97 protein-coding genes, 3 tRNA genes and 4 pseudogenes (2 of these 104 cut by a window edge) are annotated in these 114,987 nt (G+C 64.8%); 47 read left to right on the top strand and 57 right to left on the bottom strand.

Annotated features, from left to right (window positions below; translation table 11 throughout):
• The 10 genes and pseudogenes from ilvD to AABA84_RS15830 form a co-directional block, all read left to right on the top strand.
• On the top strand, positions 1-54 hold the end of the coding sequence (gene ilvD, locus AABA84_RS15875; protein ID WP_212249436.1) for a dihydroxy-acid dehydratase. Its footprint begins 1,797 nt before the window's first position; 54 of the gene's 1,851 nt are visible here — the last part of the coding sequence; its start codon lies off the left edge, out of view; it ends in the stop codon at positions 52-54.
• A 391-nt stretch (positions 55-445) separates the two neighbouring features.
• The gene (locus tag AABA84_RS15870) at positions 446-763 is read left to right on the top strand and encodes a hypothetical protein (protein ID WP_212249435.1); all 318 of its coding nucleotides are present in this window, start codon (positions 446-448) and stop codon (positions 761-763) included.
• A gap of 241 nt (positions 764-1,004) precedes the next feature.
• Complete coding sequence (locus AABA84_RS15865; RefSeq protein WP_212249705.1) at positions 1,005-1,328, top strand: hypothetical protein; 324 nt, start codon at positions 1,005-1,007, stop codon at positions 1,326-1,328.
• 378 nt (positions 1,329-1,706) lie between these two features.
• Positions 1,707-2,531, top strand: a pseudogene (locus AABA84_RS15860) (IS5 family transposase).
• A 122-nt stretch (positions 2,532-2,653) separates the two neighbouring features.
• Positions 2,654-2,836, top strand: a complete 183-nt coding sequence (locus AABA84_RS15855; protein ID WP_338312472.1) for a hypothetical protein — start codon at positions 2,654-2,656, stop codon at positions 2,834-2,836.
• A gap of 104 nt (positions 2,837-2,940) precedes the next feature.
• Positions 2,941-3,207, top strand: coding sequence for a DUF3892 domain-containing protein (locus tag AABA84_RS15850; RefSeq protein WP_338312471.1), 267 nt, complete (start codon positions 2,941-2,943; stop codon positions 3,205-3,207).
• Between the two features lie 350 nt (positions 3,208-3,557).
• Positions 3,558-4,976 (top strand): pentapeptide repeat-containing protein, encoded by a 1,419-nt coding sequence (locus AABA84_RS15845; protein ID WP_338312470.1) that lies wholly within the window; start codon positions 3,558-3,560, stop codon positions 4,974-4,976.
• A gap of 170 nt (positions 4,977-5,146) precedes the next feature.
• Positions 5,147-5,236 (top strand) — tRNA-Ser (locus tag AABA84_RS15840).
• A 34-nt stretch (positions 5,237-5,270) separates the two neighbouring features.
• The gene (locus AABA84_RS15835) at positions 5,271-6,014 is read left to right on the top strand and encodes a DUF7168 domain-containing protein (protein ID WP_338312469.1); all 744 of its coding nucleotides are present in this window, start codon (positions 5,271-5,273) and stop codon (positions 6,012-6,014) included.
• Between the two features lie 228 nt (positions 6,015-6,242).
• Complete coding sequence (locus AABA84_RS15830; protein ID WP_212249430.1) at positions 6,243-6,986, top strand: cation transporter; 744 nt, start codon at positions 6,243-6,245, stop codon at positions 6,984-6,986.
• Positions 6,987-7,186: 200 nt separating this feature from the next.
• Here AABA84_RS15830 and AABA84_RS15825 read toward each other — a convergent pair whose 3' ends face one another.
• Positions 7,187-7,795, bottom strand: coding sequence for a hypothetical protein (locus AABA84_RS15825; RefSeq protein ID WP_212249429.1), 609 nt, complete (start codon positions 7,793-7,795; stop codon positions 7,187-7,189).
• 326 nt (positions 7,796-8,121) lie between these two features.
• Between AABA84_RS15825 and AABA84_RS15820 the strand changes: the two genes are divergently transcribed.
• On the top strand, positions 8,122-8,322 hold the full coding sequence (locus AABA84_RS15820) for a hypothetical protein (protein ID WP_212249428.1): 201 nt from the start codon (positions 8,122-8,124) through the stop codon (positions 8,320-8,322).
• 58 nt (positions 8,323-8,380) lie between these two features.
• On the opposite strand, the gene AABA84_RS15815 is transcribed toward AABA84_RS15820, so the two are convergent.
• Positions 8,381-8,605, bottom strand: a complete 225-nt coding sequence (locus AABA84_RS15815; RefSeq protein ID WP_212249427.1) for a hypothetical protein — start codon at positions 8,603-8,605, stop codon at positions 8,381-8,383.
• A gap of 258 nt (positions 8,606-8,863) precedes the next feature.
• Here AABA84_RS15815 and AABA84_RS15810 point away from each other — a divergent pair, with 258 nt between their 5' ends.
• Positions 8,864-9,181 carry a DUF1476 domain-containing protein gene (locus AABA84_RS15810; protein WP_212249426.1) on the top strand — a complete coding sequence of 106 codons (318 nt, stop codon included), beginning with the start codon at positions 8,864-8,866 and terminating at the stop codon, positions 9,179-9,181.
• Between the two features lie 13 nt (positions 9,182-9,194).
• Here AABA84_RS15810 and AABA84_RS15805 read toward each other — a convergent pair.
• Positions 9,195-9,779 (bottom strand): annotated as a pseudogene (locus AABA84_RS15805) (TIGR00645 family protein); the annotation flags it as partial.
• A 162-nt stretch (positions 9,780-9,941) separates the two neighbouring features.
• On the opposite strand from AABA84_RS15805, the gene AABA84_RS15800 reads away from it, so the two are divergent.
• Complete coding sequence (locus AABA84_RS15800; protein ID WP_212249424.1) at positions 9,942-10,232, top strand: hypothetical protein; 291 nt, start codon at positions 9,942-9,944, stop codon at positions 10,230-10,232.
• Between the two features lie 17 nt (positions 10,233-10,249).
• Here AABA84_RS15800 and AABA84_RS15795 read toward each other — a convergent pair whose 3' ends face one another.
• A complete protein-coding gene (locus tag AABA84_RS15795; RefSeq protein WP_018320480.1) occupies positions 10,250-10,378 on the bottom strand; it encodes a hypothetical protein in 129 nt (42 codons plus the stop codon).
• A gap of 784 nt (positions 10,379-11,162) precedes the next feature.
• Between AABA84_RS15795 and AABA84_RS15790 the strand changes: the two genes are divergently transcribed.
• On the top strand, positions 11,163-12,098 hold the full coding sequence (locus AABA84_RS15790) for a septal ring lytic transglycosylase RlpA family protein (protein ID WP_212249423.1): 936 nt from the start codon (positions 11,163-11,165) through the stop codon (positions 12,096-12,098).
• A gap of 67 nt (positions 12,099-12,165) precedes the next feature.
• On the opposite strand, the pseudogene AABA84_RS15785 reads toward AABA84_RS15790, so the two are convergent.
• A pseudogene (locus tag AABA84_RS15785) lies at positions 12,166-12,753 on the bottom strand (autotransporter outer membrane beta-barrel domain-containing protein); the annotation flags it as partial.
• A gap of 115 nt (positions 12,754-12,868) precedes the next feature.
• On the opposite strand from AABA84_RS15785, the gene AABA84_RS15780 reads away from it, so the two are divergent.
• Positions 12,869-13,411: a phage tail protein gene (locus AABA84_RS15780; protein ID WP_212249422.1), complete on the top strand. Its 543-nt coding sequence runs from the start codon at positions 12,869-12,871 to the stop codon at positions 13,409-13,411.
• A gap of 9 nt (positions 13,412-13,420) precedes the next feature.
• Positions 13,421-13,939 carry a GNAT family N-acetyltransferase gene (locus AABA84_RS15775; RefSeq protein ID WP_338312468.1) on the top strand — a complete coding sequence of 173 codons (519 nt, stop codon included), beginning with the start codon at positions 13,421-13,423 and terminating at the stop codon, positions 13,937-13,939.
• On the opposite strand, the gene AABA84_RS15770 is transcribed toward AABA84_RS15775, so the two are convergent.
• Positions 13,936-14,892 carry an alpha/beta fold hydrolase gene (locus AABA84_RS15770; RefSeq protein ID WP_338312467.1) on the bottom strand — a complete coding sequence of 319 codons (957 nt, stop codon included), beginning with the start codon at positions 14,890-14,892 and terminating at the stop codon, positions 13,936-13,938. The two genes, AABA84_RS15775 and AABA84_RS15770, sit on opposite strands and share 4 nt — an antisense overlap.
• Before the next feature lie 154 nt (positions 14,893-15,046).
• Between AABA84_RS15770 and AABA84_RS15765 the strand changes: the two genes are divergently transcribed.
• From AABA84_RS15765 to AABA84_RS15740, 6 genes are all read left to right on the top strand, one after another.
• A complete protein-coding gene (locus AABA84_RS15765) occupies positions 15,047-16,309 on the top strand; it encodes a D-alanyl-D-alanine carboxypeptidase family protein (RefSeq protein ID WP_212249420.1) in 1,263 nt (420 codons plus the stop codon).
• A 2-nt stretch (positions 16,310-16,311) separates the two neighbouring features.
• Positions 16,312-16,998, top strand: coding sequence for a dTMP kinase (gene tmk, locus AABA84_RS15760; protein WP_212249419.1), 687 nt, complete (start codon positions 16,312-16,314; stop codon positions 16,996-16,998).
• Positions 16,995-18,041, top strand: coding sequence for a DNA polymerase III subunit delta' (locus AABA84_RS15755; protein WP_338312466.1), 1,047 nt, complete (start codon positions 16,995-16,997; stop codon positions 18,039-18,041). Before tmk ends, AABA84_RS15755 begins: the two co-directional genes overlap by 4 nt.
• A 107-nt stretch (positions 18,042-18,148) precedes the next feature.
• The gene (gene metG, locus AABA84_RS15750; RefSeq protein WP_338312465.1) at positions 18,149-20,167 is read left to right on the top strand and encodes a methionine--tRNA ligase; all 2,019 of its coding nucleotides are present in this window, start codon (positions 18,149-18,151) and stop codon (positions 20,165-20,167) included.
• 12 nt (positions 20,168-20,179) lie between these two features.
• Positions 20,180-20,956: a TatD family hydrolase gene (locus AABA84_RS15745; RefSeq protein ID WP_338312464.1), complete on the top strand. Its 777-nt coding sequence runs from the start codon at positions 20,180-20,182 to the stop codon at positions 20,954-20,956.
• 13 nt (positions 20,957-20,969) lie between these two features.
• Complete coding sequence (locus AABA84_RS15740; protein ID WP_028144641.1) at positions 20,970-21,767, top strand: MBL fold metallo-hydrolase; 798 nt, start codon at positions 20,970-20,972, stop codon at positions 21,765-21,767.
• Positions 21,768-21,880: 113 nt separating this feature from the next.
• Here the strand turns inward: AABA84_RS15740 and AABA84_RS15735 are convergent, their stop codons facing one another.
• The 4 genes from AABA84_RS15735 to AABA84_RS15720 form a co-directional block, all read right to left on the bottom strand.
• On the bottom strand, positions 21,881-23,530 hold the full coding sequence (locus AABA84_RS15735) for an acyl-CoA synthetase (RefSeq protein WP_338312463.1): 1,650 nt from the start codon (positions 23,528-23,530) through the stop codon (positions 21,881-21,883).
• A gap of 23 nt (positions 23,531-23,553) precedes the next feature.
• Positions 23,554-25,443 carry a TRAP transporter large permease gene (locus AABA84_RS15730; protein ID WP_338312462.1) on the bottom strand — a complete coding sequence of 630 codons (1,890 nt, stop codon included), beginning with the start codon at positions 25,441-25,443 and terminating at the stop codon, positions 23,554-23,556.
• Between the two features lie 17 nt (positions 25,444-25,460).
• Complete coding sequence (locus tag AABA84_RS15725; protein WP_338309216.1) at positions 25,461-26,492, bottom strand: TRAP transporter substrate-binding protein; 1,032 nt, start codon at positions 26,490-26,492, stop codon at positions 25,461-25,463.
• A gap of 483 nt (positions 26,493-26,975) precedes the next feature.
• Positions 26,976-27,851 carry a ferritin-like domain-containing protein gene (locus AABA84_RS15720; protein ID WP_338312546.1) on the bottom strand — a complete coding sequence of 292 codons (876 nt, stop codon included), beginning with the start codon at positions 27,849-27,851 and terminating at the stop codon, positions 26,976-26,978.
• 250 nt (positions 27,852-28,101) lie between these two features.
• On the opposite strand from AABA84_RS15720, the gene AABA84_RS15715 reads away from it, so the two are divergent.
• From AABA84_RS15715 to AABA84_RS15685, 7 genes are read left to right on the top strand one after another with little or no spacing between them, the layout of a single operon-like run.
• Positions 28,102-30,324 carry a 4Fe-4S binding protein gene (locus AABA84_RS15715; protein WP_338312461.1) on the top strand — a complete coding sequence of 741 codons (2,223 nt, stop codon included), beginning with the start codon at positions 28,102-28,104 and terminating at the stop codon, positions 30,322-30,324.
• Between the two features lie 22 nt (positions 30,325-30,346).
• Positions 30,347-32,293 (top strand): TAT-dependent nitrous-oxide reductase, encoded by a 1,947-nt coding sequence (gene nosZ, locus AABA84_RS15710; protein WP_338309218.1) that lies wholly within the window; start codon positions 30,347-30,349, stop codon positions 32,291-32,293.
• A 24-nt stretch (positions 32,294-32,317) separates the two neighbouring features.
• A complete protein-coding gene (locus AABA84_RS15705; RefSeq protein WP_338312460.1) occupies positions 32,318-33,673 on the top strand; it encodes a nitrous oxide reductase family maturation protein NosD in 1,356 nt (451 codons plus the stop codon).
• On the top strand, positions 33,670-34,590 hold the full coding sequence (locus AABA84_RS15700; protein WP_028144649.1) for an ABC transporter ATP-binding protein: 921 nt from the start codon (positions 33,670-33,672) through the stop codon (positions 34,588-34,590). Before AABA84_RS15705 ends, AABA84_RS15700 begins: the two co-directional genes overlap by 4 nt.
• Positions 34,587-35,414: an ABC transporter permease gene (locus AABA84_RS15695; protein WP_338309220.1), complete on the top strand. Its 828-nt coding sequence runs from the start codon at positions 34,587-34,589 to the stop codon at positions 35,412-35,414. The genes AABA84_RS15700 and AABA84_RS15695 overlap by 4 nt, the downstream gene beginning before the upstream one ends.
• Complete coding sequence (locus AABA84_RS15690) at positions 35,411-35,983, top strand: nitrous oxide reductase accessory protein NosL (protein WP_338312459.1); 573 nt, start codon at positions 35,411-35,413, stop codon at positions 35,981-35,983. The genes AABA84_RS15695 and AABA84_RS15690 overlap by 4 nt, the downstream gene beginning before the upstream one ends.
• Positions 35,980-36,975 carry an FAD:protein FMN transferase gene (locus tag AABA84_RS15685; RefSeq protein WP_212249405.1) on the top strand — a complete coding sequence of 332 codons (996 nt, stop codon included), beginning with the start codon at positions 35,980-35,982 and terminating at the stop codon, positions 36,973-36,975. The genes AABA84_RS15690 and AABA84_RS15685 overlap by 4 nt, the downstream gene beginning before the upstream one ends.
• Positions 36,976-36,983: 8 nt before the next feature.
• Here AABA84_RS15685 and AABA84_RS15680 read toward each other — a convergent pair whose 3' ends face one another.
• The 5 genes from AABA84_RS15680 to AABA84_RS15660 all read right to left on the bottom strand — a co-directional run bounded on the left by AABA84_RS15680 (position 36,984) and on the right by AABA84_RS15660 (position 45,020).
• Positions 36,984-37,811: a hypothetical protein gene (locus tag AABA84_RS15680; protein WP_338312458.1), complete on the bottom strand. Its 828-nt coding sequence runs from the start codon at positions 37,809-37,811 to the stop codon at positions 36,984-36,986.
• Positions 37,812-37,896: 85 nt separating this feature from the next.
• Positions 37,897-39,186, bottom strand: a complete 1,290-nt coding sequence (fsrB, locus tag AABA84_RS15675) for a siderophore utilization protein FsrB (RefSeq protein WP_338312457.1) — start codon at positions 39,184-39,186, stop codon at positions 37,897-37,899.
• Between the two features lie 61 nt (positions 39,187-39,247).
• Positions 39,248-41,236, bottom strand: a complete 1,989-nt coding sequence (locus AABA84_RS15670; RefSeq protein WP_338312456.1) for a TonB-dependent siderophore receptor — start codon at positions 41,234-41,236, stop codon at positions 39,248-39,250.
• 583 nt (positions 41,237-41,819) lie between these two features.
• Entirely contained in the window at positions 41,820-43,814 is a 1,995-nt protein-coding gene (locus AABA84_RS15665; RefSeq protein WP_338312455.1) for a primary-amine oxidase, read from the bottom strand.
• A 15-nt stretch (positions 43,815-43,829) separates the two neighbouring features.
• Positions 43,830-45,020, bottom strand: coding sequence for a serine hydrolase domain-containing protein (locus tag AABA84_RS15660; protein ID WP_212249400.1), 1,191 nt, complete (start codon positions 45,018-45,020; stop codon positions 43,830-43,832).
• A gap of 183 nt (positions 45,021-45,203) precedes the next feature.
• Here AABA84_RS15660 and AABA84_RS15655 point away from each other — a divergent pair, with 183 nt between their 5' ends.
• Complete coding sequence (locus AABA84_RS15655) at positions 45,204-46,193, top strand: helix-turn-helix domain-containing protein (protein WP_212249399.1); 990 nt, start codon at positions 45,204-45,206, stop codon at positions 46,191-46,193.
• 14 nt (positions 46,194-46,207) lie between these two features.
• Here AABA84_RS15655 and AABA84_RS15650 read toward each other — a convergent pair whose 3' ends face one another.
• The 6 genes from AABA84_RS15650 to AABA84_RS15625 form a co-directional block, all read right to left on the bottom strand.
• Positions 46,208-46,981 (bottom strand): MetQ/NlpA family ABC transporter substrate-binding protein, encoded by a 774-nt coding sequence (locus tag AABA84_RS15650; protein WP_212249398.1) that lies wholly within the window; start codon positions 46,979-46,981, stop codon positions 46,208-46,210.
• A 28-nt stretch (positions 46,982-47,009) separates the two neighbouring features.
• Positions 47,010-47,675: a methionine ABC transporter permease gene (locus AABA84_RS15645; protein ID WP_212249397.1), complete on the bottom strand. Its 666-nt coding sequence runs from the start codon at positions 47,673-47,675 to the stop codon at positions 47,010-47,012.
• Positions 47,665-48,804, bottom strand: a complete 1,140-nt coding sequence (locus AABA84_RS15640) for a methionine ABC transporter ATP-binding protein (protein WP_338312454.1) — start codon at positions 48,802-48,804, stop codon at positions 47,665-47,667. Before AABA84_RS15640 ends, AABA84_RS15645 begins: the two co-directional genes overlap by 11 nt.
• Positions 48,805-49,042: 238 nt before the next feature.
• Complete coding sequence (locus AABA84_RS15635; RefSeq protein ID WP_212249395.1) at positions 49,043-50,515, bottom strand: DASS family sodium-coupled anion symporter; 1,473 nt, start codon at positions 50,513-50,515, stop codon at positions 49,043-49,045.
• Positions 50,516-50,626: 111 nt separating this feature from the next.
• A complete protein-coding gene (locus tag AABA84_RS15630) occupies positions 50,627-51,433 on the bottom strand; it encodes an enoyl-CoA hydratase/isomerase family protein (RefSeq protein ID WP_212249394.1) in 807 nt (268 codons plus the stop codon).
• A 30-nt stretch (positions 51,434-51,463) separates the two neighbouring features.
• On the bottom strand, positions 51,464-52,222 hold the full coding sequence (locus tag AABA84_RS15625; protein ID WP_338312453.1) for a hypothetical protein: 759 nt from the start codon (positions 52,220-52,222) through the stop codon (positions 51,464-51,466).
• Between the two features lie 62 nt (positions 52,223-52,284).
• On the opposite strand from AABA84_RS15625, the gene nthA reads away from it, so the two are divergent.
• The 3 genes from nthA to AABA84_RS15610 are packed head-to-tail and all read left to right on the top strand — an operon-like array spanning position 52,285 to position 53,944.
• A complete protein-coding gene (gene nthA / locus AABA84_RS15620) occupies positions 52,285-52,911 on the top strand; it encodes a nitrile hydratase subunit alpha (RefSeq protein WP_338312452.1) in 627 nt (208 codons plus the stop codon).
• Positions 52,908-53,570: a nitrile hydratase subunit beta gene (gene nthB / locus AABA84_RS15615; protein ID WP_338312451.1), complete on the top strand. Its 663-nt coding sequence runs from the start codon at positions 52,908-52,910 to the stop codon at positions 53,568-53,570. Before nthA ends, nthB begins: the two co-directional genes overlap by 4 nt.
• Positions 53,567-53,944: a nitrile hydratase accessory protein gene (locus AABA84_RS15610; RefSeq protein ID WP_338309234.1), complete on the top strand. Its 378-nt coding sequence runs from the start codon at positions 53,567-53,569 to the stop codon at positions 53,942-53,944. The genes nthB and AABA84_RS15610 overlap by 4 nt, the downstream gene beginning before the upstream one ends.
• A gap of 185 nt (positions 53,945-54,129) precedes the next feature.
• Here the strand turns inward: AABA84_RS15610 and queC are convergent, their stop codons facing one another.
• The gene (gene queC, locus AABA84_RS15605) at positions 54,130-54,843 is read right to left on the bottom strand and encodes a 7-cyano-7-deazaguanine synthase QueC (protein WP_338312450.1); all 714 of its coding nucleotides are present in this window, start codon (positions 54,841-54,843) and stop codon (positions 54,130-54,132) included.
• Positions 54,844-54,969: 126 nt separating this feature from the next.
• Here queC and mazG point away from each other — a divergent pair, with 126 nt between their 5' ends.
• Both mazG and AABA84_RS15595 read left to right on the top strand, forming a co-directional pair.
• Positions 54,970-55,788 (top strand): nucleoside triphosphate pyrophosphohydrolase, encoded by an 819-nt coding sequence (gene mazG / locus AABA84_RS15600; protein ID WP_338312449.1) that lies wholly within the window; start codon positions 54,970-54,972, stop codon positions 55,786-55,788.
• A gap of 14 nt (positions 55,789-55,802) precedes the next feature.
• Positions 55,803-56,261: a GNAT family N-acetyltransferase gene (locus AABA84_RS15595; RefSeq protein ID WP_338312448.1), complete on the top strand. Its 459-nt coding sequence runs from the start codon at positions 55,803-55,805 to the stop codon at positions 56,259-56,261.
• Positions 56,262-56,280: 19 nt separating this feature from the next.
• Here the strand turns inward: AABA84_RS15595 and hflX are convergent, their stop codons facing one another.
• The 4 genes from hflX to AABA84_RS15575 form a co-directional block, all read right to left on the bottom strand.
• Positions 56,281-57,663, bottom strand: coding sequence for a GTPase HflX (hflX, locus tag AABA84_RS15590; RefSeq protein WP_338312447.1), 1,383 nt, complete (start codon positions 57,661-57,663; stop codon positions 56,281-56,283).
• A gap of 11 nt (positions 57,664-57,674) precedes the next feature.
• A complete protein-coding gene (hfq, locus tag AABA84_RS15585; protein WP_007591126.1) occupies positions 57,675-57,923 on the bottom strand; it encodes an RNA chaperone Hfq in 249 nt (82 codons plus the stop codon).
• 293 nt (positions 57,924-58,216) lie between these two features.
• Complete coding sequence (ntrX, locus tag AABA84_RS15580; RefSeq protein WP_338309239.1) at positions 58,217-59,587, bottom strand: nitrogen assimilation response regulator NtrX; 1,371 nt, start codon at positions 59,585-59,587, stop codon at positions 58,217-58,219.
• 17 nt (positions 59,588-59,604) lie between these two features.
• A complete protein-coding gene (locus AABA84_RS15575; protein ID WP_338312446.1) occupies positions 59,605-62,001 on the bottom strand; it encodes a sensor histidine kinase in 2,397 nt (798 codons plus the stop codon).
• A gap of 196 nt (positions 62,002-62,197) precedes the next feature.
• On the opposite strand from AABA84_RS15575, the gene AABA84_RS15570 reads away from it, so the two are divergent.
• A complete protein-coding gene (locus AABA84_RS15570; protein ID WP_338309241.1) occupies positions 62,198-62,344 on the top strand; it encodes a hypothetical protein in 147 nt (48 codons plus the stop codon).
• Positions 62,345-62,534: 190 nt separating this feature from the next.
• Here the strand turns inward: AABA84_RS15570 and ntrC are convergent, their stop codons facing one another.
• Genes ntrC through dusB form a run of 3 tightly spaced genes read right to left on the bottom strand, consistent with a single transcriptional unit; the run spans position 62,535 to position 66,154 of the window.
• Positions 62,535-63,977: a nitrogen regulation protein NR(I) gene (ntrC, locus tag AABA84_RS15565; RefSeq protein ID WP_212249383.1), complete on the bottom strand. Its 1,443-nt coding sequence runs from the start codon at positions 63,975-63,977 to the stop codon at positions 62,535-62,537.
• Between the two features lie 9 nt (positions 63,978-63,986).
• Entirely contained in the window at positions 63,987-65,156 is a 1,170-nt protein-coding gene (locus AABA84_RS15560) for a two-component system sensor histidine kinase NtrB (protein ID WP_212249382.1), read from the bottom strand.
• Complete coding sequence (gene dusB / locus AABA84_RS15555) at positions 65,153-66,154, bottom strand: tRNA dihydrouridine synthase DusB (protein WP_338312545.1); 1,002 nt, start codon at positions 66,152-66,154, stop codon at positions 65,153-65,155. The genes AABA84_RS15560 and dusB overlap by 4 nt, the downstream gene beginning before the upstream one ends.
• A 280-nt stretch (positions 66,155-66,434) precedes the next feature.
• On the opposite strand from dusB, the gene AABA84_RS15550 reads away from it, so the two are divergent.
• Both AABA84_RS15550 and AABA84_RS15545 read left to right on the top strand, forming a co-directional pair.
• Positions 66,435-67,616 (top strand): bifunctional 2-C-methyl-D-erythritol 4-phosphate cytidylyltransferase/2-C-methyl-D-erythritol 2,4-cyclodiphosphate synthase, encoded by a 1,182-nt coding sequence (locus tag AABA84_RS15550; RefSeq protein ID WP_338312445.1) that lies wholly within the window; start codon positions 66,435-66,437, stop codon positions 67,614-67,616.
• A 4-nt stretch (positions 67,617-67,620) separates the two neighbouring features.
• Positions 67,621-68,232 carry a CinA family protein gene (locus AABA84_RS15545; RefSeq protein ID WP_212249380.1) on the top strand — a complete coding sequence of 204 codons (612 nt, stop codon included), beginning with the start codon at positions 67,621-67,623 and terminating at the stop codon, positions 68,230-68,232.
• Positions 68,233-68,241: 9 nt separating this feature from the next.
• On the opposite strand, the gene AABA84_RS15540 is transcribed toward AABA84_RS15545, so the two are convergent.
• Together AABA84_RS15540 and AABA84_RS15535 are read right to left on the bottom strand one after the other, a co-directional pair.
• Positions 68,242-69,060, bottom strand: a complete 819-nt coding sequence (locus AABA84_RS15540; RefSeq protein ID WP_338312444.1) for a class I SAM-dependent methyltransferase — start codon at positions 69,058-69,060, stop codon at positions 68,242-68,244.
• 18 nt (positions 69,061-69,078) lie between these two features.
• Entirely contained in the window at positions 69,079-71,454 is a 2,376-nt protein-coding gene (locus AABA84_RS15535; protein WP_338312443.1) for a TonB-dependent receptor family protein, read from the bottom strand.
• A 1,046-nt stretch (positions 71,455-72,500) separates the two neighbouring features.
• Here AABA84_RS15535 and AABA84_RS15530 point away from each other — a divergent pair.
• Genes AABA84_RS15530 through AABA84_RS15505 form a run of 6 tightly spaced genes read left to right on the top strand, consistent with a single transcriptional unit; the run spans position 72,501 to position 77,657 of the window.
• A complete protein-coding gene (locus tag AABA84_RS15530) occupies positions 72,501-73,223 on the top strand; it encodes a c-type cytochrome (RefSeq protein WP_338312442.1) in 723 nt (240 codons plus the stop codon).
• 11 nt (positions 73,224-73,234) lie between these two features.
• Complete coding sequence (locus AABA84_RS15525) at positions 73,235-74,485, top strand: cytochrome c (RefSeq protein ID WP_212253855.1); 1,251 nt, start codon at positions 73,235-73,237, stop codon at positions 74,483-74,485.
• A gap of 8 nt (positions 74,486-74,493) precedes the next feature.
• The gene (locus AABA84_RS15520) at positions 74,494-74,670 is read left to right on the top strand and encodes a hypothetical protein (protein WP_212253854.1); all 177 of its coding nucleotides are present in this window, start codon (positions 74,494-74,496) and stop codon (positions 74,668-74,670) included.
• A complete protein-coding gene (locus AABA84_RS15515; protein ID WP_338312441.1) occupies positions 74,667-75,233 on the top strand; it encodes a cytochrome C oxidase subunit II in 567 nt (188 codons plus the stop codon). Before AABA84_RS15520 ends, AABA84_RS15515 begins: the two co-directional genes overlap by 4 nt.
• Positions 75,220-76,842 carry a b(o/a)3-type cytochrome-c oxidase subunit 1 gene (locus AABA84_RS15510; protein WP_338312440.1) on the top strand — a complete coding sequence of 541 codons (1,623 nt, stop codon included), beginning with the start codon at positions 75,220-75,222 and terminating at the stop codon, positions 76,840-76,842. The genes AABA84_RS15515 and AABA84_RS15510 overlap by 14 nt, the downstream gene beginning before the upstream one ends.
• A complete protein-coding gene (locus AABA84_RS15505; RefSeq protein ID WP_338312439.1) occupies positions 76,842-77,657 on the top strand; it encodes a c-type cytochrome in 816 nt (271 codons plus the stop codon). Before AABA84_RS15510 ends, AABA84_RS15505 begins: the two co-directional genes overlap by 1 nt.
• Positions 77,658-77,811: 154 nt before the next feature.
• Here the strand turns inward: AABA84_RS15505 and AABA84_RS15500 are convergent, their stop codons facing one another.
• On the bottom strand, positions 77,812-78,282 hold the full coding sequence (locus tag AABA84_RS15500) for a type II toxin-antitoxin system RatA family toxin (RefSeq protein WP_212253850.1): 471 nt from the start codon (positions 78,280-78,282) through the stop codon (positions 77,812-77,814).
• Positions 78,283-78,300: 18 nt separating this feature from the next.
• Positions 78,301-79,257 (bottom strand): lipoyl synthase, encoded by a 957-nt coding sequence (gene lipA / locus AABA84_RS15495; RefSeq protein WP_338312438.1) that lies wholly within the window; start codon positions 79,255-79,257, stop codon positions 78,301-78,303.
• Between the two features lie 130 nt (positions 79,258-79,387).
• Here lipA and AABA84_RS15490 point away from each other — a divergent pair, with 130 nt between their 5' ends.
• Positions 79,388-79,990, top strand: a complete 603-nt coding sequence (locus tag AABA84_RS15490) for a DNA-3-methyladenine glycosylase (protein ID WP_338312437.1) — start codon at positions 79,388-79,390, stop codon at positions 79,988-79,990.
• A gap of 5 nt (positions 79,991-79,995) precedes the next feature.
• Here the strand turns inward: AABA84_RS15490 and AABA84_RS15485 are convergent, their stop codons facing one another.
• The 11 genes from AABA84_RS15485 to AABA84_RS15435 all read right to left on the bottom strand — a co-directional run bounded on the left by AABA84_RS15485 (position 79,996) and on the right by AABA84_RS15435 (position 92,647).
• On the bottom strand, positions 79,996-82,872 hold the full coding sequence (locus AABA84_RS15485; RefSeq protein ID WP_338312436.1) for a valine--tRNA ligase: 2,877 nt from the start codon (positions 82,870-82,872) through the stop codon (positions 79,996-79,998).
• 126 nt (positions 82,873-82,998) lie between these two features.
• Positions 82,999-83,766, bottom strand: a complete 768-nt coding sequence (locus AABA84_RS15480; RefSeq protein WP_212253846.1) for a PopZ family protein — start codon at positions 83,764-83,766, stop codon at positions 82,999-83,001.
• 303 nt (positions 83,767-84,069) lie between these two features.
• Positions 84,070-85,455, bottom strand: a complete 1,386-nt coding sequence (locus AABA84_RS15475; RefSeq protein ID WP_212253858.1) for a TolC family outer membrane protein — start codon at positions 85,453-85,455, stop codon at positions 84,070-84,072.
• A 205-nt stretch (positions 85,456-85,660) separates the two neighbouring features.
• A complete protein-coding gene (locus AABA84_RS15470; RefSeq protein WP_212253845.1) occupies positions 85,661-86,323 on the bottom strand; it encodes a protein-L-isoaspartate O-methyltransferase family protein in 663 nt (220 codons plus the stop codon).
• A 154-nt stretch (positions 86,324-86,477) separates the two neighbouring features.
• Positions 86,478-86,651, bottom strand: a complete 174-nt coding sequence (locus AABA84_RS15465; protein WP_212253844.1) for a hypothetical protein — start codon at positions 86,649-86,651, stop codon at positions 86,478-86,480.
• Positions 86,652-86,865: 214 nt separating this feature from the next.
• Positions 86,866-86,940, bottom strand: a tRNA-Asn gene (locus AABA84_RS15460).
• Between the two features lie 135 nt (positions 86,941-87,075).
• Positions 87,076-87,444, bottom strand: a complete 369-nt coding sequence (locus AABA84_RS15455) for a hypothetical protein (protein WP_212253843.1) — start codon at positions 87,442-87,444, stop codon at positions 87,076-87,078.
• 207 nt (positions 87,445-87,651) lie between these two features.
• Positions 87,652-89,340, bottom strand: a complete 1,689-nt coding sequence (locus AABA84_RS15450) for a flotillin family protein (protein WP_212253842.1) — start codon at positions 89,338-89,340, stop codon at positions 87,652-87,654.
• Between the two features lie 22 nt (positions 89,341-89,362).
• Positions 89,363-90,022 carry an OB-fold-containig protein gene (locus AABA84_RS15445; RefSeq protein ID WP_338312435.1) on the bottom strand — a complete coding sequence of 220 codons (660 nt, stop codon included), beginning with the start codon at positions 90,020-90,022 and terminating at the stop codon, positions 89,363-89,365.
• 10 nt (positions 90,023-90,032) lie between these two features.
• Positions 90,033-91,196 carry a PspA/IM30 family protein gene (locus AABA84_RS15440; protein WP_338312434.1) on the bottom strand — a complete coding sequence of 388 codons (1,164 nt, stop codon included), beginning with the start codon at positions 91,194-91,196 and terminating at the stop codon, positions 90,033-90,035.
• 1,190 nt (positions 91,197-92,386) lie between these two features.
• On the bottom strand, positions 92,387-92,647 hold the full coding sequence (locus AABA84_RS15435) for a hypothetical protein (RefSeq protein ID WP_015686208.1): 261 nt from the start codon (positions 92,645-92,647) through the stop codon (positions 92,387-92,389).
• Positions 92,648-92,908: 261 nt separating this feature from the next.
• On the opposite strand from AABA84_RS15435, the gene AABA84_RS15430 reads away from it, so the two are divergent.
• Positions 92,909-93,106 (top strand): hypothetical protein, encoded by a 198-nt coding sequence (locus AABA84_RS15430; protein WP_028144701.1) that lies wholly within the window; start codon positions 92,909-92,911, stop codon positions 93,104-93,106.
• Between the two features lie 76 nt (positions 93,107-93,182).
• Here AABA84_RS15430 and AABA84_RS15425 read toward each other — a convergent pair whose 3' ends face one another.
• The 9 genes and pseudogenes from AABA84_RS15425 to AABA84_RS15385 all read right to left on the bottom strand — a co-directional run bounded on the left by AABA84_RS15425 (position 93,183) and on the right by AABA84_RS15385 (position 105,346).
• A complete protein-coding gene (locus tag AABA84_RS15425) occupies positions 93,183-93,329 on the bottom strand; it encodes a hypothetical protein (protein WP_212244143.1) in 147 nt (48 codons plus the stop codon).
• A 202-nt stretch (positions 93,330-93,531) separates the two neighbouring features.
• Positions 93,532-93,605: transfer RNA gene (locus AABA84_RS15420), tRNA-Cys, on the bottom strand.
• 97 nt (positions 93,606-93,702) lie between these two features.
• A pseudogene (locus AABA84_RS15415) lies at positions 93,703-94,308 on the bottom strand (ABC transporter ATP-binding protein); the annotation flags it as partial.
• A gap of 163 nt (positions 94,309-94,471) precedes the next feature.
• Positions 94,472-95,188: an ABC transporter permease gene (locus AABA84_RS15410; RefSeq protein WP_246549971.1), complete on the bottom strand. Its 717-nt coding sequence runs from the start codon at positions 95,186-95,188 to the stop codon at positions 94,472-94,474.
• A gap of 199 nt (positions 95,189-95,387) precedes the next feature.
• Entirely contained in the window at positions 95,388-96,122 is a 735-nt protein-coding gene (locus AABA84_RS15405) for a tRNA-uridine aminocarboxypropyltransferase (RefSeq protein ID WP_338312432.1), read from the bottom strand.
• A 37-nt stretch (positions 96,123-96,159) separates the two neighbouring features.
• Positions 96,160-99,264, bottom strand: a complete 3,105-nt coding sequence (locus AABA84_RS15400; RefSeq protein WP_338309251.1) for an efflux RND transporter permease subunit — start codon at positions 99,262-99,264, stop codon at positions 96,160-96,162.
• A complete protein-coding gene (locus AABA84_RS15395; RefSeq protein ID WP_338312431.1) occupies positions 99,264-102,413 on the bottom strand; it encodes an efflux RND transporter permease subunit in 3,150 nt (1,049 codons plus the stop codon). The genes AABA84_RS15400 and AABA84_RS15395 overlap by 1 nt, the downstream gene beginning before the upstream one ends.
• Positions 102,414-102,450: 37 nt before the next feature.
• On the bottom strand, positions 102,451-103,872 hold the full coding sequence (locus AABA84_RS15390) for an efflux RND transporter periplasmic adaptor subunit (RefSeq protein ID WP_338312430.1): 1,422 nt from the start codon (positions 103,870-103,872) through the stop codon (positions 102,451-102,453).
• Positions 103,862-105,346 carry an efflux transporter outer membrane subunit gene (locus AABA84_RS15385; RefSeq protein WP_212244153.1) on the bottom strand — a complete coding sequence of 495 codons (1,485 nt, stop codon included), beginning with the start codon at positions 105,344-105,346 and terminating at the stop codon, positions 103,862-103,864. The genes AABA84_RS15390 and AABA84_RS15385 overlap by 11 nt, the downstream gene beginning before the upstream one ends.
• A gap of 733 nt (positions 105,347-106,079) precedes the next feature.
• Between AABA84_RS15385 and AABA84_RS15380 the strand changes: the two genes are divergently transcribed.
• Positions 106,080-107,114 (top strand): cysteine synthase A, encoded by a 1,035-nt coding sequence (locus AABA84_RS15380; protein ID WP_095424178.1) that lies wholly within the window; start codon positions 106,080-106,082, stop codon positions 107,112-107,114.
• A gap of 61 nt (positions 107,115-107,175) precedes the next feature.
• On the opposite strand, the gene AABA84_RS15375 is transcribed toward AABA84_RS15380, so the two are convergent.
• From AABA84_RS15375 to AABA84_RS15360, 4 genes are all read right to left on the bottom strand, one after another.
• The gene (locus AABA84_RS15375) at positions 107,176-109,416 is read right to left on the bottom strand and encodes a tetratricopeptide repeat protein (protein ID WP_338312429.1); all 2,241 of its coding nucleotides are present in this window, start codon (positions 109,414-109,416) and stop codon (positions 107,176-107,178) included.
• 116 nt (positions 109,417-109,532) lie between these two features.
• Entirely contained in the window at positions 109,533-111,806 is a 2,274-nt protein-coding gene (locus AABA84_RS15370) for an O-linked N-acetylglucosamine transferase, SPINDLY family protein (RefSeq protein ID WP_338312428.1), read from the bottom strand.
• A 114-nt stretch (positions 111,807-111,920) separates the two neighbouring features.
• The gene (locus AABA84_RS15365; RefSeq protein ID WP_338312427.1) at positions 111,921-114,161 is read right to left on the bottom strand and encodes an O-linked N-acetylglucosamine transferase, SPINDLY family protein; all 2,241 of its coding nucleotides are present in this window, start codon (positions 114,159-114,161) and stop codon (positions 111,921-111,923) included.
• 100 nt (positions 114,162-114,261) lie between these two features.
• Positions 114,262-114,987, bottom strand: the 3' portion of a protein-coding gene (locus tag AABA84_RS15360) for an amino acid ABC transporter ATP-binding protein (protein WP_246549972.1). It continues 12 nt past the right edge of the window; the window shows 726 of its 738 coding nt (coding positions 13-738); the start codon falls outside the window, past its right edge; the stop codon is at positions 114,262-114,264.

Genomic DNA, 114,987 nt, shown 5'->3' with positions numbered 1-114,987 from the left:
ACCACCAGCGCCGCGCGCGGCGCGGTGCGCGAGGTCAAGCGGCGCTCTAAATAGCGCCTCGACACGCCACAGGCGGGAATCGATTGCTCCGGAGCGCTCGCGGTCCCCCGCGAGCGCTCAAATGCGCCGTGCAGGACAGAGATGCGAGGCCGGGACGGGGGGTCGCAAAGAAACGGCCCCCGCCTCCTGGGGTGTGGGCTATTGGGGGGTGGAGGCGAGAGCCGCTTTGCGAAGTGGGCACCCGACGTGCGGGCTCGCCCGCCAGGCCCTGTGAATTTAGTGCATTTGTTCTCGCTTTGCTATTTAATTTTTATTTATTTTTTGTTTTTTTCTGATTTAATCGTGCAATCCTAAGAAAAATAGCCGAAATCCCCTTTTTCCGAATCCGGCCAGGCGGTCGCCGTATCCCTCCGCAACGGTCCGGATGACAGTAGCGGAGTCAGCCATGAGTCAATCTCCATCGCTCGTGCCGCAAATGACGACAGACCGGGACGTCTATCTCGTGCTCGATGATTTCGGTCGGCGGATGGGCCGCGCCTGGTGCGAGACCGCCGAGGAGGACGCCGATCGGGCGACCCTGCTCAGACATCTCGTCGAGGGGCAATATCTCCATCCGGTACGTGTCGTGGCCTTCAATACCGCGGAGGGATGGTCACGAGACGCCACCGCAGAAATAGCAGACGAGCTGCGCCGCCGCTTTGTCGAATTCGAGGAGACAGATCCCTCGCTGCTGGAGTTTCTGGAAAGAGCAGCGAGGCGCTGAAGCTCGACCTTGACGGAGGCGGATGAGCGATCTTCGCGTTAATGCGCGTGGTCAATGAGTTCTTACCGGTCGGCCGCGATCGGCCGTTCGCATTAAGGATGCCCCGACGAAGTTCGGCAGCCCTGGATTTTGCGGCGTATACTCGCGCGACCTTCGCAAATCCATTTTGGGCAACTGGGGCACCACCGCAATGTCTCGTACTCTCGCCGTCGTTTTCTCCACCGCCGTCGCCGCGATTTCCATGACGGGCGCAGCCTCCGCCGGCTGCTACAATTGCTACGCACCGCCGCCGTGCCAGACCTGCTATCAGCAGCAATACGTGCAGCCGCAATACCGCACCGTCGACGAGACCGTGATGGTCTCGCCGGGCTCCGTTGTGGCGCACCGCTCGCCGGCGCAGTATCGCACCGTGATGGTGCCGCAGACCGTGATGGTCGCGCCGCCGAGCGTCCAGTACGAGCGCATCCCGCCGCAATACGCCACGCGCCAGCGCGTCGAGATGGTCTCGCCCGGCTATTCCTATTACGCCCCGGTGCAGATGGGCTGTGCGTCCTGCGGGTACTGAGCCGACCGAGCTACCAACAATTCCATGCGGCGCTCCTCACGGGGCGCCGTTTTTGCTTTTGCTGCTGGCAGACGGCTTATGTTTGAGACTATACCGTAGTTTCTAACGCCTAAAGGCGTTCGCATAGCCGGCTTTTGGGCTTGCAATCACCGTCGCACGGACGTGTCCATGGCTGCGGAAGGCGACTTAAGCCCTATCGCCTTTTGTGGCGCCACGTCTCGCACTCGCGTTTTGGTTGCTGATGGATGCACCATCAAATTGAATAACGATCACTTTCGGAAGTTTGAGGCTTCATCCTAAGAGCCTGACCGGAAAGGGTGAGCGGCTTTGGAGGGCTTGTGATTCCTTCGGATTTGCAAAGATTCGAGGGAGGACACAATGCCGTGGACCAAAGCCGCTCGTATCCAAGTATCAGCGCGGTGGACTGCGTTACGAAGCGACCTGACCGATGCCGAGTGGGCGTTGATCGCCCGAAAGATGCCGCGGCGGCAGCGATTGGGCCGGCCGCGGGAGGTTCGATCTGCGCGAGATCGTGCAGGCGATCTTCTATGTCCTGTGGAGTGGCTGCCAATGGCGAGCCTTGCCGAAAGAGTTCCCGCCATACTCGACGGTGCAGGGCTATTTTTACGCTTGGCGCGACACGGGCAGATGGCAGGAGATCGTCGAAGCGTTGGTTCGGAAGGCGCGCCGGCAACTGGGACGAAAGCCCAAACCGACAGCTGCCGTCATCGATAGCCAGACCGCCTCGACGACCGAGGCCGGCGGACCACGCGGATTCGATGCCGCAAGCGCCTCCATGGGCGTAAGCGCCATATCGTGACCGATACCAACGGTCTGTTGCTGGCTGCATATGTTCATCCCGCCAATATTCAGGATGTCCACGGTGCCGTTCCCTTGTTGAAGGACTTGCGAGGCCGTTTCCCGCGGCTTGAGCATGTCTTTGCCGATCGGATATATCGCGGCAAACAGCTCGTCAACGCACTCTCAGGCTGCGGACCGTGGACGATCGAGATCGTCGAACGACCGCACGGCGTCAAAGGCTTCCAGCTCCTGCCCAGGCGCTGGGTCGTCGAGCTTAGCTTTGGATGGCTCGGCAGATGCCGGCGCCTTTCGAAAGACTTCGAAGGCTCTGCCGCCACCGAGCTCGCCTGGCTGCTTGCCGCCCATCTGAGGCTCCTAATTCGCCACCTGGCCGCACCCTGAAAGCGTCTACGCGCCTTTTTGAGTCAGGCTCTAAGGTGGCATAGCGATTTTATGAAGCGCCTTACCCCTCGCTACCACAATCTGGAGAAGCCTGATCTGCAAGCCGCATTTGCGATATTGCCATGCAGAGCGGTGACACCGCCGACGGGCCGGCCGAGCTAAACGAATTGAACCGGCTCTGTCGCTATCTCATCAGCGAGAAGACGCGCGGCCCAAGTCGGCAGCTCGTCGATGCGATCGACAATTGTGTTGAGCAGCTCACTGGCGACCGGACGAAGCTGCACCCTGGATCCTTCAGCATCTGATCTGGCCGCTTTTATCCTCCCTTAGTATATGTGCAGTGCACTGTGACTTGCACTCGCCCTCAGGTTGCGATTTAGTCGCTGCATTTTGAAGAGGGGGAATTTTCATGGCCGATGTTCAAGTGACGTGCATCAATAAGCAGCCTAGGAACGACCCACATGAGGGGATCACACATCTCGGAAATTCGACCGGGAAATGGACGCGGCAAAGTGTGATCAATTGGATCGAGGCGGGCACTCACACCTTTTATACGCTCGTGAATGACAAGCGAGCCGACGTTGGTGTCGTTCAGGGGGCAAACGGCAAATACGTCAGGACGCACGCTGACGGATATTACAACGATAACCTTTTGGCTTTACCTGAGTGCCCATAACCCACGCGTCTCGTTGAAGCCAGCGACTTGCGCACTCGCTTTGATTGCGGTTGAATGACTGCAGCCAGGGGGGCGCCGATGGCTATGTTTCTGAAGATCGTTTCCGGCTTCTATTTGCTGATCGTCTGGCATTTTTGTAGGAGCTTCGCCCACCAGCGCCGCCGACCATAGCGTCAGATCCGCTCTTCCACATGTGCGCATTCCTCGTCGCAGTCTGTTTCTCGATTCCGGCTCACGGTTCTCTTCGCTTTCGGTCAGATCGTCGGTGAGATTCGTTCGATCCGAAACTATTCACGACTCCAGTCTGAGCATCTCAAGGCGATGCGAGCCTACTACGAGCCGCAAGGGCGATGGAAGATGCCAAGAATGTCTTCAGCCTCCGGAGTGGGTCTCGTTGCGTCGATGGCCTTGCTTCCCTTCCCGTCGGTGTCCAACCACCGCATGCCAATATACTAGAACTCGCATTCATGAAGCCAATGCAAGATAAAAATACAGATGTCGTTCGTCTGTTGATTGCAGAAGCGATCGACGACGAGCGCAAGAAAGTCGAACTGAAATTCATCGAGCAGGAGCATCGAACGACGCACGTTCTATTCAACCTCTATGCGCATTTGCGAAGTAAGAACCCCGATCTTCGCGGCGCGGCCTGGAAGGCTTTCTTTTGGCGGTTCTTTGTGCCGCGCGGCGTAACAGTCATTCTGGCAACAGGTGGTCTGCTGGGTATTTTACTTACGGCTTCGGGACTTATCCTCGCGTTCCGTGCCAACACATTGCTTGAGCGGCAAACCCATCGCATGGACGTCCAGAACATGCTCACCGAGTCGCAGCGACGCTCCGCTTTTCTGGCGTCAGAGCTAAGTAGCATTTTAACGCGATTGGAGGCGGAACAAAGCGAATGGAAGCAGCATCAGGCTCCTCAAGCTGAAGAGCGGTTGTTTACACCGACTGAAGTAACAATCGGCCGTCTAGTATCGCTGACACTAGCATTGAGGCCGTATCGTCCAATTGAAATGGAGACTCCGTCTCCTGATCGAGTACGTCGCCCTAAGGCGTATGGTCGATTTGCTTGGCTTGAATGGCTTGCAGATCAGTTGTTTCCGATTTCGGACGATGCGGATCTCTACCGATTTTCTGACAGATTGATTAGCCCCGAAAGGGGGCAGCTTTTGCTCGCCCTCATTCCACAAAAACTCGATTTCTCAGCCCTTAGCCGGGCAGGCGCGACATTTGACTATGCGGATTTATCGAACAGCACATTACACGACGTCAATCTTGGTGCGATACAGTTGCGTAACGCTGATTTTACGAGGGCCTCAATTGAAGACTCAAACCTAGGGAATGCCGATCTCGACTATTCGATCTTTGTAAGAACGAAAATCACGTCATCTACGCTGGGACCCGCCAACGAAGCTGAATTTAGCCATGTCGTCTTGAGCAATGTTGATTTCACGACCCGCGATGGATGGAACAATAATTGCCAAGCCCTGGGTGTGACAGCCAATTACAGTCCCGCCACGGTCGAAAAGCTCCTGCCGATGCTTGGTTGCCGCATGTTGGGAATGACTCTTCGCGACAAAGAAAGCGCAGAAAAGCTCATCGCCTTGGCAACGAACATGGATCAGTTCGTCGTGTGTATCGAAACCGCGATCGAGCCAACCGCTGACCCAGACAAGCCTAGCCCTACGTATCCACTATACGTCTTTCGGGAGAAAGACATGTCTTGCCACTCCAAGAACCAGTTGTATCCCCCCATCCAGGACCAAAAATAGTTTAAACAGTCCAATAGCCCCCGCCACGCCACCTGTTGTTGGCAAGCGGCGGTTGACGACGCCATGCGAGCGGCCATAAAGAAGTGAACCGACGACGTTGGGTAGCAAAGCGGCAGCAGGGTCCAAACGTCCTCTGCCAAGCGACGAAAAGCTAAACAATTTCAAGGTCCGGAAGGGTGGCCGAGTGGTTTAAGGCACCGGTCTTGAAAACCGGCGTGCCCGCAAGGGTACCGTGGGTTCGAATCCCACCCCTTCCGCCATACTATCGGTCGGGCTTTCCCGGGCAGGTGATCGGTGCATCAGACTTTCAATCCGGCCGTGCTCGACAAGCTGAGGCTCCGTATCCAGGCGTTGCGCGCCAAGACCATGGCCAATGGCTGCACCGAGGACGAGGCGCTGTCTGCCGCCGCCAAGGTCGCCGAGCTGCTCGATCGCCACGATTTGTCGCTCTCCGACGTCGAGCTGCGCGCCTCGCCGTGCGAACGGAGGGTCTTCGAGACCCATCGCAAGAAGCGAATTCCGCTGGACGACTGCATCGGCGCGATCGCGCATTTCTGCGATTGTCGGGTCTGGCGCGAGAAGAACGCGGCCGGGGAGAATAGCTATGTGTTCTTCGGTCTCGGCGCGGATGTCGAGGTCGCGCATTATCTGGCCGAGTTGATCGACGGCGCCGTGCGCGCCGAGCTTGGCCGCTTCAAGACCTCGCTCGACTACAGCAGGTTCCGGCACCAGGAGCGGCATCTGGCCAATGCCTCCTTCGCGCTCGGGATGGTGGCCTCGATCGCGGACAGGCTGTTGGCGATCAAGGCCAGTCGCGATCAGGTCAACGAAAGCACCGGTCGCGGGCTGGTCGTCCTCAAGACCTCTGTGGTCGATGCAGAATTAGACAAGCTCGACCTCAATCTCCGCACCGCGCGCAGCACCAGCCGGATGGTGTCGATGACGGCCTATGAAGCCGGCGGGGCTGCCGGCGCGTCGCTGGCCATCAATCCCGGCCTTGGCGAGTCGCAGTCAGGGACCGCTCGCAAGGGAAACTGAGGGGCGCGGCTTCGGCCGGAGTCGAGAGCATGGCGATGTCGGTCGTCTATGCTGCCGGCGTGCTGATGAAATGCCGCTTCACCGTAATTCGGCGGAGACTGTGAGAGCGGAAGCGACGAGGGGCGATAGCGACTTCGTCGCGCAGCCGGCACCGGACTCGAAGTGGAACAGCAGCTACCGCGAAGCGTCAGTAGCTGGTAGGTTCGGCACGAAGTGAGGACCGACATCATGGCGACGGACTGCTGCGAACAGAACGGCTCTTGCTGCAGCCCCCCACCGTTGAACCTCGAACCTGTTCGGCGCACAGAGTGCGGGTCCGCAGAGGCGGCGTGTGGTTGTTCCGGCGGTGTTCCGGTCTTCGACGGAATGGACCCCACGTACAAGCGGGTCCTCTGGACGGTAATCGCTGTCAACGGCTCGATGTTCTTGATCGAGATGCTTGCTGGGCAATTGGCAGGTTCACAGGCGCTGAAAGCCGATGCTCTGGATTTTCTTGGTGACACGGTGACGTATGGGCTCAGCTTGGCCGTGATCGGGGCGAGCTTGCGACGCCGAGCTACAGCCGCCCTTTTCAAGGGTCTCTCTCTCAGCGTGATGGCGCTCTGGGTTGTCGGGTCGACTGTCTACCAAACGCTCATTCTCGGTACGCCAAAAGCAGAAGTCATGGGAGTGATTGGATTTCTTGCTCTTGCGGCCAATCTCGGTTCGGTCTTGATGCTCAGGCCGTACAAGGATGGGGACGCGAACGTCCGGTCTGTTTGGCTCTGCTCGCGAAACGACGCAATAGGCAACGTGATCGTGATGGTCGCCGCCTTGGGCGTTTGGGGGACCGACACAGCTTGGCCCGACCTCCTCGTCGCTGCCGTGATGGGTGGCATCTTCCTGACCTCCTCGATCCAGATACTCCGACAGGCTTGGAGCGAGTTCAACGCGGATAACTCCGCAAGCCAGCAGACCGCTGCCGCTCGTTGACAACTCGGGCGGCTAATTAAGATTGGAAGCTTGTCCGCCAACATGAACAGTGGTGCCTAAAACGTGCGACTCTTGAACACCTGAGCATTGACTAAAGCGTACGAGGAAGGCGGGTGACCTGCACCTTCCTCGCGCAGTCGTGGCCACGCACGCTTGAGCCCCCCGTCTGTTCTGGCTGGCAGCTTGAACGAAGAGAAACCTCAGCTCTTCGGACCGCCGCCCTTCAGCGCGTCCCAGGCGGCCTGGTTCGCTTGATCGAATGCTTTGCGGGACTCCGCGAGTGCGGCGCTCAGGACCGACCAGGATTCGCTGCCAGCCTGCTTCAGCTTCTGCAGACGCGCTTCGGCTTCGGACGCATCGGATTTCATCTGCTTGAGCGCGGCATCGACATCGACGGTGCGAGCTGAGGCCACTTTGCTCGCGGCGTCGCGGAATTTATCCGCCGCTTCGCGCCACGCCTTGGCCTGGGCCGCGGCAACGTCCTTGAAGGTGGCCTGCTGCTGCTCGAACTGTTTGCCGGCGCCTTCGAAGTAGGTTTTCACCTGGGCCTCGAATCCAGCCCACTGCTTCTCCAGATCAGCCTTGGCGTCGGTCCAGGCGGCTTCACCTGCTTCCGCCTGGGTCTTGAGCATCGCCCGAAACGCGTCACGGCGCGTCGTCAGATCGGACAGGAGCTGATCCGTCTTGACCTTGGACTCGGCCTTGGCCTGGCCGGCTTTGACCTCGAACGAGGCCAATGCGGCATCCATTTCGTCGATCCGCTCCTTGGCCCAATTGAGGTAGAAATGCATGCTGCTCTGCTGTGACATGGCCGTCTCCATCTGCTTGCCGACGTCAGGATCTCAGAGCCTGAGCTTGCTGGTGTTGACCTGTCGCAATGACATCGCGCTGTGGAGCTCGCGCGAACCGTCGTGTCGCGCCCGGCGGAGTTTCCGAAGTTGGCAGGGTGGCGGGCCAGACGGCTTTCGCGGGTTTGAAAAATCTTGCCGCCAGAACGGCTTAGCTACTGTGCATGGGGTTGTTTTTCGATATTTTGGTGGAGCGGCCTTCGGGCAGGGCGGACAGCTTGAGTTCCCGCTTTGGGCCACGGGGTCCGCCTTATGGAACTCTTTCGCCGCGTCTGCGTTGTCTTCGCATGACTGAAGACCTTTCCTTCCGACGCAAACCCCTGACCCCCGAGCAGCGCCAGGCGCGCGATGCGGCACGCCGGATCGAGGCCGAAAAGGCCATGCGCGACCATGAAGAGGCGCAGAAGGCGTTTTACGCCAACAAGGAGCGGCTGAGGGCCGAGCGGCTGGCGCGCGAAGCGGCGGAAGCGGCGGCGGCAAAGGCCTGATCCAGCCCGGGCCCCGACGGCAATCTTCTGACGCGATCTGTCCGGGCGATGCCGCCGGCTAATGCCGATTGGACATCCGTGTCGCGCTCCAGGCCAGCATCAGCGCCTGGACGGCCCCTGTGAACGCGCCGCGGGGCGATCGCGCCTCGATGGCTTCGGCTGCGATGCGGCAATCGTCGGCGACCTTGAGCAGCCCGCTTCGCGCGAGGTCCAGGGTGGAGAGGGCGGCCTGCTCCAGGCAGACCCGTTCAAGCCGTCGAAACTCCCGCAGCTCTTTGTTCATGCGTCAGCTCTCGGTGTGCCCCAAGCCATGCGGCGCTGAGTCTGCTTAACGGGTGGTAAACGATCTCTGCCTAGCCGGGTTGGCTGGCGCCGGGCTTGTGCGGGCCGTGCACGCGCCCGGCGCGGGACGCATCGGCAGGCTTGACGGCGTCTTCCTTCCGCCGGAAGCTTCAACTGATCCCAACTGACGTGAAGCACGGAGACGTTCGCCCCCGGCCAGTCCGACACCCATCAGCGAAAAGCGCAAATGGAGCTGACCATGACCACCTTCGACAAGCGCGAGCAGGGCTTTGAGGCCAAATTCGTCCACGACGAGGAACTCATGTTCAGGGCCGCCGCCCGGTCCAGCAAGCTGCTCGGGCTCTGGGCTGCAAGCCGGCTCGGTCTCAGCGGCGATGCCGCGGCCGGCTACGCGACGACGCTGGTGACGGACCATCTGGACAACCGGACAATGGACGAGGTGCTGGACAAGGTGTCGCGTGATCTCGCCGCCACCGGCCTCGCGCGCGAGCAGGTCGCGGCCAAGTTTCAGGAATGCCTGCACCAGGCCATGCAGCAGCTTGAAACAGACAGGTGAAGAGGCCGCCGGGGGCCTGCTTGCGCGCGGCGGAGTCTCCGAGCCTGTCGACATAGGCAATGCCGATCGCCGAGACGACGAAGGTGAGATGGATCAGCACTTGCCACATCACGCCGGTCTCGGTGAAGCCGGCGCGGTTCGAGCCGAGATTGCCGGCCTCGATGAAGGTGCGCAGCAGCGCGATCGAGGAGATGCCGATGATGGCCATGGCGAGCTTGATCTTGAGCACGCTCGCATTGACGTGGCCGAGCCATTCCGGCTCGTCGGGATGGCCCTGCAGGTCGAGCCGCGAGACGAACGTCTCGTAGCCGCCGACGATCACCATCACGAGCAGGTTGGAGATCATCACGACGTCGATCAGCGCGAGCACGCTCATCATGATCTGCTGCTCGGTGAGATCGATCGCGTGCCAGGAGAGATGCCAGAGCTCCTTGAGGAACAGCACGATGTAGACGCATTGCGCCACGATCAGCCCGAGATAGAGCGGCAGTTGCAGCCAGCGCGAGCCGAAGATGATCATCGGCAGCAGGCCCAGGCGCGGCGAGGGCGAACGGGGTTCGGCACGAGGTTCGGATGGGGGTGAAGGCTCAACCGACATTCAGGCTGCATCCTCGCAATCGAAACGATCTCGCCTTCCTCTAGCCCGGCAACATGGCCGGCGGAAGACGCCGCGCACGTCTCACCTTCGGCGGATCGCGCCATTTCGTGCTAGCGTGCCCGCGCGGCGGTCGCACGACGGCCCGGATCTGGAGGGCGGGAAGTGACGAGCAGCGGCTTTCGCAGATGGTCCGGCGGGATCGCGCTCGCTGGCGCGATCATGATCGGCGCCGGCTCCGCGGAGGTCTCGGCGACACCGCTGACGCCGTTTCGCTACGAGGCGCAGGCGCAGCGTCATTGCCCGCACGACAAGGTGGTCTGGCTCGACTTCAGGAAGGGCATCTACTACCGCAAGGGGCAGAAGCGGTACGGCCAGGGGTTCGACGGCAGCTTCGTCTGCCTGAACGAGGCCCGCGACGGGCGCTATCGCCGCTCCCTGCTGGGGCTGCGCTGAGCGGCGCGCGACGCCGGCTATTTCTGCGCCGGCAGCCTGACCGGCACGTGCGGGGAGGTGCTGATGACGCGGGGGCTTCCGTCCGGATAGGTGCGATCGCCGCGGATCAGTGATTCCAAAACCAGGAAGAATTTCTCGGCAAGCATTTGCGTCACCCTTGTTGGTGATGGCCTCTGGAAATGTGTCGAGGCACCGGACGCGGAAATTCAATCAACCGAATGGGAGCGGGCATTGGCGCATGCTGCGCCGCGGTGGAGCTGTGCCGGAGAGGAATGAAGCGGGGCTCAGGCGAAGGCCAGTGCCACGAGGCTCGAGCAGAGCAGGACCAAGCCGCCGGCGGTCAATACCAGGAAGCCGTCAGATACCAGGTCATGGTTGCGCATGTGACACCTGCCGCTCTCGTTTTCGATGCTCGGTCGGATCGATCAAAATTGTCCGAACGCGCCGCTTGAAAGAGGTGATGCTTGCCGATCGCGCGAGTGCCTCAGGCCCTCGTGCGATAACCTTCAAACGCATGGGCCAGGAAGATCCCCGCGCTTACCAGACCCATCAGTGCCGAAACCGTCTCGATCATCGTTAAATTCCAAATCCCGCCCTTGCATCCGAGAGAACGCGTGCGACCTTGCACAGTCAAAAGAATTCCAGTGAAGGCAGCGACAATGGGGGTGGAGTGAGGATTTGGCGCAACAGAATGTCCGGCCGTGGCACAGAGCAGGCGCTATCGCTCCGTAGAACAACGGAAAAATGCGAACGTCCTGTTTACCATCCCGGCGGGATCGCTGTGGGCTCCCCATTTCCGCCGTGTTCGGGTTGCGTTATCGTTACCGCTTCCGACGCGGTGGTGGGCCGCCTCGGATTAAAGGACCGGACAGCGCTCCCCGTCGCCAAAGCGGGTTGGGTACGCCTCCGGCAAAGTGGTATTTGGGGCGCATGGGGATCCGACGGTCAGATTCGGTTTTGCGGGCCACACGCGGTGTTGCGGCGGTCGCAACCTGCCTTGCGCTTGCCAATTGCGCCTCCTCGAACAAGTTCGCCAGCCGCGTCGATCCGAAATACGGCGTGTCCTCGAGCCCCCGGGTCGTGGCGTTGGGGGATCCGGTCCCGAAGGGCGGCGGCACCTACCGCGTCGGCAAGCCCTATGTCGTTGCCGGCCGGACCTACGTGCCTGAGGAGGACGTCAACTATCGCGCCGAGGGCATGGCGTCCTGGTACGGCGATGACTTCCATGGCCGCCTGACTGCCAATGGCGAAGTGTTCGACATGACCTCGCTGACCGCGGCGCATCCGACCCTGCCGATGCCGTCCTATGCGCGGGTGACCAATGTCTCGAACGGCAAGTCGCTGATCGTGCGCGTCAATGACCGCGGGCCCTATCACGGCAACCGCCTCATCGATGTCTCGAACAAGGCCGCCGAACTGCTTGAATTCAAAGGCAATGGCGTCGCCAAGGTCCGCGTCGAATATGTCGGCCGGGCGCCGCTCGAAGGCTCCGACGACCGCCAGCTTCTGGCGACCCTGCGCACCGGCGTTCCGGCGCCGTCGCCCTCGATGGTCCGGGTCGCCTCGGCCAAGCCCTTCGTACCGGAATTGCCGGGATCGAGCCGCGCTGCCATTCGCGGCGACGTGCCGATGCCGGAGGGGCGGCCCTATAATCTCGGCACCACCTCCGCCGACATGGCCTCGCTCAACGCGACCTCGGAAATGTCGGCCTCGAGCCGCAGCCGGGGCCGGGCGGTCCACAACGCGCGCGCCGTGTCCTATGACGAGGACGGCCGCTATGCCACCGAAAGCGCTCCGTCTGCCGCCTACGCCTCGGACGGCGCCGCAGAGGCCCGCAGCATCCTGAGCGGTCGCGGGCTCTACTAAGCAGGCACCAGGCAAGCAAATCCGGCTGGCGGCGTCGCGCTTGCCGGCTCGTCGTCATCTCCCGGGATCAGAACGGGATGCGTGCGCGTCCCGTGAACGTCCATATCTGCGTGTTGCCGCCGATGCCGCCGAGCTCGGCGCCGAAGCCGACCGTGGTCCCACTCGCCAGCCTGGCACCGATGCCGCCCGTAACCCGCGCCGACCAGCCCTGGAGCAGCGGTGTGGAGGCCAGCGGTACGCCACCCGCAGCGACGATCGCAGCCGCGTCGTCCTGGGTGAAGTAGTAATCGGCATAGACGCCGGCATAGGGCGCCAGCAGCACACTATCGAGCCACGGCACGGGATAGGAGATCCTGTTGCCCGCAGACGCGCGGCCGCTCGAGAAGGTGCGGGCAGCCTGCTGGGTGCCGAGCGAATCGACATAGGCGTTCTCACGCTCCCACAGCGCGTACACCTTGGCCGACGGCTCGATCGTGAAATTGGCCCAGTTGTAGGTGCCGGTGAATCCGGTCGCGAACATCCAGCGATTGCCGTTGAAATTGCCCTGCGCCGTGCCGGCGGTGCCGTCATAGCCGATGCCGGAATAGGTCACCGCCACGTCGTAGCGCAGCGTCGGGATGATCTTCCAGCCGAGATAGGCGCCGACAGTCCACCCGGACACAACAACATGATGCCGACCGTCGTCGCCAACTACTGCATCTGCTTCAACGGCATTTTTCCGTCACCGGGCTAGGCCGCCCGCGTACTGGGCTCGTCTCAAGGAAAGCAACATGTCAAATCCCTACGTCGGCGAAATTCAGGCGTTCCCGTTTGCCTTTGCGGTTGGCGGCTTCAACAATGCCTGGCTGCCGTGCTTCGGACAGCTTGTCGCCGTTCAAGCCTTCACGCCGTTGTTTGCGCTGATCGGCACCAATTACGGTGGCAACGGCACGACTAACTTCGCTTTGCCCAATCTCAACGGCGCGGTCACGATCAGTCAGGGTACCGGGCCGGGATTGCAGCCGCGCGTCGTCGGCGAGTCCATCGGCAGCTCCCAGGTCAGCCTGATCGGCGACAACATGGCGATGCACACGCACGCGCTGCAATTGGGCAGCAACGCTGCGCAAAATGCCGCGCCCGGTCCTGGGACGGGAATGAACATGGTCGCGCTCAATCCGGTGTTCAACGGCTTCGTGGATCCGCCCGGCAATCTCACCTTTTCGCCCAACGCGGTCACGTTGACCGGGCAGGGCCTGCCTCACGACAACATGCAGCCGACCCAGGCCTTGATCATGTGCATTGCCTACGCGGGTATCTTTCCGAGCTTTCCATAGCGCCCACCCATGATCGACGGCGGCGCACCGCTCGACATTGTGCCCGGCGATCCGGATTTGCGACTGCGGTCAGCCGATCCCGGTGATGAGCCGTTCACGCGGCAGCTGTTCCGTGAGGTCAGGAGCAGGCAATTCATAGCCGCAGGACTGTCCGGGCCGATCCTCGAGCAGGTCGTCGAACAACAATTCCGCAGCCAGACGGCCGGCTATGCCGCGCAGTTTCCGAACGCGATCTCGTTGATCGTCACACGAGACGGGGGGGCGATCGGTCGGCTGCTGCTTCATTGCGCAAGAGAGCACTGGCACATCATCGACATCGCACTGCTGCCGGCCGCTTGCGGTCGCGGCGCCGGCACGAAGATCCTCGGCGCTCTCGAAGCGAGCGCTCGGCAGCAGGGTGTCGGCGCGCTGACGCTCACGGTGCTCGCGAGCAATGTGAGGGCGCGCCGGCTTTACCTGCGGCACGGATTTGTCGAGCGTGGGGCTGCGGGCGCCGCGTACATTGCGATGAGAAACGATATCGGCTAGCGCGCCGACGCTTGGCGCAGGAACTTCACCAGCGCAGCGTTCACCTCATCCGGCCGTTCCTGCTGCACCCAATGGCCGGCGCCCTCGAGGATCAGCTTTTGCTTCAGGTTGGGCAGCACGCGCTCGAGCTCGTTGACGCGCTTGGCGCCGATCAGGCCGGTGATGACGGCGTCCCTGGAGCCGGCGATGAACAGCGAGGGCTGATGGATCTGCGCGTCCTGCCAGGGCGCCGTCAGCTCCCAATTGCGATCGAGGTTGCGGTACCAGTTCAGCCCGCCGTGAAAGCCGGACTTGCGGAAGCTTTCGGTGAAGTAGGCCAGATCCGCCTCGCTGAGCCAGCCGGGCAGCGGTTCCTCGGCGGTCGCGTGGCTGAGAAAGCCCTTGCCTTCCTGCACGAACATGGCGGCGGTGGGATCGGCGAGGCCGCGTCCGCCGAGCACGATGCGCATGGTGCGGGCGACGTCGCGCTCGAGCTCGGCCTCGGCGACGCCGGGTGCCTGGAAGTACTGCCAGTAGAAATTGGTGACGCCGCCCTGGCGCAACAGGTCGAGCGGCTTGCCGCGGCCGCGGAACGGCGGCGGCACGCTGAGGCCGGCGACCGCCGTGAAGATGTCGGGCCGGAACAGCGCCGCGTGCCAGGCGACCGGCGCACCCCAATCGTGGCCGACCACCATCGCCCTGGTCTCGCCGAGCGCCTGCACGAGGCCGACCACGTCGCCGACGGTGTCGAAGATCGAGTAGGCGGCAACGTCAGGCGGCGCGGCGCTCTGGCCGTAGCCGCGCATGTCGGGGGCGACGACGTGAAACCCGGCTGCGGCGAGCGCGGGGATCTGGTGGCGCCAGGAATAGGACAGCTCCGGCCAGCCATGGCACAGCACGACCAGCGGACCCTGGCCGGCTTCGCGGATGAAGAGATCGATGCCGTTGGCCTTGATCAAGCGGGTGGGGGACATCGCTTTTCCGCCTTGTTTCAGGGGTTTGGTCGAGAAACATAAGGCGCCACGATAGGGGCGCGGCGAGAATCGTGCAATCTCTGGGCAGGCGTCCAACCCCCCGCGTTGTTCGCACCGATTCCAGCTGTTAGAACGCTGCTCTCAGGGCTTGACCATGGCATGTCGTCTTCCTTCGCTACGTCGCACCCGGTTCACCGCCGGAGCGCTGGTGCGCGGGCTGATCGCGACGGCTCTGGTCGTGGGCATCGGCTGGAGCGGGGCGCTTCTGGCCGCCAACCAGAGCATCCAGGGGGCCAAGAAGCCGGACGATGCCGGCTTCGACGGCGATGCCCCGACCGCGATCCTGATCGAGGCCTCCTCGGGCAGCGTGCTGTTCGAGAAGAACGCCGACGAGCTGCGCGCGCCCTCCAGCATGATGAAGCTGATGACGGCGGAGGTCGTCTTCAATGCCATCAAGAAGGGCGACATCAAGCTGACCGACGAGTACCGGATCAGCGAGAATGCCTGGCGCCGGGGCGGGGCGCCGTCGGGCGGCTCGACCATGTTTGCCGCCATCAACAGCAAGGTCTCGGTCGACGATCTCCTGCACGGTGCGATCATCCAGAGCGGCAACGATGCCTGCATCGCGCTCGCCGAAGCCATGGCGGGCAACGAGCGGATCTTCGCGGCTGACTTCATGACCAAGCGCGCCCGCGAGCTCGGCATGACCAAGTCGACCTTCGGCAACTCCAACGGCTTGCCCGACCCCGCCAACAAGATGACGGTGCGTGAGCTCGGCGTGCTCGCCCGGCACATCATCCTGGACTTCCCCGAATTCTACAAACTGTTCGGCGAGAAGGAGTACACTTGGAACAAGATCCGCCAGCCCAACCGCAATCCGCTGCTCAGCTCGATGGAAGGCGCCGACGGCCTGAAGACAGGGTACACCAAGGAAGGCGGCTACGGCATGGTCGGCTCGGCGGTGCAGAACGGCACGCGGCTGATCGTCGTCGTCAACGGATTGGAAGATCCCGAGGATCGCGCCACGGAAGCCAAGAAGATGCTGGAATGGGGTTTCCGCAATTTCGAGACCCGCACGCTGATCGCGGCCGAGCAGCCCGTCGGCTACGCCAAGGTGTTCGGCGGCGAGAGCCGCTCGGTCAGGCTCGTCGCCAAGACGCCGGTGAAAGTGATGGTGCACAAGAACGGCAGCGACAAGCTGATCGCGCGTGTCGTCTATAGCGGTCCGGTGCGTGCGCCGGTCGAGGCGGGCCAACGGGTCGGCGTGGTCAAGGTCTGGCGCAGCGGCAACATCGCGGTGGAGACGCCGGTCTATGCGGCCGAAGCGATCGGCACCGGCTCGACCGTGCGACGCGCGATCGACGGCGCCAGCGAGCTCGTGATCGGCATGTTCCGCGCAGGCGCCGAGAAGCTCTGATCATGAGTGACAGCGCGCTACAGCGGCCGTCCGGACGCGGACGCTTCATCACCTTTGAAGGCGGCGAGGGCACCGGCAAGTCGACCCAGATCAAGAAGCTTGCCGACCGTCTCAAGGCAGCAAAGCTCCGCATCCGTGTCACGCGTGAGCCGGGCGGCTCGCCGGGCGCCGAGATCATGCGTCATCTGGTGCTGTCGGGCATGGGCAAGCTGCTCGGCCCCGAGGCGGAGACGCTGCTGTTCGCCGCCGCGCGCGACGACCATGTCCGCACCGTGATCCTGCCTGCGCTCAACCAGGGCACCTGGGTGCTGTGCGACCGCTTCGCCGACTCGACACGGGCCTATCAGGGCAGCCTCGGCCAAGTGCCTGAGGGCCTGATCAACGCGATGCAGCGGGTCACGATCGGCGATCTCAAGCCGGACCTCACCATCATCCTCGACCTGCCGGTCGAGATCGGCCTGCAGCGCGCCGCCGCGCGCCGGGGCGGCGGCACGCCCGACCGGTTCGAAGGCGAGAAGCTCGGTTTTCACCAGGGCCTGCGCGAGGCCTATCGCAAGATCGCCGCGGACGATCCCGCACGCTGCGTGCTGATCGACGCCAATTCCGACCCTGACACGGTCGCAGGCCGTGTCTGGACGGCGCTGCGCGAGCGTCTTCTTCCGACGCCGGCCTCGGTGATATCAGCATGAGCCCGCGTCAGACCGAGCGCGAAAGCGCCATTCAGCATCCGCGCGAGACGAGCCGCCTGTTCGGCCATCGCGAGGCCGAGGCGGCTCTGCTGACGGCCTATCGCAGCGGGCGAATTCCGCATGCCTGGCTGATCGGCGGGCCGCAGGGGATCGGCAAGGCGACGCTGGCCTATCGCATGGCGCGCTTCGTGCTCGCCCACGGCCAGCCGCTCGCGCCTTCCGTGCAGCGCGCCGAAGACCTCGCGATCGATCCTGATGACGCCGTGGCGCGGCAGGTGGCGGCCGGCTCGCATGGCGGCCTGCTGACGCTGGAGCGTACCGCCAACGACCGCGGCGTGATGCGCACCGTGATCACCGTGGACGAGACGCGCGAGACGATCGGCTTCTTCGGCTCGACTGCCGCGGCGGAAGGCTGGCGCGTCTGCATTGTCGACACCGTCGACGAGCTCAATCCGAACGCGGCCAACGCGCTTCTGAAGATTCTCGAGGAGCCGCCGCAGCAATCGCTGTTTCTTCTGGTGAGCCACGCGCCCGCGCGCGTGCTCGCCACGATCCAGTCGCGCTGCCGCAAGCTGCGCCTGCGATCCCTCGCCACGGACGATGTGATCGGGGCGGCGGCGTCGGCCGCCGAGCTCGATCCGAACGATCCCGCGCTGCGCGATGCCGCGGATGCCTCCGAAGGCAGCGTTGCACGGGCGCTGACGCTGCTCGGCGGCGATGCGCTCAAGCTCCAGCAGCGCACGGCGGCGCTGCTCGCGCGCCTGCCGCAGGTCGATCCGCGCGAACTGCACACGCTCGGCGATTCGCTCGGTATCAGCGACCGCGTCGCGCTCGCCGCCTTCATCGACGGGATCGATCGCTGGATCGCGGAACGCCTGCATTCGGACGAGGCCAATGCCAACCAGAACCTGCCGCGCCTTGCGCGCCTAGCTGAGGTATGGGAAAAGATCGTCCGCGCCGCGCGCGACACCGAAACCTACAATCTGGAGCGAAAGCCCTTGGTTTTCTCGGTGTTCGGCTGGTTGGCGGACGCAACGCGCTAAAGCATGATCCGGAACAGTGCGAGCGGCTTTCCGAAAGATCATGCGCAAATCAATAATCGAACTCAGGTTCGTTTCCAGATTTCGAGAAGTCGGTAAAGGAATTCGTCGTGGCAACGCCAGCTAAGAAAACCGCAAAAGGCAAGGGCCGCAACAAGGCTGCGAAGAAAGCCGCAAAGAAGGCCGTGAAGGCACGTGCGTCCAAGGCCAACGCCAAGGCGGCCAAGAAGGTCAAGAAGACCAAGAAGGCCACGGCCAAGAAGGGCGCGAAGAAGAGCGCCGTGAAGACGGCAAAGAAGGCGGTCAAGAAGGCTGCGAAGAAGCCGGCTGTCTCCAAGAAGGCTGTGAAGCAAGCCGCCAAGAAGCCAGCCAACAAATCAGCCAAGACCCTCGCCAAGTTACCTGCGAAGACGGTGGCCAAGAAGGCGAGGGTGGTCGCGCCTGTGATCGCAGCGCCGGCCCCCGCCGCCACGCCGCCGAAGGCTGCCAAGCCGAAGGCCCCGCGCGCGCCGAAGCCCGCTGCAGCTCCGCAAGCCGCAGCGCCCGCAGCCGCACCAAAGGCTGCCGCGCCCGTTGCCGCCCCCGCCCGCGACAACGTCTTCTACATCACGACCGCGATCGCTTACCCCAACGGCAGTCCGCATATCGGCCATGCCTATGAGGCGATCGCGACCGACGTGCTGGCGCGCTTTGCGCGGCTCGACGGCAAGGATGTGTTCTTCCTGACTGGCACCGACGAGCATGGTCAGAAAATGGTTCAGACGGCGGCCGGCGAGAACATGGCTGTCTCTGCGCTCGCGACCCGCAATGCCGGTCGCTTCAAGGAGATGGACGAGCGTCTGAACGTGTCGTTCGATCGCTTCATCCGCACCACCGAAGAGCAGCATCATCGCTCCAGCCAGGAGATCTGGCGGCGCATGGAAGCGAACGGCGATATCTATGCCGACATCTATGCCGGCTGGTATTCCGTGCGTGACGAGGCGTACTACGCCGAGGACGAGACGCGCTTGAACGATGACGGCGTCCGGCTCGGCCCGCAGGGCACGCCGGTTGAATGGGTCGAGGAGAAGAGCTATTTCTTCCGCCTGTCGGCCTACCAGGACAAGCTGTTGAAGCTTTATACGGATCATCCCGATTTCATCGGGCCGGATTCCCGCAAGAACGAGGTGGTGAGCTTCGTCAGAGGCGGCCTGCGTGATCTCTCGATCTCGCGCACCACCTTCGATTGGGGCGTCAAGGTGCCTGGCGACGAAGAGCACGTGATGTATGTCTGGGTCGACGCGCTGACCAACTACATCACCGGCGTCGGCTTCCCCGATGAGAGCGACAAAAACTGGCGCTATTGGCCGGCCGATGTGCACATCATCGGCAAGGACATCATCCGTTTCCACGCGGTGTATTGGCCGGCGTTCCTGCTGTCGGCCGGCATCCCGCTGCCGAAGCGGGTCTATGCCCACGGCTTCCTGTTCAGCAGGGGCGAGAAGATGTCGAAGTCGGTCGGCAACGTCGTCGATCCCTTCAACCTTGCCGACCAGTACGGCGTCGACCAGGTGCGCTATTTCTTCCTGCGCGAGGTACCGTTCGGACAGGACGGCAACTACAATCACGAGGCCATCGTGGCCCGCATCAATGCCGACCTCGCCAACGATCTCGGTAACCTCGCGCAGCGTTCGCTGTCGATGATCGCCAAGCAGCTCGGCGGCGTGCTGCCCGAGCCCGGCGAATTCAGCGACAACGACAAGGCAATTCTGGCGATGGCCGACGGCATGGTCGCCGCGTCACGCGCGGCCATGGCAACGCAGCAGATCCATCACTGGCTCAACGCCGTCTGGGCCGTGGTGGCGGAGGCCAACCGCTATTTCGCGGGCGAGGCGCCGTGGGCGCTCGCCAAGACCGACCCGGCCAGGCAGAAGACGGTGCTCTACGTCACCGCCGAAGTCGTGCGCCAGATCGCGATCCTGGCCCAGCCCGCGATGCCGACCGCTTCGGGATTGCTGCTCGACAGCCTCGGCATCCCGGACGGCGAGCGCAACTTCGCCATGCTCGGCGGTGCCAGGCGCATTGCGCCCGGCTCGACCTTGCCGGCGCCGACGCCGGCATTCCCGCGCTATATCGAGCCGGCAGCCTAGGACGTTTGCGCGATGCTGGTCGACAGCCACTGCCATCTGGATTTTCCGGACTTCGAGGAAGATCTCGACGGGATCGTGTCGCGAGCACGCGCGGCCGGCATCGGCCGTATGGTCACGATCTCGACGCGGGTGCGAAAGCTCGATCAGCTTCTCGCCATCGCCGAGCGCTTCGACGACGTCTATTGCTCGGTCGGCACTCATCCACATAACGCGGATGAGGAGGACGGTATCGCGCCGGACGAACTGGTTGCGTTGACGGAGCATCCCAAAGTCGTCGCGCTCGGCGAGGCCGGGCTCGACTATTTCTACGACAACGGCTCGCCTGAGGCGCAGGCGAGGGGCTTTCGCGCCCACATCGCCGCCGCCCGCACGACCGGCCTGCCGCTGGTGATCCACACCCGCGAGGCCGACGAGGACTGCGCGCGCATCCTGGAAGAGGAGGCGGCCAAGGGGGCGTTTCGCGCCGTGCTGCATTGTTACACCGGCGGGCGCGAGCTGGCGCTGAAGGCGGTGTCGCTGGGGCTTTATGTCGGATTCACGGGCATCCTGACCTTCAAGAAGTCGGAGGCCCTGCGTGCGCTTGCGGCCGAACTGCCGGCTGACCGTATTCTGGTTGAAACAGACTCGCCCTACCTTGCGCCCGGCAAGTTTCGGGGCAAACGCAACGAGCCGGCCTATGTGGCCGAGGTCGCAAAGGTGCTGGCCGAGACGCGCGGTGTGTCGTTTGACGAGATCTCGCGCCAGACCAGCGAGAACTTCTTCCGCCTGTTCTCGAAGGTGAAAGCTTGAGACTGGGAGCCGCATGACGCTGACGCTGACGATCCTGGGCTGCGGCTCCTCCGCCGGCGTGCCGCGCCCGGCACTGGGCTGGGGCGCCTGCGATCCCAACAATCCCAAGAACCGCCGCCGCCGCTGCTCGCTGCTGGTGGAACGGACCTCCGAGCACGGCACCACGCGCATCCTGATCGACACCTCGCCGGATTTGCGCGAGCAATTGCTCTCGACCAATGTCGATCACATCGACGCGGTGTTCCTGACGCATGAGCATGCCGACCAGACTCACGGCATGGACGATTTGCGTTCGGTCGTGATGCACATGCGCCGGCGGATCCCGACCTATTTCAACCAATCGACGGCCAAGGACATCCTGTCGCGGTTCTCCTATTGCTTCATCTCGCCGGAGGGCAGCGACTATCCGCCGATCCTGACCCGGCATTCGATCGAAGCGGGCGAAAGCCAGACCGTTCTGGGGAAGGGCGGCGCCGTGACGATGACGGCCTTCCTGGTGCAGCACGGCAACATTCCCGCGCTCGGCTACCGCATCGGGGATGCGGCCTACACGCCCGACCTCAACGACATTCCGCGCGAGAGCTGGGGTGCGCTGGAAAATCTGGACCTCTGGATCGTCGACGGCCTGCGCTACACCAACCATGTCAGCCATTTCAGCATCAATGACGCGCTGTCCTGGATCGAACGGTTCAAGCCGAAGCGCGCGGTCATCACCAACATGACGGCCGACGTCGATTACGAAGTCATCCGGCAATCGCTGCCCGCGGGCGTCGTGCCTGCTTTTGACGGGCTGCGGCTGGAGACGCACTGAGCGCACCGGCCTGGCGCGATACGGCCTCGCCAGCAATGGAGCGGGAGCCTCAACGCTGCCGAGACTTCTCGGCGCCGCCGGCGTCGATCCGCATTTTGAAATGGGAATTCAGCTCAGTCCGTAATCGCCTTCGCCGATCCCGCTTCGTTGCGCAGCAGGAATTTCTGGATCTTGCCCGTGGACGTTTTCGGGATGGGCCCGAACACGACGGACTTCGGCGCCTTGAAGCCCGACATGTGGCTGCGGCAGAACGCGATGATGTCGGCTTCGCTCGCGCTGGCGCCGTCCTTCAACTCGACGAAGGCGCAGGGCACTTCGCCCCATTTCGGATCGGGCTTTGCCACCACGGCGGCGAACAGCACGGCCGGATGCTTGTAGAGGATGTCCTCGACCTCGACGGAGGAGATGTTCTCACCGCCGGAAATGATGATGTCCTTGGAGCGGTCCTTGATGATGACGTAGCCGTGCTCGTCGAGGACGCCGAGATCGCCGGTGTGAAACCAGCCGCCCTCGAAGGCTTCCCTGGTCGCCTTCTCGTTCTTGAGATAGCCCTTCATCACGATGTTGCCGCGGAACATGACCTCGCCGATGGTCTCGCCGTCGCGCGGCACTTGCCTCATGGTCTGGGGATCGATGACAGTGACGCCTTCCTCGAGCGGGTAGGGCACGCCCTGCCGGCGCTTCATGCGCGCGCGTTCGGCAGGCGGAAGCTCGTCCCAGCCGGGCTGCTCGGCGCAGACGGAGGCGGGGCCGTAGACCTCGGTCAGGCCGTAGACGTGGGTCAGCTTGATGCCGATGTTTTCGGCGCCTTCGAGCACCGCGACCGGCGGCGCGGCGCCCGCGATCAGGCCGACGACGCGGCGCGCGGCGTTGCCCTTGGGCGCATCGGGGGCGTTGATCAGCGTGTTGTAGACGATCGGCGCGCCGCACATGTGGGTGACGCCGCGGCTCTTGATCAGCTCGAAGATTTTCGTCGGCTCGACCTTGCGCAGGCAGACATTGATGCCGGCGGCCGCCGCGATGGTCCAGGGGAAGCACCAGCCATTGCAATGGAACATCGGCAGCGTCCAGAGATAGACCGGATGCTGGCCGAGATTGCCGGCAAGGATGTTGCTGACGGCGTTCAGATACGCGCCGCGATGATGGGTGACGACGCCTTTGGGATTTCCGGTCGTGCCCGACGTGTAGCTCAGCGCGATGGCGTCCCACTCGTCCTGCGGCAGGATCGCCGTGAAAGCGGGATCGCCTTCCGCAACCGCCGCCTCATATTCGATCTCGCCCATGCGCTGTCCGCCCTTGAAGGCGTCGTCGTCGACGTCGACGACGAATGGTTTCGGGCCGGTCATCTGCGCGAGCGCGTCGCGAATGACGCCCGAAAACTCGGGATCGACCAGGATGATTTTCGCGCCGCCATGATCGAGCTGAAACGCGATCGAGGGCGCATCGAGGCGGATGTTCAGCGCGTTGAGCACGGCGCCGGTCATGGGCACGGCGAAATGCGCTTCATTCATCGCCGGGATGTTCGGCAGCATCGCTGCCACGGTATCGCCGACGCCGATGCCCTTGCGCGCGAGCCAGGACGCAAATCGCTTGCAGCGCTCATGGGTCTGCGCCCAGGTGAAGCTGCGTCCCTCATAGACCGTGCTGACATGATCGGGATAGACGGCGGCGCTGCGCGCGAGGAAGCTGAGCGGGCTCAGCGGCACGTAGTTGGCTGGGGTCCTGTCGAGGCCGATATTGTACTGGTTCTGCCGCTCACTCATCGACACCCTCCTTAAGCCGCGCCTCAAAGGAATCCGATCGAGATCCAGGGGAAGATCGCGACGATGATCAATCCCACCAGCAGCGCCAGCAGATAGCCCCAGATCGGCCGGATACCCTCGGCCGGATCGACGCGCCCGATGGCGCAGGCCGCATAATAGCCGACGCCGAAGGGCGGGGCGAATAGTCCGATACCCATGGCGAGAATGATCACCATCGCGTAGTGCACCTCGTGCACGCCGACGGCCCGGGCGATCGGAAACAGCAGCGGGCCGAACAGCACGATCGCCGGGATGCCCTCCAGCACGCTGCCGAGGATGGTGAAGGCCAGGATCGATACGGCGATGAAGGTCGCCGCTCCCCCGGGCAATCCGGTCATGGCCGCCGCCAGCGAGCGCGAGAAGCCCGATTGGGTCAAGCCCCAGGCCATGCCGGTCGCCGTGCCGATGATCAGCAGGATGGCGCCCGACAGCGCCGCGGTCTCGACCAGCATCGGAAACAGCCGCGACCAGTCGAACCGGCGGTAGACGAGGAGGCCGACCAGGGAGCCATAGACGATGCCGATGGTGGAGACCTCGGTCGCGGTCGCGATGCCCTCGACCACGGCGTAGCGGATCACGAAGGGCAGCGCGAGCGCGGGCAGGGCGATGACGAAGGTCTTGCCGATCTCGCCGCCCGTGGCGCGTCGGACATGGCTCATGTCCTCGTGGCGGTAGCGCCACCACACCAGCATGCAGAGCGTGATCGCGAGCACGACGCCGGGCAGGAGGCCGCCGGTGAACAGGGCGGCGATCGAGACGCCCGTCACCGAGCCGATCGTGATCAGCACGAGGCTCGGCGGAATGGTCTCGGTCTGGGCTCCCGTCGCTGCCAGAAGCGCGACGAGATCGCCGGGCTTGGCGCCGCGCTGCTTCATCTCCGGAAACAGCACGGGCGCGACGGCCGCCATGTCCGCGGCCTTGGCGCCTGATATGCCCGAGACCAGGTACATCGCGCCGACCAGCACGTAATGCAGGCCGCCGCGGACATGGCCGAGCAGGCTCGCCAGGAACGCCACCATGGCCCGCGCCATGCCGGTCATCTCGATCAGGAGCCCCAGGAACACGAACAGCGGCACCGACAGCAGGATGAGGTGGCTCATGCCCTCGTCCATCCGCCCGACCAGCACCATGACCGGCGTCCGCGTCGTCAGCGCGAGATAGCCGTAGATCGCAAGGCCAAACCCGAAGGCAATGGGAACGCCGGCGAAGACGCAGAAGCCGGCGACGCCGACGAAGAAGATGACGAGGTTGAGATTGCCGAGCGGCCGCAGCAATGGCTCCGCCAGCCAGAACAGGCCGACCAGGACGGCGACCGAGAGCACGGCGGCTGCGACGATCCGGTAATCGGCCGCGCGCAGCAGCCGCAGCAAGGCAAACGCCGCCATCAGGCTGATGCCGGCCGGCAGCGCGGCGGCGCGCCACATATTGGAGATCTGGAGCGCCGGCGTGGTGATGTAGCTCTCTTCATAGGCGTAGTCGCAGGACGGCCAGACGATCAGGACCAGGAACGCCAGCGCCGCGCAGGTGGCGACCAGATCGAGATAGGCCCGCATGGCAGGTTTCGCGCTGGCGACGACCGCGGTCATGCGCATGTGCTCGGAGCGGCGGAACGCAACCGCCGCTCCCAGCATGGCGAGCCACAAGAACAGGATCGAGGCGAGCTCGTCCGACCAGATCAGCGGCCGGTGCAGGCCGTAGCGCGCGACCACGCCGGCGAACAGGATCACGATCTCGGCGACGACCAGGATCGCCGCCGGGATTTCGACGACGAGACCGAGCAGGCGCTCGACCGAAGCCAGCACGGAAGATCGGCGAGGGGACTGAAACGCCGCCTCGCCCACCACTCCGGTCACATCGACCCCGACATGAGCCATGATGGCTCCAACGCGCGTTACGACAGCTTGCCGACGGCCTTTTCCAGGAGATCCCAGGCCTGGTCGCCATACTTGCCCTTCCACTCGGCATAGAAGCCGGCAGTCCGCAGCTTGTCGCGGAACGGCGCCACCGTGGGCTGATTGAAGATCAGGCCCTTGGCCGCGAGCTCCTGCTGCAGATTGGCATTGAGCTTGGCGGTGTCCTCACGCTCCTTGACCGCGGCGGCATTGATGTTCTTGGCGACGACGGTGCGCACGTCCTGCGGCAGCTTTTCCCAGGCTCTGCGGTTGGCCAGGAACCAGAAGCCGTCCCACATGTGGTTGGTCAGCGAACAGTATTTCTGTACCTCGTAGAGCTTGGCGGTCGAGATGATCGCCAGCGGGTTCTCCTGGCCTTCGACAATCTTGGTCTGGAGCGCCGAATAGACCTCGCTGAAATTGATCGAGGCGGGCGCCGCGTCGAACGCCTTGAACATCGAGGTCCACAGCGGCGATACCGGCACGCGGATCTTGAAGCCCTTGAGGTCGTCGGGACCGGTGACGGGCTTGCTCGACGAGGTGGTCTGGCGGAAGCCGTTGTCCCAGATCTTGTCCATGACCTCGAGGCCGGCCTTCTTGATCTCACCGCGGACATGGGCGCCGAGGTCGCCGTCCATGGCCTTCCAGACCGTGTCGTAGTCCGGGAACGCGAAGCCGATGCCGTTGATGGACGCCGCCGGCACCAGGGTCGACAGGATCAGGCCCGACAGCGTGAAGAACTCGACCCCGCCGGAGCGGATCTGGCTCAGCATGTCGGTGTCGGAACCGAGCTGGTTGTTCGGGAAGATCTGGAGGTCGAACTTGCCGTTGGTCTCAGTCTTGATCGCCGCCGCCATCTCCTTGGCGCGGACGTTCAGCGGATGGGTGTCCGGCAGGTTATTGGCGTACTTGTACGTGAACTCGGCGCTCTCTGCGCGGGCCACATGGGGCGCACCGATGCCGCCCAGGACCGCGGTCGCGGCGGAGGCCTTGAGAAGCGTGCGTCGGGAAAAGCGCGTCGAAAAGACCATGGGTCTGCTTCCTCGGAAGGTTTGTTGTTGTTCTGAGACGCAAACCTATACGGACGGAAGGCCTGAAGGTCATCTGCGATCTCGCGAGGCCTCGCTTATTGCAGCCGGACGAGGTCCCGGCAATATCGGCTTTCGGTCAGATGGGCTGGATTCAAAATCTGAAAAACAACCCCATGCACAGTAGCCGTCGAGAACCGGGGCAACGTCGAAGCCCGGATCGAAAATCGCGCTAGGGCGAAGGTGTGGTGACAGGAATTCCGTCTAAATAACTGATCTGATTGTACATAAAGATATTCCATAATATACCTTATGCGAATTACGGATTGGGCTATGGCCGCACGCGGCCTGCCAGTCAGATCGCCTGAGCTGAGCGCCTATCGCCGTACCTGTGCGTCTGTTCCGTGGCCGAAGGACCTGCGGCCACTGCCCCGGCCGGGCGGCCATGCGGCTCTGAAGTGCGGTAGCATTGTTGCCGTAAGCGCGTCACTCCGCCGCAAGCGATCGCAGCCAGGCCAGTCTCGAGATCGCGCGCTCGGCCAGGTGCTGCATGCTTTCGAGGTGGGCTGCGTCGCTCGACCGCTCGGCGCCGTCGAGGTAGCCGTCGACCAGGGCTTCCGCGATCTCCAGTGGATCCTTTCGTTCCATGGAGGCCGGAAAGCTGCCGAGGCCCGCGGCGGCGTCGGCCATCGCGATCGTCTGTTGGCGCATGTCCCGTGTCCGGACCGCGGCCGGCCCACTCAGGCGCTGTTCGATATCGCCAAGTTGAGCAATCAGGCGAAGCTCGAGCCGCCGCGCATCGATTTGCGGCGGCCGAGGTGTCGATGCGTCGGCGCTGCTCCGTTCGTGCTCGTGATGATAGGCGCGGCGCCTCTCCTTCCGCAGGGTCGCGACATGGCCGAGCTCTTCCCTGGCCATCGCCTCGGATGCTCTCTTGATGTCAGGATCCTTGGAATAGGCGGCGAGATAGGACCAGAATGCGAAGGCCCGCTCCTCGTTGCGGACCGCCATGGCGAGCGCGCGGTACGGTGTCATCAGCCGCGATGTCTTGACTTCGGCGGCAGCTTCCGGGGCAAGCGCTTCCGGCGCTTCCCAACGGACCAAAGCGGGATCCGGGCTCTTGCCGCGGCGCGATTGCGACCACTGTGTGACGCTGTCCACGTGCTCGCGCTCGGCGGCGGCAAGTCGCGTGAATACCTCGGCGATATCAGCCTTGCCCTGCCCGCGCATGTCTTGCGCGAGTGATTCGTACCTGTTGGCGGCTTCCTGCTCCATTGCATGCGCTAGCGCAAAGAGCTCGTCGAGAGACTCCAATACACCCGCGGGCTCAGCACTGAGCAATGATGTGCGTAGGAATGGCATACCGAGGACTCCACATGCAGATTTCTGAACCGGTTCCGCGCACGCACAAATCTCAAGAGCGGGGTTGACAGAGTCAGTCGCGCGCGATGAGTGTTGCATGTCAGCGGCGACAAATCATCGAAGAAGATATCAAGGCACGCGCGCCTCTGTCCGTCGCGCAAATCGCATTTGAATCGATATGTTGAAGCGACCGGATGACGAAACCGCCTTCGCAAGGCGTGCAGCGCTAGCGCTCGCAGGCTTGCTGCTGATGTGTCTGACTTATATTTCGCCCGCGTGCGCCGCCGGCGACTTACCGACATACCTGCCGAAGATTACGCCTGCCGAATTTTTCCCGAATGCGGACCGTTTTGGCCCGCCGCAAGGCGATCCGCCCATCGTACCAGTGTACCGCGGCGACCAGCTCCAGGGATTTGTCTTCCTCAACTCCGATTTTGCGAATTCCGTCGGGTACTCGGGCAAACCGATTCACTTGCTGGCCGGGATCGACCCGAAGGGCGTGATCACCGGCATCAAGCTCGTCGATCACAAGGAGCCGATCGTGCTGGTCGGCATTCCCGAGCCCCGCATCGTCGCCGCCATGAATGCCCTGATCGGCAAGGACATGAAGCCGGTCGCAAGTGGTGCCGAGAAGCCGCCGCAGGTCGACATCGTGAGCGGCGCGACCGTCACCGTGCTGGTGATGGGCGACAGTATCGTCCGTGCGGCGTCCAAGCTCATCCGGAGCGGGCGCGTCGGCGGCGGCGACGGTGCGGCGGCTTCGGCAGCCCTGCCCCCTGTCGTCAAGACGCTCGATCTCGCGCGCAGTGACGTGCGCGACTGGGAGAGCCTCGTCGGCGATGGCTCGGTGCGCCGGCTTCATCTCGGCATCGGCGACATCAACGACGCCTTTGCGAAGTCCGGCAGCGCCGCCGCGGGCCAGTATCCCGAACCGGGTGAGGCGAGCGATACCTTTATCGAGCTCTACGTGGCGCTCGTGACCGCGCCCACGATCGGCCGCAGCCTGCTCGGCGAGGACGGCTATCAGCGGCTGAAGGACAGCCTGAAGCCGGGGCAGCAGGCCATCGTCGTCGCCGGCAACGGCCCCTACTCCTTCAAGGGTTCGGCCTATGTCCGCGGCGGCATCTTCGATCGCATCGAAATCCTGCAGGACGGCAACAGCACCCGCTTCCGCGACCGCAACCACACCCGTCTTGGCGCACTGGACGCTGCTGGCGCGCCCGAGTTCAGGGAAATCGGCCTGTTCGTCACCCCGCCTGAATTCACGCTGGATCCGACGCAGCCGTGGCAGCTCCAACTGCTGGTGCAGCGCAGCCTCGGCGGCCGCGACAAGGCGTTCCTGACTTTCGATCTCGGCTACGCCCTGCCCGACGGTTATATACGCCGCGAGCAGCGTGCGGTGACGGTACCGGAGAGCGCGGCGCCTCCAGCCTCGCAGGCCACCGCTGCCGCCGCCCCGCCCCCGGAGGCGGACGAGCCGCTCTGGATGCGGATCTGGCGGTCGAGCACGGTCTCGATCGGTTTCACCGCGGTCATGCTGGCCGCCCTCACCGGCATCTTCTTCTTCCAGAATCTGCTCGTGCGCCGCCCGGTGTTCTACACCTGGGTGCGGCGGGGGTATCTCGCCCTCGTTCTGGTCTGGCTCGGCTGGTACGCAAACGCGCAGCTCTCCGTCGTCAACGTCGTCACCTTTACCAATGCGCTGGTGACGGGTTTTCGCTGGGAGTTCTTCCTCGCCGCTCCGCTGATCTTCATTCTGTGGGCTGCAACGGCCGGCGGGCTTCTGTTCTGGGGGCGCGGCCCGTTCTGCGGCTGGCTGTGTCCCTTCGGCGCGCTGCAGGAGCTCACCAACACGGCCGCGAAATGGCTGAAGGTGCCGCAGATAACGGTGCCGTGGGGGCTGCACGAACGGCTATGGCCGATCAAGTACATCATCTTCCTCGGTCTGTTCGGGCTGTCGCTCTATTCCGTCGACATGGCCGAGCGGTTCGCCGAGGTCGAACCGTTCAAGACCGCGATCATCCTGAAGTTTTCGCGAAGCTGGCCGTTCGTGGCCTACGCAGTCGCCCTTCTCGTCATCGGCCTCTTCATCGAACGCTTCTTCTGCCGCTACCTCTGCCCGCTCGGCGCCGCGCTCGCGATCCCCGGCCGCATCCGAACCTTCGAATGGCTCCGCCGCTGGGAAGAATGCGGGTCACCCTGCCAACGCTGCGCCAAGGAATGCCCGGTGCAGTCGATCCATCCCGAGGGTCATATCAACGTCAATGAGTGCATCTACTGCATGCATTGTCAGGAGCTCTATTACGACGATCACCGCTGCCCGCACATGATCCAGGTGCGGCTCAAGCGCGAGAAATTCGCGGCGATGTCCTCGCCCGCGATGCGCTCAGGCGGCAAGGGTCCCGCGACCGTCATCACCGCCGGGGGCAAGCCTGTCGCGGCGTCACCCGTCGCAACTCCACCACCAAACTGAACCGAAAGCCGAGGAGGCAATCATGAGCGAAAACGAACAGGCAAAGGGCGTCAGCCGGCGAGCAGTGCTCGGAACGACGGCGGCTGCGGCGGGCGTAGGCCTTGCGGGCGGAGTGGCGCTGAAGGACGGCGGCTTCGTCTCGTCTGCCGACGCGCAGACCAAGAACGCAGCTCCGAAAGCGCCGGCGGCAAGGTCGGCCGTGCTGAAGACCGAGGTCGCGCCGGGAGAGCTCGACGAATACTACGTGTTCTTCTCGAGCGGCCAGTCCGGCGAGATGCGCATCATCGGCCTTCCCTCGATGCGCGAACTGATGCGCGTGCCGGTGTTCAACCGTTGCAGCGCCACCGGCTGGGGCCAGACCAATGAAAGCCTCAAGGTTCTGACCGAAGGCATGCAGCCCGCCACCCGCGAATTCCTCAAGAATCGCGGCGGCACGTTCATGAACGGCGACCTCCACCATCCCCACATTTCGTTCACGGACGGCACCTATGACGGTCGCTATGCCTACATGAACGACAAGGCCAACAGCCGCGTCGCGCGGGTGCGGCTCGACATCATGAAATGCGACAAGATCGTCGAGCTGCCGAACCAGCACACGGTCCACGGCCTGCGTCTGCAGAAATATCCGCGCACGGGCTATGTGTTCGCCAACGGCGAGGACGGCGTGCCGCTGCCCAATGACGGCAAGGTCCTCGACGATCCCAAGCAGTACCACTCGATCTTCAGCGCGATCGACGGTGAAACGATGAAGGTGGCCTGGCAGGTGATCGTCAGCGGCAACCTCGACAACGTCGACGCCGACTACCAGGGCAAGTACTGCTTCGCGACCTGCTACAACGGCGAGGAAGGCGTCACGCTCGCCGAGATGACCGCCAGCGAACAGGACTGGGTCGTCATCTTCAACATCAAGCGGATCGAAGAGGCCGTGAAGAAGGGCGACTTCAAGGAGATGAACGGCGTGCCCGTCATCGACGGCCGCAAGGGCTCGGCCTACACCCGCTACGTTCCGGTCTCGAACAATCCGCACGGCATGAACACGGCGCCGGACGGAATCCACATCGTGGCGGCCGGAAAGCTCTCGCCGACCGTGACCGTGATGGACGTCCGCAAATTCGACGATCTGTTCGACGACAAGATCAAGCCGCGCGACGTCGTCGTCGCGGAGCCCGAGCTGGGACTCGGACCGTTGCATACTGCCTATGACGGCAAGGGCAACGCCTACACCACGCTGTTCCTCGACAGCCAGGTCTGCAAGTGGAACATCGACCTCGCCAAGCGGGCCTTCAAGGGTGAGAAGGTCAATCCCATCCTCCAGAAGATCGACGTGCACTATCAGCCGGGTCACAACCATTCCTCGATGGGCCAGACCAAGGAGGCCGATGGAAAGTGGCTGATCTCGCTGAACAAGTTCTCGAAGGACCGCTTCCTGAACGTCGGGCCGCTCAAGCCGGAGAACGACCAGCTGATCGACATTTCGGGCGATCAGATGAAGCTGGTGCACGACGGCCCGAGCTTCGCCGAGCCGCATGACGCGACCATCGTCCACCGCTCGAAGATCAACCCGATCTCGATCTACGATCGCGCGGATCCGATGTTCGCCGATGCGGTCAAGCAGGCCAAGGCGGACGGCATCAATCTGGAGGCGGATTCGAAGATCATTCGCGACGGCAACAAGGTGCGCGTCTACATGACGTCCACCGCGCCCGCCTATGGCCTCGATCAGTTCCAGGTCAAGCAGGGTGACGAAGTGACCGTCTTCGTCACCAACATCGACGCCGTCGAAGACCTGACGCACGGCTTCTGCATCGTGAACTACGGCATCCAGATGGAGATCGGCCCGATGGCAACGGCGTCCGTGACCTTCACGGCCGACAAGGCGGGTGTCTACTGGTACTACTGCTCGTGGTTCTGCCACGCCATGCACATGGAGATGAAGGGCCGGATGTTCGTCGAACCCAAGTCGGTTTGACGTCGGTCTGATTGGAGCGACCTCGTGGGTCTTCTCTTACGCATGTTTCCGGCGGCGCTGGTCGCCGCCGGATTGTCCGGCTTCGCCAGTGCGGAGACGTTGACGGCTGCGCCGGACCGGCCGCTCCAGGCGGTGCTGGACGGCGCCCGCCCCGGCGACGTCGTCCAGCTGGCGCCCGGCGAATATCACGGTGCGATCCGGATCGACCGCCCCTTGCAGCTGGTCGGGAGCCGAGGCGCGGTGCTCGACGGCGACGGCTCCGGCAACGTCATCACCGTCACTGCGCCCGACGTCACAATCCGCGGCGTGACCATCCGGGCATCCGGCCGCGACCTGCAGGAGATGAATTCCGGGATATTCCTGCAAAAGACGGCAGAACGCGCCAAGATCGAGGACAACCGGCTGGTGGGAAACCTGTTCGGCGTCTATGTGCACGGCGCCCAGGGTTCGCGCGTCGTCCGCAACGAGATCGAGGGACTGCGTGGCGGGCGTCTCAGCGAGGCAGGCAACGGCGTCTCGCTGTGGAATGCGCCCGACGTCACCATCGCCGACAACACGTTCCGCTACGGCCGCGACGGCATCTTCACGATTTCGAGCCGAAAGGACCGCTTCATCAACAACCGCTTCGAGCAGGTCCGCTTCGCCGTCCATTACATGTACACCAACGACAGCGAGGTGAGCGGCAACGTCTCGATCGGCAACCACGTCGGCTACGCCATCATGTATTCGAACCGTCTGGTGATCCGCGGCAACTCCTCCGATCACGATCGCGACCATGGGATGCTCTTCAACTACGCGAACTATGCCCAGATCGAGGACAACCGGGTCACGGGCGGCCCGCTCGGCGCGATGACACAGAGTGCGGAGGACGGTCCCGCCGACGAGCGAGGCATGCTTCCGCAGCAGGCACGGGAGACCACTCTCAAGAGCGGCCCGGAGAAATGCGTGTTCATCTACAACACCAATCACAACAAATTCCGCAACAACTGGTTCGAACGCTGCGCCATCGGCGTGCACTTCACGGCCGGCTCCGAAGGCAACGAAATCACGGGCAACGCCTTCGTCGGCAACGCCAACCAGGTGAAATATGTCGGCACCCGGCACCTCGACTGGTCGACCGGCGGGCGCGGCAATTACTGGAGCGATAATCCGGCGTTCGACCTCAACGGCGACGGTATCGCCGACACGGCGTACCGGCCGAACGACCTCATCGATCGCGTGCTGTGGACGGCGCCGGCTGCGAAGGTCCTGATCAACAGCCCCGCCGTCCAGGTGATCCGCTGGGCGCAGGCACAGTTTCCCGCGCTGCTGCCGGGCGGCGTGGTCGACAGCCATCCGCTGGTGTCGCCGCCGCGGACCCCGGCGAAGGAAACACGATGACCAGCACGGTACGCGTCAGCGACGTCACCAAGGCATATGGCCGGGTCGAGGCCGTGCGCGGTGCGTCGTTCACGCTTGGCCAGGGCGAGCTGGTCGCCTTGATCGGGCACAACGGCGCCGGCAAGACTACGCTCATGAAGCTCATGCTCGGGTTGATCCGGCCGACCAGCGGCGCCATCGAGGTTCTCGGAGACAATCCCGCCGCAGGCGAATTCGCGGGCCGACGACAGCTCGGCTACCTGCCGGAAAACGTCTCCTTCGACCCCGCCCTCACCGGCCGCGAGACCCAGGCCTTCTACGCCAGGCTGAAGCGAGAGCCGGTCGCAAAGTCGCTGGAGCTGCTCGACGCCGTGGGCCTCGGAGCCGCCAGCCGCCGCCGGGTCGGCACCTACTCCAAGGGCATGCGTCAGCGGCTGGGGCTCGCGCAGGCGCTGCTTGGCGAGCCGCGCGTGTTGCTGCTGGACGAGCCGACCACCGGTCTCGATCCGGAGCTGCGCCAGACCTTCTACGACATCATCGCCCGGCTCTCCGCTGCGGGCGCGACCGTGCTGCTGTCGTCGCATGCGCTGACCGAGCTCGAGGAGCGCGCCGGCCGGGTCATCATCATGAACCGCGGCATCAAGGTCGCGGACGGATCGATCGACGAGCTGCGTCGTCTCGCCCGCCTGCCCACCAGGATCCGACTCAAGGTGGCTGGCCTCGCCCCGAGCGAGATGCCGCCCTGGGCGCCCAAGGACGTGGCCTGCCGTCGTTTGAACGGCCACATCGTCGAGATCGACGCCGCGCCGGAGCGGAAGATCGAGCTTCTGCATCGTGCGACGGCCGCCGGCAATTCGGTCGAGGACGTCGACGTGGTCCCGCCAACCCTCGACGAGCTCTATGCTCATTTCCTCCGGCAATCGGAGCAGGCGCCATGAATGTCCTGATCATCGCCGCCAAGGAAGTCCACCAGGCCATCCGCAATCGCTGGGTGCTTGCCGCAACGCTCCTGCTCGCCGGGCTTGCCCTGTCACTGACCTTTCTCGGCAGCGCGCCGACCGGGAACGTGGGCGTCCGCACGCTGGACGTGGTCGTCGTCAGCCTGTCGAGCCTGACGATCTTTCTCGTTCCGCTCATCGCGCTTCTGATCTCCCATGACGCCATCGTCGGCGAGATGGAACGGGGGACGATGCTGTTGCTGCTGAGCTATCCGGTCGCGCGATGGCAGGTGCTGCTCGGCAAGTTCTTGGGCCACCTCGCCGTCCTCGCCTTTGCGACCTGCCTCGGCTACGGCGCGGCGGTGGGAGTGCTGGCAGCGACGGGCAGCCAGATTGATCGCGATAGTTTTCTCGCGTTCGCGGCGATGGTGGGCTCCTCCGTGCTGCTCGGCGCCGCTTTCGTCGCCATTGGATATCTGGTCAGCGCGCTCGTGCGCGACCGTGGAACGGCGGCCGGCATCTGCATCGGATTGTGGCTGCTGCTCGTGCTGATCTACGACATGGCGCTGCTGGGCGTGCTTGCGCTCGATCAGGGACGCAGCATCTCGGCGAGCGTGCTCAACGCCCTGCTGCTGTCGAATCCGACCGACGCCTATCGGCTCATCAACCTGACCGGTTTCGCCAATGTCAGCACCTTCGCCGGCATGGCTGGCCTCGCCCAAACCACGTCCCTGACGATACCGGTCCTTCTGACCGCCCTGCTCTGCTGGACGCTGCTGCCGCTGGGGCTGGCCGCGCTCGCCTTCTCGCGGAGGGAGCTATGAGGCGCCGAACGATCCTCTTCGCCTTGTTCTTGCCGCTCGCGCTGGCGGGCTGCAATGAGAAGCAGGCCGCGAAGATCCCGCCGCCGCATCGGATGACCGCCGAAGACATCGGCCATTACTGCGGCATGAACGTGCTCGAGCACCCGGGACCGAAGGGCCATATCTTCGCCGCGAGCCTCATGGAGCCCGTGTGGTTCTCGTCGGTGCGGGACACAATCGCCTTCACCATGCTGCCGGACGAGCCCAAGGACATCCAGGCGATCTACGTGTCCGACATGGGCAAGGCGCCTGACTGGGCCAAGCCCGGCGCCGACAACTGGATCGAGGCGCGCAAGGCGCTGTTCGTGATCGAGAGCCGGCTCAAGAGCGGCATGGGCGGCGACGAGGCCGTTCCGTTCTCGGACCGCGCGGCGGCGGAGAAGTTCATCGGAGAAAACGGCGGCAGGATCGTCGGCTTCGACGACGTACCCCGCGACTATGTCTTGACGTCGGCGAATGTCACCGGCGCCGCTGCGGCCGGCGAAGCGGCCGAAGCCCCGCCGGGCGAACGACCGAGGAGGACGCCATGACGCGAGCACTGACGCGCCGACGCTTCATCCGGATCAGCGCAGCGGCAGCGGGCCTCGGCGCGCTGTCCCCAGGACATCCCGCTCGTGCGGAGGTCGCGCCGGTGACCTGGCGTGGCACGATGCTGGGCGCGGTCGCCACGATGGAGATCCATGACGAAGACCGCAGCCGGGCGGAGCGGCTGATCTCGCTGGCCTGCGCCGAGGCGCGACGGCTCGAGCGGCTGTTCAGCCTTTACCTGAACGATTCCGCCCTGGTCGAGCTGAACCGGACCGGTGTCCTGATCGATCCCGCCGCCGAAATGGTCGATCTGCTGTCGACCTCGCAGCACTATTCCACGGTGACGGGCGGTCTGTTCGATGTCACGGTGCAGCCGCTGTGGGAGCTTTATGCCCGCCACTTCGGTCAAGATGACGCGGATCCGGCCGGTCCTGCGGCAGCCGAGGTCCAGACCGCGCTCGCGCGGATCGGCAGCAGTCGGCTGACGATCAGCCGCGACCGGATCGTGATGCCCAAAGGCATGACCGTCACCCTGAACGGAATCGCGCAAGGCTACGTCACGGACAAGGTGGTCGAGCTGCTGCGGGCGCACGGCATCTCTCGCAGCCTGGTCGACATGGGCGAGCCCCGCGCGATCGGCACGCGTCCGGATGGACGGCCCTGGGAGATCGGCATCGCCGATCCCGACATTGTGGACCGCACGAAAACGGTGCTGCCGATCGTCGACCGCGCCGTGTCCACCTCGGGCGGCTACGGCTTCCAGTTCGACCCCAGGGCGCGCTTCAACCATTTGTTCGATCCCCGATCAGGCGGCTGCGCCCACCGCTATCGCAGCGTGACGACCGTGTCCCGTTGCGCGACCGCCGCGGACGCATTGTCGACGGCGTTCAGCCTGATCTCGGAAGACGAGATTCGATCGCTCTTGCCGCATGTCGACATCGACCGCGTGCACCTGATCGACGGGGCCGGCCGATCGGTCGAATTGTCGGCGTAACCTGCGCGCTACCGCAGCGGCAGCAGCTCCAACTGGCTCTGCGCCTTCTTCACGGCCGCTGCGTACCAGCTCTGGCTCGGCGCTTCCTTGGCGAAGCATTTCGTGTAGGCGTCCATGGCCTGATCCTCGCGGGCCATGTCGCCGCGCGGGTCCTTCTTGTTGACGGGTTTCGCCATCATCTGCTTCCACACCCGTTCGCAGGCCGGGATTTCAGCGGTCTTTAACGCGTCCGATGTGGCGAGGAAGTAGACCTTATCGCCCTTGATCGCGACGACGTCGATTTCATCCGGCGCTCCCTTGAGCCCGCCATTGCCGCGCAGGCCGAGCACGGCGACTGCAGCGCTCGCGGATGCGGGCCTTGTGATCGGCAGCTCAACATATTTGGCGAAGGCGGCGTCCTGGATCGCCTGATAATAGAAACGGTCGGACTTGAACGCGGCGCCGCTGTCCTGCGGCATGCCGTCCGCGCGATGCTCGCGTAGCCAGTGCGTGAGCAACCCCGTGGTGGTCACCACGGCCTGCATCTTGTCGCCTTCGGAGGCGAAACCGAGCCCGTCGAGATGGCCGAAGCCGATATCACTCTTGAACAGCGTGTCGACGTTCGACTTGCCGTCTGCGGGAAGCCCCTTGATCGTGACCGGTCCCACCAGGCCGCGCAGCACGCTTGCCAGCTCCTTGAGCGCCGCATCATGCTGCTTGTAGATCTCGTCGCTCTCCTTGGCACTCGAGAATTTTGCGATGTAGCGATCGCGCAGGTCGAGATAGTGCTGCTCCGGCGCGGCCGCATGGGCGGGCGTCGCCAGGGCGAGCAGGCAGAGCAAGGCAAGCGATTTCATTCGATGTCCGCGGACTGGGAGCGATCTCCAGTCTTTGTGCCCGCTACAGGCGGGAAGGTTCATCCGCAACGACCCGTACGGGACCCTACTCCGCCGGCGTCAGCTGCCGATCCAACCGCATCGCCGCGGTCGCGCGCACGCGGACGCGGGCGCGGCGCTTGCGCCACCAGATCACGACGCCGGTGACCGAGAGTGCCGCCACCACCAGGCCCATGATCGAGATCAGGATGCGGCCGAACAGTCCGACGATGCGGCCCGAATGCAGCGGAAACTGCGCCTGGACGAAGATGTCGGCGGCGGTACCGACCCAGGGCAGCCGTTCGCCGATCGGGCGGCCGTCCTCGCTGTCGTAATAGAGCTGCGCCGGGCCGACGCCGCCGGCGCCGTGGTCGTCACCGGGGTGGAAGAAGGCGGCGGCATAGACGCCATGGGCAGGGCCGTAATTGATCGAGCCGACCGGGATCGTCCATCCCCGCGCCTTGCCGTCGGCCGCGGCGCGTGCGGCGATGTCGGCGAAGCTGACTTTGGGCTCGATGGGATCGTCGAGATCGCGATAAGGCCGCTGCTCATAGGGTGTCGGCGTGTAGTTCGAGACCATCTTCATCAGCGGCGAGAACACCTCGAAATAGAGGTTCAGCGAGAACGCCGTGAAGGCGATGACGAACAGCACGCCCCAGGTCCAGAGACTGAAGGCGCGGTGGATGTCGAAATTGATCCGGTAGGCGCTGCCGGAGGTCTTGATGGTCCAGGCCGGCGCCCATCGCGCCCAGAAGCCGCGGTCGAGCTGGCGCGTGACGGCAGGCGCCCGCGCCGCCTTGGCGCGCCGGCGCGAGGGCAGCGTCAGATAGAAGCCGACGAAGCAATCGATGGTCCAGATGATGGCGATCACGCCGAGCACGCGCATGCCCCAGCGGTCGCTGCCCCAGAACTCCGGAATGTGCATCGTGTAGTGCAGCTTGTAGAGAAACGAGACGAAGTTTTCGCGCGAGACTGGCCAGACCGCGCCCCAATAGCGCCGGCCCAGCTCCGCGCCGGTGTTGGGATCGAGGAACACCTGATTGTAGTCGAGGCCGTAGCGCTTGCCGGTCGCCGGATCGATCCGCGGCATGACGAAGAACCACAGCGAGTGGCCCTGCTCCGGCGTCATGAAGAGGTAGACGACGCGCGCACGGGGATCGCGCTGCTCGATCATCCCTGCGAGCTCGATCGAGGGGATCGCCGGGCCTTTGCTGCTGACGTCGAACAGATGGCCGTTCAGGACGTCGTCGATCTCGTGATCCCAGGAGATGATCGCGCCGGTGATGCCGGAGAAGAACAGGAAGCCGGCCGTGAGCAATCCCGCCCAGCGATGCAGCCTGCCGAATATCGCTCTCATGGTCGTCAACTCTCATCAAGCGGTCCGGCTCGCCTTTACCTGGACCGTCCTCAGAATGAACTCACCATCGGTAAGTCAGCTTGCCGATGGCTTTCCGTCCCTCCGCGTAGAAGCAGCCGGACAGGCTGTAGCAGGCGGCGACATAGCGCGTGTCGGCAAGATTGGTGACGTTCAGCGACAAGCGCCAATTGTCCCTGGTGTAGGCGAGCAGCGCGTCCAGGACGGTCGCCGATCCTACCTTGAAGGTGTTGGCATCATCGCCCCAGGTCGCGCCGACATAACGGATGCCGCCGCCGAACTGCAGGCCTGCGAGCAGTCCGCTCTGGAGCGTGTAGTCGCTCCACAGCGAGGCGCGGTTGAGCGGCACGGTGACCGGCGCCTTGCCGACATTCACCGGATCCTGCGTGACCATCGCATCGACATAGGCATAGGCCGCGCGCAGGTTCCAGCCATCGGCAAGCGACATCGAGCCTTCGAGCTCGATGCCGCGGGATTTCACCTGCCCGGTCTGTTCGGCAATGTTGAGCGGCGGCGGGTAGGTGACGACGTTGTCGCGTGTCAGGTCGAAGGCGGCGAAGGTGAACAGCGCATTCCAGCCGAGTGGCTGGTACTTGACGCCGACCTCATACTGAACGCCGGTCTCGGGATTGAGCATCTGTCCGGATGCACCGGTCGCGAGCACCGGCAGGAACGACTCGGAATAGCTGAAATAGGGTGCGATGCCGTTGTCGAAATTGTACATCAATGCGGCGCGGCCGGTGAAAGCCGACGCATCTTTCGAGACCGAGGTGTTCGAGATACCGCTGTCGACCTGCGTCGTCACGAAATCCTGGCGCCCGCCGAGCTGGAGCGACAGCCGGCCGAGCTTGATCTGATCCTGCGCATAGAGGCCGACCTGCGACTGCTTGACGCCGGTGTTGTCACTCATGCCGCCGATGGTCCAGTCGTAGCTGTAGACCGGGTTGAAGACGTTGATCTCGGGCGCCGACGTCGTGACGGCGAAGGCGGTGTCGCGGAACGTCGTGTTGCGGTAGTCGACGCCAACCAGCGTGGTGTGGCTGAGGATGCCGGTGGTGAACTTGCCCTGGAGCTGGTTGTCCACCGCGAAGGAGTTGATGTAGGAGTTGCTGTAGCTGCCGAAGCGCGCGAGCTGCCCCGCGGCCTCGTTGGTATAGCCGCCGCCGTAAAACACCTTCTCCTCGTTGTGCTGATAGGCGTAGCGCAAATTCTGCCGGAACGTGATGTTGTCGGTGAAGTTGTGCGACAGCTGGTAGCCGGCGGTCGCAATCTCGGTGTTGAACGCGTTGAAGCTCGGCACGCCCGCGAAGAACGAGACCGGAATGGTGCGGCCGTTGTTCGGCCACACCGTGCCCGAGGCCGGCAGGAACTGCAGCCCCCACCCTGCCCGGTCACGCTGGTAGTTGGCCAGCAGCGTGATGGTGGTGTCTTCGTTTGGCTTGAACGTGACGGCGGGCGCGATGAAGACGCGGTTGTCCTTGGTGAAGTCGACCTGGGTCTCGCCGTCGCGGACGACGCCGGTGAGGCGCCACAGCACGGTGCCTTCCTTGTTGGCGGGACCGCCCATGTCGAACTGGCCCTGATAGCGGTTGAAGCTGCCGCCGGAGATCGAGACCTCGCCGAACTGCTGCGCCGTCGGCAGCTTGGTCACGTAGTTGAGGATGCCGCCGGTGCCGCTGCCGCCATACATCGCCGATGACGGGCCCTTGAGCACCTCCAGGCGCTCGGCCCCGTAGGGATCGAGGCCGTTGAAGTGCACGTAATTGCTGGAGGGAATCCGCAGGCCGTCGACATAGAGGCCCGACATGGTCGTGTCGAAGCCGCGGATCTGCAGAGCGCCGAAGCGGGTGTCCGAGCCGCCATTGACGTCGCCGCTGACACCGGCGGTGTAGCGCAGCGCCTCGCCGATCGAGACCGCGCCCTGATTCCTGACCTGGTCGGTGGTGACGACGGAGACCGACTGCGGGGTTTCGATCAGCGGTGTATCGGTCTTGGTGGCCGTGCCGCTTCGCGTGGCGACGAAACCGCGCACCGGACCATTGGCACGTTCGCCCGTCGCGCCGTTCGACGATGCCGACTGGGTTGGCGCGGCTGGCTGCGCGGGAGAGCGACGATTGGCGCGAGAGGTGCGTGTCGCCGCCCTTCGCGACGAAGCAACCGCCGCAGGACGGGCGCGCTGAACCGGCGCATCGACGGTGACAGCGGGAATTTGCGTTTGGGCTTGCACGGAACCGAAGGGCATGGCGAGGGAGAGCGTACTGACCGCTCCGAGGAGCAGCATGCGAATCTGTCGATGACGCAAGTGCTCACGCGAAAAAGGTTGGAAGTCGGTCACGTCTTTTATGCCCCACGCACTGCCGGCTTCGCCGGTATCGTTCTTGATGCCTCGCCCTAACTCAGGCGATTTCGGAGTGCGATAGGAACGGCGTTAGAATTTCTCCAGACATGCGAGCAGCATGTGCGACGAATGCGCTCACGCGCGCTGCGACGTCGCTTCTTTAGAATTGGAATATTTCCAGACTGAGATCGCGAGTCTGTTCGAAACGCGACCGCAAGCGACGGCTGCATCGCGCAATAGAGTTGCGACCGAAGCCGAAGGCGCAAGCCGTTGATGGTTACGCCCGGTCCGCGTGACAACAGGTCGCGGGGGCGCCCTTCTCGTGTGCCATCACGCTGCGGCTGTTGCGGTCCGGCGGGATGTCGCCGGCCGCATTGGCGGCGAAAAAGCCGGTCGGCTTCAGCAGGAAGCCGGCATATTCCACCGGCATGATCGGAAAGTCCTCGGGCTTGCAGACATGGGTGTGGCCGAACGAGTGCCACACCACGATATCGGCATTCTCGATATTGCGGTCCTTCGCGGCATAGCGCGGCAGGCCATCGCCGCCGGCATGGACGTTGGGATAGTCGCCGCTTGCGTATTTCTCGGCCGGATCGAATGCAGTCACCCATACATGCTTGGTCGCGAAGCCGCCGCGCTTGCGCACGTAACTGCCCTCCCGCGCCAGCATCAGCGGGCTCGGATTGACGACGAGCTTGTAGGCCGGAGCATTGCCGACCGAGTTGGTCTCGTTGGGATTGCTGATCTTCCAGAACCGGCCGGTTTGGCCATTGGCGATGCCCGCCGCGTCATGCTCGCGCGACAACACCCGCGTCGTGGTGTCGAAGACGTTGCCGTGCGGATTGTCCTCACCCCAGGGCCGCGGCACGAAATCGTGCTCGGTGACGGTATTGCCGCCGCCGTCGAGATCCATGTGCAGGCGGACGTTGAAGAAGTGTTGGTGCGTCGGTCCGCCCAGATTGTCGTCGACCATGCCGCCCCATTTGTACGTCTCGCCTGATGGCACGGCGGCGGTCTGGATGATGCCGGTGAGCTTGGTCTCCAGCTGGATCGTGCCGTCCTGGTAGAGATACCAGTAGAAGCCGTAATCGTAATTGCCGACGGTCGCGAAAAACGAGATCACGAGCCGCCGCGAGCGGCGGACCTCGAACAGGCCGTTGCGGAACTCATAGTGCTTCCAGGCGATCCCGTAATCTTCCTCATGCATGCAGATGGCGTTCTGCATGACGAAGGGCTCGCCCTTGCTGTCCGCGGCCGGGACGTCGAAATAGCGGATGTTGCCGAGACAGTCGCAGCCGAGCTCGAGCGCGTTCGCGAGCATGCCGAGGCCGTATTCGCCGGCATCGAACGCCGACTTCCAGAAATGGTTCGCGGTCGGATCGGCGTAAGGTACCACCATCTCGGTGACGCTGGCGCGATGGATCAGTGAGCGCTTGCGCGCGCCGTCCTGGTAGGCGAGCTGATGCAGCACGAGGCCCTCGCGCGGCGTGAAGCCGACGCGAAAGCTCCATTTCTGCCAGTCGACCTTCCAGCCGTCGACCTTGAAGCTCGCACCTTCCGGCTGCTCGATATGCAGCGGCTTGATGTCGGTGCGCGGATTGGTCACCTCATGCGCGCCGTAGTTCCGCTTCCTGCGCGGAATCGGCACGATCGGATCCTCATCCGTGAGGTCGATGACCTTGCCGCCGATCAGGTCGACGACAGCGACCACGCCCTCGATCGGGTGCGCATAGCCGTTGTCCTGGAGGTGCTCGCGAAAATAGCTGACGGCACGCACGATACGGGCGCCGCGCTCGAACTCCTTGTCGAAGAAACCCGACGAGAACGGATCGACCTGGACCAGCTCGATGTCCTTGTCGGAAAGCCCGCGCCGCACCATCGCCGCCCGCCAGCCGGGATCGGCCTTCACCACGGCCTCGCACTTGAAGAATTCTTCCAGCATGACCGGCGGCTGCCCGTAGGGCGCCTCGCGGTTCGGAATGACTTTTCGCGCCATGATCTCATTGCGGGTGAGATCGACGATGTGCTCGATCGCCTCACCCGTGGTGATGTCCAGCGTCAACGTGAAGGCGCGGCGCCCTGCGCTGCCTGCGGCTAGCTCCTGCTTGGTCGGCTCCTCCAGCCGCACCGTCGGGAAGCGGCAGTTCTCCGGCGAGATCACGTCGGCGCGCACCAGCGTGCAGGCGGCGGTGATCTCCTCGGTCGTCAGCGGATCGAGCGGATGCGGCGTCGCGGTCTCTGCTTGCGATTTGGCTTTGACGGTATCGAGCATGGGGATGTCCAGAAATCAGGCGAGATGCGCGGTGATGGCGTTGAAGGCGGCGAACCAGCGCTGGTCGACCGGAACGTCCATCGCCTTGGGCTGCGTGGCGAGCTTGACGATGACGGTGTCCGAGTCCCAATCGACATAAAGATGTTGGCCGTGGATGCCGATCGCGGTCATGGCGTTGCGCGCCGGATCGATCGTGAACCATTTGCTGCGATAGCGCGCGCCCGGGAAAAACTCGGCGAGGTCGCCGTCGGCCCAGGCTTTGGGATCGCCGTTCTCGCGGATGTCGTCGATCCACCAGCCCGGCACCACCTGCCGCCCCTCGACCACGCCGCGGCAGCGGATCATCTCGCCGAAACGGATGAGGTCACGCGCGGTGACGGAGATGCCGCCGGCGATGCGGCCCATGCCGTGGCTGTCGAGCGTGAGCGAGCCGTCCTCCTCCGCGCCCAGGGGCTGCCAGAGATATTCGGAGAGGATGCGATGGTAGGGCATGCCGCAGGCGCGCTCATAGACCCAGCCGAGCACCTCGGTATTGGGCGAGACGTAGTGGAACACCTTGCCGTGCGGCTTGCCGGTGCCGCGCAAGGTCGTGAGATAAGCGCGCTGGTGGCCTGCGTCGACGCCCGGCGGTGGCACGTCCCAGCCCGAGGAGAACCGATAGCGCGCAACGTCGCCGGCGGGATCCTCGTAATCCTCCTCGAACTTGATGGCGACGGCCATGTCGAGCAGGTTGCGGACCGTGCAACTGCCATAGACCGAAGTCTCCAGCTCCGGCACGTAGCGTACCACCCTCGCCTCGGGATCGAGCAGCCCGCGCGCGGCGAGCACGCCGCCGAGGGTGCCGGCGATCGCCTTGCTGATCGAGCAGATCAGATGCGGCGTGGTCACGCTCATGCCGTCGCCGTACCATTCGTGGATCAGCGTGCCCCGGTGCATGACGAGGAGCGTATCGGCAAACGTCTCGCGGAGCGTGGCTTCGATCGTGGTCTCCTTGCCATCCGGTGCGGTGAAGCCGAGTTTTGCCAGTTCGCGCGGCGCGCTTCGCATCGGCGTCCGCTGGGCGGAGCGGCGGATCTCTGCGGTCGGCAGCACTTCGCGGGTGTGGGTAAAGCCCCAGCGGATCGCGGGAAAGCTGCGCCAATTGGCGCGCGTCACCTGCGCCTCGGGCGCGGGCGGGCTGCCGCGCATGATCTCGGTCGGTCGCATCTCGATCCCTCCGCAAAGCAGCCCCGAACCCCGTTGTCGGGAACGACTGGCGCGGAAGACTGCACGGAGGGTCGCGGTGGGCGTTATCGAGATCCGGCAATATTTTGCTGGACAGCGCCTATGGCCGTGCCAGTCTGGCGTGGTTCTGGCTGGCTGTCGGGTGGTGAATTTCGACGTGTCGTCATGCCCTTAGGCACAACTCTTCCGACTCTGGACTCGGCTGCCGGCCTGTTTCAGGCCAGCAGCACCGATGTCGACGAGCATTGCGCTTCGCTCGGTCGCTGGCGGCTCAGCTACGACCAGATCAGCGCCGGAGCCTTCAGGGGCAGCTTCACCCAACTCTCCCTGCCCCGGCTCGAAGTCTTCCGCGAGATCACCAGCCAGCAGGTCCGCCAATACGGCCAGTTAGGGGCCGACAGCTTCGGCATCGGTCTGCCCTGGCACAGTGACGGCGAGGTCAATTGCAACGGCGCCAGCGTTGCAGGTGCCCAGGTCATCGCCTGCGTCGACGCCGAGGTCGATATGTGCACGCCAAAGTCCTTCGAGCTGCGCGGTGTTGTCGCCAGCGCGGCGCTGATCGAGGAGCTTGCGGCCCGGCTCGATATCGAGCTGCCGCGCGCAGTCTGGCACCAGTTGCGGGTGATCGAGATGGCGCAGGCACCGGTCGCGCGATTGCGCGCTCACCTTGCCGCGATCCACGAGACCATCTCGACTGCCCCCGAGCGGTTCGACGATCCGGCCGTCGGGCAGGCGCTGGAAGACGCCCTTCTCGTCGAGATCATGGACATGCTGCCGACCGCACGCCCCAGCGATCCCGGCCGCAGCGCCGCGGCGCGCAAGCGCACTGTTGATCGTGCGCGGGCGATGATGCATGGCAGCGGCGAGCGCACGCTCTCGCTGCTGGAGGTCTGCAAGGCGGTCGGCGCCAGCCCGCGCAAGCTCGGCTATTGCTTCCAGGAAGTCGTGGGCACCAGCCCGATGCATTATTGGCGGGCGATGCGGCTCAACCGCGTGCGCCGTGACCTCAAGCGCGCCAGCGGCATCGAGACCTCCGTCTACGACGTCGCCGTGCAGCACGGCTTCTGGCACTTCAGCCAGTTCTCGCTCGACTACAAGCGCCACTTCGCCGAGCTGCCCTCGCAGACACTGCGACGCGCCAGGCTAGCGGCCTGACGCGCCCGCTCGCCCTACCAGGTCGGCAGATAGGTGCCCTTGAAGCGCTTCTCCAAAAATTCCTTCACCGGCGCGGAGTGATAGGCCTCGATCAGCGGCTTCACCCAAGGCTTGTCCTTGTCCTCTTCGCGAACGGCGAGGATGTTCACCCAGGGGCCGTCGGGATTCTCGCGGGCGATCGCATCGGTCGCCGGATTGAGGCCGGCCTGCACCGCGTAATTGTTGTTGATGGAGACGACGTCGACGTCCTGCAGCGCGCGCGGCAGCTGGGCGGCATCGAGCTCGACGAAGCGAAGCTTCTTCGGATTGTCGGTGATATCAGCGATGGTCAAGGAGACGTTGTTCGGGTCCTTCAATTTGATCACGCCGTGCAGCGCCAAGATCATCAGGCCGCGCGCGCCGTTGGAGGGATCGTTGGCGATCGCGACACGGGCACCCTCCGGCAGGTCGGCGAGATTCTTGTATTTCTGCGAGTAGACGCCCTGCGGCGAGCCGATCGTGTTGGCGACCTTGACGATCTTCCAGCCGGTCTTGGCGATCTGGTTCTTCAGATACGGCTCATGCTGGAACGAATTGGCCTCGAGATCCTTCAGGGCCAGCGCCTGGTTCGGGATCACATAGTCCGTGAACTCGACCACCTTGATGTCGAGGCCGCGCTCGGCGCCGACCTTCTTCACGACGTCGATGATCTCGGCATGGGGACCGGCGGTGACGCCGACGCGGATGGTTTCGGCTGTCGCCGTGGTCGCAAGCAAGGCTGCAGCCGCAAGGGTTGCGAGAAAGCGCATTGAAGTCTCCAGTTTGGGGATGGTGGTATCAGTGATGCCGCAACCGGCGGTTGACCCGCCGCGCCAGATAATCGCCCGCGCTCTGGACGAGCTGCACCAACGCGATCAGCACGACCACGACGGCCAGCATCATCTCCGGCATGAAGCGCTGATAGCCGTAGCGGATGCCGAGATCGCCAAGGCCGCCGCCGCCGACCGCACCGACCATCGCGGAGTAGCCGAGCAGGCTGACCACTGCGAGCGTCAGTGCCAGCAACAGGCCCGGCAGCGCCTCGGGGATCAGCACCTTGAACACGATCTGAAGCGGCGAGGCGCCGAACGAGGACGCCGTCTCGATCAGGCCGCCATCGACCTCGCGGATCGCAGCTTCGACCAGACGCGCGATGAACGGTGCCGACGCGATCGTCAGCGGCACGATCGCCGCGGTCGAACCGATCGAGGTGCCCGCGACAAACCGGGTGAACGGGATGATGGCCACGACCAGGATGATGAAGGGCGTCGAGCGCGTCGCGTTGACGACGATGCCGAGCGCGCGGTTGACGAGTGGGGCCGCGAACAGCTCGCCCTTCCGGCTGGTCGCGAGGAAGACGCCGAGCGGCAGGCCGAAGACTGTGCCGAGCAGCGCCGCGATGCCGACCATGTACAGGCTCTCGAAGGTAGCCTGGATGATCAAATTGATGAGTTCAGGCGACATAGCCGAGATGCTCCGCCGGGAATTGATATTGAGACAACCAGGCAAGGACCCGCGCCTGCGCGTCCTCGCGGCCGGGAATGCCGAGAACGAGCGAGCCGACATGCTGGCCGCCGATCTCGTCGACGCGCGCCGATAGCAGCGCGACGTCGAGGCCGAGCTCGCGAGCGAGCCGCGCCACCACGGTGTCGCCGGCCCCTGCCCCGCGGACCTCGACGCGGATCACGGCCTGCCCGCCAACGGGCGGCTCGGCCACGATCCGGCTCGCCAGCGAGACCGGCAGGCTGTCGCCGATAACTTCCGCGAGGAAGGACTGCGTGATCGGATGTTTTGGATGGGTGAAGATGTCGGCGACATGGCCGCTCTCGACCACGTGGCCGGCGTCGAGCACGACCACTTCCTTGGCGAGCTGGCGTACCACGGACATTTCGTGGGTGATCAGCACGATGGTCACGCCCAGCTCGCGGTTGATGTTGGCGAGCAGATCGAGGATCGCGCGCGTCGTCTGCGGATCGAGCGCTGACGTCGCCTCGTCCGACAAGAGCACGCTCGGCCGCGTCGCCAGCGCGCGGGCAATGCCGACGCGCTGCTTCTGGCCGCCGGAGAGTTCTGAGGGATAACGGTCGTGCTTGTCGGCGATGCCGACGAGCGCGAGCAGCTCGGTGACGCGGGCCTTGATGTCGGCCTTAGACCAGCCGGCGATCTCGAGCGGCAGCGCGATGTTGTCGGCGGCGGTGCGCGACGACAGCAGGTTGAAGTGCTGGAAGATCATGCCGATCGAGCGCTGCGCCAGCCGCAGCTCGCGGCCGGCGAGCGCCGAGATATCGCGGCCGTCGACGACGACGCGTCCCGTGGTCGGCTTCTCCAGCCCGTTGATGAGCCGGACCAGGCTCGACTTGCCGGCGCCGGAGCGGCCGATCACGCCGGTGATGGAACCGCGCGGGATTGCGAAATCGATATTTTGCAGCGCGTTGACGCCGGGCTTGCCGCGATAGGCCGGATAGGTTTTCGAGATGCCGGCGAAGCGAACCATCGCGTCCGGCTCGGCTGCGGCAGGTGAAATCGCTTCAAGCGGCGCAATCGGCTGTCCGATGGCGAGCGATTGGTGAGCGTTCATGGAGACGGCCTTCATGCACAATAGTTCTCTCGCTCACCCGAAAAGGCAAACGAAAGCCGGGTCGCATCAGCGACTGGAGATGGAACAGCAGCAAACGCCTCTGAGGGCAACGCGCTGCACCGCAGCACGCACCATCGCCTTTTCCAGTCTTTCTTGCAATTTCAGATATTTGCGAGGAGATGGACGAAGATTCCCCAATCCCTCGCCGGAGAAGAATATTCCTTCGCCGAGGGTATCAGCCTCCCGCCCGGGCTCATCCCATCTGCAACCAGGGCAGCACGATCAGCAGAAGACCTGCGAAATAGAGCAGCCCGAAGAGCAGGCCAAAACCCCAGAACTGGCCCTTCCCGATGTAGCCGCTGCCGAAATACATCGGCGCCGGTCCCGTCGCGTAAGGCGAGATCACGCCCATCAGGCCGAGCGAGTACATGCAGAGCATGGCGAGGGTCGTGACCGGCAGACCGGGAATGCCCGATCCGACCGCGAGCACGACGGGCAGCACGGCGGCGGCATGCGAGGTGATGCTCGAGAAGAAATAGTGGATCCAGAAGAACAGCGCGACCAGCAGCAGCATCGCGGTCGACGGCGATAGCCCGGCGAGCGGCTTTGCGTACTCGGTTGCGAACCATTTGATGAAGCCGATCTCGTTGAGGCCGGAGGCCAGCGTCAACAGCGAGGTGAAATAGAAGAACACTTCCCAGGCGCTCTTCTCGCTGACGATGTCGGCAAACTCGATCACACCGGTCACCAGCATCAGGGAGATCACGATGAACACGACCGTGGTGGCATTGACGAAGTTCGAGCCGAGCACGGGCACGTGGATGTCCGGGCTGGAGCCCGCGATCCACAGGAACATCGCGAGCACGATCAGGCCGAGCATGATCCACTCGTTGCGCGACATCGGGCCCATCTCGGCAAGTTCCTTCGCCGCCCATTCGGAGATTTCCGGGCTGCGCTTCACCTCGGGACGGCAGACCAAATAACTGAGCAGCGGCACCAGCACCATCAGCAGGATGCCGAGCGGCGCGAAGCCGAGAAACCACTGGCCCCAGCTGACCTCGACCCCGACGGTCTTCTTGGCGATCGCCAGTGCCGCCGCGTTGGGCGCGAGCGCGGTGAAGAACAGCGAGCTCGTGACGGCGGTCGCGGCAAAGGCCGTCCACATCACGTAAGTGCCGATCCTGCCGGCGGTCGGCCCCGGCTCGGAGCCATAGATGCGCGGGATGTTGCTGATGATGGGATAGACGATGCCGCCGCTGCGCGCGGTGTTCGACGGCGTCGCCGGCGCAAGCAGGAAATCCGACATTGCGACCGCATAGCCAAGGCCGAGCGTGTTGCGGCCAAGCCGCTGCACCAGCACCAATGCAATGCGCCGGCCAAGCTGGCTCTTGCGATAGCCGATCGAGAACACGAAAGCGCCGACGATCAACCAGACCGTGCTCTCGGCAAAGCCTGCCAGCATCCAGCGCAGCGACTTGGTCGGATCAGGGTCGATATAGCCACTGATGCCGGCGACCGTGAGTCCGATCAGGCCGACCGCGCCGACCGGCATCGATTCCAGGATGAGCCCGGTGATGACGGCCGCGAACACGGCGAAATAGTGCCACTGATTGACGTTGAGCCCTGCAGGCACCGGCCACAGATAGATCACCAGCCACACCACGAGCGGCGCGACCAGTTTCCAGCGAAACCCTTTCGCCTCTGGCGCCTGCGAGCTAGCAGTCATGGGCCCTCCCCCTCGATCGTCGTCGCCTGTGCGGCCCGTGGGCGAGCCTGCTCTTGTCCCTGCGCCGCGTATACGAACTGTCGGTTGTGCGATCAATGGCCTGGCATCAATCTATTGCCCCTTGAAGCGCGGCTTGCGGCGGCCCAGGAACGCGTCGACGCCCTCCTTGTGATCCTCGCTGAAGCTGGCGAGCGCGAACTGGTCGACGTCCATGTGGCTGGCGAGATCGTCCAGCGCATGCGCGAGCCGGTTGACGGTCAGCTTCGTCATCGCGACCGAGAGCGGCGGCTGCGCGGCGACCTTGCGGGCGAGATCCATCGCTGCCTCGAAGGCATGGCCGGGATCGACCACCTGCTCGACCAGGCGCCATTCATGGGCTTCATCGGCCGAGATGCGTTGATCGGCCAGGATCACCGCCTGCTTGGTGCGGGCGGGGCCCATCAGATGCAGCATGCGCGGGATGCTCTGCCAGCTCATGTTCATGCCGAGCCCGATTTCGGGCACGCGCAGATGCGCATCGCGGCCCATGATGCGGAAGTCGAGCGCGACGGCGAGGGCCACACCACCGCCGACGCAAAACCCCTCGATCGCCGCGATCGTGATCTGCTCCATCTCCTGCCAGGCGTGCGTCAGGCGCGGTCCCAGCTTGAGGTGCCGCCGCAGAGTGCCGAGATCCATCTCCTTGCGCGAGCGTCCCTCGGCATCCTTGAGGTCGAACCCAGCGCTGAACGCGCCCGAGCTGCCGGTCAACACGACGACCGACGTCGCGGAATCGTCCTCGAAGCTGCGGGCCGTCGCGGTCAGCTGCCGCAGTGCCTCGGGCGACAGGGCGTTGATGCCGTCGCCCCGATCGAAACGCACCACCGCAATCCGTCCCTCGGGCCCGAGGCCCTTTTCGATCTTCACGTACTCTGCCAACGCAACCTCCCGGTTCTTGTTCTTGGTAGTTCACAAATGCCCGGTGCGATGGTGCTCGGGCTCGCTGCCCTTGACCGGAAACCGGATGGTGGTGCCGACGGTGATCCAGTTGGCGTTCTCGCCGGTGATGTTGCGCCCGTAGATCACGTCGACGGAGAATATCTCGTTCGGCCGGTAGCGTAGCCCGGTCTGCAACCGCGGCTGCACGACGCTCGCGATTTCGGATGCGCCGGCCTGCCCATAGGCCTCGATCGTCCACTGCAACGTGTCGGTGAACTTCCAGTCGAAGCCGATGCCGTAGGTCAGATAGTGGCGATCGACGGTGCGATCCCAGAGCCAGCCGCCATTCACGTTGATGCGCATCGTCTCCGACAGGCGGAAGGTCGCGGGGATGACCGCAAAGGCGGACAGCGCCTCGCCGGTCGTCACGTCGAACGATCCGCCGCCATAGGCCGATAGTCCCCACCGGCCGACCCCGGTCGGGACGAAATTCGTCTTGGCTTTCGGAGCGACAGTGGTGCTCCAGTCGCCGTCGCTTCTGGCCCGGATGGTCTGCAGGCTCAGCTCGACCGGCCTGAAGGGATCGACCACGCAGGAGGGATTGGCGACGGCCGCGACATCGGTGTTGGACGCCATCGACAGCCAGCTTTCGACCTTGCAGGAGCCGACCTCCGAAATGTCGGCGGCATCCACCGCATAGGCGCCATTCGCGGCGCGCGCATCCTGCGCCGCAAGTGCGACAAGAGCCGCGATTGCGGCGGCTATTCCAGTTTTTTCAGCCCATCCCATGGAGTGATGTTAGCAGAGTCTTCGCCTCGACAAGGCCCGGATTCTGGGACTATCTTCGCGCCATGAGCGATCATCACCACGACCACGATCACGACCATTCCGAGCTGTCGGACACCGAGCTGCGCGTGCGCGCGCTCGAGACGATCCTGACCGAGAAAGGCTATGTCGAGCCCGCCGCGCTCGATGCCATCATCCAGGCCTATGAGACCAAGATCGGCCCGCACAACGGCGCCCGCGTGGTCGCCAAGGCCTGGACCGATCCGGCGTTCAAGCGGGCGCTGCTGGAGGACGGCTCCAAAGCGATCGGCACGCTCGGCCATGTCAGCCGCGTCGGCGATCATCTCGTCGTGGTCGAGAACACGCCCACGCGTCACAACATGGTCGTGTGCACACTGTGCTCCTGCTACCCCTGGGAGATGCTGGGACTGCCGCCGGTCTGGTACAAGGCCGCGCCCTACCGCTCGCGCGCCGTGAAGGATCCGCGCGGCGTGCTCGCCGATTTCGACGTCACCCTGCCGAAGGACATGGAGATCCGGGTGTGGGATTCGACCGCCGAGACGCGCTTCCTGGTGCTGCCGATGCGGCCCGAAGGCACCGAGGGCTGGAGCGAGGAGCAGCTCTCCGAGCTCGTCACGCGCGATTCCATGATCGGGACCGGTTTCCCCAAAGCGCCGGGAGCGCCGTCATGAACGGCGTGCACGACATGGGCGGCATGGACGGGTTCGGCAAGGTCGAGCCCGAGCCCAACGAGCCGGTGTTCCATGCAGAATGGGAATCCCGCGTGCTGGCGATGGTGCGTGCAATGGGCGCGGCCGGCGCCTTCAACATCGACACCTCGCGTTTCTATCGCGAGACGATTCCGCCGCACGTCTATCTGTCGAGCTCCTACTACAAGAAGTGGTTTCTCGGGCTCGAGGAGATGCTGATCGAGAAGGGCTACCTCACCCGCGAGGAAGTCGCCGCCGGTCACGCGATGCAGCCTGCCAAGGCGCTCAAGCACGGCAAGTTCGATCTCACTCAGGTCGAGCGCATCATGGTGCGCGGCAAGTTCGCCCGCCCTGCCCCTGCACCGGCGAAATTCAACATCGGCGATCGCGTGCGGGCGAAGAACATCCATCCGGCCACGCACACGCGGCTGCCGCGCTATGTGCGCGGCCATGTCGGCGTCGTCGAATTGAACCACGGCTGCCACGTGTTTCCGGATTCGGCGGCGATGGAGCTCGGCGAGAATCCGCAATGGCTCTACACCGTCGTGTTCGAAGGCCGCGATCTCTGGGGCGAGGATGGTGATCCCACCCTGAAGGTCTCGATCGACGCATTCGAGCCGTATCTGGACCCGGCGTCATGAGTGGTACCGCTGCTGCCGCAGCCACCGCGGCGATACCCAGCATTCCCCGCGATGACGACGGCCCGGTGTTCCGCGCGCCCTGGGAGGCGCATGCGTTCGCGATGGCGCTGAGCCTGCACGAGCGCGGCGTATTCACCTGGCCGGAATGGGCAGCAAGCCTCGCCTCCGAGATCAAGCGCGCGCAGGCTGCCGGCGATCCAGATACAGGCGAAACCTACTACCTGCACTGGCTCGCCACGCTGGAGGGTTTGGTTGCGCGCAAGGGTGTTGCGTCATTGGAGACGCTGCACCGCTACCGCGACGCCTGGGACCACGCCGCCGATCGCACGCCGCATGGCAAGCCGATCGAGCTGCGGCCGGAGGATTTCGGGTAGCTCTGGCAACGCCCGTTATTACGGAGCTCGTGTCCCGGACAAGCTGCGACGCGTAAGCGTCGCGGCGCAGAGCCGGGACCCAGAAAGCCACACAGCACCTTGCAGAGACTTGGGCCCCGGCTCTGCAGCGCACCGCTGAAGAGGCGCTGCGCTGCGTCCGGGGCACGAGAGCGGCGCAGTGAGCATCAGCGCCCCGCCACGAACTCCCGCCACCCCTTCGCCCGCAGGCTGCACGCCGGGCACTCGCCGCAGCCATAGCCCCAATCGTGCTGCGCGCCGCGTTCGCCGAGATAGCAGGTGTGGGAGTGCTCGCGGATCAGGTCGACCAGGCCGTCGCCGCCGAGATCCTGCGCCAGCTTCCACGTCGCGGCCTTGTCGATCCACATCAGCGGCGTGTGCAGCTCGAACTTTCGCGCCATGCCGAGCGAGAGCGCGGCCTGCATGGCGCGGATAGTCTCGTCGCGGCAATCTGGATAGCCCGAATAGTCGGTCTCGCACATGCCGCCGACGATATGCGTGACGCCGCGCCGGTAGGCCAGCGCCGCGGCAAAGGTCAAAAACACCAGGTTGCGGCCGGGCACGAACGTATTCGGAAGGCCGTCGGCGCCCATCGCGATCGCGACATCGCGCGTCAGCGCGGTCTCGGACATTTCGGCCAGCGTCGGGATCGACAGCGTATGGCTCTCGCCGAGTTTTGCCGCCCAATCGGCGCGCAAGCCCTTGATGCCGTCGAACAGTCGGTCGCGGCAAGCGAGCTCGATGGCATGACGCTGGCCGTACTCGAACCCCAGCGTCTCCACTCGCGCAAAGCGGCTCAGCGCCCAGGCGAGGCAGGTGGTGGAATCCTGGCCGCCGGAAAACAGTACCAGCGCGGTTTGCGATGAAAATGCGTCACTCATGGTCCGCGCTTTAGCATTGCGGGCGCGGCCCGCCAATCGGTGGAAATCGGCACGTTCCGGCCCGCCGCGCTGGGAACGGCGGGCCGCTTTTGGCATAAGGTTTTGGAGTAAGGAGAGCGCCCCGCCATGACCCCTTCCCGCGACATTTCCCGCCTGATCGAGATCATGGCGGCGCTGCGCACGCCGGTCACCGGCTGCCCCTGGGATCTCGAACAGGATTTTGCGACGATCGCGCCCTACACGATCGAGGAAGCCTATGAGGTGGTCGAGGCCATCAGCCGCGGCGATCTCGACGATCTCAGAGAAGAGCTCGGCGATCTCCTGCTCCAGGTGGTGTTTCACGCCCAGATGGCCTCCGAGCAGAATGCCTTTGCCTTTGGCGATGTCGTCGAGGCCATCACGCGAAAGATGATCCGCCGCCACCCCCACGTCTTCGCCGACAAGGACGGCAATCTCGCCTCCTCCCATGTCAAGGAAGTCTGGGACCGCATCAAGGCCGAGGAGAAGGCCGAGCGCGCCGCGCGCCGGCCGCTGGAAGAAGCGCCGGCGCACACATCGCTGCTGTCGGGGGTGAAGGCCGGTCAGCCCGCATTGACGCGCGCCATGGAGCTGCAGCGCAAGGCCTCCACCGTCGGCTTCGACTGGAACGACCCGCGCGCGGTGCTGCAAAAGATCCGCGAGGAAGCCGATGAGATCGAGGCCGCGCTCGACCGCGACGACAAGCAGGAGATTGCGGAAGAGACCGGCGATCTGATGTTCGCCCTCGTCAACCTCGCCCGCCATGTCGATGCCGATCCGGAAGCCGCGTTGCGTGCAACCAACGCAAAATTCGAGCGGCGCTTTGCCTACATCGAACGGTCGCTGGCAGCGCAGGGACGCACGCTGGAGCAGGCCTCGCTGGCGGAGATGGACGCGCTGTGGAATGCGGCCAAGACCGCCACCTGACACAAGGGGACGACGTGGATATCAGGCAGGACGATCCGACGGCGCCCTATGTCGCCGACTTGCTGGCGCATCATCTGGAAGAGCTCCGCAGCGTCATGGGCGAGCATGCGCAGGCGCTGGACGCGAGCAGTCTTTCGGCCTCATCCGTGACGTTCTGGACCGCCTGGCACAATGGTGCGTTGGCCGGGTTCGGCGCCCTCAAGCAACTCGATGACACCCATGGCGAAGTGAAGTCGATGCGGGCCGCGCCCACTGCGCGGCGAACCGGAGTCGGGCGAGCCATTCTGGACCACATCGTTGCTGAAGCCCGCAAGCGCGGTTATGCGCGTCTCAGCCTGGAGACCGGCACTGCGCCGCTGCACGCCCCCGCGATCTCGCTCTACCGCAGCGTCGGCTTCATATCTTGTGCGCCGTTCGCCGATTATCAGGCGAGCCCGCACAACCAGTTCATGAGCCTCGATCTGTCGAGGTGATCTTCTCAGGCAGCAGCGCCTAGGCCGAGAGGCGCGGCACGGCGTCGAACCTGTTCACCACGATATCCCGCTTGGTCTCGTCGACCCGTACGGTCATGTCGAAGCGGCCGTCGTGCAGCTCCTTGGCCAGCACCTCGGCATTGCGGTGCAGCCAGCTGATGCCGGCGCCGTCGGCGGCGTCGATGGAGAGGTCGAGCGTGGTGCGCTTGGCCGCTAACCGCTCCTCGATCGCGGCAAGCAGGGCGTCGACCCCCTCGCCTGACACAGCCGAGACCAGCATCGCCGGATGATCCTCCGGCCGGCGCGCGGCGATGTTCAAAAGCTCTTCGCGCTGCTCGGAATCGTAGCGGTCGATCTTGTTCCAGACCTCGATGATGCGGCCTGAATCGTCCGGGTTGATGCCGAGCTGGCGCAGCACAGCGTCGACGTCGCTCTGCTGGGCCTCGGCATCTTCATGGGATATGTCGCGCACATGCAGGATGACGTCGGCTTCGAGCACCTCCTCCAGCGTGGCGCGGAAGGCGGCGACGAGTTGCGTCGGCAGGTTGGAGATGAAGCCGACGGTGTCCGACAGCATCGCCTTGCCCCCATGCGGCAGGTTGAGGGCGCGCAAGGTCGGATCGAGTGTCGCGAAAAGCATATCCGCCGCCTGCACGTCGGCGCGCGTCAGGCGGTTGAACAGCGTCGACTTGCCGGCATTGGTGTAGCCGACCAGCGCGACAACGCGATACGGCACGCGCTGGCGGCCGGCACGATGCAGCCGCCGCGTTGCCTGCACCTTCTTCAGCTCGCCTTCGAGCTTGGAGATGCGCTCCTGGATCAGGCGTCGGTCGGCTTCGATCTGCGTCTCACCGGGACCGCCCATGAAGCCGAAGCCGCCGCGCTGGCGCTCCAGATGGGTCCACGAGCGCACCAGCCGCGAGCGCTGGTAGTTGAGATGCGCGAGCTCGACCTGGAGCGAGCCTTCCTTGGTCTTGGCGCGGCGGCCGAAGATTTCCAGGATCAGCCCGGTGCGGTCGAGCACCTTGGCCTGCAATTCCTTCTCGAGGTTGCGCTGCTGGATCGGCGCCAGCGCGCAATCCATCACCACGAGCTCGACGTCGAGGCTCTTGGCCAGCGCGGCGATCTCCTCGACCTTGCCCTTGCCGATATAGGTCGCGGGCCTGATCTGGCTGATCGGCGCGATGATGGCGTCGGCGACGACGAGGTCGATCGCACGCGCGAGGCCGGCGGCTTCGTCGAGCCGGGCCTCGGCGTTGCGCTGGATATGAGTCTCCGATTGCGCGTCAGCACCGCCTGCGCGCACCCGCAAATAGGGGCCGATGACAAGCACCCGCCCCGTCTGCTTAGCCCCTGCCGCCCGCGGACGGTCGGCCTCCCCGTCGAAATTCCGGGGTTCCAATCAGATCACTCTCAAGCCGGCTGATCCTCGCCGCCTTCGAACAACTGGATCGGCGCACCCGGCATGATGGTCGAGATCGCATGCTTGTAGACGAGCTGCGAATGACCGTCGCGCCGAAGCAGCAAACAGAAATTGTCGAACCAGGTCACGATGCCCTGGAGCTTCACTCCGTTGACCAGAAAGATCGTCAGTGGCGTCTTGGTTTTGCGAACGTGATTAAGGAAGGTGTCCTGTAGGTTTTGTGCGCGGTCTGCCGCCATTGTTTTTTTCTCGCTTTGAGTTTCTTTTTATTGCGCCGGTTGCGGCCCTTCTTGTGGAGTTCGGGGCCTCTCCCGGTTGCAGTTCCTCATGAGATCCCCCTCGGAAGGAACAGCTGTGCGATTAGAGGACAGGTGGACCTATTAGGCAAGCCGCTTCACACGGCAGCGGGCGCCGTATTGCCCCGAAAAACTACGGAAATCGATGAAATTCCTCGCTTTGTTCATAAGAGGTCGCCGCAACGTCGCGGCGTTAGAATCTTGTTTCGACGGCGTTTTCCTTGCACAAAAGCGCGCTAGCCGACACCGAGCGCCTTCAACTTTCGATGCAGCGCCGACCGTTCCATGCCAACGAACTCGGCTGTACGAGAAATATTTCCTGAAAAACGGCTGATCTGTGCAATCAAATAGTCGCGCTCGAACACTTCGCGCGCCTCGCGCAGCGGCAGGCCCATGATGTGCTCGCCATTGTTGCTGGTCGGCATCGCCGGCACCATGGAGCCGACGTCCTGCGGCAACATGTCGGCCGTGATGATGACCTCTGGCCCACCGGCGGCGAGAATCATGACTCTTTCAACGTTGTTGCGGAGCTGGCGCACATTGCCCGGCCAGACGTGCGATTGCAGCACCGCCATCGCGTCCTGCCCGATCTGCCGCTTGGGCAGGCCGCTGCCGGCCGAGATCTGCTCCATGAAATAGTCGATCAATTCCGGGATGTCCTCGCGCCGCTCCGACAGCGCAGGCACGCGGATCGGCACCACCGAGAGCCGATGATAGAGGTCCTCGCGGAAATGGCCGGCCGCGATCTCCTCTTCGAGATTGCGCGCGGTCGACGAGATGATGCGCACATCGACCTGCACCTTGGCGGTGCCGCCGACGCGCTGGAACGACTGCTCGACCAGCACCCGCAGGATCTTGTTCTGGGTCTCGCGCGGCATGTCCGCGATCTCGTCGATGAACAGCGTGCCGCCATGGGCTTCCTCGAGCGCGCCGGGCTTGCGCGCCTGCTCGCCGTTGGACTGCTCGACGCCGAACAGCTCGTGCTCCATGCGGTCGGGCGTGATCGCGGCTGCGTTGATGACGACGAAGGGACCGTCGGCGCGGCCCGAGGCCGTGTGCAGCGTGCGCGCCGCCAGTTCCTTGCCGGCGCCGGCGGGGCCGACGATCAGGATGCGGCTGTTGGCCTTGGCCGCGCGCTCGATGGTCTGGCGCAGCTGGTTCATGCTCGGCGAGCGGCCGACGAGCTGGCTGGCGCTCGGCGCGAGCTGCTTCAGCTCCTTGACCTCGCGCTTCAGCCGCGAGTTCTCCAGCGCCCTCGTCGCGACCAGGATCAGCCGGTCGGCCTTGAACGGCTTCTCGATGAAGTCGTAGGCGCCGCGCTTGATCGCGGCGACCGCGGTCTCGATGTTGCCGTGGCCGGAGATCATCACGACCGGCAGGTCGGCATTGTCCTTCTTGACCTGCTCCAGCAGCTGCAAGCCGTCGAGCTTGGAGCCCTGCAGCCAGATGTCGAGGAACACCAGATGCGGCCGCCGGTTGGCGATCTCAGCCAGTGCGGAGTCGCTGTCGCGCGCGGTGCGCGTGACAAAACCCTCGTCCTCGAGAATGCCTGCGACGAGATCTCGAATATCGGCCTCATCATCGACAATCAGAATTTCACTTGCCATGGGTCGCGCCTGTCTTGTCAGATGCCTGTCGAGGCTTCGATTTTCGTTGAATCATTAGTCATTTCGGCCGGCTCTTTGGTTTCGGCCGCCGGCTCTTTTGTTTCCTGCGCCAGGTCCTTGACAGCAGCGCCGGCCTGCTCGCCGGTCGCTTCCTTGACCGCGGCGGCCGGGGTCTGCTCGGCTCCCTCGGCCTTCGCAGGTTGCCCGGAGATCGCAAAGCGCATCCGCATCCAGGCGCCGCGCTGGCCCTCGCGGAAGTCGGAAGCATCCTTCAGCTCGATGCGCCCGCCATGGTCTTCCAGCACGCGGCCGACGATCGCAAGGCCAAGGCCGGTGCCCTTGGCGCGCGTCGTCACATAGGGCTCGAGTAACCGCGAGCGCGCGACCTTGGGCAGGCCGATACCGTTGTCGATGACGTCGATCAGCACGTCCTCGCCCTGGCGCGACACGACGACGTCGATATGACCTTTGCCGAGCTCCTCCGGCGGGACCTGCTCGATCGCCTCGGTGGCGTTCTTGACGATGTTGGTGACCGCCTGCGAGATCAGCCGCCGGTCGAACTGGGCGCGGAGCGGATCATCCTTGAATTCGGCTTCGATGTCGATCTCGGGATGGGCGACCTTCATCAGGAACACGGCCTGCCGCACGGCGTCGGCGACGTCCTCACCCTCCATCACTGGCTTCGGCATCCGCGCGAAGCGCGAGAACTCGTCGACCATGCGCCTGATGTCGTCGACCTGGCGCACGATGGTATCGGTGCACTGCTCGAAGATCTGCTTGTCCTTGCCCTCGGTGATGTCCTTGCCGAACTTGCGGCGAATGCGCTCGGCCGAAAGCTGGATCGGCGTCAGCGGGTTCTTGATCTCGTGCGCGATGCGGCGCGCCACGTCGCCCCAGGCCGAGGTGCGCTGCGCCGAGACCAGCTCGGTGATGTCGTCGAGCGTGATGATGTAGCTGTCATGCGGCTGGTTCTTCTCGGCGCTGACGCGGACCGAGAGATTGCGCTCGGTGCCGTCGCGGGTGATCGTGATCTGGCCCTGCACCAGGCGCTGGCTCCCTTCCCGCGCCGCCGTCATCATCTCGTCAAGCTCGGGCAGCACCTCGGAGAGCGGATGACCGAGCGTTTCGGCCTCGGAGTGCCCGATCAGCTTCTCGGCCGAGCGGTTCAAAATGCCGACGCTGCCGGAGGTATCGACGCCGATGATGCCGGCGCTTGCGGAGGACAGCACCGCTTCGATGAAGCGGCGGCGGCTGTCGATCAGGTCGCTGGCGTTGACGAGCTCGTCGCGCTGGCTGCGCAACTCCTGCGTCATCTTGTTGAAGGTCTCGCCCAGCTGGGCGAGATCGCCTTCCGACTGGTGCACCGGCACCTGGACATGGAGGTCGCCGGTCGAGACCGTGTGGGCTGCGTTCATCAGCCGCCGGATCGGCGAGACCAGCGAATTGGCGAAGTTGAGACCGATCAGCACCGAGGCCATCAGAATGGTCAGCGCGATCACGGCGAACATCAGCGCGAAGGCAACCTGGATGCCGAGCCGGCGCGACTCGATCTGGGCGTATTCGGCGACGCTGACCTCGGTCTGCTTGAGCTGATTGACGACATTCGGATCAAGGGGACGGGCGACATAGAGGAAGGTGTCGCTGAAGGCCCGCAGCCGGATCACCGCGGCCACGAAGCTCGCATCGGGAAGGACCGCGATCTCGGGCTCGGACTCGTTGACGTTGCTGAGGAAGTCGGACGCGGGCGGCGAATAAGCGAGCCGCATGCCGGTGTCGGCGGATTCCAGGATGTTGGTGTTCTTGTCGATGATCATCGCGCCCGGCAGGTTGCGGGAACTGGCGCTGGCGCTCAGCATCTCCCGGAACGAGCGGCGATCCTGGTCATAGAGCGGCCGGGCATGCGCGATGTCGTTGGCCATGCCGAGAATGTCGCCGCGGATCAGCTGCGCATGGTCCTGCATATAGGCCCGCGCGATCGTCAGCGAATTCTGGATCACCTCCTTGGTCGGGCCGGAGAACAGCCGGTCGAGGCCGCGTTCGATGGTGACGTTGGCGACGACGGCGACCAGCACCGCCGGCAGCACCGCCACGATCGAGAACAGGCTGACGATCTGGACATGGAGCCGTGCGGCCGCCCTGCCGCGCCGCCGCGCCAGGATCAGCTGCCAGAGCTCGCGGACGATGATTCCGACCAGCAGCAGGATCGTGGCCGCGTTGATCAGGTAGATCGAGCGGACCACCGCCGGCGTCGGCTCGATCGTGGTCAGGCCGGTCAGGACCAGGAAGGTCAGGAAGGCCGAGAGCAGCGCCAGCGCCACGGCAAAGGGCGCCAGCCAGCGCCGCGCCGACCAACGCCGGGGCTCTTCCGCTGGGGCCGTGTCAAAGTGTGCGGCCGAGGTGTCTGCGCTGGTCATTCCGGCAATGGTGGTGCTGAAAACGGGTCCGCGATGGGCGGATACTGATGTATTCGTACCACATTGTTGCCGAATTGCGACAATTCCGCGGCGCCCTCGCCGCGACGGACCGGCGCATCCACAGGCTGATCATGGCCGATGTCGTGGGCAGACCTCGCCTGCGGGAACGGTTGTCTGCCGTCGCGGCTTGACCAGCATGGACAGATTCTTCCTCGCGATGATGGTTTCTGCCGTTCTGCTGCTGATCGTGGCCTCCGATCTGCTGGTCAATGGTCCTGTCCTGCAGGAGCCGACCACAAATGTCGCGCGCCTGGTGCCGTCAACCGAGCGACTGATCAGGTGATGGATCGCGGTCGCGGGCGGCCGAATGCCTCACCCCCAAGTGTGACTGGGGAACATTTCGGCCCCACTCTGACTTCTGATCACCGCGTCAGCCAAAACGGCCAGCGCGATCCGGACAGGCTCAGCTCCGCTTTAGTAGGGGGAGCTGAGCCACCGCCGCGCAAACGCGCTCAGCGTTTGTCGCGAGAGAACTAGCCGCCGCTGCGATAGACCTGGATGTCGAGATCCCGGATCTTCTTGCGCAGCGTGTTGCGGTTGAGGCCGAGCAGGTCAGCGGCGCGGATCTGGTTGCCGCGGGTGGCGGCGAGCGCGGCCGTCAGCAGCGGCACCTCGATCTCCTTGAGGATGCGGTGATAGAGGCCCGGCGGCGGCACGCCGTTGGGAAAGCCCTGGAAGTGCGAGGACAGATACGCCTCCACGGCACCGCCGAGATTGTCGACGCCCTGCTGGACCGCGGCACCCGGGCTGACCGAGGGCGGCGCCAGCTCGCCATCGATGACGGAGGCCGTGATCACGTCCTGCGGATAGAGCGCGGCGAGGCGCCGGGCGAGGTTTTCGAGCTCGCGGACGTTGCCGGGCCAGCGGTGCTGCTTCATCCGTTCCAGCGCCAGCGCGTCGAGCTTCTTCGGCGGCAGCCCGTCCTTCTCGGCCAGCGTGAAGAAGTGCCGGATCAGATCGGGCAGATCCTCGATGCGCTCGCGCAAGGGAGGCAGCCGCAGCGGCACGACATTGAGGCGGAAGAACAGGTCTTCGCGGAACAGACCCTGCTGGATCAGCACGCGCAGATCCTTGTTCGAGGCCGCGACGATGCGCACGTCGGTCTTGATCGGGGTGCGGCCGCCGACGGTGGTGTATTCGCCCTGCTGCAGCACGCGCAGCAGGCGGGTCTGCGCCTCCATCGGCATGTCGCCGATCTCATCCAAAAACAGCGTGCCGCCCTCGGCCTGCTCGAACCGGCCGGAGGCGCGGGTGTTGGCGCCGGTGAAGGCGCCGCGCTCATGGCCGAACAGCTCGGATTCGATGAGGTCGCGCGGGATCGCCGCCATGTTGACCGCGACGAACGGGCCGTTGCGGCGCTTGCCGTAATCGTGCAGCGCGCGCGCCACCAGCTCCTTGCCGGTGCCGGACTCGCCCGTGATCATCACGGTGAGGTCGGTCTGCATCAACCGCGCGAGCACGCGGTAGATTTCCTGCATCGCCGGCGAGCGGCCGACCAGCGGGATCGCCTCCATCTCGGCGTCCTCGTCCGGCGTCGAGACCCGTTCCTTCGGCTCGGCCAGCGCGCGGCCGACGATGGCGATCAGCTCCTTGAGGTCGAAGGGCTTTGGCAGATATTCGTAAGCCCCGCGCTCGGAGGCGCGGATCGCTGTCATGAAGGTGTTTTGCGCGCTCATGACGATGACCGGCAGATTCGGCCGCATCTTCTTGATCCGCGGCAAGAGGTCGAAGGCGTTTTCGTCCGGCATCACCACGTCGGTGATGACGAGATCGCCCTCGCCCTGGCTGACCCAGCGCCACAGCGTTGCGGCATTGCCGGTCAGCCGCACTTCATAACCGGCGCGGGACAGTGCCTGATTGAGAACGGTGCGGATGGCGGTATCGTCATCGGCTACGAGAATGCTACCTGCGGGCATCGTTAATCCTCATTTCGCCCCCTGTGACGCAGGCGACGGCTTCCCGGCAGAGTCGGCGCGACTGCTTTGATCGGCATGTTTCACCGATGTGGAATACATCGGCATCAGCACGCGGAAGGTGGTCTTGCGCGGCTGAGATTCGCATTCGATGATGCCCCCGTGATCGCCGATGATCTTGGCGACCAGCGCCAGGCCGAGACCCGAGCCGGTCTGCTTGGTGGTCACGAAGGGATCGAACAGATTGGGCAGAAGATCGTCGGGCACGCCTGGTCCATTGTCCTTCACGCAGAATTCGAGCGGCAAGGATACCCGGGATTTTTGACCGGGGACTGACAGGCGCACGCCGGGGCGAAACGCGGTGGTGAGCTGGATCTCGGCGTCGGGGACGTCGATCAGGGCTTCTGCGGCATTCTTCACGAGATTGAGGAACACCTGGATCAACTGGTCCTGGTTCGCCAGCACCGGCGGCAGCGAGGGATCGTAGTCCTCGATGAAGCGGATGTTGCGGGCAAAGCCGGACTGCGCCAGCCGCTTGACGTGGTCGAGCACCGAATGGATGTTGACGGGACCGCGCAACACGGGGCGCTCGTCGCCGAACACCTCCATGCGGTCGACCAGCGTCACGATGCGGTCGGCCTCGTCGCAGATCAGACGCGTCAGCATGCGGTCCTCGGACGAGGCCTGCTGCTCGAGAAGCTGCGCCGCGCCGCGGATGCCGGAGAGCGGATTCTTGATCTCATGCGCCAGCATCGCGGCCAGTGCGATCACCGAACGCGCCGCGCTGCGATGGGTGAGCTGGCGGTCCATCTTGTCGGCGATGGAGCGCTCCTGCAGCATCACCACGATATGGCCGGGCCGCTCGGTCAACGGCGCGACATGCAGATCGACCTGGCGGTCGCCGCCCATGCGCGGCGTGCCCAGATCGACCTTGTATTCGTTGACCGGCGAATTCGACGAACGCACCTGGTCGATCAATGCCAGCAATGGGCTGCCGAACGGCACCAGCTCTTTCAGCGACTGCCGCTTCAGGAACTGCGTCGAGATGTCGAAGAAGGCCTCGGTGGCGATGTTGGCGGCGACGATCTTGCCATCCGGCCCGATCATCAGCACGGGATTGGGCAAGGCATCCAGGATCGCGTCACTGTCGGCGGGCCGGCGATGTTCAGCGGCGGAGCTCATGCAGCAGCGCTCCATGCGAAGTCGTCGAAGGCATCCTGCAGCGCCTGGTGGACGAGGCGCGGATCCTCCGAGGTGAGGATCTTCTGGCGCCACCCTTTCAGCTTCTCGACGGAAGCGCCGCTCGCCTCTGCGGCGACATCGAGCGCCCAGCCGAGATGCTTGCGGGCGTGCTTCAGTCCGATACGCAGACCATAGAGCGCGCAGACGCCCTCATAGAGCGTGCGGACATAATGCAGCTGCGTTTCCAGCGAGGGCACAGCCTCCTCAGCCCCGCCCTGCAGGCGGCGGCCGATCTGACCGGGCAGCCAGGGCTGGCCCTGCGCGCCGCGCCCGATCATCACGGCGTCGGCGCCGGAAGCCTCGAGCGCCGTGAGTGCCTTCTCGTAAGTCGTGATGTCGCCGTTGACGACGAGCGGGATCGAGATCGCATCGCGCACGGCGCGGATCGCATCCCAATCGGCCTCGCCCTTGTAGAACTGGCTGCGGGTGCGGCCATGCACCGCGACGAGCTTGACGCCGGCGGCTTCCGCGCGCCGCGCCAGTTCCGGCGCGTTGCGGCTGCGGTCGTCCCAGCCGAGCCGCATCTTCAGCGTCACCGGCACCTTCACCGCCGCGATGGTCGCATCGATCAGGCTGACGGCATGGTCGAGGTCGCGCATCAAGGCCGAGCCGGACTGGCCTCCGGTGACGTGGCGGGCCGGACAGCCCATGTTGATGTCGATGATATCGGCGCCTTCAGCCTCGGCGATCCGGGCGCCTTCCGCCATCCAGTGCGTCTCGCAGCCGGCGAGCTGAACCACGTGGGGGCCGATCCCGGTGGCTTCGCAACGCAACCGGGACATCCGGTGGCCGCTCGCGAGCTCATCGCTGGCCGTCATTTCGGACACGACGAGGCCGGCTCCAAGCTCGGCGGCCAACCGGCGGACGGGCGAGTCCGTCACCCCCGACATCGGTGCCAGGAAGACCGGGGTGGCGACATCAATATCGCCTATTTTCAACGGCTTAGAGCCGGATACTGCCGAACCGGTCACAGGGGTCTCGTTGACTGGGCAGGGCCTCATCGCGCCTGCCATGAGCTATCTTGCGCACAATTCTTGTGCAGTCAAGCGCCATGCCTACAGTTTAGACAGTTCTGCAAATCTTTCAAGTGCAGTGCAGCAAAATGCTGATTCCAACAATCCGGGGAAACCCCCTTTTTTTGCGGGCCTGCCGTGCTAGAGGCATGCGGCAATCACCCCACTCCCCGACTCTTCATCACCAACTGAGTATTCGAGTCCTATGGCGAAATCACAGCGCACCGCAGTCGTCCTCGTCGCAGCCGGGCGTGGACTGCGTGCAGGCGCCGGCGGGCCGAAGCAATATCGCGAGATCGGCGGCGTGCCCGTGATCTATCGCGCCATGGAAGCTTTCAGCCGCCACGCCGACGTGTTTGCGGTGCAGCCGGTGGTGAACCCCGACGACAGCGCCATATTCACGGCCGCGGTCGCCGGGCTCAGGCATGAGCCGCCGACCAATGGCGGTGCGACCCGGCAGGCCTCGGTGCTTGCCGGCCTCGAAGCTCTGGTCAGGCACGAGCCCGATATCGTGCTGATCCACGACGCCGCGCGCCCCTTCGTCTCGGAGGGATTGATCTCGCGCGCCATCGAGGCGGCGAGCCGCACCGGTGCCGCGATCCCTGCCGTTCCCGTCACCGACACCATCAAGCTCACCGGCGATGGCGGCAACGTCGAGGGCACGCCGGACCGCGCGCGGCTGCGAATCGCGCAGACGCCGCAATCCTTTCGTTTCGACGTCATCCTCGAAGCGCATCGTCGCGCCGCGAAGGACGGCCGCAGCGATTTCACCGACGATGCCGCGATTGCCGAATGGGCGGGATTGACCGTTGCAACCTTTGAAGGCGATGTTGCCAACATGAAGCTCACCACTCCCGAGGATTTTGTGCGCGAGGAAGCACGCCTGGCTGCCCAGCTCGGCGATATCAGGACCGGCACCGGCTACGACGTGCACGCCTTCGGCAAAGGCGACCACGTCATGCTCTGCGGCGTGCGCGTGCCGCACACCAAGGGTTTTCTCGCCCATTCCGACGGCGATGTCGGCCTGCATGCGTTGGTCGATGCCATCCTCGGCGCGCTCGCCGACGGCGACATCGGCTCGCACTTCCCGCCGAGCGATGCGAAGTGGAAGGGCGCCTCCTCCGACCAGTTCCTGAAATACGCCATCGAGCGCGTCACGGCGCGCGGCGGCCGCGTCGCCAATCTCGAGGTGACCATGATCTGCGAGCGGCCGAAGATCGGCCCGTTGCGCGACACCATGCGCGCGAGCATCGCGGAGATCTCCGGCGTCGACATCTCGCGCGTCGCGGTGAAGGCGACCACGAGCGAGCGGCTCGGCTTCACCGGCCGCGAGGAAGGCATCGCGGCCACCGCGAGCGCCACCATCCGCCTGCCCTGGAGCCTGTAGGGTCATGGGCGGCAGCGACGCACGCGCCCTCTCCCGCTCGCTGCTCGATTTGTGCCGGATGCGCAAGCTGACGATCGCAACCGCTGAATCCTGCACTGGCGGCCTCGTCGCCGGCGCACTGACCGACATCCCCGGCTCCTCCGACGTGATCGACCGCGGCTTCGTCACCTATTCCAACGACGCCAAGCGCGCCATGCTCGGCGTCGAAGCCGGCACGCTTGCCAATTTCGGCGCCGTCAGCAAGGAAACCGCAACCGCCATGGCGGTCGGCGCGCTGGAGCGTGCCGGCGTCGATCTCGCCGTCGCCATTACCGGCATTGCCGGTCCCGGCGGCGCGACGCCCGGCAAGCCGGTCGGTCTCGTGCATTTCGCCGTCGCGGCGCGCGACGGCCGCATCATCCACCGCGAGCACCGCTTCGGCGCGATCGGCCGCAGCGCGGTACGGCAGCGCTCCGTCGTCGAAGCGCTGCGGATGTTGATGGATCTGGCCCGCGGCCCGCAAGCCCAGACCAAGCCGCGCCGTCCCGCTGCCGCAACCCGCTTGCGCCCGCGCGTGACACGCTCGCCGCGCCGACATGTGGCCAAACGCCGGACGCCGCGGTCGCCGCGGGGCTGAGCACCCCGCTTACACCTTGCGGGCGATCACACGGATCGCAGCCAGATTGGCGCGATGCTGCTCGAACACCCGCCGCATTGCCAGCACCCGGCGCCGCGCCGCCCGATCCAGCAACAAATTCCTGGTGAGCCGCAACGCGCCGACGAGGCCCTCGTCCTGCACGAGGCGGCGCGGCCGGAGCAGATGCATCGGCGCGAATTCAACCGCCTCGATCTGAAAGCCTACGCTCTCCAGCAGCCCTCTCCATCCTTCGCCGGACAACGGACGTGCCCCGACATGGATGACGCCGGAGAGCGCGCGATCGATCGCCTGCCTTTGGCCGAACGGCATGTCGTCCGGCGTCACGGCGAGCTCGTGGATGCCGTAACGCCCGCCGGGGCGAAGCAGCCGGAATGCCTCCGCCGCGATGCGGCGCTTCTGCTCCTGGGTCTGCATGCTCAGCATCGCCTCGCCGATCACGATCGACGCAGAGCCGGCCGGCAGGGTCGTCTGATCGGCGGTCCCGACTACGACCGAGACGTTTCCCTTCGCCGGAAGCTGCCGGCTCGTCCACGCCGCCGCCTGCGCATCACGCTCGACGCCGACATAGCGCCGCGGCCCTCGCTCCAGGATCAGGCGCGCGGTGACGCCGAGCCCCGGCGCAAACTCGACGACATCATCTTCGGCGCCGATCACCAGTCCGTGCAGCAGCGCGCGTGTCAGGCCAAGCCCGCCGGGACGCAGCACGCGCTTGCCGAGCCGGGCCAGCAGCCAATGGCCCGGCATCTTCGCCACGTCGAGATCGCCTCCGGGCAGTTCGACCGATGGCATCGTGTGGTCTGCAATCATGGGAGTCTCCTTTGCAAGTTAGAACCGCGCCCGGATGCCGCCGTAATAGCCGCGTCCGTCGCCGGGGATGAACGCGGCCTGGTCCGGCCGCGCCTGATCGACGATCAGGGTCGACGCGGCATAGGTCGCGTTGAACAGATTGGTGATCTCGCCGAACACCGAGAAGCGCTCGCTGATCTGGTATTCGGTGCGCAGATCGGCGACCACGAACGGATCGGCAAACAGCGTGTTCATGTTGTCGACCGGCATGTGGCCCGGGCTCCAGCGCACCACGCCTTCCAGCTTCCAGGCGTCGGTCGCCTGATATTGCAGGACCGCGTTGACCAGATGCGGCGGCGCGCCGGCGAGGCGGTTGTTGCCGCGCAGCGGATCGTTGTCGAAGCGGAAGTCCTGGTAGGTGTAGGCGACGCGGCCGGTCAGCCGCTGCGTGATCCTGACGCCAAGGCCGAGCTCGACGCCGAGATGCGTGGTGCGGTCGGCATTGAAGGCCGCCATCAGCGCGCCGGTGGAGTCGCGCAGGCTCAAGAGTTCGTTGTCGACCCAGGAATAGTAGCTGACAGCGTCCCACGACAGGATGCCGGCGCGGCCGCGCCAGCCGCCTTCGACGGTGGTCGCGGTCTGGGCCTTCAGATCCGGCGTCGCGAACGCCGCTGCGACGAGGCCCGGATTGCCCGGCGTCGGCCGCCCGGCACTGCTGTTCGGCGTCCCGTTGATCGTCGCGAGCAGATCGTCATGCGAGGGCGGCTCGAAGCTGCGGCTGACCGCGGCAAAGATGGTTTGGCCGGGCACGGGGCGGAAGGTCACGCCGAGGCTGGGGCTCCACGCCGCATAGCTGCGCGCATAGCTCGAGCTCTGCGTCGGCACCGCGCCGTTGGGCAGCAGCATGGTCGGGTTTGCCGGATTGTAGGCAATCGTCGGCCGCGTCGCGCTCCGATAGATGTCGTCATTGTCGCGCGTGGCGTAGCCATAGGCGATCGCCGGCGACACGGTGATCCCGTCCCAGACCGGCAGATTGAGGCCGGTATGCAGCGCGAGCGTGGTGGCATCGAGCCGGCTCTCGCCGAACTTGGCGCCGGTCTGCCCGGCCTGATTGATGAAATTCTCCCGATCCGCCGATCCCACGGAATATTGCGCGGTCGTTTCCAACAGCGGCAACGCCGCCGCGCTGTCGGGCTTGTAGGCGTAGCGGAAGACGCCGGTCGCATCGTCGCCCCGCGTGGCGCGGACGCCTGAGGAGATCGGAAAGCGGAACATGTCGTCGGTGTGGGTATAGCCGAGCGCGACGTCGAACAGATGCGCGTCGAACGTCGCGGTAGTCCGCGAGCCCGCCACGAACTGCTCGGCCTCGCGTCGCGGCCGGTCGCGCACGACGTTCGGCCCCGGATTGATCGAGGTCGACGGCGGGATGAAGGTCGGGCCGGCAAACACCTGCCGCGGATTGGCCTGCATCGCGCTCTTGGTCAACGGTCCCGCCACGTCGAAGCCGAGATCGGTGTAGCCGATGAAGAAGCGCGTGCTGACATTCTCGGACAGCACGGCGCCGACATTGGCATTGAAACTGCTGCGCTCGGAGCTGTTGTAGTCGCGAAAGCCGTCGCGGCGGCTGAAATCGGCCTGCACCAGCGCATCGACGTTGTCTTTCCTGCCGCCGGTCTGCGCGCTGGCATTGATCTGGCCGAAGCCGCCGCCGCTGACAGCGACTTGCGTGCCCGGCGAGGACGATCCCGTCGGTGACACGAAATTCAGCGCGCCGCCGAGCACGGTGGCGCCGAGGCGGTTGGCCATATAGCCGCGATAGACCTCGATGGCCTCCGCCTGTTGCGGGTTGGCAAAGCCGACGATGTAGGAGCCGTCGGCCCGGTTGATGGGCATGCCGTTCTGGAGCACCAGCAGCCCGCGCTCGACCGGATTCTGCTGCAGGCCGGAGCCGCGGATCTGAATGCGCGGCTGGTCGTTGCCGCCGAAGAAGTTCTGCACCACGACACCGGGAACGCCGCTGAGGGCACGTGACACGGTCGGATTGCCGGTGGGCGCCAGATCCTCGCGCCTGACCAGCGCGACGCCGCCCGCGAGCGCCTCGAAGCGCTCCTGCACCGATGCGGCCGGGGCAGCAGGCCCCGCCGCCTCCTCGCCGAGGTTGGCACCGCCGCGCGGTTGCGGCTCGGCGGCCCGGCGCCGCGCCGCGACCCGCTCGCGCGATATCGCCGCGCTCTTCGGCGCCTCCACCACGACAGGATCGAGCTGGACCGCCGCGCCCGGCGCCGCCGATTGCGCCAGGCAAGCCTCTCCGGCGAGCGCCGGCAGCAGCAAGGCAGACGCTGTCCAGGACAGCAGCACCGTGCCTTGCGTCCTGTATGCGCGCCGCGAACGCCCTCGCCGCAACGACGGACTCATGATCCTACTTCCCACTCCAGCCCCCACTTTTTCCCGCGGGCGACGCTGCACGCCGTCGCGATCTCGCGCGAAGCTCGCCGCGCGCACCGGGAATCTGGTTGCGCTGGGACAAACAGCGCGCTGCTTGGAATTAGTTTCGTTCCAGCTTCGGCCCGAACAGCACGTTGAACTCGCGATGGCGCGACATGATCGCGGTGCGGATCGAAGGGGGACACCTGCTCGGCAGACATGGTGGATTACGCCTTCTCCCAACCCACCCTGCGCACCTACAAGCGGTTGCGCTGCCCGACGGGCAAAACACGCTAGCCGTGGGGCAAGGCGCGCAGGCGAAAATATTCGCCTTTACAGAATTTCGGCTTTGGCGCAATGTCCCGCCACCTCACCCCGGTCAGAGGGGCGTATCGCGATCGTCACGAAACGTGGGGTGAGCTGCGGTGGACGCTAGTCACATCGGCGCGAGAGGCATCGCAGGGCGGGCAACCGTGAGCGACAGCCTATCGCGCACACGACCGGTGTGATCTGCGTACGGCAAAACCGTGTCGTCCTGACGCCCGGGGTCTGTGCGTCAAGTCTTGTGGTGATGTGTGCGGCCCGACCGGGTGCGCCCATCAGTCATCTGCAAGGCGACGGGGGCAATAGTGCATCGCTCCCCGGGGAGAACTCGGCATAAGCCGTCAAACCACTGCGCAGGGAAGGCCGGGTTGTCCTGGCTACACCTGTATGCCGCTGTGCAGCTTCTTGTCACGCAGGTTTCGCACAGTGGACCGCGGGTGCCAGCCGGCACCCGGTCTTCCCTGCGCCCTCTGACAAAGAGGGCGACATGATCGCGCAAGACTCGGGCAGGAACTGTCGCGAGACCACGGCGTTATGTCCAGTTTCCCAAAAGCACGCACATTTGTCGAATTCGATCGGAATCGCAGATGCGAACGGCGCGGCTAAACGTCATTACTCGTGTCCGATCTTGCGCGAGAAAATATTGGCGCAATAATGCCGCTCTACGTTGTGATCCGGAATCAACCGGACCAGCATTTTGGAGGGCGACGAAATTGTTCGCTCGCGCCGCGGCTTCAGTCGCCGTGATTGTCACCTCGGCCACCATCACCTTGGCCACCATTGATGGTGCGGCCGCGCAAACGGCTAACCAGCCGCCGGATACGATGGCGGCGCGGGTCGAGGCCTGCACGCCCTGTCACGGCAACAAGGGCGAAGGCACCAGCGACGTCTATTTCCCGCGGCTTGCCGGCAAGCCCGCCGGCTATCTCTACAATCAGCTGCTCGCCTTCCGCAGCGGCCGCCGCAAATATCCGCCCATGAACTATCTGCTGGAGTTTCTGCCTGATCCCTATCTGGAGGCGATGGCAGAGTATTTTGCAGGCGAGCATCCGCCGCTGCCGCAGCCCGCGCCGAGCGAGGTCAGCAAGGATGTGCTGGCGCAGGGCGAGTTGCTTGCCACCAGCGGCGATGCCAGCCGCAATATTCCGGCCTGCGTCAGCTGTCACGGCCCGGCGCTGGCAGGCATGCAGCCCGGCATCCCCGGCCTGTTGGGCTTACGTGCCAACTATATCAGCGCCCAGCTCGGCGCCTGGCGCTACGGCACCCGCACGGCGAAATCGCCAGACTGCATGCAGCAAGTCGCAGGCCATCTGACCGAGGCCGACGTCACCGCGGTCGCCGCCTGGCTCGCGACGCGGCCCGCGCCAACGAACCCGGCCCCCGTACCGAAGGGCACCTACGCGCTGCCCTTCGGCTGCGGCAGCCAGCCCAACTGACGAGGCGGATGATGGGCTCGAAACTGTCGATCGGACTCCTGGTTCTCGCCGCGTTCACGACGGCCGCGCAGGCGCAGGACAAGGCTCAAGACAAGAGCAGCGACATCATCGCGCGCGGCGAATATCTCGCTCGTGCCGGCGACTGCACGGCGTGCCACACCGCGCCGGAAGGCCGCCTGTTCGCCGGCGGCCGCGCCATGCCGACGCCGTTCGGCACGCTCTACACCTCCAACATCACGCCTGATCCCGACACCGGCATCGGCAAATGGAGCGCGGACGATTTCTACAAGACCATGCACAGCGGACGCTTCCCGGACGGCGGGTTGATCTATCCGGCGATGCCGTTCGCGTCCTACACCAAGGTGACGCGCGCCGACAGCGACGCGATCTTCGCGTATTTGCGCTCGATTCCCCCGGTGAGCCAGAAGAACAAGCCGCATGAACTGCGCTTCCCCTACGACAACCGTCAGCTCATCCTGGGATGGCGCACGCTTTTCTTCAGCGAGGGCGAGTTCAAGCCCGATCCGAAGAAATCGGCGGAATGGAATCGCGGCGCCTATCTGGTCGAGGGCCTCGGCCATTGCGGCATGTGCCATTCGCCGATCAACGCGCTCGGCGGCACCTCGCAATCGGACGCCTTCAAGGGCGGCCTGATCCCGATGCAGAACTGGTACGCGCCCTCGCTGACGTCCAATCGCGAGGCCGGCCTCGGCGACTGGAGCATCAAGGACATCACCGACCTGCTCCAGACCGGCGTCTCCATGCGCGGCGTGGTCTACGGCCCGATGGCCGAGGTCGTGCACAACAGCCTGCAATATCTCAACGACGAGGACACCAAGGCGATGGCGGTGTACCTCAAGAGCATCGCGGAGCCCTCGCCTCCGCCGCCGGCAAGCTCGACGCTGTCGACCACCGAGAGCAGCCTGCTGATCAGCCTCGGCAAGACCGTTTACGACAAGCAGTGCGCGAGCTGTCATGGCACGCAGGGCGAAGGCAAGCCGCCGCACTGGCCCCCGCTCGCCAACAACCAGTCGATCGAGATGCAGTCGGCGGTCAACCCGATCCGCATGGTGCTCAATGGCGGCTATCCGCCGGGCACCAAGGGCAATCCGATGCCCTACGGCATGCCACCCTTCGCCGGTCTGTTGTCCGACAACGAAATCGCCGCCGTCGTCTCCTACATCCGCACCGCCTGGGGCAATCGCGGCACGCCGGTCTCGGCGCGCGAGGCCAACGAGCTGCGCTCCGCACCGCTGAACTGAGAGACGTCATGATCAATTCCGATCCGCCGACCAGCCCCGCTAGCGCCGACCAGGCCGTCGAGGAGGTCGTCGCGCAAGGTCCGTCCGGCGCGATCGTGGTCGCCGGCATCGCTACCGCCTGCGTGGTCGCGATGTGGCTCGCCTTCTATCTGTTCGTCTTCCTGCCCCGCGGATCGCTGCAATGAGCGCAGAGGAAACTCATCACGCCAGCGCCGAGGTCGCCGCCCGCGTCGAGCGGCGCTGGGCCGCCATTGCCGTGATCATCATCGTGATGATGGCGCTGCTGGCGGCTTTTGCCGGCATCCACCGCGCGACCATGCCGCAGCCGCGCGTCGAGACCACCGATCCCTCGCGCCTGCATCTGTCCGGCGAATTCGTCGAGAGCAATCTCGGCAGCGTGCTGGAGGCCAATGGCAATGTGACCGTGCGCGCGATCGGCCAGCAATATTCCTTCACGCCGGCCTGCATCGTGGTGCCCGTGGATACGCCGATCACGATGCGCGCCACCAGTGCCGACGTCGTCCACGGCATCCTGATCCAGGGCACCAATGTCAACACCATGCTGGTGCCGGGCTACATCTCCGAGCAGCTGATGCGCTTCACGAAAACCGGCGACTATCTGATGCCCTGCCAGGAGTTTTGCAGCTTTGGCCACGAAGGCATGTGGGGCAAGGTCAAGGTGATCGACAAGACCGAATTCGCGGGTCGCGCGAAGGGTGGCGGGAGGCTGAGCTGTGTTGATCAATAGGAAGCTCATCCTCGCCCATTTCTGGCTGGCCTTCGCCGTATTCGGCATCGCGCTCACGCTCGGCGCCTGGCAGATGTTCATCCGCAGCCCGATCGGCACCTGGCTCTCCAACCCCGAGCTCTATTACCGCTCGCTGACCGCCCACGGCACAGTGATGGGCTACGTCTTCCCGACGCTGGTCGCGATGGGATTCGGCTACGCCATCAGTGAGTCCGCGCTGCAGCAGCGCCTGGTCGGCGTGCGCTGGGCCTGGGCCGGGTTCTGGTTGATCGTGATCGGCAGCATCATGGCGGTGATCCCGATCGCAATGGGGCGTGCCTCGGTGCTCTACACCTTCTATCCACCGCTGATCGGCAACGTCTTCTACTACCTCGGCGTCGTCCTGGTGGTGGTCGGCTCGTGGATCTGGGTCGCGCTGATGTCGATTAACTTGCGCGTCTGGCGCAAGGCCAATCCCGGCGCGCCGGTGCCGCTCGCCATGTTCGCCAATGTCGCAGGGTCGTATTTGTGGGCCTGGACCGCCGTCGGCGCCGCGCTCGAGCTGCTGCTCCAGATCATTCCGGTTGCGGCAGGCCTGAAGTCCACCATCGATGCCGGCCTTGCCCGCATCTTCTTCTCCTGGACGCTGCACGCCATCGTCTATTTCTGGCTGATGCCGACCTACATCGCCTATTACGCCATCGTGCCGCGCGCGATCGGCGGCCGCGTCTATTCCGACTCGATGGCGCGGATCTCCTTCATCCTGTTCCTGGTGGTGGCGATGCCGATCGGCATGCACCACACCTTTGCCGATCCGCAGGTCGGTGCCGGCTTCAAGTTCATCCATTCCGCCTTCACGGCGCTGGTCGCGCTGCCGACGCTGCTGACTGTGTTCACGATCTGCGCCTCGGTCGAGATCGCGGCGCGGCTGCGCGGCGGCCGCGGCATGTTCGGCTGGATCGGGGCCCTGCCCTGGGACAATCCGATGATGCTGGCGCTGGCGTTCTCCTTCGTCATGCTCGGCTTCGGCGGCGCCGGCGGCCTGATCAACATGAGCTATCAGCTCGATGCCTCGATCCACAACACGCAGTGGATCACCGGCCATTTCCACCTGATCTTCGGCGGAGCCATCGTGATCATGTATTTCGCGATCGCTTATGATCTCTGGCCGCATCTGACCGGGCGCGAGCTGATCGATATCCGCCTGATCCGCACCCAGCTCTGGCTGTGGTTCATCGGCATGATCGTGACGACCTTCCCGTGGCACTGGGTCGGCATTTTGGGGATGCCGCGCCGCATGGCCTATTTCGACTTCGGCGATCCCGCGATCGCGCCGCAGGCGCTCTCCGTCACCCTCTCGGCGATCGGCGGCTTCATCCTGCTGGCCTCGGGCATCATGTTCATCGTCATCCTGGCGCGTGGCATGCGCGCGCCTCAAATCGACGCCGGGCCCTATCGCTTCGCACTCGCCGTACATGAACCAAAGACGGTGCCGGTCGCACTCAACACCCACGCGCTATGGGTGGCGCTGATGATCGGCCTCACCCTCACCAATTACGGCTATCCGATCCTGAATCTGGCGCTGAGTTCGGGCACCTCGGTGCCGGCCGTCTATGTGGGAGCGCAGTGATGAGCACGCGCGACCTCTTTACCTTCCGCAACAGCCATTTCAGGACTGGCGTCGGCATCACCGCCGCGATCCTCGTCGTCACCGCGATTGCCGGCTTCATCGTGCTGCCTTTCGCACAGCCCTGGGTCCAGTTCGCCAGCGTCTGGGACGCAATCTGCAGCGCCGCCGGGGTGCCGCAGCGCGCGGCCAGCGTCACGGCGCCCGAGCAGGCAAAACGCCTGTCCGAGGTCGTGCTCACCTCGAACACGCTGTCGCGCCCGAGCCAGGAAGCCATCGGTCGTGGCGCGACGCTGGCGCAGCGTTGCGCGATCTGTCATGGCCCGACCGGCGTCAGCCGCGCGGACTCGCCCAATCTCGCCGGCCAGTATGCCGCCGTGATCTACAAGGAGCTGCACGATTTCCGCTCGGGTGCGCGCACCAATGCCGTGATGTCGCCGTTCGCGGTCAACCTGACCGACCAGGAGATCGCCGATCTCTCCAACTATTACGCCTATCTGCCGCGGCTTCCGGCCTATCATCCGACGCCGCAGCTGCCCAAGCCGAACATCGTGATCTATGGCGCGCCGATGCGCGGCATCGCGCCCTGCGGCTCCTGCCATGGCAGCCTCGACAACAAGACCGGCAGCCCGTGGCTGGAGGGACAGTCCGAAGCCTACATGAAGGCGCAGCTCCACGCCTTCGCCTCAGGTGAACGGCGCAACGACATCAGCCAGCAGATGCGCAACATCGCCCGCGCAATGACGCCGCAGGAGATCGAGCAGGCCGCGGCGTATTACGCCTCGCAGCCGCCGGATGTGGTGAAGGCGGTGGATTGAGGATGGCTCTCGTGCCCCGGACGCAGCGCAGCGCTGCTTCAGCGGTGCGCTGCAGAGCCGGGGCCCATCTCTCCGAGGCGTTCGGGCGGCGTGGGTCCCGGCTCTGCGCAGCAACGCTGAGGGCGTTGCAGCGCGTCCGGGACACGAGAGTTATCTACGACGACGCCAGCTTCGGCCGGCCGTAGATCGCATCCGCGCGCTTTTCGAACGCACTCGAAAACCGCGCGAACGCGGCGTCGAACATCGAGCCCATCAGCAGCGCCAGCATGCGGCTCTTGAATTCGTAGGACAGGAAGAAACCGACGTCGCAGACGCCCTCACCTTTGGGCTCGAACGTCCAACGGTTTTCCAGGTTGCTGAAAGGACCTTGCAGATATTCGACCAGGATCTTCTGATTGGCGCGATCGAGCGTCACGCGGCTGGTGAAGGATTCCTTGACCAGCTTGAACGACACCGTCATGTCGGCGACCAGCACCTCGGTGCCATCAGGCTTGGCCATGCGCTGGCGCACCTTCAGCGCGCTGCACAGCGGCACGAATTCCGGGTAGCGCTCGACGTCGGCGACCAGATCGAACATCTCGGAGGCGCTGTGATTGACACGGCGCTTGCTCGAAAATTTGGGCATGGTGGCTCAGATGGCGGTTCAGCGGGCGGTTGCGGCCCGCGCGGCCCTCAGTCTCGCAAAATCCTCGCCGGCATGATGCGACGAGCGGGTGAGCGGGCTCGCCGACACCATCAGGAAGCCCTTGGTGTAGGCGATCTTCTCATAGGAGGCGAACTCGTCCGGCGGCACGTAGCGCATCACCGCCTGGTGCTTGCGGGTCGGCTGCAGATACTGGCCGATGGTCAGGAAATCGACCTCGGCCGAGCGCAGGTCGTCCATCACCTGCTGCACCTCGTGGCGCTCCTCGCCGAGGCCGACCATGATGCCGGACTTGGTGAAGATGGTGGGATCGAGCTCCTTGACCCGCTGCAACAGCCGGATCGAATGGAAATAGCGCGCGCCGGGCCGCACCGTGAGATAGCGCGACGGCACGGTCTCGAGATTGTGGTTGAAGACGTCGGGCTTGGCGGCAGCGACGATTTCGAGCGCCCCCTCCTTGCGCAGGAAGTCCGGCGTCAGGATCTCGATCGTGGTCGAGGGGCACGCGGCCCGGATCGCGCGGATGGTCTGGGCAAAGTGCTCGGCGCCGCCGTCAGCGAGATCATCGCGATCGACAGAGGTGATGACGACATGGGCGAGGCCCAGCTTGGCGGTGGCCTCCGCCACATGCTGCGGCTCGGCCGCATCCAGCGCATTCGGCAGGCCGGTCTTGACGTTGCAGAAGGCGCAGGCACGGGTGCAGGTGTCACCCATGATCATGAAGGTGGCGTGCTTTTTGTCCCAGCACTCGCCGATGTTCGGGCAGCCCGCTTCCTCGCACACCGTGTGCAGGCCATTGGACCGCACGATGTTGCGGGTCTCGCCATAGCCGCGGGTATTGGGCGCGCGCACGCGGATCCAGTCCGGCTTCGGCGGCGAAGCGGAGTCAGGGCGATTCACCTTTTCGGGGTGGCGCGGGCGCAGTGGGTTCGTGATGGTATCGACAATAACGACCATGGGGTGTCCGGTCTGTTCAGGTCCTACCTAGTCGGTCTCGCCACGCATCGCAACCCGGCTCGCGCCGCTTCAGGGAACATGGCAGATATGGGCAATATCCTGCTCTGTTCTCAGGCGATTCTCACCTCGAATGGCTCCAGTATCGAAGACTTCCACACCGCGGCTAGGCAAGGCTCTGAAGCGGGCCTTTTTCAACCGCGACGTCCGCGAGGTCGCCCAGGACCTGATCGGTGCCACCATGCTGGTCGACGGCGTCGGCGGCCTCATCGTCGAGGTCGAGGCCTATCATCATACCGAGCCGGCGGCGCACTCCTACAACGGTCCGACGCCGCGGAACCAGGTGATGTTCGGCCCGCCCGGCTTTGCCTATGTCTATCGCTCCTACGGCATCCACTGGTGCGTCAACTTCGTCTGCGAGGAGGAAGGCTCGGCCAGCGCCGTGCTGATCCGCGCGTTGGAGCCGACGCACGGGATCGCCACCATGCGTCGCCGCCGCCACCTCCAGGATGTGCACGCGCTGTGCTCGGGTCCGGGCAAGCTGACCGAGGCGCTCGGCATCACCATCGCGCACAACGCCCTGCCGCTGGACCGCGCGCCGATCGCACTGCATGCACGGACCGAGGATTTGGAGGTGGTGGCCGGCATCCGGATCGGCATCACCAAGGCCGTCGAGCTGCCCTGGCGCTATGGCGTCAGGGGCTCGAAGTTTCTGAGCAAGCCGTTTCCGAAATAGCGTCCTCAGGACGCCTGCTTCAGCCGCTCCAGCGCCTCGAGCAGCTTGGCCTTGCGCGCCAGCGCGGCCTCGCGCTTTTCGCGCTCCTCCTCGACGACCTCCTCGGCCGCGTTGGCGACGAATTTCTCGTTCGCGAGCTTGGACTCGGCGCGCTTGATGTCGGCGTCGGCCTTGCCGATCTCCTTGTCGAGACGCGTGCGCTCGGCAGCGACGTCGATCACGCCCTTGAGCGGCAGCGCGGCCACCTCGCCGCGGACGAGCAGCTGAACCGCTCCGTCAGGCGCGCGGTCGGCGAAGGAGATGTCCGACAGCCGCGCCATGCGCTTGATGACGTCGGTCCAGCGCGGCACGCGCTCCCCGGTCTCGGCGGAAGCGCCGACGAGCACCAGCGCCGTCAGCGTTGCCGGCGGAATGTTCATCTCGGCACGCACCGAACGAATCTGCGTGATCAGGTCGATCACCCAGCCGATCTCGGCTTCCGCCTTGGGATCGGTGAAGTCGGCGTGGTCGAAGATCGGCATGACCAGCATTGGCGACACCAGGGGGTCGGTCGGCCCGGCCGCTGCAGCGAGGATTGCGAGCTGCTCCGGCGTCGGCTCGGCCGGCTTCAGCGGCCATTGCGCCAATGCGAGCAGACCATCGCGCTTGGCCGTCACCTCCCACAGCTCCTCGGTGATGAAGGGCATGAAGGGGTGCAGCAGCTTCAGGATCTCATCGCGCGCCCAGGCGACCATGGCGCGGGTCTCGTCCTTGGCCGGGCTGTCCGGGCCGAGCAGCACGGGTTTTGCGAGCTCGACATACCAGTCGCAATAGACGTTCCAGACGAAGCGGTAGATGCTGCCTGCCGCATCGTTGAAGCGATAGGCTTCGATGGCCTCGGTCACCTCACGCGTGGTGTGCGCGCTCTCATGCGCGATCCAGCGGTTCAGCGTCTCCTTGGCCTTCGCCGGCTCGAAACCCTCGGGCACGGCGCAATGGTTCATCTCGGCGAACCGCGACGCATTCCAGAGCTTGGTCGCGAAATTGCGGTAGCCCTCGACGCGGCTGGTGGCGAGCTTGATGTCGCGGCCCTGCGCCGCCATCGCGGCCAGCGTGAAGCGCAGCGCGTCCGCGCCATATTCGTCGATCAGGTTGAGCGGATCGATGACGTTGCCCTTCGACTTCGACATCTTGGCGCCCTTCTCGTCGCGGACGAGGGCGTGGATGTAGATGGTCGAGAACGGCACCTCCTTCATGAAGTGCAGGCCCATCATCATCATGCGGGCGACCCAGAAGAAGATGATGTCGAAGCCGGTCACCAGCGCATTGGTCGGGTAGTAGCGCTGCACCTCGGGGGCGTCCTCGGGCCAGCCGAGCGTCGAGAACGGCCACAGCGCCGAGGAGAACCAGGTGTCGAGCACGTCCTCGTCGCGCGTGATGAAGCCCTCGCGCTTGTTGCGGTCGAGCGCCATCTCGCGGCCTTGCTCGGCCGTGATGACCTCCTGCTCGACGTAGTAGCCGAGCGCGTGGCTGATTGCCTCTTCCTCGGTCTCGGCGACGAACACCTTGCCATCGGGTCCGTACCAGGCCGGGATCTGATGGCCCCACCAGAGCTGGCGCGAGATACACCAGGGCTGGATGTTCTCCATCCACTCGAAATAGGTCTTTTCCCAATTTTTCGGCACGAACGACGTTTCACCCGACCGCACCGCCGCGATCGCGGGTTTAGCGAGGGTCTTGGCGTCGACGTACCATTGGTCGGTCAAATACGGCTCGATCACGCTGTTCGAGCGATCGCCATGCGGGACCATGTGGGTGTGCGGCTCGATCCGCTCGACGAAGCCGAACGATTCCAGCCGCTCGACGATGCGCTTGCGCGCGGCGAAGCGGTCGACCTTGTGGAATTCCTCGGCGAATTGCGCGGCGCCTTCCGGCAGATCGCGCAGATAGTCCTCGTTGTCGACGAGATCGAGACAGCCTTCCCTGTCGATCACGCTGATCCGGCGCAGGCCGTGGCGATTGCCGACCTCGAAGTCGTTGAAGTCGTGCGCCGGCGTGATCTTGACCGCGCCCGAGCCCTTCTCGGGATCGGAATAATCGTCGGCGACGATCGCGATCTTGCGGCCCACCAGCGGCAGGATCACGTTCTTGCCGACCAGCTTCAGATAGCGCTCGTCCTCGGGATGCACGGCAACGCCGGTATCGCCCAGCATGGTCTCGGGGCGCGTGGTGGCGACGACGATGAAGCTCGAGGGATCCTCGGGATTGAACGTCTTGCCCTCGATCGGATAGCGCAGATACCAGAGGTGGCCCTTGACCTCGGTCTGCTGCACTTCGAGATCGGAGATCGCGGTCAGCAGCTTGGTGTCCCAATTCACCAGCCGCTTGTCCTTGTAGATCAGGCCGTCGCGGTGCAGCTCGACGAACACCTTGATGACGGCCTTCGACAGACCCTCGTCCATGGTGAAGCGTTCGCGCGACCAATCGCAGGACGCGCCGAGCCGCTTGAGCTGGTTGATGATGGTGTCGCCGCTCTCGGCCTTCCACTGCCAGACCCGCTCCAGAAACTTCTCGCGGCCCATCTCGCGGCGGCCGGGCTGCTGGCGTTCCATCAGCTGCCGCTCGACCACCATCTGGGTCGCGATGCCGGCATGGTCGGTGCCGGGCTGCCACAGCACGTCGCGGCCGCGCATGCGCTCGAACCGGCACAAAATGTCCTGGAGCGTGTTGTTGAGGGCGTGGCCCATGTGCAGCGAGCCCGTCACGTTCGGCGGCGGGATCACGATGGTAAACGGCACGGCGTCGCGGCGGTCGGGGCGGCCGGCCTTGAAGGCAAGGCTGTCCTCCCACACCACGGACATGCGGGCTTCGATATCGGCGGGCTGGTAATTTTTCTCGATCATGGGGCTGTTAGAAAGCCGCGTGTGCGGGTCAAGTCAACGGGAAGCTCAGCGGCAAAGGCTTTCCTGCCCGGTCCGCAGACCGAATATGCCACAGGAGCAGGGCTTTATCGGGGCCGCAGGGCAGTCTCAGCGGCCGCCGCGCGAGACCCGCTCGATTTCGGCCTTCACGATGCGTTCAACCATGCCAGGCAGGTTGTCGTCGAGCCAGGACTTCAGCATCGGACGCAGCATCTCCTTGACCAGGTCCTCCAGCGTCCGCGCGTTGCTGCTGAGCACCGTATGGGCCAGCGAGTTGAAGGCGGATTCGACCGCCGAGACCGTGGTTTGCGCTAGCATCGGCTGTTGCGGCGGCAATGGCGGGGCGTCGAAGTCCACCGGCGCATAGGACGGTGGCGGCGTCGGACGCGGCGGCGGCGATTCGGCGAATTCGAGATCGTCACGCGGCTCGACCTTGCGGAAGCTCGGCGGCGGCGGAGGCGGTGTCGGATCCATCGCCATGTCGTCGGTCAATTCGAGCACGTCGGGCTCAGGCTCGGGCTCCGGCTCAGGCTCGCGGACCTCCGGCGCAGGTGTGGCCGCATCGAGCCCCGCCAGCAGCGCGTCGATATCGTCCTGGTTATTGGATGCATCCGCCGCAGGTGCAGGCGGTGGGGCCGGTGCTGGCTTTGCGGCAGGGGGCGGCGCGGGCTTTTCAGCGGCAGGCTTGGCAGAGGCAACCTTGGAGGGCGGAACGTCGTTCATCGCCTGCGGCTTGGGTGCGGGCGCCGCGGCAGCTGGCGCCGGCTTTGCAGCCTCAGCCGGCGGCGGCTTGGCCTCATCGTCGGCAATGATGCGCCGGATCGAGGCCAGAATCTCCTCCATCGAGGGTTCTGTGACCTTTGCAGGCTGCGTCATCTCCGACTCCACATCATCAACGCCCTCGCATGCGTTGTTTTACACCAAGCACGGCAGGATTGGCCGGTTCCGGATGGGCGGCCCGACATTTTCGTCGCGGCAGCCCGACTTGTCCCCAGATCACGGCTCAACGTGCGGCGGTGCGCCCCTGCCCCCGGCACTCAAGCTTTACGCACACGGCATCAATGCGAGGCGAATCGACCCGCATCGTCTTGGCAAGGCTATGTCAGGGATTTTGATGATTGCAAGCAAAGCGCCGGTCGGCCTCGGCAATTCACGAGGCCGACCGGACGAGTACGGGAATCAGCGCCCGTCAGGCGTACGCACGCCGGCCCAGCTGTCGCGGACCTGATGGTAGTGAACGCTGGGATCGTAAACCGTGGTCGCAAGGCCGAGGACCTGCGGCGCCAGACGACCAACGGCGGAGAGAACGTTGTAGGATGCGACGACGCGGTCATGCTGCGCGGTCACCAGCGCGACGCGCGCATTGACCAGCGCCTGCTGCGCGTTGAGCACGTCGAGCGTGGTGCGCTGACCGGCCTTGGCCTCTTCTCGCACGCCGTTCAGCGCGATCTCGGACGCCGTCACCTGCGCCTGTGCGGACTGCACCTGCGCCTTGCCGGCCTGCAACGACCCCCACCACTGTACGACGGTCGCGCGCGTCTGATCGCGAGTCGTTTCGAGGTTGAGACGCTGCTGCGCCAGATTTTCCTTGGATTGGCGGATCAGCGAATACTCGCTGCCACCCTGATAGATCGGCACCGAGACCTGCGCGATCGCGGATGCGTTGAACGAGCGGTACTGAATCAAAGACTGCTCGTACGACTGGGTCACCGCCGCCTGGAGGGAGACCGTCGGCAGCAGAGCGCCCTCGGCGACCTTGACCTGCAAGAAGTTGACGTCGATGCCGAACATTGCGGCCGTGACGTTAGGATGCTCGACGAGCCCGAGCTCGACTGCGGCGGCGAGCGTCGCAGGCAGGAAACGATCGACCGGCGAACCGGGCGCCAGGTTCGTCGGCTCGTTGCCGATGATGCGGCGGAAGTTCGCGCGCGTCGTGGTGAGATTTGCTTCCGCGGTGAGGGCCTGCGTCCTGCCGGCCGCCAGCTGTGCTTCCGACTGTGCAACGTCGGTACGTGTGACTTCGCCGACATTGAAACGGTCACGGGTCTGCTTGAGCGTCTGCTCGAGCACCCGCACGTTGCTGCGCTGGACTTCGAGCGTCGCCGAGTCGCGCAGATAATCCATGTAGGTCGTGGCGGCCTGGAGCAGCACGCTTTGATCGAGACTGCGCAGCGCTTCGCGAGAGCCGGACACCTGACTCTCGGCGGCACGCGTCCTGTTGGCAGTCTGGTTACCGTTGTAGAGCGTCTGGGAAGCAGTCAGACTCGCACTGCGCGGCAGGCTCCTGCCATTGACGGGAGGGTCATTGCTGCCGCTCTTGAAGTCCGAGTACTGGTAACCACCGCTGGCGGTCAGATTGACCTTCGGGCGATATCCCGACAGCGCCTGAGGCACGTTTTCGTCCGTCGAACGCACCTGGGCACGCTGTGCGTTGAGTTGCGGATTGTTCTGATAGGCGCGCACCAGCGCGGCTTCGATCGTGTCCGCCAAGGCAGGCGTCGGCCCGGCAAGCGCCAGCAGCAGGACCGAAACCGCAGCGCCGGTGAAGAGCTTCACCCCATGCATCCCAAAAATTCCGTTCATTCTAACGCCCGGCTCGTGCCCGCGAGCTGGGTTACCGTCTACGAGTGGAGTCATCGCCCCGCCGCAACATAAGACGCGGTCAAGCGCGACGGAACTACCTGAGGGTAGTTCTCGGTGGAAACTCTTCACGTGCAGCATCCCGGCCACACTTCTGATTCAGAACGGGATTTTATCGGGTTCTGGGCCGTCAGAACACGAAGGCGGCAGCCCGCGCCAGCCCGGGAAGGACCGGGGCAGCAGCGTCGAACAGCGCCCGATGGCCGAATTCACCATGGGTCTGGGTCATGATTATGGCACGCGGCGGCCTCGATTCGGCGGACACCCCCACCAGACGCCCGCCCTCCTTCAGCTGCCCGAGCAGCGCTTCCGGCGTCACCTCGGTCGCGCCATTGAGGATGATCACGTCAAAGGGAGCGGCCGAAGGATCGCCCTCGGCGCAGGCGGCGGCCTTGCAGGTCACATTGGCAAGGTTCAGGGCGGCCAGGGCGGGCTTGGCCTTCGCGGCCAAAGCCGGGTCGCATTCGGTCGCGGTAACCTGCTGCGCGAGCTTGGCGGCCAGAGCCGCGAGGTAGCCCGTGGCGCACCCGACCACCAGCACGTTGTCGCCCTCGCCGATTTCGGCGGCCTGGAGCAGCTTGCCGGTCAGCTGCGGCTTGATCAGGAACCGCTTGGCGGCGCCTTCGCTCACGTCGAGGTCAAGATCGAGATAGGCCAACGCCTGCCGGTCGGCCGGCACGAAAGCCTCGCGCGGAACCGTGAGCATGGCATCGAGAACACGACGGTCGGTGACGTCATTGGTGCGCACCTGGCCATCGACCATTTTGAGGCGCGCGGTCGAGAAACCGGACATTTGCGGACCCTGCAAGGCGGACGATGCCGCGGACGAAATTCGCGGCATCTTTGGAGCATGCACGGCCAAAACGCAACACGGCCGTTCGCCTGCGGGGCCAAGGCTTCCGCATCTTCAAGGCTTCCGCATCTTACCGCTTCAGGGCCGGAGGGGATTATTCGATGGCCACCGCTAGGCGACCGATCAGAGCGGCGACCTCGTCCAGCCGAGCCGAATCGGGCGTCTCGACCGCACGCGCCAGACAGGCGAGGCATTCGTCGTCGCTGAGTTCGGGAACGTCGGCCGGCAGAATCGAGGGGGCCATATGGTCGACCTGGATGTCTGGCATGGGAATCAGCTCCGTTGAGATCCGGCAAACCCAAGGCTCGATTTCAATTGAGTCGATTTGGCGCCACCCGCATGGCGTGACGGCGCCCATGCACACATCTGCTTGAGGATGATTCCGGGCGAGAATTTATGGATGCGCGGCTCAGAGAGCAAAGCAACGACGTCGCGCGCCACATGAGGGCGCAACCATAAACCATTGAATTTGCGGCAGGATTTGGCTCCCCGGGCTGGATTCGAACCAGCGACCATCCGATTAACAGTCGGATGCTCTACCGCTGAGCTACCGAGGAAAAGGCGAACCAGTCGTTCGCGCGCGGCTGCGTATAACAAAGCCGCTTGCGCTTGCAAAGGACGAATTCGTCATCATCCGCAGGCGCGCCGGAGGAAGGCTGGGACGACCCCTCCTCCGGCCATGTCGCCAAAGGCTATTCCGCGAGGAACGAGGTGGTCTTGGTGCCGGGATCGTAGCGCAGCCGAAGCGCGGTCATCTTGCAGAGGTTGACGTTCTTCCAGAGCACGGCTTCGTCGTAGTTCTGCCAGTCGACGCGGATGTTCCAGACGCAGCCATCGTCGTCTTCGTCGAACTCGACATAGGTGCTGGCCTGGTTCTGCAAAACCTTGTCGAGCTCATTGTCCCATTCGTCCAGGCCATCGTCCGGCGCGTTGAAGCCCAGGAATCTGATGGCATAGCCGGTCTCGTTGACGACGGTGACGTTGCGGGCATCGGCCGCGAACGACGGCATGGCGGCGATCGAAAGGCCGATCGCGATCAGTCCAGACAGAAAATATTTCATATGAAATTCCCCGATCGAAACAGGCTTCGGCACCTGGCGTCGATCGGCGCAGGCGCCGCGGCAACCAATGGCGTTGCCTCAGGAAGATTCGTCCGGAGTGCGATCGAAAGGTTCAAGACGATCGATCGGCACTCCGGCACGTTGCGCGACGCGAGACGCGCTCAGCCTGTTTATCGATTCGAATTCTCCGCAGCAATGAACGGGCATTCATAGATCGGCGGTGTTCGTCTTCTCGGGTGCCGGCACGGCCGCGCCGTTGCTCTTGCCGGTCACGGCGCCGACCAGCGCCTTCACGGGATCATCGTCGGGCGCAAAGCCGCTCTGGCGCAAGATCTCGTCGATCATCGGACGCAGCGCATGCACCTTGAGCAGCTCGCCTGCGAGCCCCTCGCCGAAGCCGACATTGCCTCCGCCGGCGCCGTTGCCGCCGAACGCGCCGCCGGTGTGCAGGATACGGACGTCCTTGAGGTTGGCGATGGGCTTGACCATCTCGGCCAGCGCCGACGGCATCGTCTCGATCCGCTTCTTGGCGATCTCGAAATCGATGACGTTGGCGCCGAGCTTGTTCTGCGCCTCGTTCTTCATGGTGATGACAGCGGCTTCCGCCTCGCCGATGTTGCGCACGCCGACGGCCTTGATCTTGTTGGACTCGGCTTCGGCCGTGGCCAGCGTCTTGACGGCCTCGGCGCGATCGAGCGAGGCCTTCTTCTCGGCTTCGGCCGCGACGATCAGCTCGGTCGATTTGCGCTCGGCCTCAGTCCGCGCGGCCAGCACCTGGGTGAGACGGGCACGATCGGCGACCTCGACCGCGCGTGCGGTCACGACCTTTTCCTCCGCGGAGACCGCGATCGCCTCGGCGGTCTTGGCCTCGGCGACGGCTTCAGAGGTCTGCTTGCTCTTGGACGCGATCTGGATCTCGTTCTCTTGGGTCGCGATCTGGATCTCGCGCTGGGCGTCGGTCTTGCGCTTGTTGATCGCCAGATCCGACTCGATCACCGCGGTTTCCTTGACCTGCTTGGCGCCGGCTTCCTTCTCGGCAACGGCACGGTCGGTATCGATGCGGGCATTCTCCTCGGTGAGGCGCGCGGTCTGCGTCGCGGTTGCGACCTCGGCGCGGGTGCTCGCGGTCTTGTTGGCGATGTCGCGCTCCTGCGACAGCTCGGCCTCCTTCTTGGTCCGCTCGATGCCGAGGGTCTGCTGCCGCGCCTCGAGGTCCTTCTGGGCGATCGCCACCTCGTTGTCGCGTACGATGGCGTTGCGGTCACGCCGGCGGGTCTCGGTGACGGTTTTGAGCTGGGTGAGACCTTCGGCGTCGAAGAAGTTCTCCGGGTTGAAGAACTTGACGTCGGTCTGGTCGAGCTTTGTGAGCGACACGGATTCGAGCTCGAGGCCGTTGGATTTGACGTCGGACTCGACCGTCGCCTGCACATGCTTGACGAAATCCGAGCGCTTCTCCTGCAGCTCCAAAATGGACATGGTCGCCGCCACCGAGCGCAGGCCGTCGACGAATTTCGCCTCGACCTGGTTGCGCAGGGCTTCGGCATCATTGGTCAGTGCGCCCAGCGTCTGGCTCGCAAGCGCGATGCTCTCGTCGTCGGGGCGAACGCGCACGTAGAACTCGGCGACGATGTCGACGCGCAGCCGGTCCTTGGTGATGAGGGATTCCCGCTCCTTGCGCTCCACGGTGAGCCGCAGCGTCTTCAGATTGACGCTGGCATAGGAATGGAAGATCGGCAGGATCATGGCGCCGCCGTCGAGCACCACCTTCTTGCCGCCGAGGCCGGTGCGCACGAAGGCCTCGTCGCGGGTGGCGCGCTTGTAGAGGATGGTGAAGACGATCCCCAGGACGATGATCAGCGCGACGCCGATCATGGCCGGGACTGCGATGTCGAACATGATGTTCTCCGATGATGACTTGCTAGCTGTTTAGAGTGGGCTTGGAAGGTTTGAGTTCATCGTCGGCCTTGACCGCCACGAAGCGGGTGCCGTCGCGGTCGACCAGCAGGACCAGGGTTCCCTGCGGCAGAGGCGATGACGCCGGCGCCGCAACCGCCCAGACGAAATGGCGGTTGCCGTGGACGTCGGCGACGCTGACGCGGCCGGGCGGCCCCTGGTCGAGCGGGCCGATGACGACCTCACCGATGCGGCCGACGAGATCCCCGAGGCCGACGGCATAGCTCTCATCCCTGGGAATGACCCGCGCGATCGCCCTGCTGGCAGCGCGGACCAGCGGAACCGAGACCGCGATGGCCCCGACCGAGGCGACCGTTGCCGGCAAGGGCTCCGCAACCATTCGCGCGATGTCCTGGATCAGGAAGCCGGTGATGGAGAAGGCGCCGAGCAGCAGCAGCAGGAAGATCAGAAGCGGCACGCCGCCGACATTGATCCAGGAAATGGCGTTGATGACGCCATTGTCGCTGGGATGACCGAAATCGATGTTGGTGCCGAGCATCTCGCTGAGCGAGGCCCCGACCAGCATCGAGATCACCTCGATCGAGCCGACGATGACGATCATGGCCGCCGCGATCGCGAACGGCCTGACCTCCGGCGACATCACGTGTTCGAGCAGAGCGCTCATGACACATTACTCAGGAGCGCGACTTCAATCGCGCCAGCCTCGCTGCAATCTCATTGTCGCGATGCAACGTGCTGAGCTCGTCGATGTCGCTCGAATACGGGATCCCCTGCGGCACGCCGGTGGCGCGTGCCACCGCCCTGCCCGCCCGCAGCGCCTTCGCCGCCGCAGAGCCGCCCCCCTGTTTTCGGGATGACGTCGAGGCCTGATGGCTCGCCGCCGCCTCGCTCTTTTCGAGATCGGCACGGCGCTGCTCGGCATCCTGGAGCGCGGACAGCACCGCGCGCAGCGAGGTGATGCATTGCTCGATCTTCTCGTTGTTCTCGTCGATGGCACGGGAAAGCACATCGAACTGCGCCTCCATATCCATCTGGCGCGCGATGCCGGCGCGCGCGAGATCGTCACGGCCATCAGCGATCGCGCCCTCGATCTTGGGTGCGAGATCGGCCATCTCGCGTTCGATCTCGGTGCGGCGCGCGTTGAGGCGATATTCCTCGGCACGCGCAGCGGCGAGCGCGTCGCGCGCTTCGCTCTCGGCGCGCTCGATCTCGCGGATGGCCTGGCCGACCACTTTCAGCTTGTTCTTGCCTTCCGCCTGCTCGATCGCGTCATAGGCGATCCCGGCGATCAGGCGCCCGACCCGGGACAGGAAGTTCTCGGGAGCGGCAGCGATGGTATCCATGGCGTTCTCCTCCTCTGGCAGATTGTTCGGCGTGACGCCGTAGTGAACTTCAAAACCGTCGTCGGTGCGGATGAGGCGCGCGGGCGCGCTCTGCCCCCAGCCCTCGGCATAGCCGGCGTAGTCGAAGGGCACGCTGAAGCGCCCTTGCACGGTCGCAATCGAGATGGTGGCGGGCCCCTTGATCTTGGCGAGCTTGTCGTCGAGTGGCAGGCGGCGGCCTTGCGCTGCGCGATATTCCGCGCGGTCGCGCAGGCCCAGCGTCACCAGCCGCGAGGGCAGCGCGGTTTCTTTCCTGATCGGCTCATAGGCGTGGGCGTGCAGCAGCACGACGTTGGAACCCACATTGTGGGTCCGCGCCACCTCGTCGAGGATCTCCATCATGCGGTCATAAGCCCTGAACGTCGCCTCGATGGCGGCCTTGGCGGCCGGGTCAGGGGCAAGCCTGTAACGCAGCGCGGACGGCGCGTTTCGGGGCGACTGGCTCATGGAAAGCACTAAAGCACCATTTTGGTGCTTTAGGAAGAGAAGGCGTAATCACGTTTCCCTGACCCTCATGCACGCTACTTATTGGTCGCTGTGCCCGGGACGCGCGTTCAAGCCGGGCGTTCACCCCTAGATCACAGCCGATCAAGACTTCTTGCACGCGCGGGTTGCAATTTGAGACGAAATGCAGGGAGGGTTCGGCAAGCCGGTTGCTGCTCGCGCAGCCTTCATGTCCCGGACAAGCTGCAACGCGTCAGCGTTGCGGCGCAGAGCCGAGACCAGGAAGCCGCGCACCTTGCTGATGCATGGGCCCCGGCTCTGCAGCGCACCGTCGAACCGGACGATGCTTCGCATCGCCGAGGAGACGCTGCGCAGCGTCCGGGGCACGCGAGACTGAGCTCTCCTCCACGCAACGCCTCGCGCCACCAACTTGCAATGTATAACGCAGACACAGATCCGCATCCTCGCGGCTCACTCTGCCCGAGCTTTGCTCATCTCATCGCCCTCTTTGTCAGAGGGCGCAGGGAAGACCGGGTGCCGGCTGGCACCCGCGGTCCACTGTGCGAAACCTGCGTGACAAGAAGCTGCACAGCGGCATACAGGTGTAGCCAGGACAACCCGGCCTTCCCTGCGCAGTGGTTTGACGGCTTATGCCGAGCTCTCCCCGGGGAGCGATGCACTATTGCCCCCGTCGCCTTGCAGATGACTGATGGGCGCACCCGGTCGGGCCGCACACATCACCACAAGACTTGACGCACAGACCCCGGGCGTCAGGACGACACGGTTTTGCCGTACGCAGATCACACCGGTCGTGTGCGCGATAGGCTGTCGCTCACGGTTGCCCGCCCTGCGATGCCTCTCGCGCCGATGTGACTAGCGTCCACCGCAGCTCACCCCACGTTTCGTGACGATCGCGATACGCCCCTCTGACCGGGGTGAGGTGGCCGGACAATGCGACAAAGCCGAAATTCTGTAAAGGCGAATATTTTCGCCTGCGCGCCTTGCCCCACGGCTAGCGTGTTTTGCCCGTCGGGCAGCGCAACCGCTTGTAGGCTAGAGCCGGATTGCGCTGCGATCCCATCCGGGCGACGGGAGTTGCGGCCCCCGTTGATCCACAGGCTGTCCGCAGCATATCCACAGGACCGGTATCGCGAATTCGTCAGCCGGCGCGAGCCACTTGCTGCGCACAAATCCACAGGTCCTCAGCCGCCGGCCTGATCGAACACGCTGCGGCAGGCTTCGCTCAGGCTCGAGCGGTTGCGCCGGAGGCACGCCGTGATGGCGCGGACGTTGGGGATTTCGCCGGCGCAGAGCCGGTAGACGTCGGGCGTGCAGGCCCGGCGCTGTTCGGCCGTCCCCTGCGCGTGGGCAGCGGAAGCAAACAGTGTCAGGAACAGCCCGACCGTGGAGGCGCGGCGCGCCCGGCTCTTCACACCCGCAAACCGCAAGAACCTCGCCTTCATGACCAGTCTCCCGTTCGCCCTGCCCGCTCCGGCCTGCATCGGGCCGGTATGCGAAGGGGTAGGAGAAATAAACCGCCGAGGATGTGATTTCTTTCACACGGCCCGCGCAGCGGAGGAACCTAGGGTTTCCGCGGGGATTTTTTTAGACATCGCTAACCAATCGGGACCCGATCGCCGGATCGTTAAAATGCGAACGATCGGCTCAACCGGGTAACAAACCGGCTCTGCGACATTGCACCGTCCGCGTTCTGCGAGGGTGCGATGAGAAGCGAAGCCGAATTCAACTTGCTGCTGGATGCCGTCCGGGACGCCATGGTCATTGAAGACTTTGCTCCCGCGCCGGAGGAGGAGTTCGTGCCCCGCTCGTGGAGTTTTGACGCGACGCCCAAAGCCGCCAATGACAACGAGGGCGCCTGGCCCCTCCTGCCGTTCCCCGACGGATGGTACGCGGCCTGCTGAGGGCTGCTTTCACGGTGAGCCGCAGCGCCCGCCTCGCGGGCGTTTTGCCGTTGCCGGAAACCGGGCGGCGCGACGATCAGGTCTTGACGCGTTCCTCGCCATCCTGCGGCGCCCGGTCGGGTGCGGCCGATGGAAAGATGCTGTCATAGATCGCACGGGCCTCACGGATGAGGCGAGCCCGTTCCAGCTCGGATTTCGGGACAAGTCGGACGATGTCGCCCACGGGTGCTCCAGCGCTCGTTGATGTCAGTCGCATCACTTCGCAGATGCGAAGTCTATGCCAACGGGCGTGAATCGGTGGTTTCCAGCAAGCCCCGGGCAAACCCGGTGATCGATCCGCCTCTCACGTCGGCAGAACGTTGCGCGCAGCCCTCTGCAGAACTGGCGACGAAATCGAATAATGCTGGGAGATCAGAGGGTTGTGATGGAGGCCACGACCAGAATTGAACTGGTGTACACGGTTTTGCAGACCGTTGCGTAACCACTCCGCCACGTGGCCCCGTAAGGCCGGAGCAATATAGGGGATGAAGGGTTTAGGCAACCGCCTTCGACCGATTTTGGCTGGAGGGCGCCCCGTCAGGGGGACCTTCGAAGCGTTACGCCTTTCTCCCGGCGGACCCCGCCAGATATTGCGCGAGAATCGTATCGGTTGCGCCGGCGGCGACGATCCTCCCCTGCTCCAGCAGGATCGCCCGGTTGCAGCTGCTCTGGATCAGCTCGATGTCATGCGAGGCGAGCACCAGGATGCCGGCGCGGGCGACGATCTCGTCGAGCCGCTGCCGCGCCTTCTTGCGGAATTGCTGGTCGCCGACGCCGATCCATTCGTCGAGCAGCACGATCTCGCCCTCGACCGCGGTTGCGACCGCGAAGATCAGGCGCAGCATCATGCCGCTGGAATAGGTGCGCAGCGGCAGGTCGAGCCGGTCGCCGAGCTCGGTGAACTCGGCAATCTCCGCCCGCCGCGCGTCGATCTCGGCGCGCCGCGCGCCGATCACGAGCCCGCGCCGCATGATGTTCTCGTAGCCGGTCGCTTCCTCGTCGAAACCGGCCTGCAAATCGAACAGCGACAGGCAGCGGCCGCGTACGTCGATGCTCCCCGCCGTCGGATGGTAGATGCCGGCGAGAACCCGCAGCAGCGTGGTCTTGCCGGCGCCGTTGGCGCCGATGATGGCGAGGCGGTCGCCGGCGCGGATGTCGAGGCTGACCTCGTTCAACGCCGTGATGATGTGCGAAACCGCCGGCTTCCGCCGCAGCGTCACGGCGTTGACGAACCGGCTGCGCAACGAGCGATCGCGAAACGACAGCACCGGAAACGTGACCGAGACGTCGCGAAGCACAATGTGGGCCGGGGCGGTCATGCGCGCATCACAGCCAATACGCGACGCGATGGCGATATTTTGCGTAGCAGCCGAGGCCGATCACGGCCACGACGATCGCATAGAGGGCCCCTAGCAGCCATTGCTCCGCATCGGTCGGCTGCGACAGGAGCGGCCGGCGCACCAGATCGAGCAGCGTCGCGAACGGATTGACCAGCGTCAGCCAGTGAAACGCGGTGCCGCGCGCGCTGTCCTCGGTCCAGATGATCGGCGTGAGAAAGAAGACGAATTGCAGGCCGCTGACGATCGCCGAACCGATGTCGCGAAAACGCGCGCAGAGCATGCCGAGCGCGACCGAGCCGCCGAGCAGCGCGAGGAACAGGATCGCAAAGCCGGGCAGCGCGAGCAGCATGCTCCAGTGCAGCGGCCAGGGCAGCACGACGTAGAGCAGCACGACGATCACCAAATGATGGGCGAAGATGAGGACGTTGCGCGCGATCATCTGGAGGACATGAACGATCAGCGGCGCCGGCACCGCCTTGATGAGATGGCCGGACGCCACGAAGATGTTGGAGCCCTCCTGAAGCGTCGTGGCGATCAGGGTCCAGACGATCAGGCCGATCGCGAAGGACGGCAGGAAGACGGCGATGTCCTGCTTGAACAGGGCCGCATAGACCGTGCCGACGCTTGCGATCGTCGCGGCGAGCGTCAGCGTGATCCAGAGCGGGCCGATCACGGTCCGGCGGTAGCGCAGCGAAATGTCCATCAGCGCGAGCGTGCCCCAACGATCGGGCCGCGCCGCCTGTGTCAGAATTTCCTTCGCTGCGAGCTGAATTCGACTGCCCCTCAGGTTCTCGCTCTCCGATGCCGCAACAGGAGAGCAGATCGCAACCGGTTTCGGCCGATCGTCTCTAGACGCCCGGCCCTCGCGGTGCAATCGACCGTACAGATGAGTTGGGCCGAAGTCAGGCTCGTTTGCGCCGCCGGAAGTCGCGCCGGCCCTTCGCGGCGGGTTTTGGCGCCAGTTCCGGCATCTCGGCCTGGACCTCGCGGTAGCGTGTTAACAGGCGTTCAAAGCTCGCGTTCAGCGTCTCGGCGATATCAGGACGCCGCTCGAGGCCGGCGAGGATCGTCGCCGCAGCCTCGATGGTGGAGAGCCCGTCCTTGCGTGGCTCCTTGCGCAGACGGCCGTAGCGCGAGGGATGCGCGGGGTTGAGGATCACGCGCTGGCACTTGAGCATCCAGGGATTGCGCCACCACAGCGCCTTGGCCTGGCTCCAGGTGCCGTCGAGCAGCACGATTCCTTCGAGCTTGCCGAGGATCCCGCGCTGGTTCTCCGCGACCTCGCCCTTGCGGTTGAGCGCGACGATCTCGCCTTCGGCTTCGAGGTCGGCGGCGCGGGCCGAGCCGAGATAGAGCACGGCCCAATGCGAGGCATTCTCGACCGGGCGGCCGAGCGCCTTGGACAGGCTCGGCCAGGACAGGCCGACCCGCACAGTGGCATCGGCAAAATGCCGGGCAAGCAGCCGCGCAGTGCCGAGCGCCCTGTCCTGCTCCTGCGGGTGCTGCAGGATCAGGAGCCCGAGACGGCTCTTTTCAATCGGCGTGACGCTGTCGCAGATGCACAGCGGCATCGGCTTCTGGCAACGCGGGCACTCGGGGATCGGATCGGCGGCGGCAATATCTGGCGTGTTCGACATGGCCGCCGCTATACGCTTGATGCGGCGCTTCAACAACCTATTCCGCCGGCGCTGGCACCGGGCGCGGCGCCGACCGCCGCCGCAGGCGGTCGATCAAGAGGTAGATCACCGGCGTGGTGTAGAGCGTCAGGATTTGCGAGACGAACAGGCCGCCGATAATGGTGATGCCGAGCGGACGGCGGAGCTCCGTGCCGGGGCCGGTTGCGACCACGAGCGGAATGCCGGCGAACAGCGCCGCCATGGTCGTCATCAGGATCGGACGGAAGCGTGCCTGGCAGGCCTCGAAGATCGCCTCCGCCGAGGACAGGCCGCGCTGACGTTCGGCGTCGAGCGCGAAATCCACCATCATGATGCCGTTCTTCTTGACGATGCCGATCAAGAGGATGATGCCGACGAAGGCGATCACCGTCAGCGGCGTGTTGGTGAGCTGCAAGGCGAGCAGCGCACCGAGCCCGGCCGAGGGCAGCGTCGAAATGATCGTGAGCGGATGGGCGAGGCTCTCATAGAGCACCCCGAGCACGATATACATCGCCACCAGCGCGCCGAGGATCAGAAGCGGCTGGCGGCCGCTGGTCTTGGCGAAGTCGCCGGCGTTGCCGTCGAAGCTGCCGCGGATGCCCTCGGGCATGTGCAGCTCCTCGACCGCGCGCTGGATGTTCTGGGTCGCCGCCTGAAGCTGCACGTCCGGCATCAGGTTGAACGACACCGTGGTCGAGGGAAACGACTGCGAGTGATAGACCGCGAGCGCGGCCAACCCACGCGTCGCGTGCACGACGGCCGACAGCGGCACCTGCGCGTCGCCGGCGCCGGCAACATAGATGCGCTCGAGGTTGGAGGGATCGACCTGGAACTTCGGATCGATCTCCAGCACGGTCATGTACTGGTTGCGCTGGGTGTAGATGATCGAGATCTGCCGCTGCGAGAACGCGTTGTTCAGCGCATTGTCGATGTCCTGAACCCTGACGCCGAGCGCCGAGGCCTTCTGGCGATCGATCGCGAGCGTGAGCTGGAGGCCGCCTGGATCGCGGTCGCTGGAGATGTCGGTGATACCCTCGACGCTCTCCATGCGCTTGGCCACGATCGGCGCCCATTTCTGCAGCAGGCCGAGATCGGTGCTGGTCAGGGTGTACTGGTAGTCGGAATCGCTCTGCCGCCCGCCGGCACGGACGTCCTGGGCGGCGAACATGAAGAGGCGGATGCCGGGCACGGGATACAGCGCGCGCCTGAGACGGTCGATCACGACCTGCGTCGAGACGTGGTCGCGCTCCTCCGGCGGCTTCAGGCTGATGTACATGATGCCGCGGTTCGAGGTCGCTCCCCCCGGGCCGCCTCCGGCGCCGACGGTCGAGCCGATGCCGGCCACGGCGGGGTCCTGCATCACGATGTCGGCGAGCCGCTGCTGGAGACCGAGCATCGACTGGAACGAGATGTCGGCCGAGGCCCGCGTCGCCCCGATCACGAAGCCGGAATCGTCGGTCGGGAAATAGCCCTTGGGGACCTTGATGTAGAGCGTCACCGTGAGGCCGATGGTGGCGAAGAACACCAGCAGGGTCGCCAGCGGATAGTCCAGCACGGTGCGCAAGGTCCGGGCGTAGAAGGCGACGATGCGCGACAGCGAGCCCTCGATCATCCGATCGAACAGCGTCGCCGTGCCGGACGGGGTCTGCCGGATGTAGTGGGCGCAGATCATCGGCGTCACCGTGAGCGACACCAGCGTCGAGACCAGGATGGCGAAGGTCAGCGTCAGCGAGAATTCGCGCAGCAGGCGGCCGACAATGCCGTCCATGAAGATCAGCGGCGTGAACGCCGCGACCAGCGACAGGCTGATCGAGACCACCGTGAAACCGATCTGCCTCGCGCCCTCCTGCGCCGCCCGGAGCGGCCGCATGCCATGCTCGAGATTGCGGTACATGTTCTCGATCATGACGATGGCGTCGTCGACCACGAAGCCGACCGAGATTGCGAGCGCCATCAGCGACAGATTGTCGATCGAGAAGCCCGCCACCCACATGCCGGCGCAGGTGCCGGCCAGCGCCAGCGGCACCGAGATGCCGGCCGCGATCGTCGGCGTCAGCCTGCGCAGGAACACGAACACCACGACCATCACCAGGATCGCAGTCGCCAGCAATGTCCATTGCATGTCGAGCACGCTGGCGCGGATCGTGCCGGTGCGATCGACCAGGGTGGAAACCTCCACGCCGGCCGGAATCCATTGCCTGAGCTCGGGGATCAGCGCCTTCACCCGATCGACGGTGTCGATGACGTTGGCGTCGCCCTGCTTGGTGATCTGGATCAGCACCGCCGGCTGCTTGTTGAACCAGGCGATGGAACGGGCGTTGCGGACGGAATCCTGGATATCGGCGACGTCGGACAACCGGACGAAATTGCCGTTGGCGCTCTTGATGACGACGTCGCGGAATTCCTTGGCGGTCCGCATCTGCCGGTTGAGCGCCAGCGTCTCGCTCTGGCGTTCGCCGTTGAAGATTCCGACGGGGCCGAGCGGATTGGCGTTGATGATGGCGGTGCGGACGTCGTCGGTGGCAATTCCGGCGTTCGAGAGCGCCACCGGATTGAGCTGGATGCGTACCGCCGGTTGGTCGGCGCCGCTGATGGCCACGTTGCCGACGCCAGGAACCTGCGAGATGCGCTGCGCCAGCACGGTGTCGGCGACGTCGTAGATCGCGCTGGCTGCGAGTGTGTTCGAGGTCAGCGCCAGCACGAAGACGGGCGCGCCGGCCGTATTGGCCTTGCGGAAGCGCGGCAGCGTCGGCAGGTCGCTCGGCAGGTCGACCATCGCGGCGTTGATCGCCGCCTGCACGTCGCGCGCGGCCTTGTCGATGTTGCGGCCGATGTCGAACTGGAGCTGGATGCTGGTGTTGCCGAGCGTCGAGGTCGAGGTGATCTGGTTGATGCCGGCGATCTCCCCTAACCGCCGCTCCAGCGGCGAGGCCACCGTCGCCGCCATCACCGCCGGGTCGGCGCCGGGCCGGCTGGCCGAGACGAAGATGGCGGGGAAGTCGACGTTCGGGACCGAGGCGACGGGAAGGAACTCGTAGGCGACGACACCCAGCAGGAACAATCCGATCGACAGCAGCGTGGTCGCGACCGGACGGCGGATGAAGGGCTCCGAGATCGACACCATCACTGCATCCCCTCGGTCGCGCCCGCGACCGGCGGGCCGCCGGATTCGGCCGGCGGCAGCGCCTGCTCCAGGCGGCGGTTGATGCGGTCGAGCGCGAGGTAGATCACGGGCGTCGTGTAGAGCGTGAGCAATTGGCTGAGCAGCAGGCCGCCGATGATGGAGATGCCGAGCGGAAAGCGCAGCTCGGCGCCGGTGCCGCTCTCGATCGCGAGCGGCAAGGCACCGAACAGCGCCGCCAGCGTCGTCATCATGATGGGCCGGAAGCGCAGCAGGCAGGCCTGCACGATGGCTTCGTTCGGCGACATGCCCTGCCGGCGCTCGGCCTCCAGCGCGAAGTCGATCATCATGATCGCGTTCTTCTTGACGATGCCCATCAAGAGGATGATGCCGATCAGGCCGATGACCGAGAGGTCCTGCCCACACAGCACCAGCGCCAGGATCGCGCCGACGCCGGCCGAGGGCAGCGTCGACAGGATCGTGATCGGGTGGATGTAGCTCTCGTAGAGCACCCCTAACACGATGTAGATCGTGATGACGGCGGCAAGCAGCAGCCAGGGCTGGCCCGCGAGCGCCTTGGCGAATTCGGCGGCATCGCCGGCATAGATGCCGACGATGCTGTTGGGCATGCCGATGCGGGTCTCGATCGTCTTCACGGCGTCGACCGCGTCGCCGAGCGCGGCGCCCGGCGCGAGATTGAAGCTGAGCGACACCGACGGGAACTGCGCCTGGTGCGAGATCGCGAGCGGCGCGGTGGTGCGCTTCAGCGTCGCCACGGCCGACAGCGGCACCTGGGCGTTGGGCGCGCCAACCGTCGCGCTCGCGGCGCCCGGCAGATAGAGTTTCGACAGGATCGAGGGATCGCGCTGGTACATCGGCAGCGCCTCCAGCACCACGCGGTACTGGTTGGCCTGGCCGTAGATGGTCGAGATCTGCCGCTGTGCAAAGGCGTCGTTGAGCGTATCGGTGATGCCTTGCAGGCTGACGCCGAGCTGTCCTGCGCGGGTGCGGTCGACGTCGAGCTGCGCCCGCAATCCGCCCTCCTGCGCCTCGGAGGAGACGTCGCGGAACAAGGGATCGCGCCGCATCTCCGTGACCAGCTTGCGCGCCCATTCCGACACCAGCGTCGCATCGGTGCCGGTCAGCGTGTACTGGTATTGCGAGCGGCTCGACTGGGTCGAGATCTGCACGTCCTGCACCGGCTGGAAATAGACGGTCATGCCGGGAATGCCTGAGACCCGCTCCTTCAGCCGGACGATGACCGCGCTGACATCGTCGCGCCGCTCGCCGCGCGGCTTCAAGGTCATGACCAGACGCCCGACATTGGTGGTCGGATTGACCGAGCCGGCGCCGATCACCGAGACCACGCCGACCACGTCGGGGTCGGCCTTGATGGCGTCGGCAGCCTCGGCCTGCCGCTTCTGCATCTCCGCGAACGACACGTCCGGCCCCGCCTCCGTCACCGCCGTGATCGAAGCGGTGTCCTGCAGCGGCAGGAAGCCCTTCGGCGCGACGACGTAGAGGACGAGGGTCGCGATCAGCGTCGCGAAGGTCACGACCAGCGTCGTCCGCTGGTGCTGCAAAACCACCAGCAGCGTCCGGTGATAGGCCTCGACGGTGCGGTCGATGAAGCGGCTGATGGCGGCGAGGCCCGGCACCGCCAGCTCCTCGTGGGCGTGCTTGAGCAGGCGCGAGCACATCATCGGTGTCAGCGTCAGCGAGACCACGGCCGAGGTCACGACCGCGATGGTCAAGGTCAGCGCGAATTCGCGGAACATGCGCCCGACGAGGCCGGACATGAACAGCAGCGGGATGAAGACCGCGATCAGCGACACCGTCAGCGAGATCACGGTGAAGCCGATCTCGCTGGCGCCCTTCAGCGAGGCCTCCATCGGCCCGTCGCCGTTCTCCATGTGGCGGACGATGTTCTCGATCATGACGATGGCGTCGTCGACGACGAAGCCGGTGCCGATCGTGAGCGCCATCAGCGACAGATTGTCGAGGCTGAAGCCGGCGAAATACATGATGCCGAAGCTGGTGATCAGCGACAGCGGCAGCGCCACACCGGCGATCAGGGTCGCCCGCAGCGAGCGCAGGAACAGCAGCACCACCAGCGTCACCAGCACGACGCTGAGGACCAGCGTGAACTGCACGTCGTGGACCGAGGCGCGGATGGTCACGGTGCGATCGGAGACGATGGTGAGGTTCACACCGGCAGGAATCGCGCGCTGCACCTTGGGGATTTCGGCGCGGATCTGGCTGACGACGTCGATGACGTTGGCGCCGGGCTGGCGCTGGATGTCGATGATGACGGCCGGCGTGCCCTGGTACCAGCCGCCAGTGCGGTCGTTCTCGAGGCCGTCAACGATCTGCGCGACGTCGGCGATGGTGACCGGCGAGCCGTTGCGGTAGGCGATGATGACGGGCTTGTAGGCCTCGGCGGCTGCGATCTGGTCGTTGGCCGCGATGATGTAGGATTGCTGCGCGCCGTCGAGCGAGCCTTTCGGCCCCGAGACGTTGGCATTGGCGATCGCGGTGCGCAGATCTTCCATGGCGATGCCGTAGGCGGCGAGCCGCGCCAGATCAGCCTGGATGCGCACCGCCGGTTTCAGCCCGCCCAGCACCGAGACCCGCCCGACGCCGGAGATCTGGCTCAGCCGTTGCGCCAGAAGCGTGTCGGCGATGTCGCTCATCGCCCGCAGCGAGATGGTGTCGGAGCGCAGCGCCAGCGTCATGACAGGCGCGTCCGCCGGGTTCACCTTGGCGTAGGTCGGCGGATACGGCAGCGTCTTCGGCAGCACGCCCGCCGCGGCGTTGATCGCGGCCTGCACGTCCTGGGTCGCGCCGTCGATGTCGCGGTTGAGATCGAACTGGAGCGAGATCTGGCTGACGCCGAACGAGCTGGTCGAGTTCATCGCCGACAGCGACGGGATCTGCCCGAGCTGCCGCTCCAAAGGCGCCGTGATCAGCGAGGCGATCACGTCGGGGCTCGCGCCCGGGAGCTGCGTCGTCACCTGCACGGTCGGGAAATCGACCTGCGGCAGCGCCGAGACCGGCAGCGCGAAATAGCCCAGCAGCCCGCCGATCAGCAGCGCGATGCCGAGCAGCGAGGTCGCGATGGGACGGCGGATGAAGGGTTCGGAGACACCCATGGGATCTGCCTGCCGCTTCAAGCGGCTGTTGTCGGGATCATGGCTGCTTGGCTCCACTTCCCGATGCCCCCGGACCTGGCGCAGGTCCTGGAGCCGGCCCGGTCTGCCCCTTCTGGTCGCCCTCGCTGCTACTCCGCTTGGCGCGGAACTCGCCGCCCTTGCCCTGTCCGTCCTTCTGGCCTTCCTTCTGGCCTTCCTTGGCGCCATCCTTCTTCTGGGCGTCGGGCCCGCGCGAGCGCTTGCGCGGGGCAAGATCAGCCGACGGGGTCTGGTCATCGCGGCCGATGGTCACCTTGGAGCCGTCGGACAGATTGGCGAAGCCCGTGGTGACGACCCTGTCGGTCGCCGACAGGCCGCTGGCGATCACGGCGTCATGCTCGTTCTGCTGCGTCACCGTCACCGGCTTGGCCGAGACCACGTTGTCCTCGCCGATGACGTAGCTGAACGTTCCGATCGGGCCGCGCTGCACGGCCGATGTCGGCACCACCAGCGCCTGCATCAGCGTCTCGACCTTGAGACGGACATTGACGAACTGGCCCGGCCAGAGCTGGTAGTTGGCGTTGGGAAATTCCGCCTTGAGCTTGAGCGTGCCGGTGGTCTGGTCGACCTGGTTGTCGATGCCGGTGAGCTTGCCGGTGTCGATCACGGTGACGCCGTCATTGCCGAACACGTCGACCGCGAGCGTGCCTTTCGCCGCGGCCGCATTGACGCGCATGATCTGTTGCTGCGGCAGGCTGAACCACACCGCGATCGGCTGCAATTGCGTGATCACCACGAGACCGGTGGTGTCGGAGGCGTGGATGATGTTGCCCTGGTCGACCTGGCGCAGGCCGGCGCGGCCCGAGAGCGGCGCCACGATCTTGGTGTAGCTCAGCGTCGCCCCCGCGTTGTCGATCGCGGCCTGATCGGCCTTGACCAGCGCCTCGGTCTGCGCGACCAGCGCGCGCTGGGTGTCGGCCTGCTGCTTGGAGCCGGCGTTGGAGGCAGCGAGCTGCTCGTACCGTGTCAGGTCGATGCGCTGGTTGGCGAGCTGGGCCTGGTCCTGCGCCTTCTTGGCGACCGCCTGGTCGTACGTGGCCTGGTAGAGCGCGGGATCGATCTCGCCGAGCACGTCGCCCTTCTTGACGTCTTGGCCTTCGGTAAAATTCACCGAGATCAGCTTGCCGTCGACCTGCGAGCGCACGGTCACGGTGTTGAGCGCGCGGATCGCGCCAACGCCGTCGAGATAGACGGGAACGTCCTGAACGCGCGGGCTCGCCGCCAGCACGGGCACCGGCAGATCGAGCCGCTGGTTGTTGTTGCGGTTGTTGGCCTGCTGCTGATGGGTGACGGTCCAGCCGAGATAGAACAGACCGCCGAGGATCGCGAGCGTGATCAGGGTCATGACAAAGCCGCGGCCGCGCGACGTCTTCGCCGTCCCCTCCTTCGCGCCTTGCTTGCTGTCCGGCTTAAAGAGCATTGACCGGTTTCTCCATTCGCGGCTCCCAGCCGCCGCCGAGCGCCTGATACAGGCTGACGATGGCGAGCAAGCGGGCCAGTTGCGCCTGTGACAGCGCGTCTTCCGCCTGGAACAGGGTCAGTTGAGTGTTGAGCACGGTCACGATGTCGGCGGTGCCGGCGCGCAATTGCTGCTCGGAGAGATCGAAGGCGCGGCGCGAGGCGACGACGACGTCGCGCTGCAATTGCAGCTTGATCGTGGTCTGCTTGATCGAGAACAGCGCATTGTCGACGTCGGCAAACGACTGGATAATCGTCTTGCGGTAGGTCTGGAGCAATTCGTCCTGCCGCGCCTTGGCGAACTCGAAATTGCCGAGGATCTTGCCGCCGTCGAAGATCGGCTGCGTGGCGCTGCCGACGAGCTGGAAGAAGGCCGCATGCGGCTGGAACAGCGAGACCAAGGCCGAACTCTGATAGCCGCCGTTGCCGGTGAGCTGGATGGTCGGAAAGAATTGCGCGCGGGCATTGCCGATATTCGCCGTCGCCGAGGCAAGCTGCGCCTCCTGCCGGCGGATGTCGGGCCGCTGCGTCAGGAGCTCCGACGGCAGGCCGGGCGTCACGCGCGGGATTGCGATCCGGTCCAGCGAGCCGCCGAGCACGCGCACGCTTTCCGGCGGGCGCGAGACCAGCACGGCGAGCGCGTTGACGTTCTGGTCGAGCGTCTGGCGCAGCGGCGGCACCAGGGCCTTCTGGTTGGCAAGCACGCTTTCCTGCTGGGCGACGTCGAGATCGGTGCCGGTGCCGGCCTTGCGCCGCTCCCTGACCGCATCGAGGATGCGCTGCGCGCTCGCAATATTGCGCTGTGAGGTCCTGATGCGATCCTGCGAGGCCAGCACCTGGAAATAGGCATTGGCGACGGCCGCAAGCGTCGTCAGCGCGACCGTGTCGCGATCGAAGCGGTTGGCATTCGCGGTCTCTTCCGCCGTCTGCAGCGCGTCGCGGTTCTGGCCCCAGAAGTCGAGCTGGTAGCTCGCGCTCAGCGATGCCGAGTAATTGACGACCTCGCGCCCCCCGATGGACAGGCCGGACGCGCTCGATCCCGAAGTGCGCGAATAGGTCTCCGATCCGCCTGTCGACACGCTCGGCAGCAGCGCCGCACCCGCCTGTCGCGCCTGGGCGTCAGCCTGGACGATGCGCGCAACGGCGGCGGCGATGTCGAGGTTGACGGTCTGCGCCTCTTCCATCAGCTGCGTCAGCTCCGCGGAGCGGAAGCCGCGCCACCAGTCCAGTGACGGCGGCGCATCACCCTTGCCCGCATATTTGTACTGCGTGGGAACGTCGAGGGCGGGATCCGGAAGGTCCTGGGTCAGCACGCAAGCACCCGAGCCGGCGGCGAGGCACAACACCGCAATCCAGCGCGCCGCGCGCAGCGTCCGGGATGCAGAACCTTCAGACCGCCGCACGGCGATCGCAGGAACATCCTGTGTCACATCCATCCCCCGCCGGGCAGATCGAACCGCCGCACAGCCGGATTAACCGATTCGCGGCGGGGCAGTCGGGGGGCTTTGGACAACTCGTTCACAGCGGCGATGCTTTCTGCGGAACCTCGAAAATCATACTAGCCGTGCGCTGACCAGCGGGACAGTCCCGCAGTTGCGAGATGGCCACGCCAATCAGGTGCGATCGAGTCGATCTGTATTCGAAAGGTGACTGTCTCGCAGGGATTTCTCTCATTCTGAAACATTTGGATACGTGATCAAGCTTACCAAGATTTCATGTGATATTGCTGCCACAGTGGCACCTGAGCCTTTCCATCCGACCGCACCAACCCCCGCGCGGCGTTGGTTCAGTCGTACGCTCCGGCCGCTCCATCTCGCCTGGCCTTCAATTCCCGAAAGGGAGCCATCCCTCGAGCAGATATGATTTCGGCCATCCAGACCATCCACGTCCCTCGGGTGTCGGCTCATCTCACCCTTGGAAAAAAGCGGTCGCGAAGCGGCTGGTGGCGACCGTCATCTTCCGTGCTCTGGCGGAGTTCAGCCATTTCCTCCTATCGATATCTCGCCGCGTGGCCGAACGCATCATCGCCGGCCTCGCTTCTCGAGAATATCGCTGTTTGGACAGGCGTTTCAGCCGGTCTCGCCGCAGCGCAAAAGCCTTCCCCTTTGGCCTCCCAAGCACTAGGTTCTGACCAACCAGATCAACCCCCTTGGTAGCGATTTCCCCGACATGACCATTCGAAATGACGTTGTCGAAGCCATCGGCAACACCCCGCTGATCAAGCTGAAGCGCGCCTCGGAACTGACCGGCTGCACCATTCTCGGCAAGGCCGAGTTCATGAATCCCGGCCAGTCGGTCAAGGATCGCGCCGGCAAATGGATGATCCTGGAGGCCGAGAAGCGCGGCGAGCTCAAGCCCGGTGGTCTCGTGGTGGAAGCGACCGCCGGCAATACCGGCATTGGCCTTGCGGTCGTCGCGAGCGCGCGCGGCTACCGCACCCTGATCGTGATCCCGGAAACGCAGAGCCAGGAGAAGAAGGATTTCCTGAAGCTGTGCGGCGCCGAGCTGATCGAGGTGCCGGCCCTGCCCTACGCCAATCCCAACAACTACCAGCATGTCGGTCGCCGTCTTGCTGACGAGCTGCGCAAGACCGAGCCGAACGGCGTGCTGTTCGCCGATCAGTGGAACAACCTCGACAATGCCAAGGCGCATTACGAGTCCACGGGCCCCGAAATCTGGGAGCAGACCGGCGGTAAGGTCGACGGCTTCGTCTGCTCGGTCGGCAGCGGGGGCACGCTGGCTGGTGTCAGCCGTTACTTGAAAGAGAAGAACAAGAACGTGCGGATCGCATGCGCCGATCCGCACGGCGCCGGCATGTATGAATACTTCAGGACCGGCGATCCCAAGGCGACGCCGGGTGGCTCGATCACCGAGGGCATCGGCCTCAACCGGGCGACCGCCATCGTGGAGACCGCGAAGGTCGATGATGCCTATCTCATTCCCGATGCCGAAGCCGTCGGCGTGATCTACGAGCTGCTGCAGCACGAGGGCCTGTGCCTCGGCGGCTCGACCGGTGTCAACATCGTGGGCGCCATACGCCTCGCCAAGCAGCTCGGGCCCGGCAAGACCATCGTCACCGTGCTGTGCGATTCCGGCAGCCGTTATCAGTCGAAGCTGTTCAACGCGGACTTCATGCGCGCCAAGAACCTGCCGGTGCCGGAATGGTTGGAGAAGCGCAGCAACATCAAGCCACCCTTCGTGTGATCGTCACGCGCCCCCTCTGGTCGGGGACGCGCCTCCACAAACTCAGCGCGGTTCGGCCGGCTTACACGACCTCGCCGCGCTCCGCAGCGGCGGCACAATAGTCGCGCCAGAACTGGCGATAGCCCTCCTCGACCCTGCGCGTATAGATCTCGACATTGCCGGCCGCCGTGGCTGCGATCCGAGCCGGCAAGCTCGCGCGCAACTTCGCGAGATACTCGGGCTGCGAGGCAAATTTGCGGGCGATCTCGACATAGCCGTCGTCGTCCTCGGCGACCCAGTCGTCAAGCCCGACCGCCGCCACGATGGCACCGCCGGCGCGCGAGGAGGCGCCGTGGCCGAGCTTGGCGACGACTGGAACGCCCGCATAAAGGGATTCCCAGGTGCTGACGCCGCCATTCTGCGGAAATGGATCGAGCGAAATATCGACTCTCGCGAAGGCCTGAAGATGTTCCGCGCGCGCTGACGAGCCCAGGCAGGTGATGTTCTCTGCTGGGATGCCCTGGTTCACGAGTCGCGCAAGAAGGCCATCGCGTACCAGAGAATCGTCAAGCAGCGTATGTTTGATGATGATCTTCGATCCGATCACCTCGCGCATCACTTTCGACCACACGCGGATCGCCTCGTCCGAGATCTTGTTGACGCGGTTGAACACGCCGAAAGTCACATGGCCGTTGCGGAGCATGGGAAGCTCCAAAGCAGGCACATCCAGGATCGGATCGATCGTGATCAGGCACGGCAGATCGTAGACCTTTTCGGCCAGCAGATGACGGGCCGATTCCGGAATGAAGATCGGATCTGCGAGCACGTAGTCCATGGTCTGAAGGCCCGTGCCTGTGGCGTGTCCAAAGCCCGTGACCTGAATCGGGGCCGGCTTGCGGGCGAAGACCGGAAGCCTGTTGCCGGTCGTATGCCCGGACACGTCGATCAGGATATCGACCTTGTCGGCCTCGATACGATCGGCCAGCTCATCGTCCGAAAGCTGCGCGGCGTCGACCCAGACGTCCGCCAACGACTTGAACTTGGCTGTCATCTCATCTCGTACCGACGAGCACGAATAGCAGACGATCTCGAACTTGGCGTGATCATGGTGGCGCAGCACCGGTAAGAGGCCAAACGCCGCCGAGTGGTACCAGAACTCGGCCGCGACATACCCGACCACGATCCGCCTGCCGGGATCGAGCTGCCGGGGTGCGAGCTTCCTCTGTGGCAATCTGGCGCCGATCGCATCCCACCAGGATTTGCGCGCGGCCTGCTGGACCGCGAAATCGGCCTCGGAGAGAAAGTCGAGAAAGTAGATCTTCCGCGCGATCAAGTCCGGCTGGTCCGGCGCAATTGCCAGAGCGGCGGCGAGATGTTCGATGGCGGCTGCGATCTCTCCCTGGTTGGCAAAGCAGGAGCTCAGCAGCGCCAGCGCGATCGCCGAGCGCGGATTTTCCTCGAGCAACGCCGTGCAGGCCAGAATCGCCTGCGCCGTATTTCCCATGCTCAGCGCGACTTCTGCCTTCCCCCGCAAAGCCACTTCGAGCTTCGGTGAAAGCGCCAGTGCCGCGTCAAAATCCGCAGCTGCCTGTTCGGGCCGCGACAGCGCGAAATTGAGCCGTCCGCGGTGCGCGAGGAGCTTTGCCGAACCTGGCCTGATCGCGAACGCCGCTGCGAGCGCGGCTTCCGCCTCGTCGTAATGCTTGAGCTCGATCCCGACCACGCCCTTGCCGATGAGGGCTTCGGCGTGACGCGGCTGAAACAACAGCGCGCGCTCGAAACTCTGTCTGGCGCGGTCAAATCGGCCCAGCGCCAGCTCGGCCAGACCCCGATTGCAGAGCGCATCGGGGTAGTCGGGCTTCAAGGCGACGGCGCGGTCATACAGTTCGATGGCTTGTTCCGGCAGGTTCATCTGGAGCAAGGCGTTGCCAAGGCCGGCCAGGGCCGGCGGAAAATTCGGCTTCAGCGCGATCGCCCTTTCCTGGCACGCGCGGGCGGCCTCAAATTTCTGAAGGGACAGGTGGACAGCGGCGAGATTGTGATGGGCTTCGTGCGAACGTGGATCGATCGCAATTGCGCGCTCGAGCAGCTGTCGCGCCTCATCAAGGCGCCCGCCCTGTTGCACGCTCAGGCCGAGCAAATGCGTGGCGTCAAAATGATCCGGAACGGCTTGCACGATCTGGCGGCAGAGCGCCTCGCTCTCCGCATATCTGCCCTGGCCATAAGCGCTCGCCGCGGCGGAGATGATGGCGTCGGCCTGCTTCTTCAATTTCTTCTGCAATCGCGCATTCTGGAATGCGCGCGCGCCGGCACTGCTTTGCAAGGTGTTTCTCCGGAAGATGGCCCGGGGCGAGTCTAGCTGATTCGCGCGCCGAGCCGGCCGGTCGGCGCGACCGGAAATCCCCCCGGGCTATTCCGGGCCTCGCCGCAGGATCCGGCTCAGGAACCGCCCGGTGCGCCGGCCCCGCTTGCCGCAGCGTCGCCGCTCTCCGAGGCGGCGGCACAATAGTCGCGCCAGAATTGGCGGTAACCCGCTTCGAGCTCACGCGTGTAGATCTCGACATTGCCGGCGGGCGAGGCTGCGATCTGAGCCGGCAAGCCCGCGCGCAACTTCGCCAGATGCTCGGGCCGCGACGCAAATTTGCGGGCGATCTCGACATAGCCGTCGTCATCCTCGGCGACCCAGTCGCTGAGACCGACGGCGGCCACGATGGAGGCGCCGGCACGCGAAGAGGCTCCAATGCCGAGCTTGGCGACGACGGGAACGCCCTTGTAGAGGGATTCCCAGGTGCTGATGCCGCCATTCTGCGGGAACGTGTCGAGCGAAATATCGATCTTGTCGAAGGCCATCAGGTGGTCGTCGCGCGAGGTGGTGCCGAGGCAGGTGATGTCCTCCTCCGCAATGCCCTGCGCGATGAAGCGTGCGATCAGGCTATCGCGCAGCAGGGCATCATCGAGCAAACCATGCTTGAGGATGATCTTCGATCCCGGCACCTCCCGCATGATGCGCGACCACACACGGATCGCATCATCCGATATTTTGTAGATGCGGTTGAACACGCCGAAGGTGACGTAGCCGTTGCGGAGCATCGGCAGCTCGGAGGGCTGCAGATTAGTGACCGGCTCCATCGTGATCAGGCACGGCAGATCGTAGATCTTTTCAGGAAACAAATGCCGAGCCGATGGCGGAATGAAGATGGGATCCGCGAGCACATAGTCCATGGTCGGCATGCCCGTGCCCGTCGCGTGTCCGAATCCCGTGGCCTGGATCGGAGCCGGCTTTCGCGCGAAGCATTGCAGCCTGTTGCCGGTCGTGTGGCCGGAAACGTCGATCAGGATGTCGACGTTGTCGGCCTGAATACGATCGGCGAGCTCGTCGTCCGACATCTGCCAGGCGTCGACCCAGACGTCCGCCATTGATTTGAACTTGGCGGTATACTCGTCCGCTCCCGGCCAGGAATAATAGCAGATGATCTCAAACTTGGTGTGATCGTGGTTGCGCAGCACGGGAAGCAGGGTGAGTCCCGCCGAGTGCTGCCGGAATTCGGCCGCGACATAGCCGACCACGATCCGCTTGTCCGGATCGAGCGGCCGCTTCGGCAGCGTCCTTCGCGGTATCTTCGAGCCGATCGCATCCCACCAGGATTTTCGTACCGCCTGCTGGACCGCGAAATCGGCGTCCGCGAGGTAGTCGAGCAGGAAGATCTTGCCCCTGATCGCGTCTCCATAATCCGGTCGGATCGCAAGCGCGCGATCGAGATATTGGATCGCGGAGTCCATGTCTCCCTGGTTGGAATAGGCGAAGCCCAGCAGCGCCAACCCCATCTCGGATCGCGGATTTCGCTCGATCAAGGTCGTCGCGGCCGCCATCGCCTGCGCGGTCCTTCCCATGACGAGGCAGACCTGCGCCTTGCCCCGGAGGGCCAGCTCGAGCTTGGGCGAAATGGCAAGCGCCGCATCGAAATCCGCAAGCGCGGGCTCCAGGCGCTGCAGCTCGTAACTGAGCCGCCCGCGCTGGGCCAGGATCCTCGGCGCACCAGGCTTGATCGCGAGCGCCATGGCGAACTTGGCTGCTGCCTCCTCGTGGTGCCGCAGCTCCATGCTGACCATGCCGGTGCCGACGATGGCCTCGGCGTGACGCGGCTGAAACAGCAGGGCGCGATCGAAACTCTCCTTGGCGCGCATGATCTGCCCAAGCACGAGCTCGACCATGCCGCGATTGCAGAGCGCATCGGCATAATCCGGTTTGATCTTGATGGCGCGCTCGTGCATCTCGAGCGCCTGCTCGTAGAGCGCCATGTGCATCAGCGTGTTGCCGAGATTGGTCAGCGCCACCGCGAAATTCGGCTTCAGCGCGATCGCCCTCTCCTGGCACCGTCGCGCCTCCTCGTAATTGCCGAGGTCAAAATGCACGGTTGCGAGGTTGTTATGGGCATCGTGCAGGCGCGGATCGAGCGCGATCACGCGCTCCAGCAGCTCTTTCGCCTCCTCGAGGCGCCGGCCGTCGTGGGCGCACATGCCGAGCAGGTGCATGGCGTCGATATGATCCGGAAGGGCTTTCAGGATCTCGCGGCACAGCGCCTCGGTTTCGGCATATCGGCCCTGGCCATAGGCGTTCGCCGCAGCAGCGATGACGGCGTCGGCCTGCTTCATCAACTTCTTCTGCAATCGCGCATTCTGGAATGCGCGCGCGCCGCCGCCGCTGTTCTGCAAGGTGTCTCTCCGGAGGATGCCCTCAGAGGAGTCTAACTGATTCGCAGGCCCGGCCGGCCGGTCACCCAACCAGCAGCGCCTCCGGGATTTCCCGGGGGGCGGCGCAAGGTCGGACTACGCCACCTCGCCGCGTTCCGAGGCGCCGGCACAATAGTCGAGCCAAAAACGACGATAGGCCGCCTCGACCTCACGCGCGTAAACTTCGACGTTGCCGGCAGGCGAGGCTGCGATCCGAGCCGGCAGCTCCGCACGCAATTTCGCCAGATGAGCGGACTGCGCCGCATATTTGCACGCGATCGCGGCATAGCCGTCGTCATCCTCGGCGACCCAGTCGTCGAGGCCGACGGCCGCCACGATCGAGCCGCCGGCGCGTGACGAAGAGCCGTTGCCGAGCTTGGCGACGACCGGAACGCCCGCATAGAGGGATTCCCAGGTGCTGATGCCGCCATTTTGCGGAAAGGTATCGAGGGAGATGTCGACTTGCGCAAAGGCCAGCAGATGCTCGTGCCGCGTGGTCGAGCCCAGGCAGGTGATATTGTCTTCGGCAATGCCGTGCGCCACGAACCGCGCGATCAGGCCGTCGCGCAGCAGGGGATCGTCGAGCAGCCCGTGCTTGATGATGATCTTCGAACCCCTCACCTCGCGCATCACTTTCGACCACACCCGGATTGCCTCATCCGAGATCTTGTAGATGCGGTTGAACACGCCGAAGGTCACATGACCGTTGCGGAGCATGGGAAGCTCCGAAGGCGGCACGTCCAGGATGGGATCGATCGTGATCAGGCACGGCAGATCATGAACCTTTTCGGCCAGCAAATGGCGCGCCGATTGCGGAATGAAGATTGGATCGGCGAGCACGTAATCCATGGTCTGAAGGCCCGTGCCCGTGGCGTGTCCGAAGCCCGTGACCTGGATCGGGGCCGGCTTGCGGGCAAATACAGGCAGCCTGTTGCCGGCCGTGTGCCCGGACACGTCGATCAGGATGTCGATCTTGTCCGCCTGGATGCGATCGGCCAGCTCGTCGTCCGACAGCTGCGCGGCGTCGACCCAGACGTCCGCGAGGGGCTTGAATCTCTCGGTGATCTCGTCCTGCAGCGGCCAGCAGGAATAGCAGACGATCTCGAACCTGGAGTGATCGTGATGGCGCAGCACCGGCAACAGCGCGAACGCCGCCGAGTGGTTCCTGAATTCCGACGCGACATAGCCGACGACGATCCGCCGGCCCGGATCGAGCTGCCGGGGCGGCAGCGTCCGTTGCGGCAGTCTGGCGCCGATCGCATCCCACCAGGATTTTCGCGCCGCCTGCTGGACCGCGAAATCGGCCTCCGACTGATAGTCCAGGATGAATATCTTGCGTGCGATGGCATCTGCATAGTCCGGCGAGATTTCGAGCGCCGCGTCGAGGTGCTCGAGCGCCGTCGCGACGTCTCCCTGGTTCGCGTAGCAGGCGCCGAGAAGCACGATGGCGTAGTCCGACCGCGGGTTGTCCTCGAGCAGGGTCTTGACGGCCGCGATCGCCTGCGTCGTGTTCCCCAGCAGGAGGTTGACTTGCGCCTTGCCGCGCAGAGCGAGCTCGAGTCGCGGCGATTGCGCCAGCGCCGCATCGAAGTCCGCCGCCGCCTGCTCCAGCCGGTGCAGATCGAAATTGAGCCGTCCGCGCTGGGCCAGAATCCGCGGTGAACCCGGCTTGATCGCGAGCCCTGCCGCGAGGGCGGCTTCCGCCTCCTCGTAGTGCCGAAGCTCGATGCACACCATGCCCTTGCCGGCGATCGCTTCCGCATGACGCGGCTGAAACGACAGGGCGCGATCGAAACTCTCCTTGGCACGCTCGGACCGGCCGATCATCAGCTCCGCCATCCCGCGATTGCAAAAGGCATCGGCGTAGTCGGGCCGCAGCTTGATAGCGCGTTCGTGCAGTCCGATCGCCCGTTCGCCGAGGCCGACGTTCAGGAGCGTATTGCCGAGATTGGTCAGGGTGATCGGACAATTCGGCTTCAGCGCAATGGCCCTCTCCTGGCATGCGCGGGCGTCCTGGAATTTCTGGAGGTCGAAATAGACGGCGCCGAGATTGCCATGGGCATCGGGCGAGCGCGGATCGAGCGCAATCGCGCGCTCGAACAGTCGTTGCGCCTCCTCAAGCCGCCCGCCCTCAAACGCGCGCAGGCCGAGCAGGTGCGTGGCGTGGAAATGATCCGGAACCTCCTCCACAATCCCGCGGCAGAGCGTCTCGGCCTCGGCAAATCGGCCCTGCCGCAGCGCCTCGACCGCAAGCGACATGACGGCGTCCGCCTGCTTCCTCAACTTCTTTTGCAATCGCGCATTCTGATATGCGCGCGCACCAACACTGCTCTGCAAGGTCTCTCTCCGGGGAATCGCCCGAAAAGAGGCAAAGCTGATTCGCTGGTGCCAGGCTGGCGGGTGAGTCAGGCCGGCGCGGCCTCCGGATGGCGAGTGCTCAGCGCAGGATCTGGCTCAGGAACAGCTTCGTGCGGGCGTGCTGGGGTGCCGCAAAGAATTCGTTCGGCGTGTTGGCCTCGATGATCTGACCGGCGTCCATGAACACCACGCGGTTGGCGACCTCGCGGGCAAAGCCCATTTCGTGGGTGACGACCAGCATGGTCATGCCTTCCTCGGCGAGGTCCACCATGGTGTCCAGCACCTCCTTGACCATCTCCGGGTCGAGCGCCGAGGTCGGCTCGTCGAACAGCATGACCTTCGGGTTCATCGTCAGCGCGCGGGCGATCGCCACGCGCTGCTGCTGGCCGCCGGACATCTGCCCCGGAAACTTGTTGGCCTGATGCGGGATCTTGACCCGCTCCAGGAACTTCATCGCGTTGATCTCGGCGTCCTTCTTCGGGATGTTGCGCACCCAGATCGGCGCCAGCGTGCAGTTCTCCAGAACGGTCAGATGCGGAAACAGGTTGAAGCTCTGGAACACCATGCCGACTTCGCGGCGCACCGCGTCGATGTGCTTGAGGTTGGGGCCGAGCGCAATGCCGTCGACGACGATCTCGCCCTCCTGGAATTCCTCCAGCGCGTTGATGCAGCGGATCAAGGTCGACTTGCCGGAGCCCGAGGGTCCGCAGATCACGATGCGCTCGCCCTTGCGGACATCGAGGTCGATGTCGCGCAGCACGTGAAAGTCGCCGTACCATTTGTTGAGGCCGGAAATCTTGACGAT

The organism is Bradyrhizobium sp. TM239, assembly GCF_036247985.1.
Lineage (GTDB): Bacteria > Pseudomonadota > Alphaproteobacteria > Rhizobiales > Xanthobacteraceae > Bradyrhizobium > Bradyrhizobium ottawaense.
This window is presented reverse-complemented; position numbering and strand designations above follow the sequence as displayed.

What these genes read in the sequence shown, in the direction of transcription:
- AABA84_RS15870 (WP_212249435.1), top strand. Translation starts at nt 446, where the DNA reads ATGAGTCAATCTCCATCGCTCGTGCCGCAAATGACGACAGACCGGGAC.
- AABA84_RS15865 (WP_212249705.1), top strand. Translation starts at nt 1,005, where the DNA reads ATGACGGGCGCAGCCTCCGCCGGCTGCTACAATTGCTACGCACCGCCG.
- AABA84_RS15855 (WP_338312472.1), top strand. Translation starts at nt 2,654, where the DNA reads ATGCAGAGCGGTGACACCGCCGACGGGCCGGCCGAGCTAAACGAATTG.
- AABA84_RS15850 (WP_338312471.1), top strand. Translation starts at nt 2,941, where the DNA reads ATGGCCGATGTTCAAGTGACGTGCATCAATAAGCAGCCTAGGAACGAC.
- AABA84_RS15845 (WP_338312470.1), top strand. Translation starts at nt 3,558, where the DNA reads ATGGAAGATGCCAAGAATGTCTTCAGCCTCCGGAGTGGGTCTCGTTGC.
- AABA84_RS15830 (WP_212249430.1), top strand. Translation starts at nt 6,243, where the DNA reads ATGGCGACGGACTGCTGCGAACAGAACGGCTCTTGCTGCAGCCCCCCA.
- AABA84_RS15825 (WP_212249429.1), bottom strand. Translation starts at nt 7,795, where the DNA reads ATGTCACAGCAGAGCAGCATGCATTTCTACCTCAATTGGGCCAAGGAG.
- AABA84_RS15820 (WP_212249428.1), top strand. Translation starts at nt 8,122, where the DNA reads ATGACTGAAGACCTTTCCTTCCGACGCAAACCCCTGACCCCCGAGCAG.
- AABA84_RS15815 (WP_212249427.1), bottom strand. Translation starts at nt 8,605, where the DNA reads ATGAACAAAGAGCTGCGGGAGTTTCGACGGCTTGAACGGGTCTGCCTG.
- AABA84_RS15810 (WP_212249426.1), top strand. Translation starts at nt 8,864, where the DNA reads ATGACCACCTTCGACAAGCGCGAGCAGGGCTTTGAGGCCAAATTCGTC.
- AABA84_RS15795 (WP_018320480.1), bottom strand. Translation starts at nt 10,378, where the DNA reads ATGCTTGCCGAGAAATTCTTCCTGGTTTTGGAATCACTGATCCGCGGC.
- AABA84_RS15790 (WP_212249423.1), top strand. Translation starts at nt 11,163, where the DNA reads ATGGGGATCCGACGGTCAGATTCGGTTTTGCGGGCCACACGCGGTGTT.
- AABA84_RS15780 (WP_212249422.1), top strand. Translation starts at nt 12,869, where the DNA reads ATGTCAAATCCCTACGTCGGCGAAATTCAGGCGTTCCCGTTTGCCTTT.
- AABA84_RS15775 (WP_338312468.1), top strand. Translation starts at nt 13,421, where the DNA reads ATGATCGACGGCGGCGCACCGCTCGACATTGTGCCCGGCGATCCGGAT.
- AABA84_RS15770 (WP_338312467.1), bottom strand. Translation starts at nt 14,892, where the DNA reads ATGTCCCCCACCCGCTTGATCAAGGCCAACGGCATCGATCTCTTCATC.
- AABA84_RS15765 (WP_212249420.1), top strand. Translation starts at nt 15,047, where the DNA reads ATGGCATGTCGTCTTCCTTCGCTACGTCGCACCCGGTTCACCGCCGGA.
- tmk (WP_212249419.1), top strand. Translation starts at nt 16,312, where the DNA reads ATGAGTGACAGCGCGCTACAGCGGCCGTCCGGACGCGGACGCTTCATC.
- AABA84_RS15755 (WP_338312466.1), top strand. Translation starts at nt 16,995, where the DNA reads ATGAGCCCGCGTCAGACCGAGCGCGAAAGCGCCATTCAGCATCCGCGC.
- AABA84_RS15745 (WP_338312464.1), top strand. Translation starts at nt 20,180, where the DNA reads ATGCTGGTCGACAGCCACTGCCATCTGGATTTTCCGGACTTCGAGGAA.
- AABA84_RS15740 (WP_028144641.1), top strand. Translation starts at nt 20,970, where the DNA reads ATGACGCTGACGCTGACGATCCTGGGCTGCGGCTCCTCCGCCGGCGTG.
- AABA84_RS15735 (WP_338312463.1), bottom strand. Translation starts at nt 23,530, where the DNA reads ATGAGTGAGCGGCAGAACCAGTACAATATCGGCCTCGACAGGACCCCA.
- AABA84_RS15730 (WP_338312462.1), bottom strand. Translation starts at nt 25,443, where the DNA reads ATGGCTCATGTCGGGGTCGATGTGACCGGAGTGGTGGGCGAGGCGGCG.
- AABA84_RS15725 (WP_338309216.1), bottom strand. Translation starts at nt 26,492, where the DNA reads ATGGTCTTTTCGACGCGCTTTTCCCGACGCACGCTTCTCAAGGCCTCC.
- AABA84_RS15720 (WP_338312546.1), bottom strand. Translation starts at nt 27,851, where the DNA reads ATGCCATTCCTACGCACATCATTGCTCAGTGCTGAGCCCGCGGGTGTA.
- AABA84_RS15715 (WP_338312461.1), top strand. Translation starts at nt 28,102, where the DNA reads ATGTGTCTGACTTATATTTCGCCCGCGTGCGCCGCCGGCGACTTACCG.
- nosZ (WP_338309218.1), top strand. Translation starts at nt 30,347, where the DNA reads ATGAGCGAAAACGAACAGGCAAAGGGCGTCAGCCGGCGAGCAGTGCTC.
- AABA84_RS15700 (WP_028144649.1), top strand. Translation starts at nt 33,670, where the DNA reads ATGACCAGCACGGTACGCGTCAGCGACGTCACCAAGGCATATGGCCGG.
- AABA84_RS15695 (WP_338309220.1), top strand. Translation starts at nt 34,587, where the DNA reads ATGAATGTCCTGATCATCGCCGCCAAGGAAGTCCACCAGGCCATCCGC.
- AABA84_RS15690 (WP_338312459.1), top strand. Translation starts at nt 35,411, where the DNA reads ATGAGGCGCCGAACGATCCTCTTCGCCTTGTTCTTGCCGCTCGCGCTG.
- AABA84_RS15685 (WP_212249405.1), top strand. Translation starts at nt 35,980, where the DNA reads ATGACGCGAGCACTGACGCGCCGACGCTTCATCCGGATCAGCGCAGCG.
- AABA84_RS15680 (WP_338312458.1), bottom strand. Translation starts at nt 37,811, where the DNA reads ATGAAATCGCTTGCCTTGCTCTGCCTGCTCGCCCTGGCGACGCCCGCC.
- fsrB (WP_338312457.1), bottom strand. Translation starts at nt 39,186, where the DNA reads ATGAGAGCGATATTCGGCAGGCTGCATCGCTGGGCGGGATTGCTCACG.
- AABA84_RS15665 (WP_338312455.1), bottom strand. Translation starts at nt 43,814, where the DNA reads ATGCTCGATACCGTCAAAGCCAAATCGCAAGCAGAGACCGCGACGCCG.
- AABA84_RS15660 (WP_212249400.1), bottom strand. Translation starts at nt 45,020, where the DNA reads ATGCGACCGACCGAGATCATGCGCGGCAGCCCGCCCGCGCCCGAGGCG.
- AABA84_RS15655 (WP_212249399.1), top strand. Translation starts at nt 45,204, where the DNA reads ATGCCCTTAGGCACAACTCTTCCGACTCTGGACTCGGCTGCCGGCCTG.
- AABA84_RS15650 (WP_212249398.1), bottom strand. Translation starts at nt 46,981, where the DNA reads ATGCGCTTTCTCGCAACCCTTGCGGCTGCAGCCTTGCTTGCGACCACG.
- AABA84_RS15645 (WP_212249397.1), bottom strand. Translation starts at nt 47,675, where the DNA reads ATGTCGCCTGAACTCATCAATTTGATCATCCAGGCTACCTTCGAGAGC.
- AABA84_RS15640 (WP_338312454.1), bottom strand. Translation starts at nt 48,804, where the DNA reads ATGAAGGCCGTCTCCATGAACGCTCACCAATCGCTCGCCATCGGACAG.
- AABA84_RS15635 (WP_212249395.1), bottom strand. Translation starts at nt 50,515, where the DNA reads ATGACTGCTAGCTCGCAGGCGCCAGAGGCGAAAGGGTTTCGCTGGAAA.
- AABA84_RS15625 (WP_338312453.1), bottom strand. Translation starts at nt 52,222, where the DNA reads ATGGGATGGGCTGAAAAAACTGGAATAGCCGCCGCAATCGCGGCTCTT.
- nthA (WP_338312452.1), top strand. Translation starts at nt 52,285, where the DNA reads ATGAGCGATCATCACCACGACCACGATCACGACCATTCCGAGCTGTCG.
- nthB (WP_338312451.1), top strand. Translation starts at nt 52,908, where the DNA reads ATGAACGGCGTGCACGACATGGGCGGCATGGACGGGTTCGGCAAGGTC.
- AABA84_RS15610 (WP_338309234.1), top strand. Translation starts at nt 53,567, where the DNA reads ATGAGTGGTACCGCTGCTGCCGCAGCCACCGCGGCGATACCCAGCATT.
- queC (WP_338312450.1), bottom strand. Translation starts at nt 54,843, where the DNA reads ATGAGTGACGCATTTTCATCGCAAACCGCGCTGGTACTGTTTTCCGGC.
- mazG (WP_338312449.1), top strand. Translation starts at nt 54,970, where the DNA reads ATGACCCCTTCCCGCGACATTTCCCGCCTGATCGAGATCATGGCGGCG.
- hfq (WP_007591126.1), bottom strand. Translation starts at nt 57,923, where the DNA reads ATGGCGGCAGACCGCGCACAAAACCTACAGGACACCTTCCTTAATCAC.
- ntrX (WP_338309239.1), bottom strand. Translation starts at nt 59,587, where the DNA reads ATGGCAAGTGAAATTCTGATTGTCGATGATGAGGCCGATATTCGAGAT.
- AABA84_RS15575 (WP_338312446.1), bottom strand. Translation starts at nt 62,001, where the DNA reads ATGACCAGCGCAGACACCTCGGCCGCACACTTTGACACGGCCCCAGCG.
- AABA84_RS15570 (WP_338309241.1), top strand. Translation starts at nt 62,198, where the DNA reads ATGGACAGATTCTTCCTCGCGATGATGGTTTCTGCCGTTCTGCTGCTG.
- ntrC (WP_212249383.1), bottom strand. Translation starts at nt 63,977, where the DNA reads ATGCCCGCAGGTAGCATTCTCGTAGCCGATGACGATACCGCCATCCGC.
- AABA84_RS15560 (WP_212249382.1), bottom strand. Translation starts at nt 65,156, where the DNA reads ATGAGCTCCGCCGCTGAACATCGCCGGCCCGCCGACAGTGACGCGATC.
- AABA84_RS15550 (WP_338312445.1), top strand. Translation starts at nt 66,435, where the DNA reads ATGGCGAAATCACAGCGCACCGCAGTCGTCCTCGTCGCAGCCGGGCGT.
- AABA84_RS15545 (WP_212249380.1), top strand. Translation starts at nt 67,621, where the DNA reads ATGGGCGGCAGCGACGCACGCGCCCTCTCCCGCTCGCTGCTCGATTTG.
- AABA84_RS15540 (WP_338312444.1), bottom strand. Translation starts at nt 69,060, where the DNA reads ATGATTGCAGACCACACGATGCCATCGGTCGAACTGCCCGGAGGCGAT.
- AABA84_RS15535 (WP_338312443.1), bottom strand. Translation starts at nt 71,454, where the DNA reads ATGAGTCCGTCGTTGCGGCGAGGGCGTTCGCGGCGCGCATACAGGACG.
- AABA84_RS15525 (WP_212253855.1), top strand. Translation starts at nt 73,235, where the DNA reads ATGGGCTCGAAACTGTCGATCGGACTCCTGGTTCTCGCCGCGTTCACG.
- AABA84_RS15520 (WP_212253854.1), top strand. Translation starts at nt 74,494, where the DNA reads ATGATCAATTCCGATCCGCCGACCAGCCCCGCTAGCGCCGACCAGGCC.
- AABA84_RS15515 (WP_338312441.1), top strand. Translation starts at nt 74,667, where the DNA reads ATGAGCGCAGAGGAAACTCATCACGCCAGCGCCGAGGTCGCCGCCCGC.
- AABA84_RS15505 (WP_338312439.1), top strand. Translation starts at nt 76,842, where the DNA reads ATGAGCACGCGCGACCTCTTTACCTTCCGCAACAGCCATTTCAGGACT.
- AABA84_RS15500 (WP_212253850.1), bottom strand. Translation starts at nt 78,282, where the DNA reads ATGCCCAAATTTTCGAGCAAGCGCCGTGTCAATCACAGCGCCTCCGAG.
- lipA (WP_338312438.1), bottom strand. Translation starts at nt 79,257, where the DNA reads ATGGTCGTTATTGTCGATACCATCACGAACCCACTGCGCCCGCGCCAC.
- AABA84_RS15490 (WP_338312437.1), top strand. Translation starts at nt 79,388, where the DNA reads ATGGCTCCAGTATCGAAGACTTCCACACCGCGGCTAGGCAAGGCTCTG.
- AABA84_RS15485 (WP_338312436.1), bottom strand. Translation starts at nt 82,872, where the DNA reads ATGATCGAGAAAAATTACCAGCCCGCCGATATCGAAGCCCGCATGTCC.
- AABA84_RS15480 (WP_212253846.1), bottom strand. Translation starts at nt 83,766, where the DNA reads ATGACGCAGCCTGCAAAGGTCACAGAACCCTCGATGGAGGAGATTCTG.
- AABA84_RS15475 (WP_212253858.1), bottom strand. Translation starts at nt 85,455, where the DNA reads ATGCATGGGGTGAAGCTCTTCACCGGCGCTGCGGTTTCGGTCCTGCTG.
- AABA84_RS15470 (WP_212253845.1), bottom strand. Translation starts at nt 86,323, where the DNA reads ATGTCCGGTTTCTCGACCGCGCGCCTCAAAATGGTCGATGGCCAGGTG.
- AABA84_RS15465 (WP_212253844.1), bottom strand. Translation starts at nt 86,651, where the DNA reads ATGCCAGACATCCAGGTCGACCATATGGCCCCCTCGATTCTGCCGGCC.
- AABA84_RS15455 (WP_212253843.1), bottom strand. Translation starts at nt 87,444, where the DNA reads ATGAAATATTTTCTGTCTGGACTGATCGCGATCGGCCTTTCGATCGCC.
- AABA84_RS15450 (WP_212253842.1), bottom strand. Translation starts at nt 89,340, where the DNA reads ATGTTCGACATCGCAGTCCCGGCCATGATCGGCGTCGCGCTGATCATC.
- AABA84_RS15445 (WP_338312435.1), bottom strand. Translation starts at nt 90,022, where the DNA reads ATGAGCGCTCTGCTCGAACACGTGATGTCGCCGGAGGTCAGGCCGTTC.
- AABA84_RS15435 (WP_015686208.1), bottom strand. Translation starts at nt 92,647, where the DNA reads ATGAAGGCGAGGTTCTTGCGGTTTGCGGGTGTGAAGAGCCGGGCGCGC.
- AABA84_RS15430 (WP_028144701.1), top strand. Translation starts at nt 92,909, where the DNA reads ATGAGAAGCGAAGCCGAATTCAACTTGCTGCTGGATGCCGTCCGGGAC.
- AABA84_RS15410 (WP_246549971.1), bottom strand. Translation starts at nt 95,188, where the DNA reads ATGGACATTTCGCTGCGCTACCGCCGGACCGTGATCGGCCCGCTCTGG.
- AABA84_RS15405 (WP_338312432.1), bottom strand. Translation starts at nt 96,122, where the DNA reads ATGTCGAACACGCCAGATATTGCCGCCGCCGATCCGATCCCCGAGTGC.
- AABA84_RS15400 (WP_338309251.1), bottom strand. Translation starts at nt 99,264, where the DNA reads ATGGTGTCGATCTCGGAGCCCTTCATCCGCCGTCCGGTCGCGACCACG.
- AABA84_RS15395 (WP_338312431.1), bottom strand. Translation starts at nt 102,413, where the DNA reads ATGGGTGTCTCCGAACCCTTCATCCGCCGTCCCATCGCGACCTCGCTG.
- AABA84_RS15390 (WP_338312430.1), bottom strand. Translation starts at nt 103,872, where the DNA reads ATGCTCTTTAAGCCGGACAGCAAGCAAGGCGCGAAGGAGGGGACGGCG.
- AABA84_RS15385 (WP_212244153.1), bottom strand. Translation starts at nt 105,346, where the DNA reads ATGGATGTGACACAGGATGTTCCTGCGATCGCCGTGCGGCGGTCTGAA.
- AABA84_RS15380 (WP_095424178.1), top strand. Translation starts at nt 106,080, where the DNA reads ATGACCATTCGAAATGACGTTGTCGAAGCCATCGGCAACACCCCGCTG.